At 66.0% G+C, this 88,796-nt stretch carries 80 protein-coding genes and 1 pseudogene; 38 read left to right on the forward strand and 43 right to left on the reverse strand.

Annotated features, from left to right (window positions below; translation table 11 throughout):
• Positions 1 to 302: 302 nt before the first annotated feature.
• The gene (locus DID98_RS26585) at positions 303 to 1,079 is read right to left on the reverse strand and encodes an enoyl-CoA hydratase (RefSeq protein WP_044845869.1); all 777 of its coding nucleotides are present in this window, start codon (positions 1,077 to 1,079) and stop codon (positions 303 to 305) included.
• Positions 1,080 to 1,208: 129 nt separating this feature from the next.
• Here DID98_RS26585 and paaN point away from each other — a divergent pair, with 129 nt between their 5' ends.
• The 5 genes from paaN (at position 1,209) to paaK (ending at position 6,826) form a co-directional block, all read left to right on the forward strand.
• Positions 1,209 to 2,915 (forward strand): phenylacetic acid degradation protein PaaN, encoded by a 1,707-nt coding sequence (paaN, locus tag DID98_RS26590; protein WP_124487915.1) that lies wholly within the window; start codon positions 1,209 to 1,211, stop codon positions 2,913 to 2,915.
• 87 nt (positions 2,916 to 3,002) lie between these two features.
• Positions 3,003 to 4,205: a 3-oxoadipyl-CoA thiolase gene (gene pcaF, locus DID98_RS26595; protein ID WP_124571698.1), complete on the forward strand. Its 1,203-nt coding sequence runs from the start codon at positions 3,003 to 3,005 to the stop codon at positions 4,203 to 4,205.
• A gap of 38 nt (positions 4,206 to 4,243) precedes the next feature.
• Entirely contained in the window at positions 4,244 to 5,035 is a 792-nt protein-coding gene (gene paaG / locus DID98_RS26600) for a 2-(1,2-epoxy-1,2-dihydrophenyl)acetyl-CoA isomerase PaaG (protein WP_124487913.1), read from the forward strand.
• A 1-nt stretch (position 5,036) separates the two neighbouring features.
• Complete coding sequence (gene paaI, locus DID98_RS26605; protein WP_185640894.1) at positions 5,037 to 5,489, forward strand: hydroxyphenylacetyl-CoA thioesterase PaaI; 453 nt, start codon at positions 5,037 to 5,039, stop codon at positions 5,487 to 5,489.
• A gap of 38 nt (positions 5,490 to 5,527) precedes the next feature.
• Positions 5,528 to 6,826: a phenylacetate--CoA ligase PaaK gene (gene paaK / locus DID98_RS26610; RefSeq protein WP_044845874.1), complete on the forward strand. Its 1,299-nt coding sequence runs from the start codon at positions 5,528 to 5,530 to the stop codon at positions 6,824 to 6,826.
• A 136-nt stretch (positions 6,827 to 6,962) separates the two neighbouring features.
• Here paaK and DID98_RS26615 read toward each other — a convergent pair whose 3' ends face one another.
• Positions 6,963 to 8,087, reverse strand: a complete 1,125-nt coding sequence (locus DID98_RS26615; protein ID WP_235879358.1) for a murein transglycosylase A — start codon at positions 8,085 to 8,087, stop codon at positions 6,963 to 6,965.
• 28 nt (positions 8,088 to 8,115) lie between these two features.
• Between DID98_RS26615 and DID98_RS36380 the strand changes: the two genes are divergently transcribed.
• Entirely contained in the window at positions 8,116 to 8,259 is a 144-nt protein-coding gene (locus tag DID98_RS36380) for a hypothetical protein (protein ID WP_006758475.1), read from the forward strand.
• Positions 8,260 to 8,273: 14 nt separating this feature from the next.
• On the opposite strand, the gene apaG is transcribed toward DID98_RS36380, so the two are convergent.
• The gene (gene apaG, locus DID98_RS26620; protein WP_057924835.1) at positions 8,274 to 8,648 is read right to left on the reverse strand and encodes a Co2+/Mg2+ efflux protein ApaG; all 375 of its coding nucleotides are present in this window, start codon (positions 8,646 to 8,648) and stop codon (positions 8,274 to 8,276) included.
• Between the two features lie 176 nt (positions 8,649 to 8,824).
• Between apaG and rpe the strand changes: the two genes are divergently transcribed.
• From rpe to DID98_RS26660, 8 genes are all read left to right on the forward strand, one after another.
• A complete protein-coding gene (gene rpe / locus DID98_RS26625) occupies positions 8,825 to 9,511 on the forward strand; it encodes a ribulose-phosphate 3-epimerase (RefSeq protein ID WP_044845875.1) in 687 nt (228 codons plus the stop codon).
• A gap of 4 nt (positions 9,512 to 9,515) precedes the next feature.
• Positions 9,516 to 10,262 carry a phosphoglycolate phosphatase gene (locus DID98_RS26630; RefSeq protein WP_124571699.1) on the forward strand — a complete coding sequence of 249 codons (747 nt, stop codon included), beginning with the start codon at positions 9,516 to 9,518 and terminating at the stop codon, positions 10,260 to 10,262.
• 358 nt (positions 10,263 to 10,620) lie between these two features.
• Positions 10,621 to 12,114, forward strand: a complete 1,494-nt coding sequence (gene trpE, locus DID98_RS26635; protein ID WP_059449739.1) for an anthranilate synthase component I — start codon at positions 10,621 to 10,623, stop codon at positions 12,112 to 12,114.
• 13 nt (positions 12,115 to 12,127) lie between these two features.
• Positions 12,128 to 12,727, forward strand: coding sequence for an aminodeoxychorismate/anthranilate synthase component II (locus DID98_RS26640; RefSeq protein WP_044845877.1), 600 nt, complete (start codon positions 12,128 to 12,130; stop codon positions 12,725 to 12,727).
• Between the two features lie 13 nt (positions 12,728 to 12,740).
• Positions 12,741 to 13,772, forward strand: coding sequence for an anthranilate phosphoribosyltransferase (gene trpD, locus DID98_RS26645; protein WP_039318793.1), 1,032 nt, complete (start codon positions 12,741 to 12,743; stop codon positions 13,770 to 13,772).
• Positions 13,773 to 13,801: 29 nt separating this feature from the next.
• On the forward strand, positions 13,802 to 14,587 hold the full coding sequence (trpC, locus tag DID98_RS26650) for an indole-3-glycerol phosphate synthase TrpC (RefSeq protein WP_124571700.1): 786 nt from the start codon (positions 13,802 to 13,804) through the stop codon (positions 14,585 to 14,587).
• Positions 14,587 to 15,213 (forward strand): CYTH domain-containing protein, encoded by a 627-nt coding sequence (locus tag DID98_RS26655; RefSeq protein ID WP_044845879.1) that lies wholly within the window; start codon positions 14,587 to 14,589, stop codon positions 15,211 to 15,213. The genes trpC and DID98_RS26655 overlap by 1 nt, the downstream gene beginning before the upstream one ends.
• A gap of 13 nt (positions 15,214 to 15,226) precedes the next feature.
• On the forward strand, positions 15,227 to 16,183 hold the full coding sequence (locus tag DID98_RS26660) for a uracil-DNA glycosylase (RefSeq protein WP_124571701.1): 957 nt from the start codon (positions 15,227 to 15,229) through the stop codon (positions 16,181 to 16,183).
• A 128-nt stretch (positions 16,184 to 16,311) separates the two neighbouring features.
• Here DID98_RS26660 and DID98_RS26665 read toward each other — a convergent pair whose 3' ends face one another.
• The 4 genes from DID98_RS26665 to DID98_RS26680 all read right to left on the reverse strand — a co-directional run bounded on the left by DID98_RS26665 (position 16,312) and on the right by DID98_RS26680 (position 20,979).
• Positions 16,312 to 16,908 (reverse strand): FMN-dependent NADH-azoreductase, encoded by a 597-nt coding sequence (locus tag DID98_RS26665; RefSeq protein ID WP_124487907.1) that lies wholly within the window; start codon positions 16,906 to 16,908, stop codon positions 16,312 to 16,314.
• A 147-nt stretch (positions 16,909 to 17,055) separates the two neighbouring features.
• Entirely contained in the window at positions 17,056 to 18,855 is a 1,800-nt protein-coding gene (locus DID98_RS26670) for a M61 family metallopeptidase (protein ID WP_124571702.1), read from the reverse strand.
• Positions 18,856 to 18,981: 126 nt separating this feature from the next.
• A complete protein-coding gene (locus DID98_RS26675; RefSeq protein WP_044845883.1) occupies positions 18,982 to 19,710 on the reverse strand; it encodes a DsbC family protein in 729 nt (242 codons plus the stop codon).
• 90 nt (positions 19,711 to 19,800) lie between these two features.
• A complete protein-coding gene (locus DID98_RS26680) occupies positions 19,801 to 20,979 on the reverse strand; it encodes a UbiH/UbiF family hydroxylase (protein WP_124487905.1) in 1,179 nt (392 codons plus the stop codon).
• Positions 20,980 to 21,226: 247 nt separating this feature from the next.
• Between DID98_RS26680 and ychF the strand changes: the two genes are divergently transcribed.
• Positions 21,227 to 22,321: a redox-regulated ATPase YchF gene (ychF, locus tag DID98_RS26685; RefSeq protein WP_059532716.1), complete on the forward strand. Its 1,095-nt coding sequence runs from the start codon at positions 21,227 to 21,229 to the stop codon at positions 22,319 to 22,321.
• A gap of 76 nt (positions 22,322 to 22,397) precedes the next feature.
• On the opposite strand, the gene DID98_RS26690 is transcribed toward ychF, so the two are convergent.
• The 6 genes from DID98_RS26690 to DID98_RS26715 form a co-directional block, all read right to left on the reverse strand.
• A complete protein-coding gene (locus DID98_RS26690) occupies positions 22,398 to 23,459 on the reverse strand; it encodes a radical SAM protein (protein WP_124487904.1) in 1,062 nt (353 codons plus the stop codon).
• A 39-nt stretch (positions 23,460 to 23,498) separates the two neighbouring features.
• Positions 23,499 to 24,368 (reverse strand): alpha/beta fold hydrolase, encoded by an 870-nt coding sequence (locus DID98_RS26695; RefSeq protein WP_124571703.1) that lies wholly within the window; start codon positions 24,366 to 24,368, stop codon positions 23,499 to 23,501.
• A 374-nt stretch (positions 24,369 to 24,742) separates the two neighbouring features.
• Entirely contained in the window at positions 24,743 to 26,134 is a 1,392-nt protein-coding gene (gene gabP, locus DID98_RS26700) for a GABA permease (RefSeq protein ID WP_044845887.1), read from the reverse strand.
• 223 nt (positions 26,135 to 26,357) lie between these two features.
• On the reverse strand, positions 26,358 to 26,552 hold the full coding sequence (locus DID98_RS26705; protein WP_124571704.1) for a hypothetical protein: 195 nt from the start codon (positions 26,550 to 26,552) through the stop codon (positions 26,358 to 26,360).
• Positions 26,553 to 26,590: 38 nt separating this feature from the next.
• Positions 26,591 to 26,935 carry an MmcQ/YjbR family DNA-binding protein gene (locus tag DID98_RS26710; protein ID WP_124571705.1) on the reverse strand — a complete coding sequence of 115 codons (345 nt, stop codon included), beginning with the start codon at positions 26,933 to 26,935 and terminating at the stop codon, positions 26,591 to 26,593.
• 103 nt (positions 26,936 to 27,038) lie between these two features.
• Positions 27,039 to 28,358: an MFS transporter gene (locus DID98_RS26715; RefSeq protein WP_124571706.1), complete on the reverse strand. Its 1,320-nt coding sequence runs from the start codon at positions 28,356 to 28,358 to the stop codon at positions 27,039 to 27,041.
• A 193-nt stretch (positions 28,359 to 28,551) separates the two neighbouring features.
• On the opposite strand from DID98_RS26715, the gene gcvA reads away from it, so the two are divergent.
• From gcvA to ettA, 3 genes are all read left to right on the forward strand, one after another.
• Positions 28,552 to 29,469 (forward strand): transcriptional regulator GcvA, encoded by a 918-nt coding sequence (gene gcvA / locus DID98_RS26720; protein WP_124522185.1) that lies wholly within the window; start codon positions 28,552 to 28,554, stop codon positions 29,467 to 29,469.
• Between the two features lie 113 nt (positions 29,470 to 29,582).
• Complete coding sequence (locus DID98_RS26725; RefSeq protein ID WP_124571707.1) at positions 29,583 to 29,891, forward strand: DUF3761 domain-containing protein; 309 nt, start codon at positions 29,583 to 29,585, stop codon at positions 29,889 to 29,891.
• A 189-nt stretch (positions 29,892 to 30,080) separates the two neighbouring features.
• Positions 30,081 to 31,748 carry an energy-dependent translational throttle protein EttA gene (gene ettA / locus DID98_RS26730; RefSeq protein ID WP_044845892.1) on the forward strand — a complete coding sequence of 556 codons (1,668 nt, stop codon included), beginning with the start codon at positions 30,081 to 30,083 and terminating at the stop codon, positions 31,746 to 31,748.
• Positions 31,749 to 31,878: 130 nt separating this feature from the next.
• Here ettA and DID98_RS26735 read toward each other — a convergent pair whose 3' ends face one another.
• The 4 genes from DID98_RS26735 to DID98_RS26750 all read right to left on the reverse strand — a co-directional run bounded on the left by DID98_RS26735 (position 31,879) and on the right by DID98_RS26750 (position 35,204).
• On the reverse strand, positions 31,879 to 32,502 hold the full coding sequence (locus DID98_RS26735) for an HAD family hydrolase (protein WP_124571708.1): 624 nt from the start codon (positions 32,500 to 32,502) through the stop codon (positions 31,879 to 31,881).
• The gene (locus DID98_RS26740) at positions 32,499 to 33,050 is read right to left on the reverse strand and encodes a cysteine hydrolase family protein (RefSeq protein ID WP_124571709.1); all 552 of its coding nucleotides are present in this window, start codon (positions 33,048 to 33,050) and stop codon (positions 32,499 to 32,501) included. Before DID98_RS26740 ends, DID98_RS26735 begins: the two co-directional genes overlap by 4 nt.
• 66 nt (positions 33,051 to 33,116) lie before the next feature.
• A complete protein-coding gene (locus DID98_RS26745; protein ID WP_124487895.1) occupies positions 33,117 to 34,931 on the reverse strand; it encodes an aminopeptidase P family protein in 1,815 nt (604 codons plus the stop codon).
• Positions 34,932 to 34,949: 18 nt separating this feature from the next.
• A complete protein-coding gene (locus tag DID98_RS26750) occupies positions 34,950 to 35,204 on the reverse strand; it encodes a hypothetical protein (protein ID WP_124487894.1) in 255 nt (84 codons plus the stop codon).
• A gap of 171 nt (positions 35,205 to 35,375) precedes the next feature.
• Here DID98_RS26750 and DID98_RS26755 point away from each other — a divergent pair, with 171 nt between their 5' ends.
• The 7 genes from DID98_RS26755 to DID98_RS26785 all read left to right on the forward strand — a co-directional run bounded on the left by DID98_RS26755 (position 35,376) and on the right by DID98_RS26785 (position 41,485).
• Positions 35,376 to 36,137: a response regulator transcription factor gene (locus DID98_RS26755; RefSeq protein WP_124487893.1), complete on the forward strand. Its 762-nt coding sequence runs from the start codon at positions 35,376 to 35,378 to the stop codon at positions 36,135 to 36,137.
• A 26-nt stretch (positions 36,138 to 36,163) separates the two neighbouring features.
• On the forward strand, positions 36,164 to 37,462 hold the full coding sequence (gene hemA, locus DID98_RS26760; protein ID WP_044845898.1) for a glutamyl-tRNA reductase: 1,299 nt from the start codon (positions 36,164 to 36,166) through the stop codon (positions 37,460 to 37,462).
• An 85-nt stretch (positions 37,463 to 37,547) separates the two neighbouring features.
• Complete coding sequence (gene prfA / locus DID98_RS26765; protein WP_044845899.1) at positions 37,548 to 38,630, forward strand: peptide chain release factor 1; 1,083 nt, start codon at positions 37,548 to 37,550, stop codon at positions 38,628 to 38,630.
• Between the two features lie 7 nt (positions 38,631 to 38,637).
• Positions 38,638 to 39,480, forward strand: coding sequence for a peptide chain release factor N(5)-glutamine methyltransferase (gene prmC / locus DID98_RS26770; protein ID WP_124571710.1), 843 nt, complete (start codon positions 38,638 to 38,640; stop codon positions 39,478 to 39,480).
• A 67-nt stretch (positions 39,481 to 39,547) separates the two neighbouring features.
• Entirely contained in the window at positions 39,548 to 39,859 is a 312-nt protein-coding gene (gene grxD, locus DID98_RS26775) for a Grx4 family monothiol glutaredoxin (RefSeq protein WP_011883132.1), read from the forward strand.
• A 13-nt stretch (positions 39,860 to 39,872) separates the two neighbouring features.
• Positions 39,873 to 40,469: a UbiX family flavin prenyltransferase gene (locus DID98_RS26780; protein WP_124522195.1), complete on the forward strand. Its 597-nt coding sequence runs from the start codon at positions 39,873 to 39,875 to the stop codon at positions 40,467 to 40,469.
• Between the two features lie 224 nt (positions 40,470 to 40,693).
• Positions 40,694 to 41,485 (forward strand): class III extradiol ring-cleavage dioxygenase, encoded by a 792-nt coding sequence (locus DID98_RS26785; protein ID WP_059607887.1) that lies wholly within the window; start codon positions 40,694 to 40,696, stop codon positions 41,483 to 41,485.
• A gap of 115 nt (positions 41,486 to 41,600) precedes the next feature.
• Here DID98_RS26785 and DID98_RS26790 read toward each other — a convergent pair whose 3' ends face one another.
• Positions 41,601 to 43,199, reverse strand: a complete 1,599-nt coding sequence (locus DID98_RS26790; RefSeq protein WP_124522197.1) for an APC family permease — start codon at positions 43,197 to 43,199, stop codon at positions 41,601 to 41,603.
• 421 nt (positions 43,200 to 43,620) lie between these two features.
• Between DID98_RS26790 and DID98_RS26800 the strand changes: the two genes are divergently transcribed.
• Positions 43,621 to 43,824 (forward strand): cold-shock protein, encoded by a 204-nt coding sequence (locus tag DID98_RS26800; RefSeq protein ID WP_006477070.1) that lies wholly within the window; start codon positions 43,621 to 43,623, stop codon positions 43,822 to 43,824.
• 103 nt (positions 43,825 to 43,927) lie between these two features.
• Here the strand turns inward: DID98_RS26800 and DID98_RS26805 are convergent, their stop codons facing one another.
• From DID98_RS26805 to DID98_RS26815, 3 genes are all read right to left on the reverse strand, one after another.
• A complete protein-coding gene (locus DID98_RS26805; RefSeq protein WP_124571711.1) occupies positions 43,928 to 45,178 on the reverse strand; it encodes an Hsp70 family protein in 1,251 nt (416 codons plus the stop codon).
• A gap of 358 nt (positions 45,179 to 45,536) precedes the next feature.
• On the reverse strand, positions 45,537 to 46,142 hold the full coding sequence (locus DID98_RS26810; protein ID WP_124571712.1) for a nitroreductase family protein: 606 nt from the start codon (positions 46,140 to 46,142) through the stop codon (positions 45,537 to 45,539).
• 157 nt (positions 46,143 to 46,299) lie between these two features.
• Complete coding sequence (locus DID98_RS26815; protein ID WP_124487888.1) at positions 46,300 to 47,583, reverse strand: MFS transporter; 1,284 nt, start codon at positions 47,581 to 47,583, stop codon at positions 46,300 to 46,302.
• 216 nt (positions 47,584 to 47,799) lie between these two features.
• Here DID98_RS26815 and DID98_RS26825 point away from each other — a divergent pair, with 216 nt between their 5' ends.
• The gene (locus DID98_RS26825) at positions 47,800 to 48,423 is read left to right on the forward strand and encodes a TetR/AcrR family transcriptional regulator (protein WP_124487887.1); all 624 of its coding nucleotides are present in this window, start codon (positions 47,800 to 47,802) and stop codon (positions 48,421 to 48,423) included.
• An 82-nt stretch (positions 48,424 to 48,505) separates the two neighbouring features.
• Positions 48,506 to 49,078 (forward strand): DUF1415 domain-containing protein, encoded by a 573-nt coding sequence (locus tag DID98_RS26830; protein WP_124571713.1) that lies wholly within the window; start codon positions 48,506 to 48,508, stop codon positions 49,076 to 49,078.
• A gap of 106 nt (positions 49,079 to 49,184) precedes the next feature.
• Here DID98_RS26830 and DID98_RS26835 read toward each other — a convergent pair whose 3' ends face one another.
• The 4 genes from DID98_RS26835 to DID98_RS26850 form a co-directional block, all read right to left on the reverse strand.
• Positions 49,185 to 50,075: an SAM-dependent methyltransferase gene (locus DID98_RS26835; RefSeq protein WP_044845909.1), complete on the reverse strand. Its 891-nt coding sequence runs from the start codon at positions 50,073 to 50,075 to the stop codon at positions 49,185 to 49,187.
• Between the two features lie 89 nt (positions 50,076 to 50,164).
• A complete protein-coding gene (locus DID98_RS26840) occupies positions 50,165 to 51,298 on the reverse strand; it encodes a class I SAM-dependent methyltransferase (RefSeq protein WP_124571714.1) in 1,134 nt (377 codons plus the stop codon).
• Positions 51,299 to 51,444: 146 nt separating this feature from the next.
• Positions 51,445 to 51,777: a YegP family protein gene (locus DID98_RS26845; protein WP_124487883.1), complete on the reverse strand. Its 333-nt coding sequence runs from the start codon at positions 51,775 to 51,777 to the stop codon at positions 51,445 to 51,447.
• 167 nt (positions 51,778 to 51,944) lie between these two features.
• Entirely contained in the window at positions 51,945 to 52,439 is a 495-nt protein-coding gene (locus DID98_RS26850) for an LEA type 2 family protein (protein WP_124522203.1), read from the reverse strand.
• 644 nt (positions 52,440 to 53,083) lie between these two features.
• On the opposite strand from DID98_RS26850, the gene DID98_RS26860 reads away from it, so the two are divergent.
• The gene (locus DID98_RS26860; protein WP_124487880.1) at positions 53,084 to 55,252 is read left to right on the forward strand and encodes a M1 family metallopeptidase; all 2,169 of its coding nucleotides are present in this window, start codon (positions 53,084 to 53,086) and stop codon (positions 55,250 to 55,252) included.
• A 181-nt stretch (positions 55,253 to 55,433) separates the two neighbouring features.
• Here the strand turns inward: DID98_RS26860 and DID98_RS26865 are convergent, their stop codons facing one another.
• Together DID98_RS26865 and DID98_RS26870 are read right to left on the reverse strand one after the other, a co-directional pair.
• Positions 55,434 to 56,462, reverse strand: a complete 1,029-nt coding sequence (locus DID98_RS26865) for a transporter (RefSeq protein ID WP_124571727.1) — start codon at positions 56,460 to 56,462, stop codon at positions 55,434 to 55,436.
• A 204-nt stretch (positions 56,463 to 56,666) separates the two neighbouring features.
• Positions 56,667 to 57,632: a phage tail protein gene (locus tag DID98_RS26870; protein WP_124571715.1), complete on the reverse strand. Its 966-nt coding sequence runs from the start codon at positions 57,630 to 57,632 to the stop codon at positions 56,667 to 56,669.
• A 121-nt stretch (positions 57,633 to 57,753) separates the two neighbouring features.
• On the opposite strand from DID98_RS26870, the gene DID98_RS26875 reads away from it, so the two are divergent.
• From DID98_RS26875 to DID98_RS26895, 5 genes are all read left to right on the forward strand, one after another.
• Positions 57,754 to 58,599: a M15 family metallopeptidase gene (locus tag DID98_RS26875; protein ID WP_044845915.1), complete on the forward strand. Its 846-nt coding sequence runs from the start codon at positions 57,754 to 57,756 to the stop codon at positions 58,597 to 58,599.
• A gap of 301 nt (positions 58,600 to 58,900) precedes the next feature.
• Positions 58,901 to 62,848 carry a type VI secretion system membrane subunit TssM gene (gene tssM / locus DID98_RS26880; RefSeq protein ID WP_124522208.1) on the forward strand — a complete coding sequence of 1,316 codons (3,948 nt, stop codon included), beginning with the start codon at positions 58,901 to 58,903 and terminating at the stop codon, positions 62,846 to 62,848.
• Positions 62,845 to 63,834, forward strand: a complete 990-nt coding sequence (tagF, locus tag DID98_RS26885) for a type VI secretion system-associated protein TagF (protein WP_044845917.1) — start codon at positions 62,845 to 62,847, stop codon at positions 63,832 to 63,834. The genes tssM and tagF overlap by 4 nt, the downstream gene beginning before the upstream one ends.
• 4 nt (positions 63,835 to 63,838) lie before the next feature.
• Positions 63,839 to 64,789: an OmpA family protein gene (locus tag DID98_RS26890; RefSeq protein WP_124571716.1), complete on the forward strand. Its 951-nt coding sequence runs from the start codon at positions 63,839 to 63,841 to the stop codon at positions 64,787 to 64,789.
• A 40-nt stretch (positions 64,790 to 64,829) separates the two neighbouring features.
• Positions 64,830 to 65,405, forward strand: coding sequence for a DUF3592 domain-containing protein (locus DID98_RS26895; protein WP_124571717.1), 576 nt, complete (start codon positions 64,830 to 64,832; stop codon positions 65,403 to 65,405).
• 168 nt (positions 65,406 to 65,573) lie between these two features.
• On the opposite strand, the gene DID98_RS26900 is transcribed toward DID98_RS26895, so the two are convergent.
• From DID98_RS26900 to DID98_RS26965, 14 genes are all read right to left on the reverse strand, one after another.
• Positions 65,574 to 67,868 carry a DUF2235 domain-containing protein gene (locus tag DID98_RS26900; RefSeq protein WP_124571718.1) on the reverse strand — a complete coding sequence of 765 codons (2,295 nt, stop codon included), beginning with the start codon at positions 67,866 to 67,868 and terminating at the stop codon, positions 65,574 to 65,576.
• Complete coding sequence (locus tag DID98_RS26905; protein ID WP_124571728.1) at positions 67,861 to 68,637, reverse strand: DUF3304 domain-containing protein; 777 nt, start codon at positions 68,635 to 68,637, stop codon at positions 67,861 to 67,863. The genes DID98_RS26900 and DID98_RS26905 overlap by 8 nt, the downstream gene beginning before the upstream one ends.
• Positions 68,638 to 68,826: 189 nt before the next feature.
• Entirely contained in the window at positions 68,827 to 69,630 is an 804-nt protein-coding gene (locus DID98_RS26910; RefSeq protein WP_124571719.1) for a DUF3304 domain-containing protein, read from the reverse strand.
• 13 nt (positions 69,631 to 69,643) lie between these two features.
• The gene (locus DID98_RS26915; RefSeq protein ID WP_124571720.1) at positions 69,644 to 70,666 is read right to left on the reverse strand and encodes a DUF4123 domain-containing protein; all 1,023 of its coding nucleotides are present in this window, start codon (positions 70,664 to 70,666) and stop codon (positions 69,644 to 69,646) included.
• Entirely contained in the window at positions 70,666 to 73,227 is a 2,562-nt protein-coding gene (locus DID98_RS26920) for a type VI secretion system Vgr family protein (protein WP_124571721.1), read from the reverse strand. Before DID98_RS26920 ends, DID98_RS26915 begins: the two co-directional genes overlap by 1 nt.
• 67 nt (positions 73,228 to 73,294) lie before the next feature.
• Positions 73,295 to 74,416: a type VI secretion system protein TssA gene (gene tssA, locus DID98_RS26925; protein ID WP_124487871.1), complete on the reverse strand. Its 1,122-nt coding sequence runs from the start codon at positions 74,414 to 74,416 to the stop codon at positions 73,295 to 73,297.
• Between the two features lie 44 nt (positions 74,417 to 74,460).
• Positions 74,461 to 77,130 carry a type VI secretion system ATPase TssH gene (tssH, locus tag DID98_RS26930; RefSeq protein ID WP_124571722.1) on the reverse strand — a complete coding sequence of 890 codons (2,670 nt, stop codon included), beginning with the start codon at positions 77,128 to 77,130 and terminating at the stop codon, positions 74,461 to 74,463.
• A 40-nt stretch (positions 77,131 to 77,170) separates the two neighbouring features.
• Complete coding sequence (gene tssG, locus DID98_RS26935) at positions 77,171 to 78,271, reverse strand: type VI secretion system baseplate subunit TssG (RefSeq protein ID WP_124571723.1); 1,101 nt, start codon at positions 78,269 to 78,271, stop codon at positions 77,171 to 77,173.
• A complete protein-coding gene (tssF, locus tag DID98_RS26940; protein WP_124487868.1) occupies positions 78,235 to 80,070 on the reverse strand; it encodes a type VI secretion system baseplate subunit TssF in 1,836 nt (611 codons plus the stop codon). Before tssF ends, tssG begins: the two co-directional genes overlap by 37 nt.
• Before the next feature lie 77 nt (positions 80,071 to 80,147).
• On the reverse strand, positions 80,148 to 80,633 hold the full coding sequence (tssE, locus tag DID98_RS26945) for a type VI secretion system baseplate subunit TssE (RefSeq protein WP_044845929.1): 486 nt from the start codon (positions 80,631 to 80,633) through the stop codon (positions 80,148 to 80,150).
• A 62-nt stretch (positions 80,634 to 80,695) separates the two neighbouring features.
• Positions 80,696 to 81,199 (reverse strand): type VI secretion system tube protein Hcp, encoded by a 504-nt coding sequence (locus DID98_RS26950; RefSeq protein WP_006477093.1) that lies wholly within the window; start codon positions 81,197 to 81,199, stop codon positions 80,696 to 80,698.
• 70 nt (positions 81,200 to 81,269) lie between these two features.
• Positions 81,270 to 82,760 carry a type VI secretion system contractile sheath large subunit gene (gene tssC, locus DID98_RS26955; RefSeq protein WP_006751237.1) on the reverse strand — a complete coding sequence of 497 codons (1,491 nt, stop codon included), beginning with the start codon at positions 82,758 to 82,760 and terminating at the stop codon, positions 81,270 to 81,272.
• Between the two features lie 15 nt (positions 82,761 to 82,775).
• On the reverse strand, positions 82,776 to 83,291 hold the full coding sequence (gene tssB, locus DID98_RS26960) for a type VI secretion system contractile sheath small subunit (RefSeq protein WP_059465242.1): 516 nt from the start codon (positions 83,289 to 83,291) through the stop codon (positions 82,776 to 82,778).
• 44 nt (positions 83,292 to 83,335) lie between these two features.
• Positions 83,336 to 83,977 carry a M48 family metallopeptidase gene (locus tag DID98_RS26965; RefSeq protein WP_124571724.1) on the reverse strand — a complete coding sequence of 214 codons (642 nt, stop codon included), beginning with the start codon at positions 83,975 to 83,977 and terminating at the stop codon, positions 83,336 to 83,338.
• A gap of 378 nt (positions 83,978 to 84,355) precedes the next feature.
• On the opposite strand from DID98_RS26965, the gene tssJ reads away from it, so the two are divergent.
• From tssJ to icmH, 3 genes are all read left to right on the forward strand, one after another.
• A complete protein-coding gene (gene tssJ, locus DID98_RS26970) occupies positions 84,356 to 84,967 on the forward strand; it encodes a type VI secretion system lipoprotein TssJ (RefSeq protein WP_044845932.1) in 612 nt (203 codons plus the stop codon).
• A gap of 102 nt (positions 84,968 to 85,069) precedes the next feature.
• Positions 85,070 to 86,416 carry a type VI secretion system baseplate subunit TssK gene (tssK, locus tag DID98_RS26975; protein WP_124487867.1) on the forward strand — a complete coding sequence of 449 codons (1,347 nt, stop codon included), beginning with the start codon at positions 85,070 to 85,072 and terminating at the stop codon, positions 86,414 to 86,416.
• Positions 86,413 to 87,195: a type IVB secretion system protein IcmH/DotU gene (gene icmH / locus DID98_RS26980; protein WP_044845934.1), complete on the forward strand. Its 783-nt coding sequence runs from the start codon at positions 86,413 to 86,415 to the stop codon at positions 87,193 to 87,195. The genes tssK and icmH overlap by 4 nt, the downstream gene beginning before the upstream one ends.
• A 96-nt stretch (positions 87,196 to 87,291) precedes the next feature.
• Here icmH and DID98_RS26985 read toward each other — a convergent pair whose 3' ends face one another.
• The gene (locus DID98_RS26985; RefSeq protein ID WP_124571725.1) at positions 87,292 to 87,609 is read right to left on the reverse strand and encodes a hypothetical protein; all 318 of its coding nucleotides are present in this window, start codon (positions 87,607 to 87,609) and stop codon (positions 87,292 to 87,294) included.
• Between DID98_RS26985 and DID98_RS26990 the strand changes: the two genes are divergently transcribed.
• Positions 87,608 to 87,877 (forward strand): hypothetical protein, encoded by a 270-nt coding sequence (locus DID98_RS26990; RefSeq protein ID WP_124571726.1) that lies wholly within the window; start codon positions 87,608 to 87,610, stop codon positions 87,875 to 87,877. The genes DID98_RS26985 and DID98_RS26990 overlap by 2 nt on opposite strands.
• Positions 87,878 to 88,408: 531 nt before the next feature.
• Here DID98_RS26990 and DID98_RS36385 read toward each other — a convergent pair.
• Positions 88,409 to 88,673: pseudogene (locus DID98_RS36385) on the reverse strand (hypothetical protein); the annotation flags it as partial.
• Between the last annotated feature and the right edge of the window lie 123 nt (positions 88,674 to 88,796).

Raw genomic sequence — 88,796 nt, forward strand, 5'->3', positions numbered from 1 at the left:
GTTCGTCAACAACTTTTTAACTACTTCGTTGCGACGGCTGGGGTTCAACTTCCTGCACCGCCGAGGCCGCTACGACCAGCCCGACAGCACCGCTTCCCTTCTTCCCCCGCGCCGCGTTTCCGTTAGCGCGAAAGAGGCGTGATTCTAAGCACCCGCCCCGCTCTCCGCAACCCCCTTTGTGAAAATATTTTGAAAAGCCCCCGTGCGCTGCCGCGCACGGGGGCTTTGGGTTCATTGCACCAGGCGATCATGGCGGCGACCGACACCCGTCGCTCGCCAAGCTCCACCCGGCCGCCGGCGAATCAACGGTTCTTGAATACCGGTTTCCGCTTCTCGACGAATGCCGCCATCCCTTCCTTCTGATCTTCGGTAGCGAACAACGAATGGAACAGTCGACGCTCGAAATGGACACCCTCGGCCAGCGTCGTCTCGTATGCGCGGTTCACCGACTCCTTGACCATCATGACCGCCGGCAGCGAAAACTCGGCGATCGTCGTCGCAGCGGCAATCGCCTCGTCGAGCAGCTTGTCGGCAGGCAGCACACGCGACACCAGCCCGGCCCGCTCCGCCTCGGCTGCATCCATGAAACGTGCGGTCAGGCACATGTCCATGGCCTTCGCCTTCGAGACCGCGCGCGGCAGGCGCTGCGTACCGCCTGCGCCAGGCATCACGCCCAGCTTGATCTCGGGTTGACCGAACTTGGCCGTTTCCGCCGCGAAGATGATGTCGCACATCATCGCGAGTTCGCAGCCACCGCCGAGCGCGAAGCCCGCCACGGCAGCGATGATCGGCTTGCGGATCTCGCGGACGGTCTCCCAGTTACGGGTGATGTAGTCGCCGCGGTAAACATCCATATAGGAATAGGTCGCCATCATGCCGATGTCGGCCCCGGCCGCGAACGCCTTCTCGCTCCCCGTCACGACGATTGCGCCGATCTCGTCGTCCGCGTCGAACGCCTTCAGCGCAGCGCCCAATTCATCCATCAATGCATCGTTCAGCGCATTCAGCGCCTTCGGACGGTTGAGCGTGACCAGCCCGACTCGCCCCCGGGTCTCCACCAGGATGTTCTCGTAAGACATCTATTTCTCCTCGATCAATGAAATGAGAAACGCCTCGCACATGCGAATAGTTTGATGCTACCATTCTCCGACCAACCGGTCGGTTAATTAATCGATCCAACCCTTCTCAACGTCCATCAGGCCGCCGTCATGACCCATGCACTGTTCACGAAGCACGAAGACACGCTGAAACACGCCCTCGCCGCCATCGAGAGCCGCGGGTACTGGAGCCCGTTCGCGGAAATGCCGAGTCCCAAAGTGTACGGGGAAAGCGCGAACGCCGATGGCGAAGCGGCGTTCAAAGCACACCTCGGCAACACGTTCGTGCTCGACCAGCCGGCGTCCGACGGAACCGTCGGCGCGGAGCAGTCGCCGTACGGGGTCGCGCTGGACATCCGCTACCCGAAATCGACGCCCGACGAACTGATTGCCGCGGCCGCCGCGGCCCAGCGTGCATGGCGCGAAGCCGGCCCGAGCGCCTGGATCGGCATCAGCCTGGAAATTCTCGCGCGACTGAATCGTGCGAGCTTCGAGATTGCCTACAGCGTGATGCACACGACGGGCCAGGCGTTCATGATGGCCTTCCAGGCCGGCGGCCCGCACGCGCAGGATCGCGCACTCGAAGCGGTCGCCTACGCATGGGACGAATTGCGTCGCATCCCCGCCGATGCGCACTGGGAGAAGCCGCAAGGCAAGAACCCGCCGCTCGCGATGCACAAGCGCTATACGATCGTCCCGCGCGGCACCGGCCTCGTGCTCGGCTGCTGCACGTTCCCGACCTGGAACGGCTACCCGGGCCTGTTCGCCGACCTGGCGACCGGCAACACGGTGATCGTCAAACCCCATCCGGGCGCGATCCTGCCGCTCGCGATCACGGTCCGCATCGCCCGCGACGTGCTGCGCGAAGCCGGCTTCGATCCGAACGTCGTCACGCTCCTCGCGACCGAGCCGAACGACGGCGCCCTCGTGCAGGACCTCGCGCTGCGTCCTGAAATCAAGCTGATCGACTTCACGGGCAGCACGCAAAACGGCACGTGGCTCGAACGCAATGCCCACCAAGCACAGGTGTATACCGAGAAGGCAGGCGTCAACCAGATCGTGATCGACTCGACCGACGACCTGAAGGCTGCAGCCAAGAACATCGCGTTCTCGCTGGCGCTGTACTCCGGCCAGATGTGCACGGCACCGCAGAACATCTATGTGCCGCGCGACGGCATCCGGACGGCAGACGGTCATGCGAGCTTCGACGAAGTCGCACAGGCCATCGCCGTCTCCGTGCAGAAGCTGACCGGCGACCCGGCGCGCTCGGTCGAACTGATCGGCGCGATCCAGAACGACGGCGTGACCGCGCGCATCGACGACGCGCGCAAGCTCGGCCGCGTGCTCGCCGACAGCCAGACGCTCCAGCACCCGGCGTTCGCCGACGCTCGCGTGCGCACGCCGCTCGTGCTGCAACTCGACGTGGCCGACCGTGCGAAGTTCACGCAGGAATGGTTCGGCCCGATCTCGTTCGTGATCGCGACCGACTCGACCGCGCAGTCGCTCGATCTCGCCGGCGAAATCGCCGCGGAACATGGCGCATTGACGCTGTCCGTCTACAGCACCGACGACAAGGTCCTCGACGCTGCGCACGATGCGGCGGTGCGTGGCGGCGTCGCGCTGTCGATCAACCTGACGGGCGGCGTGTTCGTCAACCAGTCGGCCGCCTTCTCCGACTTCCACGGCACCGGCGCGAACCCGGCCGCCAACGCGGCGCTGGCCGACCCGGCGTTCGTCGCCAATCGGTTCCGCGTGGTGCAAAGCCGCGTCCATGTTGCGCCGAAGGCAGTGCCTGCGGAAGCCGGCCAGACGGCATAACCCGAATGGCCGACGTGCAAACGCCGCCACGTTCTCTACCATGAACGAATCCGTCAACCGGCGGGTTCGTTGCACATCGACACACCCATGACCGACGCCTACATCTGCGACGCGATTCGCACCCCCATCGGCCGCTACGGCGGCGCCCTGAAAGACGTTCGTGCCGACGATCTCGGCGCGGTGCCGCTCAAGGCGCTGATCGAACGCAACCGCAACGTCGACTGGTCGGCCATCGACGACGTGATCTACGGCTGCGCGAACCAGGCCGGCGAGGACAACCGCAACGTCGCGCGCATGTCCGCGCTGCTTGCGGGCCTGCCGACCGCCGTGCCGGGCACGACGCTGAACCGGCTGTGCGGCTCGGGCATGGACGCCGTCGGCACCGCCGCGCGCGCGATCAAGGCGGGCGAGGCGCGCTTGATGATCGCGGGCGGCGTCGAAAGCATGACGCGCGCGCCGTTCGTGATGGGCAAGGCCGCCAGCGCGTTTGCGCGCCAGGCCGCCATTTTCGACACGACGATCGGCTGGCGTTTCGTCAATCCGCTGATGAAACAGCAATACGGCGTCGATTCGATGCCGGAGACGGCCGAAAACGTCGCGGTCGACTACGACATCAGCCGCGCCGACCAGGACCTGTTCGCGGTGCGCAGCCAGCAGAAAGCCGCGCGCGCGCAGCGGGACGGCACGCTCGCCGAGGAAATCGTCCCGGTGACGATTCCGCAGAAGAAAGGCGACGCGCTCGTCGTAGCCGTCGACGAGCATCCGCGCGAAACGTCGCTCGAAGCGCTCGCGAAGCTGAAGGGCGTCGTGCGCCCGGACGGCTCGGTGACGGCCGGCAACGCGTCGGGCGTCAACGACGGCGCATGCGCACTGCTGCTCGCCAACGCGGAAGCCGCCGATCAATACGCGCTGCGCCGCCGTGCGCGCGTCGTCGGCATGGCGACCGCCGGCGTCGAGCCGCGCGTGATGGGCATCGGCCCGGCGCCGGCCGCGCAGAAACTGTTGCGCCAGCTCGGGATGACGATCGACCAGTTCGACGTGATCGAGCTGAACGAGGCATTCGCGTCGCAGGGTCTCGCGGTGCTGCGCATGCTCGGCGTCGCCGACGACGATCCGCGCGTGAACCCGAACGGCGGCGCGATCGCGCTCGGCCACCCGCTCGGTGCATCGGGCGCCCGGCTCGTGACCACGGCACTTCATCAACTCGAGCGTACGGGCGGCCGCTTTGCGCTCTGTACGATGTGCATCGGCGTCGGCCAGGGCATCGCGATCGCCATCGAACGCGTGTAACCCGCGCGCCTATAACGAAGTCATGAAGGAGACACTGCATGTCATATCAGGCGATCCAGCTGGATATCGATCAGGCTGCCCACGTGGCCACGATCACCCTCAACCGTCCGGACAAGCTGAACAGCTTCACGCGGGCAATGCACCGCGAACTGCAGTCGGCACTCGATGAAGTCGAGACGGCCGGCGCGCGTGCGCTGATCCTGACGGGTGCGGGGCGCGGCTTCTGCGCAGGCCAGGACCTGGCCGACCTCGACTTCACGCCGGGCGCGTCCACCGACCTCGGCACGCTGATCGACGAGCATTTCAATCCACTGATCCGCCGCCTGCAACGCATGCCGATTCCGGTGATCGCCGCCGTCAACGGCACGGCGGCCGGCGCCGGCGCGAATCTCGCGCTCGCCTGCGACATCGTGTTCGCCGCGCGCTCGAGCAGTTTCATCCAGGCCTTCGTCAAGATCGGGCTCGTGCCCGATTCGGGCGGCACATGGTTCCTGCCGCAACGCGTCGGCATGGCACGCGCGCTGGGGCTCGCCCTGACCGGCGACAAGCTCGGCGCCGAACAGGCCGAACAATGGGGCTTGATCTGGCGCGCGGTCGACGACGATGCGCTCGCCGCGTCGGCCCGTCAAGTTGCCAACCAGCTCGCGCAGCAACCGACGCTCGCGATCGCGTCGATCAAGCAGTCGATGCGCGACAGCGTCACGAATACGCTCGACCAGCAGCTCGACCTCGAGCGTGACCTGCAGCGCAAGCTCGGCCAGTCGTACGACTACGCGGAAGGCGTGAAGGCGTTCATCGAGAAGCGCGCGCCGCGGTTCGAGGGACGTTGACATGACCACCTCCACCGACACGCTCGACCCCGATGCGCTCGCCCGTGCGACAGCACGGGCCATGTACGACGCGGACGCCTGCAGCCGCGCGTTCGGCATGGAAATCGCCGAAGTGCGCGCCGGCTACGCACGCCTGCAGATGCGCGTACGGCCGGAATTCCTGAACGGGCACCAGACCTGCCACGGCGGCATCATCTTCACGCTCGCCGATTCGACGTTCGCGTTCGCGTGCAACTCGTACAACCTGAATACCGTTGCCGCGGGCTGCTCGATCGAATACCTGCGCCCCGTCTACGGCAACGACCTGCTGACGGCCGAGGCGATCGAGCAGACACGCAGCGGCCGGCATGGCGTCTACGACATCCGCGTCACGAACCAGACAGGCGAAACGGTCGCGATGTTTCGCGGCAAATCGGCCCAGATCAAGGGCACGGTCCTCCCGGAAGACCGCTGACGTCCACGGCTCGCTCATAACAATCACTGGAGACAGGCATGACTACCCCGCTACCGCTCGAGCCGATCGAGACCGCTTCACGCGACGAGCTGACCGCGTTACAGCTCGAACGCCTGAAATGGTCGCTCCGGCATGCGTATGAGCACTCCCCCGTCTATCGCCGCAAATTCGACGAAGCGGGCGTGCATCCCGACGACCTGAAGACACTCACGGATCTGTCGCGCTTCCCGTTCACGACCAAGAGCGACCTGCGCGACAGCTACCCGTTCGGCATGTTCGCGGTGCCTCAGGACCAGATCTCGCGCATTCACGCGTCGTCGGGCACGACCGGCAAGCCGACCGTCGTCGGCTATACGGCACGCGACATCGATACGTGGGCGAATCTCGTCGCGCGCTCGATCCGCGCAGCCGGCGCGCGGCGCGGCGACAAGGTTCATGTCAGCTACGGCTACGGTTTGTTCACCGGCGGGCTCGGCGCACACTACGGCGCCGAACGCGCAGGGCTCACCGTAATCCCGTTCGGCGGCGGCCAGACCGAGAAGCAGGTGCAGCTGATCCAGGATTTCCGGCCCGACATCATCATGGTGACGCCAAGCTACATGCTGTCGATCGCCGACGAGATCGAGCGCCAGGGTCTCGATCCCGCGCAGAGTTCGCTGCGCATCGGCATCTTCGGCGCGGAACCGTGGACGAACGACATGCGCGTGGCCATCGAGCAGCGGATGGGCATCGACGCGGTCGACATCTATGGGCTGTCCGAAGTGATGGGCCCGGGCGTCGCGTCGGAATGCGTCGAGACCAAGGACGGCCCGACCATCTGGGAAGACTACTTCTACCCGGAAATCATCGACCCCGAAACCGGCGAAGTGCTGCCGGACGGCGAACTCGGCGAGCTCGTCTTCACGTCGCTGACCAAGGAAGCGCTGCCGATCATCCGCTATCGCACCCGCGACCTCACGCGCCTGCTGCCAGGCACCGCGCGCACGATGCGCCGGATGGAAAAGATCACCGGGCGCTCGGACGACATGATGATCGTGCGGGGCGTCAACGTCTTCCCGACGCAGATCGAGGAACAGCTGCTGAAGCAGCGCGCGCTGGCACCGCACTATCAGATCGTGCTGACGAAGGAAGGTCCGCTCGACGTGCTGACGCTCAACGTCGAGCCGTGTCCCGAAACCGCCCCCGACACGGCCGCGATCCACGCGGCCAGACAGGCGCTCGCACACGACATCAAGTCGCTGATCGGCGTGACGGCTGTCATCAACGTATTGCCCGTGAACGGAATCGAGCGCTCGGTCGGCAAGGCGCGACGCGTCATCGACAAGCGCAAGGGCTGATACCGGCTACGGCACGAGGGCGCTCCGGAATAGCGATCATGCGCGGCCCTCGAAAAAACAGCCCGACCGGCCAAAACCGGTCGGGCTGCCTCGTCTCGATGCGCCGGCTACACGTGCGTGCCGGCGTCACCGCGGATCACGAATTCGGGAACAGCAGCCACATCCGGCCGATCTGCTTCATCCGTCCGGCCTGGTCGCCGGCGTCGTCGCCGAGCCCCCAGAAATAGTCGGCCCGCACGCCGCCCTTGATCGCGGAACCCGTGTCCTGCGCGAACACGAGCCGGTTCATCGGCGTATTCGTCAGCGGACGCGTGGTCTGCAGGAACACCGGCGTGCCGAGCGGGATCGACGACGGATCGACCGCGATCGAACGCTCCGCCGTGAGCGGCACGCCGAGCGCACCGATCGGGCCGTCCGCCCCGCCGTGCGGTGCATCTTCCTTCGTCGGCATGTCGCGGAAGAACACGAATCGCGGATTCGTGTCGAGCAACGCATCCACGCGAGTCGGGTTCGCCTTCGCCCACGCCTTGATGCCCTGCATCGTCGCCTGGGCGGGCGTCAGCTCGCCGCGATCGAGCAGCCACTTGCCGATCGAGCGATACGGCTGGTTGTTGGTGCCGCCGAAACCCACCCGCATCACCGAACCGTCGTCGAGCAGCACGCGTCCCGAGCCCTGCACCTGCAGGAAGAACGCCTCGATCGGATCGTCGACCCACACGAGTTCGTTGCCGTTCAGGATGCCGGCGCGCTCGAGCTGCGCGCGAGCGGGCAGCGCGGCACCGGCGCGATAGCCGGCCGGCCAGCGGTACAGCGCGTACTGGTAAGGACCGCGACGCACGCGGGAGCCATGCAGCAGCGGCTCGTAATAGCCGGTCACGAGCCCGTCGAGCGTGCCGTCGGTGTTCGCCAGCTGAAACGGCGTGAAATACGTTTCGAAGAAGGTACGCGCGCTGCTGACGTCGAGTTCGTCGAGGCGATCGGCGGCCGCGCAGGCGCGCTGCCACGCCGGCTGCCGCGCAAGCCGCGCGCAGTTCTGCCGCAGCGCGGCCGTCGCGCCGATCAGCGAATCGTCCTGCCACCCCGGCACCTGTTGCCATGCGACCGGCGTCAGCCGCTTCGCGGCGACCTGCCCCGGCACGATCGCCGCACCGGTCGGCGGCTTGAGCGTCGACGTGCGCGTCGGCGCGCCGCCGCACGCGGCAAGCAGCGCCGCCGTCGCGACCGCCGCAACCCAGCCGGCCGCCCGCGGCCCAAACCACATACAATGTCCGTTCTTGATGGAAACCGCCATGTCAGATTTTCTCGACCAATATCCGATGCTCATCTTCGCGCTCGAGGCTTTCGTAGCGCTTGCCCTGCTGATCTTCATCGTCGTGTGGACGTCGTCGGGCAGGAAGAAGCACGCCCGCGGCAACGACCGCCAGCCGCGCTGACCGGCCCCGCACGCTCAATGCAGCGTGCGCGGCATGTGCAGCGCAAACTCGTCGACCGGCGCGTCGAACCGCTCGCCGTCCTCCGCCACGCAAAAGTACGCGCCGCGCATCGTGCCGACCGGCGTCGCGATCACGGCCCAGCTCGTGTATTCGAACTGTTCGCCCGGCTGCAGCAGCGGCTGGTGCCCGACGACACCGAGCCCCTTCACTTCCTGCACGTGGTTTTCGCTGTCCGTGATGATCCAGTGACGCGCGATCAGCTGCGCCGCGACCTGCCCGGTATTGCGGATGGTCAGCGTGTACGCGAATGCGTATTGACGCCGATCGGGGTCGGATTGTTCCGGCAAGTAGCTGGTTTTCACCGACACGGTGAACTGATACTGACTCATGATGTTTCCGCTGTAGGTAACCGCCGCACCGACTCGAGCGGCAGGGCCGCGGGCGCGCCGCACTGGTTCGGCATTCTATGCGGAATCGGGCCGCATCCGCACGGCCCGTCGCCGCGCACCGGGTCGCCGGACGGTAGAATGGCGATTTTGCGCCGCAGCGTCCCCGCTCCCCTGTCATGACTCAATTCCGCATCGCTCCCAGCATTCTGTCGGCCGACTTTGCACGGCTCGGCGAAGAAGTCCGCAACGTGGTCGCCGCCGGCGCCGACTGGATTCATTTCGACGTGATGGACAACCATTATGTGCCGAACCTCACGATCGGCCCCCTCGTCTGCGAGGCGATCCGCCCGCACGTGCAGGTGCCGATCGACGTGCACCTGATGGTGCGCCCGGTCGACCGGATCGTGCCCGATTTCGCGAAAGCCGGCGCGAACCTGATCAGCTTCCACCCGGAAGGCTCGGACCACATCGATCGTACGCTGTCGCTGATCCGCGATCACGGCTGCAAGGCCGGCCTCGTGTTCAACCCGGCCACGCCGCTGAACTATCTCGATCACGTGATGGATCGCCTCGACTTCGTGCTGCTGATGTCGGTGAACCCGGGCTTCGGCGGCCAGTCGTTCATTCCGGAAACGCTGAACAAGCTGCGCGAAGCGCGCGCCCGCATCGACGCGTACACCGAGCGCACCGGCCGCGAGATCCTGCTCGAGGTCGACGGCGGCGTGAAGGCCGACAACATCGCGGAAATCGCGGCGGCCGGCGCGGACACCTTCGTCGCGGGTTCGGCGATCTTCGGCAAGCCCGATTACCGCACGGTGATCGACGAGATGCGTGCCGCGCTCGCCACCGTCGCGCGGAGCTGACGCCGTGGCCGATTCCTCGCTGGCCGGGGCCGCAGCCGACGGCACGGTCCGTTTCGCGACGCCGCGCATCGACGCGGCGCTGATCGACCTCGACGGCACGATGGTCGACACGGCCGACGATTTCACGGCCGGGCTGAACGGAATGCTCGCGCAGCTCGGCGCGCCGGCCACGTCGCGCGACGAGGTGATCGGCTACGTCGGCAAGGGCTCCGAGCATCTGATCCAGAGCGTGCTGAAGCCGCGCTTCACGCCCGACGAAGCGCACGCGCGCTTCGACGACGCGCTCGCGATCTACCAGACCGAGTACGCGAAGATCAACGGCCGCCACACGCGTCTCTATCCGGACGTCGCAACCGGCCTCGATGCGTTGCGCACGGCCGGCATCCGGCTCGCATGCGTGACGAACAAGCCGCACCGCTTCGCGGTCGAGCTGCTCGAGCAATACGGGCTGATCGATCACTTCGGCATCGTGCTCGGCGGCGACAGCGTCGCGCGCAAGAAGCCCGATCCGCTGCCGATGCTGACGGCGTGTGAAGCGCTCGGCGTCGCGCCGGACGCGGCGGTCGCGATCGGCGACTCGGAAAACGACGCGCTGGCGGGCCGCGCGGCCGGGATGGCGACGCTCACGGTGCCATACGGCTACAACCACGGCAAAGCTATACAAACGATAAATTCGGATGGTATAGTCGATTCGTTGCTGGTCGCGGCCCGCGCGATTACCGCGCACAACGCCGGCCGGCCAACCCTCTGATTATTTCTTCCATCCGCATGTTTCTGAATAAAAAACGGAGTCTGAGCAGCATCGACCGGGGAGCCTGGCCCTGGCGTCGCTGGTCGCGCTAACCTCTTCGATGAGGTACGCTGAGGCACGTCTTCAGCGCCGTTTTTTATCTCGCTGCGCAGCCGCGCGCCGATCGTCGCACCACCTCGAGTTCTACCGCGTCCGAACGCTTGCGTTCAGGACCGGCCGCAGGCTCGCGACGTTCACGCCCGGCGTGCCGGCCGGCAACAGGCACTTCTCGATCGACCGCCCTTTCGCCGACGGCAGCCCGCGTAGCGTCAAGTGATCCCTGGCGCACTCCGCCGCTCGTCCCGAACAGGACCGGAACATGACCGAACTCGAATTCCAATCGCTTGCGAACGAAGGCTACAACCGCATCCCGCTGATCGCGGAAGCGCTCGCCGACCTCGAAACGCCGCTGTCCCTCTACCTGAAGCTGGCCCAGCCTGAACGCGCGGGCGCCAACTCGTTCCTGCTCGAGTCGGTGGTCGGCGGCGAACGCTTCGGCCGCTATTCGTTCATCGGCCTGCCCGCCCGCACGCTGGTGCGCACCCGCAACGGCGTGTCCGAAGTGGTGCGCGACGGCCAGGTCGTCGAGACGCACGACGGCGACCCGTTCGAATTCATCGAGTCGTTCCAGGCGCGCTTCAAGGTGGCGCAGCGCCCGGGCCTGCCGCGCTTCTGCGGCGGCCTCGCCGGCTATTTCGGTTACGACGCGGTGCGCTACATCGAGAAGAAACTTGCGAACACCGCGCCGCGCGACGATCTCGGCCTGCCCGACATCCAGCTGCTGCTCACCGAAGAAGTCGCGGTGATCGACAACCTCGCCGGCAAGCTCTATCTGATCATCTATGCGGACCCGGCCCAGCCGGAAGCCTATACGAAGGCCAAGCAGCGCCTGCGCGAGCTGAAGCAGCGCCTGCGCACGACCGTGCAGCCGCCCGTCACGTCGGCGAGTGTGCGCACCGAGACGTTCCGCGAGTTCAAGAAGGAAGACTATCTGGCCGCCGTGCGCCAGGCGAAGGAATACATCGCGGCCGGCGAACTGATGCAGATCCAGGTCGGCCAGCGTCTGACGAAGCCGTATCGCGACAATCCGCTGTCGCTGTATCGCGCGCTGCGTTCGCTGAATCCGTCGCCGTACATGTACTACTACAACTTCGGCGATTTCCACGTGGTCGGCGCGTCGCCGGAAATCCTGGTGCGCCAGGAAAAGCGCGGCGAAGACCAGATCGTCACGATCCGTCCGCTCGCCGGCACGCGTCCGCGCGGCAACACGCCCGAGCGCGATGCGGAACTCGCGACCGAACTGCTGAACGATCCGAAGGAAATCGCCGAGCACGTGATGCTGATCGACCTCGCGCGCAACGACGTCGGCCGCATCGCGGAAATCGGCTCGGTGCAGGTGACCGACAAGATGGTGATCGAGAAGTACTCGCACGTGCAGCACATCGTCAGCTCGGTCGAAGGCAAGCTGAAGCCCGGCATGACGAACTACGACGTGCTGCGCGCGACGTTCCCGGCCGGCACGCTGTCCGGCGCGCCGAAGGTGCGCGCGATGGAACTGATCGACGAGCTCGAGCCGATCAAGCGCGGGCTGTACGGCGGCGCCGTCGGCTACCTGTCGTTCTCGGGCGAGATGGATCTCGCGATCGCAATCCGCACGGGCCTGATCCACAACGGCAACCTGTACGTGCAAGCGGCGGCCGGCGTCGTCGCGGACTCGGTGCCCGAATCCGAATGGCAAGAGACCGAGAACAAGGCGCGCGCGGTGCTGCGTGCGGCCGAACAGGTCCAGGACGGCCTCGATAGCGACTTCTGACCGGAGACTGACCATGCTGCTCATGATCGACAACTACGATTCGTTCACCTACAACCTGGTCCAGTACTTCGGCGAACTGGGCGAGGACGTGCACACCTATCGCAACGACGAAATCACGCTCGACGACATCGCGCGCCTGAACCCCGCCGCCATCTGCCTGTCGCCCGGCCCGAGCAACCCGCAGCACGCGGGCATCACGCTCGACGTGCTGCGCGAATTCGCGGGCAAGAAGCCGATCCTCGGCGTCTGCCTCGGCCATCAGGCGATCGGCGAAGCGTTCGGCGGCCGCGTCGTGCGCGCGAAGACCATCATGCACGGCAAGGTGAGCCGGATCGAAACCGATTGCCGCGGCGTGTTCGCCGACCTGCCGAAGCATTTCGACGTCACGCGCTACCACTCGCTCGCGATCGAACGCGAATCGCTGCCCGACTGCCTCGAGGTGTCCGCATGGACCGACGACGGCGAGATCATGGGCGTGCGCCACAAGACGCTGCCGGTCGAAGGCGTGCAGTTCCACCCGGAATCGATCCTCTCCGAGCACGGCCATGCGCTGCTCGAGAATTTCCTGAAGCAGAATCGCGCAGCGGCCCGCGCGGCCGCACCGGCAGCCTGACGGGAGACGCACGATGACGATTACCCCGCAGGAAGCGCTGCAACGCACGATCGAGCACCGCGAGATCTTCCACGACGAAATGCTGCACCTGATGCGGCTCATCATGCGCGGCGACATGTCGCCCGTGATGGCGGCCGCGATCATCACCGGGCTGCGCGTGAAGAAGGAGACGATCGGCGAGATCGCCGCCGCCGCGACCGTGATGCGCGAATTCGCGAACCACGTCGAAGTGCAGGACAACTCGAACTTCGTCGACATCGTCGGCACGGGCGGCGACGGCGCGCACACGTTCAACATCTCGACCGCGTCGATGTTCATCACGGCGGCGGCCGGCGCGAAGGTCGCGAAGCACGGCAACCGCGGCGTGTCGAGCAAGTCCGGCAGCGCCGACGTGCTCGAGGCGCTCGGCGTGAACATCGACCTGCAGCCCGACCAGGTTGCCGCATCGATCGCCGAAACCGGCATGGGCTTCATGTTCGCGCCGAACCATCATCCGGCGATGAAGAACATCGCGGCCGTGCGCCGCGAGCTCGGCGTGCGGACGATCTTCAACATTCTCGGCCCGCTGACCAATCCGGCCGGCGCGCCGAACCAGCTGATGGGCGTGTTCCACCCCGACCTCGTCGGCATCCAGGTGCGCGTGATGCAGCGCCTCGGTGCGCAGCACGTGCTGGTCGTGTACGGCAAGGACGGGATGGATGAAGTATCGCTGGGCGCCGCGACGCTCGTCGGCGAATTGCGCGACGGCAAGGTGCACGAATACGAGATCCATCCGGAGGACTTCGGCCTGCAGATGGTATCGAACCGCACGCTGAAGGTGGAAAATGCCGAGGAATCGCGCACGATGCTGCTCGGCGCGCTGGACAACCAGCCGGGCGTCGCACGCGAGATCGTCACGCTGAACGCCGGCACCGCGCTCTATGCAGCCAATATCGCCGAATCGATCGCCGACGGCATCCAGCTCGCCCGCGAAGCGATCGCGAGCGGCAAGGCACGCGCGAAGGTCGACGAACTCGTGCGCTTCACGCAGCAGTTCAAGCGCTGACTCCCTTTACGAATCAAGCAGGAACCCACATGAGCGACATTCTCGACCGAATCATCGCCGTCAAGCGCGAAGAAGTCGCGGCGGCCATGCGCAGCACGCCGCTCGAGGCACTGAAACTGGACGCATCGGCGCGCGACCTGCGCGACTTCGTCGGCGCACTGCGCGCGAAGCAGGCAGCGGGCCATGCGGCGGTAATCGCCGAAGTGAAGAAGGCGAGCCCGTCGAAGGGCGTGCTGCGCGAGCATTTCGTGCCGGCCGACATCGCGCGCTCGTATGCGGCCCACGGCGCGGCGTGCCTGTCGGTGCTGACCGACGAGCAATTCTTCCAGGGCAGCGTCCGCTATCTCGAGGAAGCGCGTGCGGCGTGCACGCTGCCGGTGCTGCGCAAGGACTTCATCGTCGACGCGTACCAGATCCTCGAGGCGCGCGCGATGGGCGCCGACGCGATCCTGCTGATCGCGGCCGCGCTCGACACGCCGCTGATGCAGGACCTCGAGGCGTACGCGCACTCGCTCGGCCTCGCGGTGCTGGTCGAAGTTCACGACCGCGACGAGATGGAACAGGCGCTGACGCTGAAGACGCCGCTGCTCGGCATCAACAACCGCAACCTGCGCACGTTCGAGACGACGATCCAGACCACGCTCGACATGCTCGACATGATTCCGCCGGACCGCATGGTCGTGACCGAGTCGGGCATCCTGTCGCGCACCGACGTCGACACGATGCGCGCGGCGAACGTGAACGCGTTCCTCGTCGGCGAAGCGTTCATGCGCGCCGACCAGCCGGGCGAGGAACTGGCGCGGATGTTCTTCTGATGGCGATCGAAAAGGAAATCAAGCTCGCGCTGCCGGCCGGCCAGGCCGATGCGGCGCGGCGCTTTTTCGAGACGCTGACCGGCGAAACCGGTAACGTGATCGCGCTGGCGAACGTCTACTACGACACGCCCGACCTCGCGCTGGCGCGCTCGAAGAGCGCGGTGCGCGTGCGCCGCACGCCGCACGGCTGGCTGCAGACCTTCAAGACGGTCGGCAGCGCGGAAGCCGGCCTGCATCGCCGCCATGAATGGGAATTGCCCGTCGCCGGCGATGCGCTCGAAATCGACGCGCTCGTCACCGCGTGCGACGTGCCGGAGGCTGCCGGCGCGCTGCGCGATGCGGCGCCCGCGCTGCACGCGCTGTTCCGGACGGATTTTTCGCGTACGCTGTGGCGCATCGCAATCGGCGGCGCAACCGTCGAGGCCGCGGTGGACGTCGGCGAGATCGTCGTCCAGGCGGAACACGATACGCGCCGCGAACCGATCAGCGAAATCGAACTCGAACTGATCGACGGCCCGGAAGCGGCGCTCGCGACACTCGCCGCCGAACTGCAGCAAGCGCTGCCGGGCCTCGCCCCCGAAAACATCAGCAAGGCGCAACGCGGCTACCGGCTGCGCGCGCAATAAACCCGCATCACGCATGGCAACCCGCAAGACTTTCCGCACGCCGCAGCAGGCGTCGCTGTTCGATGATCCCGTGCCGGAAACGGCGCAGGACGATGTTCCCGCCCCGGCGCCTGCGCCGGCCGCAGCCGGGCGCAAGCCCGCAAAGAAGGCCGCGGCCGCCGCGCCGGTTTCCGCCGCGCCGGTTTCCGCCGCGCCGCAGCCCGCTGCCGCCGACGCTCCCGGCACTCCCGCCGCCCCTGTTGTCGCGGATGTCCCGCACCTCGCCGCGCAATTCGACGCGCTGCCGGCCGTCTGGCGCGACGTGCTGAAACCCTTCACCGACAGCGACGCGTATGCGCCGCTGTGCCGCTTCGTCGACGACGAACGCGCGGCCGGCAAGACGGTCTACCCGACCGACGTGTTCCGCGCGCTGCGCCTGACGAGCCCGGACGACGTGAAGATCGTGATCCTCGGCCAGGACCCGTACCACGGCGACGACCGCGGCACGCCGCAGGCGCACGGCCTCGCGTTCTCGGTGCCGCCGGCCGTGCGCACGCCGCCGTCGCTGCGCAACATCTTCAAGGAGATCGCCGCGAATTTCGGCCACGACACGCCGCGTCACGGCTGCCTCGATACCTGGGCGCGCCAGGGCGTGCTGCTGCTCAACACCGTGCTGACGGTCGAGCGCGGTGCGGCCGCGAGCCACGCGAAGCGCGGCTGGGAGCAATGCACGGACACGCTGATCCGCGAACTCGCCAACCGCCATCGCGGCCTCGTGTTCATGCTGTGGGGCGCGCATGCGCAGGCCAAGCGCGCGCTGTTCGATGCGAGCGCGCACTGCGTGCTCGAGGCGCCGCATCCGTCGCCGCTGTCCGCTCACCGCGGTTTCCTCGGTTGCCGCCACTTCGCGCTCGCGAACGACTATCTGGTCGACGCGGGACGCGCGCCGATCGACTGGCGCCTGCCGGAGGTGGCCGAAACGCTTGCGTAACCGCGTTGCGCGGTTAGCGCTTCACGTTTCGCGTTCGTCCGCATCAAGCAAAAACGCCGCGCCCCTTTCGGGACGCGGCGTTTTTTTCATCCGTCGGACGCAGCGGGTGCGGCGCACCCGCGTCGGCCTCAGACGGCAGCGATCGCTTCGCGTGCGCTGGCGAGCGCGGCGCTCTGCGCATCCGGCCCGAGGTTCAGGCCTTCAGCGTGGATGAAGTTCACGTCGGTCAGGCCGATGAAGCCGAGGAACGAGCGCAGGTACGGCGTCTGGCTGTCGTTCGGCGTACCCAGGTACTTGCCGCCGCGGGCCGTCACCACGTGAACCTTCTTGCCCTTGATCAGGCCTTCCGGACCGTTCTCGGTGTAGCGGAACGTGACGCCTGCGCGGGCGATCCAGTCGAAATACGTCTTCAGTTGCGACGACACGCCGAAGTTGTACATCGGTGCGCCGATCACGACGATGTCGGCCGCCTGCAGTTCGGCGATCAGCGCATCGCTCTTCGCGACGATCGCATTCTGTTCCGCGCTGCGCTGGTCGGCCGGCGTGAAGAATGCGCCGAGCACCGATTCGTCGAGGTGCGGCAGCGCGTCGGCCAGCAGGTCGCGAACCACGACCTTCGAACCGGGGTTCGATTGTTGCAGCTTTGCCGTCAGTTCGTTGGCCAGCAGCGTGGATTGCGCACCTTGCGAGCGCGCCGCGGAATTGATTTGCAGAATGGTCGTCATGTCAGGCTCCGGTTTGGTTGCGCTTCGGTAGCGCGAGTGACGCCATTGTGCGTGGCCGCATGGCCGCGAAAAAGCGGGTTCAGGGCGACGGATTGTTGCAGCAACAGAACAATCCATGATCGCGCCCCGAAACCCGCCCGTGCATGCTCAGCCCTTCAGCCAGGCTTCGCGGGCCTTCTGCGCGGCAGCCGGTTTCGCGGCGGCCGCGAGCCGGTAGCGCGCGATTTCCGGCCCGTCCAGTTTCAGTTTCGCGGTCCGCAGCTCGTCGCGGCGGAATACGTGCACCTCGACCTTGTCGCCCGGCCGGTAACGCGCGAGCAGCATGTCGAGGTTCGTGCCGGTGACGCGCAGCCCGTCGAGCGCGATCAGCGTGTCGCCCGCCGACAGCCCCGCGCGATGCGCGCCGCCGCCTTCGTAGACCGCCGCCAGCGTGCAGTCCGCGCCGCCGCGCAGCCGCGCGCCGATGGTCGGCTTCGCGGTCGCACCCGCTGCAACCTCCGGCGTGAGCGTCACGCCGAACGGCGCGAGCAGGTCGGCGAGCGGCAGGTCGCGCGTGCCGTGCACGGCGTCGGCGAACAGCCGGCCGAGCGCGACGCCCGTCGCTTCCTCGATCAGCGTCTCGACCTCGTTTTCCTCGACACCCGCCTGCTTGCCGCGATAGAACTCGCGGCCGTAGCGTTGCCACAGCAGACGCATCACGTCGTCGAGCGACTTGCGGTTGCGCGTCTGCGCGCGAATCGCGAGATCGAACGCAAGCGCGACGAGCGAACCCTTCGTGTAATAGCTGACGATCGCGTTGGTCGCGTTCTCGTCCTGACGGTAGTACTTGATCCACGCGTCGAACGAGCTGTCCGCGACGCTCTGCTTCAGGCGCCCCGTACCGCGCAGCACGCCGCCGACGGTACGGCCGAGCGCCGCGAAATATTCGTCCTGCGACATCAGTCCGCTGCGAACCAGCATCAGGTCGTCGTAATACGACGTGAAGCCTTCGAACAGCCACAGCAGCGACGTGTAGTTTTCGCGCGCGAGGTCGTACGGCACGAACGCGGCCGGTTTGATGCGCTTCACGTTCCACGTATGGAAATACTCGTGGCTGCAAAGGCCGAGGTACGTGCGATAGCCTTCCGTCGTTTCCGGCCGGCCCTTCACCGGCAGGTCGGTGCGGTTGCAGATCAGCGCGGTCGACGCACGGTGCTCGAGGCCGCCGTAGCCGTCGCTGACCGCGAGCGTCATGAACACGTAGCGGTCCATCGGCGCCTGCTTCGATTTCGGTTCGAACAGCGCGATCTGCGCTTCGCACACGCGCTTCAGGTCGGTACGCAGCCGCTCCATGTCGAGCTGCGTCACACGCCCGGCGATCACGATGTCGTGCGGCACACCGTGCGCGTCGAACGTCGCCAGCGCGAATTCGCCGATCGTCACCGGATGGTCGGCGAGCTCGTCGTAGTTCGCTGCGCGATACGCGCCGAACCCGTAGCGCCTGGTCCCGCGTGCCTCGGGCAGCGACGTGCCGACGCGCCACGTGCGAAACGCCGGGCCCGCCGGTTTCGCGATGTCGACCTCGCATGGCGCATCCTCGCGGCCGGCGGCGCACAGGAACACGGCCGTGGCGTTGAAGAAGCCGCCCGAGTCGTCGAGATACGCGGAGCGGACCGACAGGTCCCATGCGTACACGTCATAGCGCAACGTCAGCGCGCCGTTCACCGGCGCGGCCTGCCACGTGTTCTTGTCGGTTTTCGCGATCCGCACCTTGCGGCCCGCGTCGTTGAACGCGGCGAGCGTCACGATGTTGCGCGCGAACTCGCGCACGAGGTAGCTGCCCGGAATCCATACCGGCAGCGAGAAGCGCTGGCCTTCGGGATCGGGATCGGTGACCGTCACCGTCACTTCGAACAGGTGCGCGGCAAGATCTTTCGGGGCAATCGAATAGCGGATCGGCTGGGTCATCGTGGCAATCGGTCGAAAATCGGACGGGAAATCAGACGGAATATGGCGGCGAAAACGAAGAGAGGCGCCGGCAGAGATCGCGGGCGCCCCTCGCTGGCCGGGCCATGCGGTCCGGCGTGTCGCCGGTTACTTGCTCGACGCGAGCGCCTGGTTCAGCTGGTCGGCCGACACCGCGCCCGGCAGGCGGCGGCCGTCGGGCAGGAAGATCGTCGGCGTGCCGGTGACGTTCATCCCGCGGCCGAGCGCGAGGTTCTTGTCGAGCGCGGTCGTATCGCAGGCGCCGGCGCCGGTCGGCACGCGATGGTCGAGCATCCAGCCCTCCCAGGATTTCGCGCGGTCGGTCGCGCACCAGATCGCCTTCGACTTCGTGGTCGAATCGGGCGACAGCACCGGGTACAGGAACGTGTAGACGGTCACGTTGTCGACCGACTGCAGCGTCGTCTCGAGGCGCTTGCAGTACGGACAGTTCGGATCGGAGAACACCGCGATCTTGCGGGCGCCGTTACCTTTGACGACCTTGATCGCGTTGGCGAGCGGCAGGCTCGCGAAGTCGATCTTGTTGAGGTCGGACAGGCGCGCGTCGGTCAGGTTCTTGTGCGTCTTGGTGTCGACGAGATCGCCGAGCAGCACGTAGTCGCCGGCTGCATCGCTATAGATGATCTGCGTGCCGAGGTTCACTTCGTACAGGCCCGCGACGGGCGACTTCGACACGCTCTTGATCGGCGCGTCATTGCCGAGACGCGCTTGCAGCGTGGCTTTCAGCTTGTCGGTGGTCTGGTCGGCCTGCGCGGTACAGCCGAGCGTCGCCATCGTGACGGCCAGCGCCAGCGATGCGATGCGGATCGTTTTTTTCATACTGTCGTTCCTTCAGCTCAATCGGAGTGCACGTCACAGTGTACGCCGTAACGGAGCCCAGTCCGACAGGCCGAGGGCGCGAAGGTTCGCTCAGCCGAGCGCGGCCGACACGAGCCAGCGCTTCACGAGCGGTTGCGCGCCGACGAACGCCATGCCCGCGTTGCGGACCGCCTTCGCGAACGAGCCCGGAACCGCGAACAGCCGCTGCAGCCCGTCGGTCGCGACCATCAGTGCGCGGATGTCCTCGCGGCGCGAGCGCTCGTAGCGGCGCAGCAGCACCGTATCGCCGAGGTTGCGGAAGCTCTCCTTGTTCGCGATCGCATCGGCGAGTGCCGCGACGTCGCGCAGCCCGAGGTTCATCCCCTGCCCCGCGAGCGGATGGATCAGGTGCGCGGCATCGCCGACGAGCGCGACGCGCGGGGCGATCAGCTTGTCGACGGTCTGCAGCGCGAGCGGGAAGCCGGCCGCCGGCGTCACGCATTCCAGCGTGCCGACCTGGCCGTGCGACACGCGCTCGACTTCCGCCGCGAGCTGCGCGGGATCGAGCGCGAGCAGTTCGTCCGCATGCGCGGTGTGCGCGGACCATACGAGCGACACGTGACCGTCCGGCAGCGGCAGCAACGCAATGATCTCGCCTTCGTGAAACCACTGACAGGCCGTCTCGCGGTGCGGCAGCGACGCCTTGAAGTTCGCGACGACGCCCGTCTGCCGGTAATCGCGCCGCTCGACCCTGGCCCCCATTTGAGAACGCACCCACGAATGCGCGCCGTCCGCGCCGACCACGAGGTCCGCTTCGAGCACCTTGCCCGACGACAGCGTCAGCACGGCCGCGTCGTCGCGCACGTCGAAGCCCTGTGCACGCGCGTCGAACCACGTGAGGTTCGGCTGGAACCGCAGCGCCGCGTCCAGCGACGTCTCGATCAGCGACGATTCGGCGATCCAGGCCAGTTGCGGCACGGATGCCTGGTACGCGGAGAAATGCAGCTCCGCGTGCGCGTCGCCGTACACGCGCATGTCGTACACCGGCGCGAGCCGGCCATGGTCGAGCGCCTGCCAGACCCGCAGCCGCTCCAGCAATGCCTGCGAGCTGGACGACAGCGCGTAGATGCGGGTGTCGAACGCGAGATCGGCGGGGCGCGGCGTGGCCGGCTGGGCGAGCAAGGCGGTCTTGTAGCCGGACTGGGTCAGTGCGAGCGCGGCCGTCTTGCCGACGAGCCCGCCGCCGACCACGGCGACGTCGAAGGTGTGGTGGGCAGTCATGGCGGGCATTATAGCCGTGGGGCCAATCCCTTACGCGGCCGGACTTTGCGGGAAATCAGCAGAATCGCAGGCGGGTCCGGCAGCGCGGCGGCCCGTCGCATCGGGCGTTCGGGTGAAGGCCGGAAACCGGGGCGTCGGCACGGTACAATAGCGCCTTTGAACGTCGGCCCGCCGCGCCCCGCGCGCCGGCCGTCCCTATTTTCCCGCGCCGCCGTGCCTTGTCCGGCCGCGCCGCTCCACCCGTCCGAAGGATTCCATGAGTCTCAAATGCGGCATCGTCGGCTTGCCCAACGTCGGCAAGTCCACCCTGTTCAATGCGCTGACCAAGGCCGGCATCGCCGCCGAGAACTACCCGTTCTGCACGATCGAGCCGAACGTCGGCATCGTCGAAGTGCCTGACACGCGCCTGAAGGCGCTCGCCGAGATCATCAACCCCGAGCGCATCGTGCCGGCCGTCGTCGAATTCGTCGACATCGCGGGCCTCGTCGCGGGCGCGAGCAAGGGTGAAGGCCTCGGCAACCAGTTCCTCGCGAACATCCGCGAAACCGATGCGATCACGCACGTCGTGCGCTGCTTCGAGGACGACAACGTCATCCACGTCGCCGGCAAGGTCAGCCCGATCGACGACATCGAAGTGATCAACACCGAACTCGCGCTCGCCGACCTCGGCACCGTCGAGAAGGCGCTCACGCGCTACTCGAAGGCCGCGAAGTCCGGCAACGACAAGGAAGCGGTGAAGCTCGCCGCGGTGCTCGAGAAGGTGCGCGCGCACCTCGACCAGGGCAAGGCCGTGCGCGGCCTCGATCTGTCGGACGACGAGCAGGCGCTGCTCAAGCCGTTCTGCCTGATCACCGCGAAGCCGGCGATGTACGTCGCGAACGTGAAGGACGACGGCTTCGAGAACAACCCGCACCTCGAAGCGGTGCGCAAGTACGCGGAAAGCGAGAACTCGCCGGTGGTCGCGGTGTGCGCGGCGATCGAGGCGGAAATCGCCGATCTCGACGATGCGGACAAGGAAGCGTTCCTCGCCGACATGGGCATGGAAGAGCCGGGCCTCGACCGCGTGATCCGCGCGGGCTTCAAGCTGCTCGGCCTGCAGACCTACTTCACCGCGGGCGTGAAGGAAGTGCGCGCGTGGACGATCCACATCGGCGACACGGCGCCGCAAGCGGCCGGCGTGATTCATACGGACTTCGAGCGCGGCTTCATTCGCGCGCAGACGATCGCATTCGACGACTTCGTCGCGTACAAGGGCGAACAAGGTGCGAAGGAAGCCGGGAAGATGCGCGCGGAAGGGAAGGAATACGTCGTGCACGACGGGGATGTGATGAACTTCCTGTTCAACGTCTGAACCTCGCTCCGATACCCATGCACAAAGCCCGCATTTTGCGGGCTTTTTGATTTTCGATTCCGGCAACTGCATCGCATTACTGCATCGCGCAATCCGGCGTGCGCCCAACGCGGTTGCGCGGATGGTAACTTGACCAGACGAACTGACTGAAATAGCTCTCCGCGACCTCCGTCCATGTCCTGAGTCCATCGGCTTCCTGCAGCACATGCCTGGCGTTAACCAGCAACCACGACATCACGGCCTGGCTGTCGCGACACTTCGCGCATTCTCCTGAAGTACAGCAGCGCGCCAGCGTATGCAGGTCTGCGCGATACGCGTTGAATTTCGGCAACGCGGGCCACCCCGAGGCAAACCGTTCCGCATTCTGCGGATGACCTTCGCTGACACTCGGGCAACTGGCATAGCCGAATGTTCCCCAGGCGGTTTCCCCACGCATGAGTGCTGCCAGGTAGTACGGATGGCTCGCCACGGTTTCAGGGTATTTGGCCTTCAATTCGAGCAATACGTTCAGGAGTTGCTCCTCACCACGTCGCCGAAGCGGCCCGGCAACATCGTATGGACTGTAGTAATTGAACAGCAGTCGATTTCCGTTATCCCGGATCCTGCGCACCGTTTCTTCGATATAAGCCATTCCATCGATCGACACGGCAAAGACGAAACCTGCCCGTTCGTCGTCGCGATAATTAGCCAACGCCTTGTCGAACAAGCCAGTGAAACGCTTTCCGTTCGGGCCGATCGCGCGTAGTTCGTCATCGAGCGGGCCGCCACCGAACACCGAGACCGCAATGGTGACATCTTCGAAACCCTCGTAAGGAATTCGTCGAAGCCCGTTTGTCGAAACGGACACCTTCGGCATGTATTTCCTGAACACGCTTATCCGGTCCAGATAAAGCGCGGGCTCGCCGCCTATCAGCAATGGCGCGTTGATCCCACGCGCCGCCTCATCCTTCACGCGTGCCTCGAGATGCAACGTATCGTTCAACTCATCCGACGCGACGTCGAATTCGTTTTCGAAGAACCAGCACCCCTTGCAGCGCAAATTGCATCGATTGGTGAGATGGTAAAGCGACGCGCGCGTCTCCCTCGCTTCGTTTCTGACTGCTTTGAAGCGCATCTTCATGTCGATTGAATCGTCCATCGTGGTCTCCTGATTTGAGGACGCAAGCGGGCCTGAGCGTCAACTTAGCAATCCTCTGGTGAGTTCCGGCCACAGCGACGCATGCTGGCGGCGGAACATGCCGACGTGACCGATTGCTCGGCCATCGCATTTTTCCGGGCTGATGAAATGGACGTGACATCTGGCTCGCGGCAACCATCGCAGCCAGTCTTCGATATTGGCCGGCGTCGCGAGCGGATCGTCAGTCGCTGCGACTACGGTGACGGGAGCGGAGAATTCGTTGTAGTAATGACGCGCAATGCCGACCCCGAACTCGTTCGCTACGTATCCGGGGCGGCGACACCATCGGGCCCACTGAAGCCCGACGCGTGCAGGCAGATCGTCGCCCCAGCCGAGCACCCGGGCAGGCACATAGCCGAGCAGACGTGCGGTAACCGGGACGTAGACATTTGCCAGCGACAATGCGGCAATTCGATTCGGCCACCGGATGTTGCCGACGTATCCGGATGAAGCGGATATCGCACACAGCGAGCGTACCGACGCGTGATTCGGCATCAGTCCGACCAGTTGTGCGCCGGCACTATGACCGATCAGATGCGCTTCGCTCGCGCCGGTTTCTCGAAGAAGCCAGTCAAGCGCTGCGGGCATGTCAAGCTGCCCCCAGTCTTGTTTGCGGGCACGCGACTGGCGAACGTGACGCGCGTCGAGCGACGCCCCCATCCCCCGATAATCGAATACGAATACCGAATATCCCGTTGCGCGCAGCCAATCCGCGAATGGATAATAAAAGGACTGGCGAAGGCCCGTTGCAGGGCAAATGAGTACCGGTAAACAAGTGGCACCGGCCGCAGGAAAATACGTGCCCCCCAAGGGAAAACCGTCGCGTGCATGAAATGCAGCGCGTACACGGGGTATCGGCCGCCCGCTCATCGCTCTGGGCTCGATAGGGTGAACACGCGAAGATGCGCCCCGTATTCGGTAACGAACCTACGGCCTGGTTTCTGAATCCAGCCGTATAACAAAGGATTCCAAATCGATTCGCCCATCGATTCACCCCGGTTATCGAAGTGATCAATGTATTAAGTCGCCGCCGCCAATGAAATCAGACAAGTTCGATTTTTGACCACAAATGTCGATGCCGCCGCTGTCGCCGAAAAATCCATGTCGACACGGGAAACGGCATCCGCTTGTTCTGAAAGACAAATGGCCGGACCGGCTTTTGCCGATCAGGCCATTTGTTACGACGGGAACCTCTCCGCCAACCGACAGCGAACGCTCAGGCCCGCTGCCGCATCGTCACTTCATCACATCGCCGACACCCGCCGCCCCGCCCCCGCTCGCGCATCGCGACCGCGCTTGTTCAGCCAAGACGCAAACAGCACGAGCAGCGCGAGCACGGCCGTCGCACCGACCTCCATCCGGTGTTCCTCGCTGACGAACATCACGGTCAGCGTGCCGCAGATGAACAGGATCACCGCCCACGTGAGCCACGGGAACAGCCACATCCGCAGCGTCAGGTCGGCGCCGCCCGATTCGAGCGTCCTGCGCATCCGCAGCTGCGAGATCGCGATCACGAGATACACGAGCAGCGCGATCGCACCCGACGTCGCCAGCAGGAAGCCGAACACCTGCTCCGGCATCAGGTAGTTCGCGATCACGGTCAGGAAACCGAATGCGGTCGATGCCAGCACGGCCGCACGCGGCGTACCGGTCGAATCGGTGCTGTGCAGGAACGCAGGTGCGTCCTTGCGCTTGGACAGCGAGAACAGCATCCGCGATGCTGTGTACAGCGCGGAATTCAGGCAGCTCGCGACCGACACGAGCACGATCACGTCGATGATCGCCTTCGCGTTCGGAATGCCGATCAGCTCCATCGCACGCTGATACGAGCCGTGCTTCGGCAGCAGCGGATCGTTCCACGGCACGATCGCCGCGACGACGAGGATCGAGCCGAGATAGAACAGCGTGATACGCCAGATGACGGAATTGGTCGCACGCACGATCTGGCGTTGCGGGTTGTCCGACTCGGCGGCCGCGATCGTCACGATCTCGGTACCGAGGAACGAGAACATCGTCGTCAGCATCGCCGCGAGCACCGCGCCGGCGCCGTTCGGCATGAAGCCCTGGTGCGCGAAGAGGTTCGACACGCCCGATACGGCCGGCGCGGGCACGATGCCGACGATCGCCGCACCGCCGATGCACAGGAACACGACGATCGCGACAACCTTGATCAGCGCGAACCAGAATTCGAATTCGCCGTAGTTCTTGACCGAGAAGAGGTTGGTGATCGTCAGCAGCAGCGTGATGCCGAGCGCGAAGATCCAGGTCGCGACGCCGGGGAACCACGCATTGAGGATGGTAGCCGCAGCGGTTGCCTCGATCGGGATCACGAGCACCCAGAACCACCAGTACAGCCAGCCGATGGAGAAGCCCGCCCAGTGACCGATCGCGCGATCGGCATAGGTCGAGAACGAACCGCTGTCCGGATGCGCGACGGCCATCTCGCCGAGCATGCGCATCACCAGCACGACCAGGACGCCCGCGATCGCATACGCGAGGATCGAAGCCGGGCCGGCTTCCGCGATTGCGTGGCCGGAGCCGACGAACAAGCCCGCGCCGATGACGCCGGCAATCGACATCATCGTCACGTGCCGCTGCTTCAGACCCGTGCCGAGGCCTGTCTTGCTTCCACTCATGTGTCTCTCTCCAAAAAACGGTTCCGGTATGACCGGGTGTCGCGTGAAGGCGGCGGGGAGTTGTCGTTGTTGAACCCGGCAGCCCGCCGCGCATGCGCGCATACGGGCAGGAAGCCGGGTCGAGCTGTTCCGGTCGGTGCGCGACGCAGTCTGCGAAGCCGCGGGTGCGATGCGGCGCACGAGGTGCCGGCGCATCGCGTACGCCCCTTCCGTCGGCTGTCGGTCAGCCGCCTTCGAAGCGAAGGAGTGTAAGCATCAAACGGTTCTTCACTAAGAACCAATTGAAGAATTTCGATGGATCCACTTGTTGCATCGATGCGAACCGATGCAACGCATGATCCGGTTCGGCGTCCGCCTGCGGGCAGCCGGATCGGGCAAGTGATGACGGCGCGTGCCCGCTCGGCATCATGGTGAACACGTTCCGTCGAAGCGGATCGCGTGCGGCGCCGGCGCGGCTCAGTTAGCGTCGTCCGGCCCTGCGTCGCGCCATTTGGCCGGCACGATCGCGCGCCATTCGCGCAGAAGCAGGTTTCTCACGGCGTCGGGATGCGCGGCCGACAGGCGCACCAGCACGATCGGCCAGCCCGCATAGTGGTCGGTCAGGTAATACACGTCGGGTTCCGCTTCGATCAGCCACGCGCGCTCGTCGGGGCCGACGCCCTTCACGACGAGCGTATCGCCGTCCTCGCGCAGGCGCGCGAGCATCTTGCCCTTCACCTTGAGTGCGGGCGTGCCGTACGACGTCCCCTCCTCGACGCCGCGCCATGCCAGCGCGATCTGCCGCACTTCGTCGAATGTCACGATGCGCCTCCAGCCGTCGATGATCGAGATCCGGCCACCGTAACGGAAATCGTAGATCGCGCCTAGCTGGAAGGCACCGTGCCTTGCAGCGGGCGACGCGCGTCTAGCGGCCGGCCGCGCGCACGGCCATCTGCGCGCGTCCGGTGGTGGCGACGATCGCGAACGCGATCGCATTGGCGGCCGCGCTGGCCAGGATCGGCACGAGATAACCGCCACCCGCGTCGTAGATGAAACCGGCCGCAGCCGGCCCGATCAGCGTGCCGAACGCGATGCTCGTGTACAGCACGCCGATGATCGCGCTCACGTTGCGGCCGCCGAAGTAGTCCATCACGACGGCGGGCAGCACGGCGACCCAGCCGCCGTAGAACACGCCGAACACGAGTGCGAACGCGGCCAGCGTCGCGACGCTGCCGGCGCCGGCCCACGCGACGAGCGCGACGGCCATGCCCGCGAACATCGCGAGCAGCGATGCGCGGCGGCCGAAGCGGTCGGCGAGGCCACCGAGAAAGAAGCGCCCAGCCGTGCTGCCGACGCCGATCGCGCCGAGCAGCAGCACGGCCGTCGACGATGCGACGCCATGATCGAGCGCATACGGCACGAGGTGCACGAACGGCACGAAGACGCCGAACGAGCACACGAGGCACGCCGCGTATAGGCTCGCGAACGGTCGCGACGTGACGGCCTCGCGCAGCGTCGCGCCGGTGGGCGCCGCTACGGCAGCCCGCGCGCGATCCACAGCGTTCACGGCGCCCGCGGCCCCTGCCGTGTGCCCGCCCGCTTTCGGCAAGCCTCCGCCGGCGGCCGGATGCACGGCCTCCCCGTCCGGCAACAGCCCGCGCCCGCGCGGGTCGTTCTCGATCAGCAGCGACATCCCGGCGCCGATCGCGACCGCGAGCGCCGCAAGCGTGAAATAGGCGCCGCGCCAGCCGACGTGCGCGATCAGCGCGGAGGCGAGCGGCGGCATCACGAGCGTGCCGACGCCGATTCCCGCGACCGCGAGCCCCGACGCGAAGCCGCGCCGCCGCACGAACCAGCGCTGCACGGCGCCGACGGCCGGCACATACGCGCAGCCGACGCCGAGGCCGACACCGAGCCCGTACGCGACATAGACCTGCAGCAGCGTATGCGCGGCGCCGGCCGCCGCGAGACCCGCCGCCGTCAGCAACATGCCGGTGACGGCGAACCGCCGTGAGCCGAAACGATCGGCAAGCGGGCCGCTGACGATGCCGAAGCCGAAATACAGGAAGCCGGCCAGCGAGAACACGAGCGAGATCTGCCCGCGCGATGCGGCGAAATCCCGCTGCAGCGCTTCGACGAACGCGCTGAACGTGTACGCACTGCCGAAGCCGACGAACGTGACGGCGAACGCGGCCGCCACCACATACCAGCCGTAGAAGACGCGCGACGCGCGCGGGCCGCTCATGACGATGCTCCTCTCAGGTTCCGCCGGACGCCGCGCGGCGTCCGGATTGCCTCATGGATATAGTTGAACTATGTTGATCGCATCGACCGCCGCAAGTCAGTCGTGACGAATCCGATCCGATGCGACAACGGTACTCGCGCGCATGCATTGCCTCAAACGATATTTCGTCGGCCTTTCGCTTTAGAAAAACTCAATGAACCGTTCCCGTCTGCCACCGCTCAACGCGTTGCGCGCGTTCGAGGCGGCGGCCCGCCACCTGTCGGTGAAATCGGCAGCGGAAGAGCTGTCGGTCACGCCCGGCGCGGTGAGCCAGCTGATCCGCACGCTCGAGACCCATCTCGGCGTGCAACTGTTCGAGCGCGTGAACCGCGGCATCCTGCTGACCGCCGCGGGCCGCGACTATCTGCCGCCCGTGCGCAACGCGTTCCGGCAAATCGCCGACGCGTCGCAGCGCGTGTCGGGCGCCGCCGACAGCGGCGTGCTGACGGTGAGCGTCACGCCGTTTTTCGCATCCGCATGGCTCGTGCCGCGCCTCGCGCAGTTCCGCGACGCATGCCCGGACGTCGACCTGCAGATCGTCGCGAGCCATGCGCTCGCCGATTTCTCGCGCGACGGCGTCGACGTCGCGATCCGCCACGGTCTCGGCCGCTACATCGGGCTGTGCAGCGAACGGCTGCTGACCGTGGAGATCGTCGCGCTTGCGGCGCCGGAACTCGTCGCGCGGCTGGGCATGCCGGCCACGCCCGCCGACCTGGCCGGATGGCCGCATCTGCACGACGCCGAACGCAAGGGCTGGCACATCTGGTTCGACGCGCAGCGAATCGCCGATTTCGGGCCGCCGCGCGGCCCCGCGTTCGACGATTCCAGTCTGTTGCTGCAGGCGATCCTCGCCGGCCAGGGCGCCGGCCTGCTGCCGGCGGCGATGGTGCGCGGCGAGCTCGCGAGCGGCCGGCTCGTGCAGCTTGCCGACGTCGCGTGGCTCGACGACTTCGCGTACTACCTCGTCTATCCGCCGCATCATGCGGAGCGCGCGAAAGTCGCCGCGTTCCGCCGGTGGATTCTAGAGGCCGCCCAGGCCGACGGCGCGGCATCGATGACGGGCACGGCGTAGCGTCGCTGCAGCGCGGGGCGGCGGCAACGATCTCGAGCCGATCGGCTAACATGCGGCCCGGGCCGTCGGCCCGCCAGCCACCGGCAACGGACAACGACATCCGCAGAGAGACCATGCCAGCCCTGCTCCGCCGCGCGACACGCATCGCAACCCTGTCGGCCGCGCTGCTCGTCGCGTGCGCCGCCCTGCCGCCCGCGGCGCACGCCTATCGCGCGTCGCCCGGCTACGGCAGCGAAGCGGACCTCGACCGGCACGACACGTACCGCAATCGCGACGGCGACACCGTCCATGCACCGGCGCATTCGAAATCGGGCCGCGTGCCCGAGGGCGCGAGCGCGCGCTGCCGCGACGGCACGTACAGCTTCAGCCGCCATCGGCGCGGCACCTGCTCCGGGCACGGTGGCGTCGCCGGATGGCTGTGAACGCGGGTCGGCCGAATGGCCAGCGCGGTGCCAGCGGCAGCCGGCGCCGAAGTACAATACGCGCTCGCGCCGCCAACCCGCGGCGACACCGCCGCGCCCCGCGCGGCACGCTCCGTACCGAATCACCCGACGCCACGCACGCCGATGCGCTGCGCGGCAGTCTCAACCCTTTCTGAGTTTCACACCCAAATGGCCCAATACGTTTTCACGATGAACCGGGTCGGCAAGATCGTGCCGCCCAAGCGCCAGATCCTGAAGGACATCTCGCTGTCGTTCTTTCCCGGCGCGAAGATCGGCGTGCTCGGCCTGAACGGCTCGGGCAAGTCGACGCTGATCCGCATCATGGCGGGCGTCGACAAGGACATCGAAGGCGAAGCGACGCCGATGCCGAACCTGAACATCGGCTACCTGCCGCAGGAACCGCAGCTCGATCCGACGAAGACGGTGCGCGAAGCCGTCGAGGAAGGCCTCGGCGACCTGTTCCAGGCGAACAAGAAGCTCGAGGAAATCTACGCGGCCTATGCGGAACCGGACGCCGACTTCGACGCGCTCGCGGCCGAGCAGGCGAAATACGAAGCGATCCTCGCGTCGAGCGACGGCGGCAGCCCCGAGCAGCAGCTCGAAGTGGCCGCCGACGCGCTGCGCCTGCCGGCGTGGGACGCGAAGATCGAGCATCTGTCGGGCGGTGAAAAACGCCGCGTCGCGCTGTGCAAGCTGCTGCTCGAGAAGCCGGACATGCTGCTGCTCGACGAACCGACCAACCACCTCGACGCGGAATCGGTCGACTGGCTCGAGCAGTTCCTGGTGCGCTTCCCGGGCACCGTCGTCGCCGTCACGCACGATCGCTATTTCCTCGACAACGCGGCCGAGTGGATTCTCGAACTCGACCGCGGCCACGGCATTCCGTGGAAGGGCAACTACAGCAGCTGGCTCGACCAGAAGGAAGAGCGCCTGAAGCAGGAAGAAGCGTCGGAATCGGCGCGCCAGAAGGCGATCAAGAAGGAACTGGAGTGGGTGCGCCAGAACCCGAAGGGCCGCCAGGCGAAGTCGAAGGCGCGTATCGCGCGCTTCGAGGAGCTGAACAGCCAGGAATACCAGAAGCGCAACGAAACGCAGGAAATCTTCATTCCGGTCGGCGACCGCCTCGGCAATGAAGTGATCGAGTTCAAGAACGTCAGCAAGTCGTTCGGCGACCGCCTGCTGATCGACAACCTGAACTTCAAGATTCCGGCCGGCGCGATCGTCGGCATCATCGGCCCGAACGGCGCCGGCAAGTCGACGCTGTTCAAGATGCTGACCGGCAAGGAACAGCCGGATTCGGGCGAAGTCGTGATGGGCCCGACCGTGAAGCTCGCGTACGTCGACCAGAGCCGCGATGCGCTCGACGGCTCGAAGACGGTGTTCGAGGAAATCTCGGGCGGCGCCGATGTGCTGACGGTCGGCAAGTACGAAACGCCGTCGCGGGCGTACATCGGCCGCTTCAACTTCAAGGGCGGCGACCAGCAGAAGATCGTCGGCAACCTGTCGGGCGGCGAACGCGGCCGCCTGCACCTCGCGAAGACGCTGATCTCCGGCGGCAACGTGCTGCTGCTCGACGAACCGTCGAACGACCTCGACGTCGAAACGCTGCGCGCGCTGGAAGACGCGTTGCTCGAATTCGCCGGCTCGGTGATGGTGATCTCGCACGATCGCTGGTTCCTCGACCGGATCGCGACGCACATCCTCGCGTTCGAAGGCGATTCGCAGGTCACGTTCTTCGACGGCAACTACCAGGAATACGAAGCCGACAAGCGTGCGCGCCTCGGCGAGGAAGCCGCGAAGCCGAAGCGCCTGCGCTACAAGCCGATCAGCCGCTAAGTGGCGCGGCCCGTGCATCCGGCGACGCGGCGACACGACGCCGGGTGCCGAACGCGGCCGCTTCCAGATCGGCAGAACGAAAAAGCGGGCTCATGGCCCGCTTTTTTCATCCGGCGGTCCTGCGCGACGCCTACGCGAGCGCGCCCAGCTCGCGCAAACGCGCCTCGGTCGCGGCCGCGCTCGTGTGATGAATGCCATGCCAGCCGAGTGCCGTCGCGGCCGCGGCATTCTTCGCGTTGTCGTCGATGAACACGAGCTCATGCGGCGCAATGCCCGGCAGGTGCGGATCGATCCGCGCATGCATCTCGCGGTAGATCGCCGGATCGGGTTTCACGAGCTTCACGCGGCCCGACACGACGATGTCCTTGAAGCGCCGCAGCACCGGGAAGTTGTCCCACGCATACGGAAAGGTCTGCGCGGACCAGTTGGTCAGCCCGAAGAGCGGCATCCCCTGCGCATCGAGCCGGTCGACGAGCGCGGCGCCTTCGTCGAGCACGCCGCCGATCATCTCGTGCCAGCGCGCGTAGAACGCGCGGATCAGCGTCTCGTGCGCCGGAAACTTCGCGACCAGCTCGCTCGTCCCTTCGTCGATCGTCTGCCCGCCGTCCTGCCGGATCACCCAGTCCATCGCGCACACGTGCGTGAGGAACCAGCGGCGCTCGGCTTCGTCCGGAATCAGCTGCCGGTACAGGTACTCGGGGCTCCAGTCGATCAGCACGCCGCCGAAATCGAACACCACCGCCTTGATCGTCATGCGAACTCCGTGGCGAGCACGTCGGCGAGCGGACGCGGCGTCACCGCATTGCCCGACAGCGTATTGTTTTCCCACACGAAGTGATGATGCGCGACGATCTGCGCGGCCGACAGGTGCGCGCGCTCGTTCGTCGTGTGCAGGTCGGACACGACGGTCGTCCGATAGCCGAGCAGTGCCGCGCGGCGCGCGGCCGAATCGACGCAGAACTCGGTCGCATAACCGCAGATCAGCACCGAACGAATGCCGTGGCCGTCGAGCTGCGCGGCGAGCGGCGTGTCGTGGAACGAATCGCTCACCTGCTTGCGGATGCGCCAGTCGGCGCGACCGACGATCAGTTCCTCATGCAGTTCCCAGCCGGGCGTGCCGGGCACGATGTCGTCGTCCGCATCGCCGTCGTGCTGCACGAAGCACACGGGCACGTTTGCCGCACGTGCCGCCGCCGTCAGCCGGTTGATGCCCGACACGACGTCGTCGAGCCGGTACGCGGGCCGCGCCCGCTGCACCAGCCCCCGCTGCATGTCGATCACGATCACTGCGGTGTCTGCCATCGATTGCCCTCTCCGTCGTGGTCCGGCCGTCGCGCGGCCGGTATCTGTCGTGTATTGCGCGTCGCGTCAGATCGGCTGCGTGCGCGCGTCGAGCCACGCCTTCGCGTCGCCGCTCACGTGCCGGCCGACGCGCTCGCGCACGGTCGCGTGATACGCGTTCAGCCACGCGCGTTCTTCTTCATGCAGCATCTCGATCAGCACGCAGCGCGTGTCGATCGGGCACAGCGTCAGCGTCTCGAACGCGAGGAAATCGCCGAATTCGGTCTGCCCGCCCGCGCGATTCACGACCAGGTTTTCGATCCGGATGCCCCATTTGCCGGGCCGGTACACGCCCGGCTCGATCGACGTGATCATCCCCTCTTCCATCGCCGTGTACGGCTCGGCCGGCGCGTAGTGCGAGATGACCTGCGGACCCTCGTGCACGTTCAGGAAGTAGCCGACGCCGTGACCGGTGCCGTGGCCGTAGTCGAGCCCGGCCGCCCACATCGGCGCGCGCGCGATCGCGTCGAGCATCGGCGAGCGGATGCCGCGCGGGAAGCGTGCGCGCGACAGCGCCATCATCGACTTCAGCACGATCGTGAAATCGCGGCGCTGCAGGTCGCTGACCGTGCCGACCGGCACGACGCGCGTGATGTCGGTGGTGCCGGTCGTGTACTGGCCGCCCGAATCGACGAGCAGCAGGCCGTCGCCGGCGATCGTCGCGTGCGACTCGGGCGTCGCGCGATAGTGCGGCATCGCACCGTTCGCGTTGAAGCCGGCGATCGTCGCGAAGCTCGGTGACACGTAGCCGGGGCGCCGTGCGCGCGCGGCCGTGAGTTGCTCGTCGATCGTCAGCTCGGTGATCGTCTCGCGGTTCACCGCCTGCTCGAACCACGCAAAGAATTCTGCGAGCGCGGCGCCGTCGTGCTCCATCGTCACGCGCACGTGCTCGATCTCGGCGGACGTCTTGCGCGACTTCGCGAACGTCGACGGGTTCACGGCCTCGATCAGTTTCACGCCGGCCGGCACGGCCTCGAGCGTGCCGAACGTCACGCGGCGCGGATCGATCAGCAGCGTCGCGCCGTCGGGCAGCGCCGCGAGCGACGCGCGCGCGGCGTCGTACGCGCGGACCTCGACGCCGTCCTGCGCGAGCGACGCGGCCAGCGCCGGCGACACCTTGCCGTCGGCGACGAACAGCGTCGCGCGATCGGCCCCGATCATCGCGTGCGCGACGAACACCGGGTTGAAGTTGACGTCGGCGCCGCGCAGGTTGAACAGCCACGCGAGATCGTCGAGCGTCGACACGAAATGCCATTGCGCGCCCTGCGCGTGCATCGCGCGGCGCACTTCGGCGAGCTTGCTCGCGCGCGTCGTGTCGGCCTGCGGCGCCACGTGCTCGAACACCGCGTCTCCCGGCAGCCCCGGGCGCTCCGGCCAGATCGCGTCGAGCAGGTCGAGATCGGTGCGCAGCGCGATGCCGCGCGCGCTCAGCGCGGCCGTCAGCGCGCGTGCCGCCGCGACGCCGAGCACGGCGCCGTCGACGCCGACCGTCGCCCCGGCCGGCACGTTCTGCGCGAGCCAGTCGACGTGCGGCGCACTCTGCTGCCCGCCCGTCATCTTCATCAGCTGGACGCCCGTGCCTGCGAGTTCGGCCTCGGCCTGCACCCAGTAGCGGCTGTCGACCCACAAGCCCGCGAAATCCGCGGTCACGACCAGCGTGCCGACCGAGCCCGTGAAGCCGGACAGCCAGCGTCGCGCCTGCCAGCGCTCGGGCAGGTACTCGGACAGGTGAGGATCGGCGGACGGCACGAGATAGGCGGCCAGATCCTCGCGGACCATCGCGCCGCGCAGCAGCGCGAGGCGGGCCGGCACCGACGAGACTTCGGGGAGACGGGCATTCATGATTTCACCTGAGAGCGTTCAGCGACGGGCCGACACGGCGACCGTCACGGCTACGGCGAGGAACGCGACACCGGTGCAGACCGGCCATTCGAGCGTTTCGCCGTCGTAAAACAGTCCAGAGAGATTGCCGGCCATGCGCGCGGCGGCGGCGCTTGCGATGCCGACCAGCACCACGATCCACCATGCCGGCCGGCCCGTGCGCCGCATCGGATGCAGCCACCGGCCGAACAGCCCGACGGCCGCTCCCAGGACAAGGATTCCAAACCAGTTCATTCGACGCCTTCTATAAATTCAGATTCGTCCCATAGGCGTGAACGTTGCCAGCGGCTAGCATCGATTCATCCATCGAACCCGAGACCAGCCGGGCGCCGCGAACATTCGAGTGTAGGGGCCGACCCGACGTTATGGCAAGCGCGCGCCCGCAGGCGTATTGAAGAAATCCTCATGCGAATCGCTCTCATCGATCCGGAGGCGCATCATGCTGCGCTCCTGAACCGCCTGCTGTTCGCCGGCGGCCATGTGTGCCACGCGTTTCCGTCCAGCGCGGCATTCTTCGAGTGGCTCGCCACCGATACCTGCGACATGCTGATCATCGGCAACTGGGCCGGCGACCAGCCGGCCGAGGAAGTCATTCCGCGGGCGCAGGCGATCCTGCCCGGGCTGCCGGCCATCGCCGTGATGCAGCTGCCGCGCGAAAGCGAAGTCGTGTCGTGCCTGCACGCTGGGGCCGACGACTGCCTCGTGCGCCCGGTGAGCGGCCCCGAGCTGCTCGCACGCGTCAACGCGCTGAGCCGGCGCGCAGGTGTCCGGCGGCCGCCGAATCGCTCGCGCGAAATGTATGGAGAATACGCGTTCGATGCGACCCACAGCCTCGTGCGCTTCGGCGATGCGATCGTCGCGCTCACGCCGAAGGAGTTCCGCTTCGCACAGCTGCTGTTCGCGAACCTGTCGCGGCCCGTGTCGCGCGCCCATATCCTCGAAACGGTGTGGGGCCGCCGCCGCGACATGAAGTCGCGCACGCTCGACACCCATGCGTCCCGGCTGCGCAGCAAGCTGCGGCTGCTTCCGGAGCACGGCTACCGGCTTCTGCCGCTCTACGGCTACGGCTACCAGCTCGACCGCGTGCCGATCGAGCCCCCAAATTCGAGGCCGCGCCACGCCGATGCCCGGTATGCCGCAAGTGAGGAAATCGCTGAAACGCTATAATATGGGGCTAAACGATAGCCCTCGATATGCAACTCCTCACGATCGGAATCAACCACCACACTGCGCCTGTCGCCCTGCGCGAACGCGTGGCGTTTCCGCTCGAGCAAATCAAGCCGGCTCTCGTCACGTTCAAGAACGTGTTCCTCGGCCCCCAGGCGCCGAATGCGCCCGAAGCGGCAATCCTCTCCACCTGCAACCGCACCGAACTCTATTGCGCGACCGACGATCGGGCCGCCCGCGAGGGTGCGATTCGCTGGCTGTCGGAGTACCACCAGATTCCGGTCGACGAACTCGCCCCGCACGTCTATGCGCTGCCGCAATCGGAAGCGGTCCGGCACGCATTCCGCGTCGCGTCGGGTCTCGATTCGATGGTGCTCGGCGAAACGCAGATCCTGGGCCAGATGAAGGATGCGGTGCGCACCGCGACGGAAGCCGGCGCGCTCGGCACCTATCTGAACCAGCTGTTCCAGCGCACGTTCGCCGTCGCGAAGGAAGTGCGCGGCACGACCGAGATCGGCGCGCAGTCGGTGTCGATGGCCGCCGCCGCGGTCCGCCTCGCGCAGCGCATCTTCGAAAAAGTGTCGGATCAGCGCGTGCTGTTCATCGGCGCCGGCGAGATGATCGAGCTGTGCGCGACGCACTTCGCCGCGCAGAGCCCGCGCGAGCTCGTCGTCGCGAACCGCACGGCCGAACGCGGCCAGCGGCTCGCCGAACGTTTCAACGGCCGCGCGATGCCGTTGTCGGACCTGCCGGCCCGCATGCACGAATTCGACATCATCGTGTCGTGCACCGCGTCGACGCTGCCGATCATCGGCCTCGGCGCGGTCGAACGTGCGGTGAAGGCGCGCCGCCACCGGCCGATCTTCATGGTCGACCTCGCGGTACCGCGCGACATCGAGCCGGAAGTCGGCAAGCTGAAGGACGTGTTCCTCTACACCGTCGACGATCTCGGTGCGATCGTGCGCGAAGGCAACGCATCGCGCCAGGCCGCGGTTGCACAAGCCGAGACGATCATCGAAACCCGCGTGCAGAACTTCATGCAGTGGCTCGACACGCGCAGCGTCGTGCCGGTGATCCGTCACATGCATACGCAGGCCGACGCGCTGCGCCGCGCGGAAGTCGAGAAGGCGCAGAAGCTGCTCGCGCGCGGCGACGATCCGGCCGCCGTCCTCGAAGCGCTGTCGCAGGCGCTCACCAACAAGCTGATCCACGGCCCGACGAGCGCGCTCAACCGCGTGAACGGCACCGACCGCGATTCGCTGATCGACCTGATGCGCGGCTTCTACCAGCACGCGCCGCGCTCGAACGACCAGTCCGGCCACTAGCGCCGGCCGGTTGCCCCTGCCGCCGGCCGCGCGCCGGCCTATCCTTTTCGAATACCCCTTTTGTCCGGGAGCGTCGCTCCACACCATGAAGACGAGCATGCAACGCAAGCTCGACCAGCTGTCTATCCGGCTGGCCGAACTGAACGACCTGCTGAGCCGCGAAAACGTCACGGCCGACCTCGACCAGTACCGCAAGCTGACGCGCGAACACGCGGAACTCGGCCCGGTCGTCGAGCAGTACGCGCTGTGGCGCCAGTCGCGCAGCGACGAGACGGCCGCGCAGGAGCTGGTCGCCGATGCATCGATGCGGGATTTCGCCGAAGACGAGATTCGCAGCGCGCGGGAACGCATGGTTCGCCTCGAAGGCGAGTTGCAGAAGATGCTGCTGCCGAAGGACCCGAACGACGACCGCAACATCTTCCTCGAAATCCGCGCGGGCACCGGCGGCGACGAATCGGCGCTGTTCGCGGGCGACCTGCTGCGCATGTACCTGCGCTTCGCGGAACGCCAGCGCTGGCAGGTCGAGATGATGTCGGAGAGCCCGTCGGATCTCGGCGGCTACAAGGAAGTGATCGTGCGGATCGCCGGCCAGGGTGCCTACTCGCGGCTGAAGTTCGAATCGGGCGGCCATCGCGTGCAGCGCGTGCCGGCGACCGAGACGCAGGGGCGCATCCACACGTCCGCCTGCACGGTCGCGGTGATGCCGGAAGCCGACGAAATCGGCGAGGTCGAGATCAATCCGGCCGACCTGCGGATCGACACGTTCCGCGCGTCGGGTGCGGGCGGCCAGCACATCAACAAGACCGATTCGGCGGTGCGCGTCACGCACATCCCGACCGGGATCGTCGTCGAGTGCCAGGACGACCGCTCGCAGCACAAGAACAAGGATCGTGCGCTGAAGGTGCTCGCCGCGCGCATCAAGGACAAGCAGTATCACGAGCAGCACGCGAAGGAAGCGGCAACGCGCAAGAGCCTGATCGGCTCAGGAGACCGCTCGGAGCGGATCCGCACGTACAACTTCCCGCAGGGCCGGATGACCGATCACCGGATCAACCTCACGCTGTACCGGCTCGAGGCGCTGATGGACGGCGATCTCGACGAACTGATCGGCGCGCTCGTCACCGAACACCAGGCCGAACTGCTCGCGTCGCTCGGCGACACCGACTGAGGTCGCGATGCCCGACACCACCGCCGACGATCTGCTGCGCGCGTCGCCGCTCGACCCGGTCGATGCGCGCGTGCTCCTCGCGTACGCGCTCGGCTGGACCCGCACGCAGCTGATCACGCGCGGCGACGCCCCGCTCGAGCCCGCCGCGATCGCGCGCTACCGCGCGCTCGAAGCGCGCCGCGTCGCGGGCGAGCCGGTCGCGCAGCTCGTCGGGATGCGCGAATTCTTCGGCCGGCCGTTCGATGTGACGCCCGACGTGCTGATCCCGCGCCCCGAAACCGAACTCCTCGTCGAAGCCGCGCTCGACGCGATCGACGGTCGCCCGCATCCGGCCGTGCTCGATCTCGGCACCGGCAGCGGCGCGATCGCCGTGTCGATCGCCGCCGAACGGCCCGACGCACGCGTGTGGGCGCTCGACCGCTCATCGGCCGCGCTCGACGTCGCCCGGCGCAACGCGCACAAGCTGCTCGACGCGCGCCGCCCCGGCGGCCCGCTGCACTGGCTGCAGAGCGACTGGTACGCCGCGCTCGAGCCGACGCTCGCGTTCGACACGATCGTCAGCAATCCGCCGTACATCGCGCAGCACGATCCGCACCTCGCGCAGGGCGACCTGCGGTTCGAGCCGCGCGGCGCGCTCACCGACGATGCCGACGGCCTCAGCGCGATCCGCACGATCGTCGCAGGCGCCGGCGCGTACCTGAAACCGGGCGGCACGCTCTGGATCGAGCACGGCTACGACCAGGCCGAAGCCGTGCGTGCCTTGCTCGTGTCACGCGGCTTCGTCGCGGTCGAATCGCTCGCCGATCTCGCCGCGATCGAACGCACCACGGGCGGCCGCCGGCCCGTCTGACGGCCGGCCCGCCCGGTTGAAATCCGCTATCATTTCGTTCTAACGCCCCGCCAACGCAAGGTCAGTCATGGACACCCAACAACGTATCAAGCAAATCGTCGACGAAAACCAGGTCGTGCTCTTCATGAAGGGCAACGCGCAATTCCCGATGTGCGGCTTTTCGGGCCGCGCCGTGCAGGTGCTGAAAGCCTGCGGCGTCGACCAGTTCAAGACGGTCAACGTGCTCGAGGACGACGAGATCCGCCAGGGCATCAAGGAATTCTCGAACTGGCCGACCATCCCGCAGCTGTACGTGAAGGGCGAATTCATCGGCGGCTCGGACATCATGATGGAGATGTACCAGTCGGGCGAACTGCAGCAACTGTTCGCCGCCGCGTAACGCCCCGTTCCCGATGGCATCTCCCAGCGCGCCGCCACGCCGGCTGATCGTCGCGATCACCGGCGCCACCGGCGCGGTCTACGGCGTGCGGCTGCTCGAATTGCTGCGCGCCGCCGGCGGCGTCGAAACGCATCTGCTGGTTTCGAACGCCGGCTGGCTCAATATCCAGCATGAATTGCAGCTGTCGAAGGCCGAAGTCGAAGGCCGGGCGGATGTCGTGCATTCGGTACGCGATGTCGGCGCGACGATCGCGTCCGGTTCGTTCGCAACCGACGGGATGGTGATCGCCCCGTGCTCGATGAAGACGCTCGCGAGCGTCGCGCACGGCCTGTCGGACAACCTGATCACGCGCGCGGCCGACGTCACGCTGAAGGAACGCCGCCGTCTCGTGCTGATGGTGCGCGAAACGCCGTTCAACCTCGCGCATCTGCGCAACATGACCGCCGTGACCGAAATGGGCGGCATCGTGTTTCCGCCGCTGCCCGCGTTCTACGCGATGCCGAAGACGATCGAGGAACTCGTCGATCAGACCGTCACGCGCGTGCTCGACCTGTTCGCGCTCAGCGCACCGATGACGACGCCGTGGGCCGGCATCCGGCCCGCACGGTAAGCCGCTCGACGCGGCGCTTCGGCGCCGTTCTCCACGCATCTTCGTCGATTCGGCCGCCTCCCGGTTCGATCCAGCTGCGCCCAGCCTCCCCGCGCCTGCTCCCGCGCACCTGAATCGGCCGAATTATCAACCATTGCGATTCAATCAAATTCCGGCAAGCCGATTTATCAATGTTCGGTGCGCGCCTATAGTCACAGGCAACCCACTATTGCAGGCTCCCCACCATGAACCGCTTGCCTTCGCTTTACCTGTCACACGGCGCCCCGACGCTGCCGATCGACCCGACGCTGCCGTCCGGCGCATTCACGCACCTCGGCGCCGAATTGCCGCGCCCCCGCGCGGTGCTGATGCTGTCCGCGCACTGGGGCACGCAGCAGCCGGTCGCGAGCGTGGCCGCGCACCCGGAAACGATCCATGACTTCTACGGCTTCCCGCGCGCACTGTACGAGATCCGCTACCCGGCACCGGGCGCGCCCGAGGTCGCCGAGCGGGCGGCCGCGCTGCTGAACGCGGCCGGCATCGCGACAGCGACGACCGAGCACGGTCTCGACCACGGCGCGTGGGTGCCGATGCTGCTGATGTTCCCGGAGGCCGACGTACCCGTCGCGCAGCTGTCGATCCAGCCGCGTGCGGACGCGGCCCATCACTTCGCGCTCGGCCGCGCGCTGCGGCCGCTGCGCGACGAAGGCGTGATGGTGATCGGCTCGGGCCAGATCACGCACAACCTGCGCGCGGCCGATTTCAGCGCGGCGCCCGAGGATGCGGACCCGCGCGTCGCGGAATTCACCGACTGGTTCGAGGCGAAGCTCGCCGCGCGCGACGTCGACGCGCTGCTCGACTATCGCCGTCAGGCGCCGCACGCGGCGCTGATGCATCCGACCGACGAGCACCTGCTGCCGGTGTTCACCGCGCTCGGCGCAGCCGACGACGACTACCAGCTCGGCATCCAGTCGCTCGGCACGTATCAACGCGTGCTCGCGATGACGAACTACGTGTTCGCAAGCGCGGCCGCCTGAATCGCGCGACACGGCGACACAAGCGCCGAGCACAAATAAAAAGCCCGCCCGAGCATCGCTCGGACGGGCTTTTTTGCGCTTTCCGCCACCGCCGATTCCGGTGGCAGGTCAGGCGTCAGGCACCGACCCCTTCAAGGATCTCGTCGTGCGACTCGCGCTCGTCGAGATACTGGGTCCGGTAACCGGTGTTCACGCCCCAGAAGTAGAACACCAGCGAGATTGCCGCGACGATCAGCATGTCCCAGCCGTACGGCAGCACGCCGTAACCGCCGAACTCCTTGCTGCCGACCAGCGACAGCACGGCCATCGTCGGCAGGTAGGCGACCAGCCACCATGCGGCCTTCAGGTCGGCGCCCCAGCCGGTCCAGCCCGACTTCGCCTGGAAGTAGAAATACACCGGCAGCGCGACGATCATCAGCAGGATGATTTCGCCCGTCAGCGGCCACTTCGCCCAGTACAGGATCAGCGACGCGCAGACGAACGCGAACGGTGCGATCAGTTTCATCAGCGGGATCGACAGCGGACGCTCGATGTCGGTTGCCGCGCGGCGCAGCGCCATCAGGCTGATCGGGCCGGTCAGGTACGAGATCACCGTTGCGACCGAGATCACTGCCGCGAGCGAGCTCCAGCCGCGGAAGAAGAACAGGAAGATGAACGACACGAGCAGGTTGAACCACATCGCCTGGCGCGGCACGCCGTAGATCGGGTGCACGTTGCCGAACATCTTCGGCATCGTGTTGTTGCGCTCCATCGCGTAGATCATGCGGGTGGTCGTCGCCATGTAGGTCGTACCGGTGCCGCTCGGGCTGATGAACGCGTCGACGTACAGCAGGATCGCGAGCCAGTTCAGGTTCAGCGCGATCGCGAGTTCGGCGAACGGCGACGAGAAGTTGAACTGCGACCAGCCCTTCGCGACGTCGGCCGGATTCACCGAACCGATGTACGCCATCTGCAGCAGCACGTAGATCACGAGTGCGATCAGGATCGACGTGATCACCGCGAACGGCACGCTGCGCGACGGATTGCGCGCTTCGCCGGCCAGGTTCACCGGGCTCTGGAAGCCGTTGAACGCGAACACGATACCGCTCGTCGCGACCGCGGTCAGCACGGCCGACCAGCCGTACGGCGCGAAGCTTGCATTCGATGCAGTGCCGAGGTTTTCCGAGTGGAAGCTCGACAGCATCAGGCCGAGGATCGTGAGGCCGGGGATCAGGAACTTGAAGATCGTGATCGCGGTGTTCGCACGTGCGAAGGCCTTGACGCCCCAGTAGTTCAGCATGAAGTAGATGACGACCAGCACGGCCGACAGCAGCAGGCCGGGTGTCGTCAGCTCGCCGTTCACGAACAGCGCATGCGCCCACGGATACTGCCACGTGCTCATGTACTGGATCGACGCTTCCGCCTCGATCGGGATCACCGATACGATCGCGATCCAGTTCGCCCACGCGCTGATGAAGCCCACCAGCGAACCGTGCGAGTAGCGCGCGTAGCGCACCATGCCGCCCGACTCGGGGAACATCGCACCGAGTTCAGCGTACGTCAGCGCAATCGCGAGAATCACGACCGCGCCGATGATCCATGCGCAAATCGCCGCCGGACCGGCAATCTTCGCAGCCTTCCAGGCGCCGAACAGCCAGCCCGAACCGATAATCGAACCCAGCCCCGTCAGCATCAGTGCAAACGGGCCGATGTTCCGTTGAATAGAACTCTTCACATCCTCTCCTATGTCTCAAAAAGCATGGTCGGCCCGCGGTCCGGGATCGGCTCGGACAGCAGCGCGCATGCAATTTTGGGGGGAAGGATCACCCGATCGGGGCAACCCGTCCACGCGGCGCGTAGTTTAACGGTTGCACCTCCAAGTTGGCGCCAAAATCGTTCGGCCCCTACAAAAAAGTCGCATCGTTTGCAAGGTTTGTAAACCTTAACTCCGCAATAACCCTGAGTGCATGGAAATCCGGTTGACCGCGCGACCGATTACCCGTATAAACAACGTTGCAGGATTTCAAGCGGCGAGTGAATTGGTTCTTTCGTAGTTCGCCCATCAACGGTACTCCGGTTGGTCCCATTACCCCCTTCCTTGATTTTCCGCACCCCATGGGCCTCGGCCCCGTTTTATCTTTTTAGGAACAAGTAACATGGCAACCGGTACCGTCAAGTGGTTCAATGACGCAAAGGGCTTCGGCTTCATCACCCCGGAAGGCGGCGGCGACGATCTGTTCGCGCACTTCTCGGAAATCCGCGTCGAAGGCTTCAAGACGCTGCAAGAAAACCAGAAGGTTGAATTCGAAGTGAAGACGGGCCCGAAGGGTCTGCAAGCTGCGAACATCCGTCCGGTCTAAGTTCGGCGCGATAATTCGTGTAAAAAAGCCCCGCTTCGGCGGGGCTTTTTGTTTTCCGGCGCGGGCAGCCATGCGGCCGCCGCCGATCGAGAATGGCCTCCGGTCAGCCGAACAGCCGCTGCGCGTGAATGCCGAGCCCGGTCGCGACGCTCGCGAGGCGATCGCCGAACACCGGCTGCGCGTCCGGGAATGCGCCGGCGAGCGCACCCGACAGGAACGCGAGCCCGGTCGAGCCGCCGGTGAAATACAGCGCGCCGACGTCGCGCGGCGCGACGCCCGCCAGCCGCACCGTTTCGCGCGCGGCATCGACGATGCGCGCCGTGTCGTCGATGCTCGCGTCGACCAGGCGTTCGGCGTCGAACGCGATCTGCAGATCCTCTTCCACGTCGTTCAGGTCGATCATCGTCTCCCCGCCCGCCGCCACGCCGATCTTCGCTTCTTCCGCGCGCGCCATCAGCGCATGCCCGAGCCGCTGCTCGACCACGCGCGTGAGCCGGTCGTACTGCCGCACGTCCTGGTACAGGTGCTTCATCAGCTTCAGCTCGCCCAGCCGCTTCGGCGTGTAGACCGTGTTGATGAGGTGCCAGGTCGCGAGGTCGAAGTAGATCCGGTTCGGCAGCTCGCGTCCCTCGGGATCGAGCGCGCGGTAGCCGAACGCCGGCAGGATCGCCGCCAGCTCGACGCGCCGGTCGTAATCGGTGCCCGCGACGTGCACGCCGTGGTGCGCGAGCACGTCGTCCTTGCGCTCGAGGCGCGCCATCCGCTCCGGCCCGACGCGCACCAGCGAGAAGTCCGACGTACCGCCGCCGATGTCGGCGACCAGCACGAGCCGCTCGGCCTGCTGGCGCGACTCGTAGTCGAACGCGGCCGCGATCGGTTCGTACTGGAAATGCACGTCCGCGAACCCGACCGACTGCGCGGCCGCTTCGAGCTGGTCCTGCGCGAGACGGTCGGCGCGCGGATCGTCGTCGACGAAGAACACCGGCCGGCCGAGCACCGCGCGGCCGATCGGCGCGCCGGCGCGCGCTTCGGCCTTGCGTTTCAGGTGCGTCAGGAAGCGCGCGATGATCTCCGTGTACGCCATCGCGCTGCCGTCGCCGAGATCCGTCGTCGTTTCCGCGAGCGGCGAGCCGAGGATGCTCTTCATCGAGCGCATCAGGCGGCCGTCGAAACCGTCGATATAGGACGCGAGCGCCGCCCGGCCGTATTCGACCGTCTGCTCGTCGTTGTTGAAGAAGATCGCGGTGGGCAGCGTCAGGTGGTCGCCCTCGACGGGCGCGAGGCGCATGGCGTCCCCGTCGGGCAGGGCCACGGCGGAATTGGACGTGCCGAAATCGATCGCGCAGTAAGTCATGGGAAGGTGCCGCAGCATGGCCGGCGCGAAAACGGAAAGGACGGGCTTTTTAACATGAAGCCCGCCGGATCACAACCGGGGGCGGCCGCCGGCGCGGTGCAACCGGCCCGGGCGGAGATCAGGCGCGCCTGCGGCATGCCGGCGACAGGGGCGGACGGGGTGCCCGAGGCGCCCCGCCGCCCGCTTGCGGCGCACCGGCGACAGGTTCGGACAGAGTGCTCGACGCGCCCCGGCACCCGCTTGCGGCACACCGGCGACAGGTGCAGACGGGGTGCCCGACGCGCCCCGCTGCCCGCCTGCAGCGCACCGGCAACCGGTGCGGACAAGGTGCTCGACGCACGCCTGCCCGCTTGCACCATCAGGCCGCGGCGTCGAAACCCTTCTTCCATGCGCCCGCATACACGACCTCGCCGATCGCATGGCGCGTGCGCGGCGCCTTTTCGCGTTCGCGCAATACCGGGTCGAGCTTGTCGACGTTGCCGTAGTGGCCGAGCGAGATGATCGCCGGAATCGCGACGTCGGCCGGAATCTCGAACGCATCGCGGAACGCCTTCGCATCGAAGCCGCTCATCTGGTGCGCGGCGAGACCCAGCGCGTGCGCCTGCAGCACCAGCGACATCGCGGCCGCGCCCGCATCGTACAGCGCGGCCGGCGCCGGCTCGCCCTTCGGCGTGAGCGTATGCGCGGTCACGGCGATCAGCACCGGCGCCGGCGCGTTCCAGCCCTGGTTGAACGGCACCAGCGTCGCGAATGCGTGCTTGAACGCCGCTTCGTCCTGCGTGCGATCGAACACGATGAAGCGCCACGGTTGCGCGTTGTAGGCGGACGGCGCCCAGCGCGCCGCTTCGAGCACCGCGTGCAGATCGGCGGCGCTGATCGGCTCGTCCGAATACGCGCGCGGGCTCCAGCGGCCGGCGATCAGGTCGTGAATCGAAACAGTGGTGGGAGCAGGTTTGACGGACATGCGGTTCCTCGCTGACATCGATGAAGGGCGCGAACGCCCGGCGAACCGCAAGCATAACCGCTTGAGCCGTCGCGCGCCCGGTCATCCCGCGCAATGCAAATCACCGATCCTGCATTGACCGGCCGCACCCGCGCACGGGCCGGCCGGCGCACCGCGCTCAGGCGGCCTGCGCGGCCGCGCGGGACGGGCCGCGATTGATCCGCAGCACGATCAGCGCACCGACGATGCAGAGCGCGCCCGAGATCATCGACGCGATCGTATAGGTGCCGAGGCTCGCGCGCAGCAGCCCCGCGCCGAGCGCCGCGAACGCCGCGCCCAGTTGGTGGCCGGCGACGATCCAGCCGAACACGACCGGCGCCGCGGCCTTGCCGAACACGTCGGTGGCCAGCCGCACGGTCGGCGGCACGGTCGCGATCCAGTCGAGCCCGTAGAACATCGCGAACAGCGGCAGACCGAAGAAGTCGATGCCGAACGCATGCGGCAGGTAGATCAACGACAGCCCGCGCAGCCCGTAGTACCAGAACAGCAGCACGCGGTTGTCGTAGCGGTCGGACAGCCAGCCCGACAGCGTCGTGCCGAACAGGTCGAACACGCCCATCGCGGCGAGCAGCGAGGCGCCCTGCACTTCGGACATCCCGTAGTCGCTGCACATCGCGATCAGGTGCGTGCCAACGTAGCCGTTGGTGCTCGCGCCGCAGATGAAGAAGCTGAAGAACAGCAGCCAGAAGTCGCGCGAGCGGCTCGCGGTCAGCAGCGTGCGGAACGCGACCGCGAGCGGGTTCTCCTTCGTCGCGTCGGGCGCCGCCGGCGCGTCGGCCGGCTCTCCGTACGGGCGCAGCTGCACGTCGGCCGGTCGCTCGGGCAGCAGGAACGCGACCAGCGGAATCACGATCGCGGCCGCCACCGCGACGACCAGCACGACCGGCCGCCAGCCGTGGCGCTGCGCGATCGCCGCGAGCATCGGCAGGAACACGAGCTGGCCGGTGGCCGTGCTCGCGGTCAGGATGCCCATCACGAGCCCGCGCCGCGCATGGAACCAGCGTGTGACGAAAGTCGCGGACAGCGTCAGCGCGACGACGCCGGTCGAGCAGCCGACCATCAGCCCCCAGATCACGACCATCTGCCAGCTCTGCGTCATCATCGACGACAGCGCGACGCCCGCGCCCATCGTCACCAGCGCGGTCAGGATCGTCGGCCGCAGCCCGAAACGCTGCATCGCCGCGGCCGCGAACGGGCCCGTCAGGCCGTACAGCGCGATGTTCACCGAAATCGCCAGCGAAATCGCCGCGCGGCTCCAGCCGAGTTCGCGCTCGAGCGGCACCATCAGCACGCTCGGCGTCGCGCGCGTGCCGGCCGCCGCCAGCAGGATCAGGAAAACCACCGCCGCCGCGAGCCATCCGTAGTGGAAGCGCCCGCCGATTCGTGTCACTGCCCAGTTCATGTTGTCGCTCTCCAGTTGGCTGGCCGCGCTCGCGCGCCAGCCCCGCCTCACCTCCGGGCCACCTCCGCCGCACGCTGCATCGGCTGACCCGGGCCGATACGTGGCATTTGTCTGTCGATCCGGTCGGCATTGTTACCGATCGGTCACAAGTGTGTTGCGATCGTAGTTACCAGTCGGTAACATGTCAAGCAATTCACCACGCAGTCGAGGGTCATCATGTCGGGCATCGAGGCCGCCAACAAGCCGCCGGCACGCCGCACGCGCCGGCCGATCGCCGCGGCCGCCGCGCAGGAACACCTGCTGCGCGCCGCGGAGGAGCTGTTTTACAAGGAAGGGGTGCGCGCGGTCGGCGTCGAGGCGGTCGTGGAGCGCGCGGGCGTCAACAAGATGAGCCTGTACCGCCAGTTCTCGTCGAAGGACGAGCTGATCCTCGCGTATCTGGAACGGATGGATGCGTGCTTCTTCGAGCGTCTCGATTCGAGCGTCGCGAAGCATCCGGGCCAGCCGAAGGCGCAATTGATCCAGTATTTCGTCGATCTGGCCGAACGCGCGACGCAGAAGGACTATCGCGGCTGTCCGTTCGTCAACGTCGCGGCCGAATTCCCGGATACGTCGCATCCGGCGCGCGAGCGCGTCGCGCAGAACAAGGAACAGCTGATGAAGCGGCTCCTCGAGTTGTGCGAAGGCGCGGGCGCCCGGCAGCCGAAAGCGCTCGCCGACGCGCTCGCGCTCATCGTCGAAGGCATCTACGCGGCCAGCCAGACCTACCGGCACGGCGAAACGCCGATCGGCACCGCGCCCGCGCTGGCCACGCAGCTGATCGACGCCGCCTGCGCGTGACGGGCGGCGCACGCGCCGACCCGGCGTGCCCGCTCCGGCTACAATGCGGCCCTCGCTGCCGCTTCGCCCGACCGCCTCCGCCATGACCGATACCCGCCCCGACTCCCACGACGACATTCTCGCCGCCACGCGGCACTGGCTCGCGCGCGCGGTGATCGGGCTCAATCTGTGCCCGTTCGCGAAGAGTGTCTATGTGAAGGAACAGGTACGCTATGCGATCAGCGAAGCGACGACGCTCGAGGATGTGCTCGCCGATCTCGAAACCGAGCTGCGCGCGCTCGAAGCGGCGGATCCGCAGCAGGTCGACACGACGCTCGTGATCTATCCGCGCGCGTTCGCGGATTTCGTCGACTACAACGATGCGCTGTTCTTCGCCGAGCGGCTCGTGCGGCAACTGCGACTCGACGGCGTGCTGCAGATCGCGAGCTTCCATCCCGAGTACCGGTTCGAAGGCAGCGAAGCCGACGACATCGAGAACTACACGAACCGCGCGCCGTATCCGATCCTGCACCTGCTGCGCGAGGACAGCATCGCGCGCGCGGTCGATGCGTTCCCGGACGCATCCGCGATCTACGAGAAAAACCAGGAAACGCTGCGCCGCCTCGGCCACGACGGCTGGCGTGAATGGATGCGCCGGCCGGGCGACGACGTCTGACGCGTCGCGCGGCGGGTGGCTGGCGCGCGGCGGACGGGGGCCGGGCGTCGGTCCGCCTTGGTCCGCCTTGGTCCGCCTTGGTCCGCCTCGGTCGCCTCGATCCGCCTCAGTCCGCGGACTGCTCGACGGCCTCGCCGGCCGCCGCCGCGGGTGCCGGCGCGAAGAAGCGCTCGTTCAGTTCGGCGAGCCCGAACATGCCGAGGATCTCGTTCAGCCGCTCGCCGGGCTTGCGGCGCGGCAAGTTCTTGTACTGCGCGATGATCAGCTCGTTCTTCATCGAATGCTCCCAGCCGACCAGCTCGGTCACGCTCACCTGGTAGCCGTGCGCCTCGAGCTGCAGGCAGCGCAGCACGTTGGTGATCTGGCTGCCGAATTCGCGCGTATGCAGCGGATGCCGCCACACTTCCGTCAGCGCGTTCGCGAGCGACTTGCCCTTGTTCTTGCGCAGCACGCCCGCGACCTCCGCCTGGCAGCACGGCACCAGCACGATGTGCTGCGCGCGCTTCGCGAGCGCGAACCGGATCGCGTCGTCGGTCGCCGTGTCGCACGCATGCAGCGCGGTGACGACGTCGACCGTTTCGGGCAGCTTCGGCGACGTGATCGAATCGGCGACCGACAGGTTCAGGAACGACATCCCGCCGAATCCGAGCCGCGCGGCGAGTTCGGTGGAGCGCGTGACGAGTTCCTCGCGCGTCTCGATCCCGTACACGTGCGACGCGAACGCCGGCGTGCCGTGCCCCGGCTGCTGCTTGAAGAACAGGTCGTACAGGATGAAGCCGAGATACGACTTGCCGGCGCCGTGATCGACGAGCGTCACGCCGCCCTTGTCGGCCTGCACGCTCGCGAGCAGCGGCTCGATGAACTGGAACAGGTGATAGACCTGCTTCAGCTTGCGGCGGCTGTCCTGGTTCAGCTTGCCGTCGCGGGTCAGGATGTGCAGTTCCTTCAGCAGCTCGACGGACTGCTCCGGACGGATTTCGTAGGTCTTGTTCGACATCGTGAAACGGCGCCGGGCCACGGTCGGTCGACCACGGCCCGGCGGCGGGAATTCGTGAGGAATGGCGACAGTTTACCGAAAATACGCGATCAGGCTCGCGCGCCGAGCCGCCAGAGCGACGTGACCTCGGCGCGGCGCGCGGCGTGCAGCGGATCGTCCGCGTCGGCCGACTTCGGGTGCGCGGGGCGGATGTCTTCGCGGCCGAGCACGACGAGGCCGGCTTCGTCGATCCATTGCAGCAGCGTGTCGCGCGGGCGCAGGCCGAGATGCTCGGCAAAATCGGACAGGATCAGCCAGCCCTCGCCGCCCGGTTCGAGATGGTCGGCAAGCCCCGCGAGGAAACCGCGCAGCATGCGGCTGTCGGGATCGTAGACCGCGTATTCGATCGGCGCGCTCGGACGGGCCGGCACCCACGGCGGGTTGCAGACGACGAGCGGCGCGCGGCCGGCCGGAAACAGGTCGGTTTCGACGACGTCGACGCGCCCGGCATGACCGAGCCGCGCGACGTTCTCGCGGGCGCATGCGAGCGCGCGCGGATCCTGGTCGGTCGCGACGATGCGCTCGACGCCGCGCGACGCGAGCACGGCCGCGAGCACGCCGGTGCCAGTGCCGATATCGAACGCGAGCGAGGTCGCGGGCAGCGGCGTGCGCGCGACGAGTTCGACGTATTCGCCGCGCACCGGCGAGAACACGCCGTAATGCGGATGGATCGGCGCGCCGCCGAGCGCCGGGATCGGCACGCCCTTCTTGCGCCATTCGTGCGCGCCGACGAGGCCGAGCAGTTCGCGCAGCGACACGACCGACGGCGCGCCGCCCGGGCCGTATGCTTCCTCGCATGCGGCGCGCACGTCGGGCGCGCGGCGCAGCGGGATCGTGTAGTCGGCGTCGAGCGGGATCAGCAGCATCCCGAGCGTGCGGGCGCGCTGCGATTGCGCGAGCCGGTGCAGGTTGAACGCGTCGACGCCGACCGCGGCCTTCGCCTTCTTCGGCTTGCGTTCGACGCGGCGCGCCATCGCCTGCACGAGCTGGCGTGCATTCTGGAAATCGCCCTGCCAGACGAGCGCGGTGCCCTCGCACGCGAGGCGGTACGCCGCGTCGGCGGTGAGGCGGTCGTCGGCGGGCACGGCGCGCTTCGGCGGCTGCACGCCGGCTTCGGAGCGCCAGCGCACGGCATGTTCGGCGCCGTCGGCGTCGGTCCAGTGGAAAACGGGGAAATCGGTCACGCGAGCTCGGCTACGGTTGGCTTCAGACAGGCGGCGCTACCGGACTACCGGAGTGCGCCGCGCGGACCACACCATACCGCGCTTTGCCCGCGCGGCAAAGCGCGGGCGACCGCCCTGGCCGCCACCCGCGCGATGCTCGCGGCGTGTCAGCTCTGGTCGTCGAGCGCCGCGCCCGGCGCGTTCTGCTTCACCGACGCGATGCCGTTCTCGCGGCCGGCTTCAGCCTTGTACAGCTCGCTCGTGCCGATGATCTCGTGATTGCCGGCCTTCAGGTTGAACATGAACTGGCCGTTGCTCGCGGTCTTGCGCTCGTAGCGCGCGTCGTCCGGTGCGTTCTTGCGCACGGACGCGACGCCGTTTTCCGCCGACGCCTTGGTCTTGTACAGCTCGCTGCGCAGAATGATCTCGCCGTTGGCGGCCTTCAGGTGGAACAGGAACTGCCCGTCGTTCGCTTTCTTGATGACGAATTTCGCTGCCATGGTGCCCTCTCGAAAAAGTCGTCCGGCCCTCCGGACCGAGGCAGTCTAAACGCGATTGCAGCGCAAAACGTAAGGCGCACGAAACACGATCGTCAGGAATCGTCAGACGGCGCTGCAATCACGCCGCTTCGTCCGGTCCGGCATCCGGGGCGTCGCGCAGGCATCGTCTAGCCGCCCCACCCCGGCGTCGCCGGCATGCGCAACGTGCCCGCATCGCTGAAACGCACGGTGCCGAGCACGCCGCCGGCGAGCCGGCCGCGCAGCGCGTACGGCAACTCGCCGCTGGCTGCCGCGCCGGGCAGGTTCCACGCCTGCCGCGCGGCGGCGAACGCCGACACCGAAACCGGCACGTCGATCACGGCCTCGCCGAAGCGCGGCACGACGCCCGAGCGATCGCTGACCCCGCTCGCGAACGGCGTGCCGTTCAGGTCGAGCGCGACCGAAATGCCGTCGTATTCGATCGGCGTGTCATTCGGGTTCTGTACGCGCAGCTTCAGGCTGAAGCGCATCTCGAGGCCCTGTCCGGCCAGCGGGTCGAGCCCGGCGACGGTCACGCTCACGGGCTCGCGCGTCAGGCCCGCGCACCCGCCGAGCGCGAAGACGGCGGCGAACAGCAGCAGCATGGCGCGCAGCGGCGCGATACGGAACAGGGCTCGTGGCATGGGCTGGCCTCCTTGCGGCAATCGATCGGCGGGTCGTCGCCGCATTGTACCGAGCGCGCCGCGCCACGCCCTGATTCGTAGTTTTCGCGCATCGGCGAGATCGTTAATAGATTAAAACTACGGAAACGAACGGCTAAACAGAAAGCGAATTAATGCCTCCCAGCATTCAATGGCGCGCGAAAAATTCAAGAGAAGCACTTTCTAATTTTTTCGTTTCCTTTACCCAAAACCATCAAGTATATTTACGCATCCTTCGAGCAGGCCGACAAACCTTCAAGCCGTATGACGGCGATTTTACGGAACGGCGACACGCCGTCCTTCCGTCCTGCGGCCTGGTACGGCCAGCCCCGTGGGTCGTCGGTTCAAAGGGAATGCACGCCCGCACAGGGCGGGCGGCCCCGTGTCGTGCGCGCGAAATCAATTCAGTACAACCCGCGCCCGGCCATTTTGAACCGGCCAGTTAACCGACATCCGGAAACACAGAGGGGGCAGTAAACCATGATTACCTTCACGTAGTCGGCCGGCCGTCTTTTCGAATAATCCGTCATTGGCATTTCTCGTCGCTGTTGATTAACGGCGAGGGATTTCTTTTGCCGGCGTTTTCGCAGCACTGAACGATTCTTTCAACAATCGAGGTTTCAGTCATGTCGATCAACATTCACAAGATGCGTTACCTGCCGCTGGTTGCCGCACTCGCGCTCGCCGGGTGCGGCGGCGACGACAGCGGCGTCGGCTCGGCTTCCGCACTCAGCTCCGCCGGCGCGCCGCACTCGAGCTCGTCGCCCGCCGCCAACACGCCGCCGTCAGCCTCCAACGTCGACAAGAGCGTGTCGCCCGTCGAGCTGCCGGACACCGTGGTACCGGTCAACTACCGGCTGTGGTTCCGCCCGAACGATGCGCTGAACGCGTTCGACGGGCGCGCCGACGTCGAGATCAAGGTGCTGAAGCCGGTCAACAACATCGTGATCGCCGGCCACCGGATCAAGTTCACGAACGGCCGCATCACGCTGCAGCCGGGCAACATCCAGCTGATCGCGACGCCGCAGGACAAGGGCGACTTCTACCAGCTGCGCCCCGTCGCCGGCACGATCGCGCCGGGCAACTATTCGCTGCACATGGAATGGTCCGGCATCATCAACTTCAAGTCGTACGACGATCCGGCCACGCAGACGGGCGGCAGCTGCGGCGACGACCCGTATCCGGGCTGCTCGGCCGCCGAAGGCGTGTTCCGCGTCGACCTGAAGGGCACCGACGGCAAGACGAGCGGCGCGATCCTCACGCAGGGCGAAACCAACCTGTCGCGCCAGTGGTTCCCGGGTTGGGACGAGCCGGCCTTCCGGCCGACCTATGAAGTGACGGCCGAAGTGCCGCAGAACTGGCGCGTCGTGTCGAACGCGGCCGAGAAGCCGTCGACCAACGTCGGCGGCGGCTACAAGCTCGTGCAGTTCGAGAAGACGCCGCCGATGCCGTCGTACCTGCTGTTCTTCGGCGGCGGCATGTTCGACACCTACGAGGACGACTTCTCGAGCCCGCTGCCGGGCGGCAAGGGCGGCCTGCACCTGCGCGTGTTCACGCCGCCGGGCATGAGCGACTGGGCCAAGCCGGCGATGGACCGCACCAAGCAGGCGCTCGATTTCTATTACCGCTACACGGGTATCCCGCTGCCGCTGACGAAGTTCGATACGGTCGCCGCGAACGACGCGTTCAAGGAGCAGAAGGACCTGAACTTCGGCGGGATGGAGAACTGGGGGTCGATCCTCGAGTTCGCCGACGACATCCTGCCGCAACCGGGCCAGCCGATGTCGCGCTACGGTAACGAGGTGCTGACGCACGAAGTCGCGCACCAGTGGTTCGGCGATCTCGTCACGGCCGACTGGTGGGACAACGTCTGGCTCAACGAGTCGTTCGCGACGTTCTTCGAGACGAAGACGACGATCCAGTTCTTCCCCGACGAGTTCAGCTGGCTCGACCAGGTGAAGAACAAGTATCGCGTGATCAATCGCGACATCGGCCCGAACGCGTTCCCGGTCGCGCCGAACTTCAACGACTGGGCGTCGAACGACTTCGTGCTGAGCGCGAGCGCGTTCACGTACGACAAGGGCGGCCATGTGCTGAAGACGCTCGAGAACTATCTCGGCGAGCAGACGCTGCGAAAGGGCCTGCAACAATACCTGGTCGACTACTCGTTCGGCAACGGCACGCCGAAGCGCCTGTGGGATGCGCTGTCGAAGGAAAGCGGCCAGGCGGTCGGCCCGATCGGCGACAGCTACGTGCGCCAGACGGGCGTGCCGCTGATCTCGCTCGACACGCAGTGCGACATGACGAAGAACCAGACGGTCGTCACGCTGAAACAGCAGCCGTTCCCGAACAAGAACGCGTATCCGGGCCTGCAGTGGACGGTACCGATCACGCTCGCGTACGGCCAGGGTCTCGCGAAACGCACGACGCTCGCGCTGAAGGATACGCAGACGCAGACGCGGATCGACGGCTGCACGGGCGTGGTCGCGGATCCGAGCGGTCTCGACTACTACGTCGTGAACTACAGCGACGCCGCGTGGAGCGGCCTGCTCACGCAGGTCAACAGCTCGGTCGATCCGGTGCTGCTCGCGAACCTGAAGAGCGAGGCCGCGCTGCTCGTCGCGAACAACCTCGCGCCGGCTTCGCGTTCGACGTCGATCGGCTCGGTCGCTTCGCCGGCCGCGATGAAGCTGCGCCAGACGCCGAGCTTCGGCGGCATCGCGCCGACGGTGAAGGAACGTCCGTCGCTGCGCTACCAGGGCATGTTCAAGCCGCGCAAGACGCTGGTTCAGTAACGTGATCCGGCCGGCCGGTGCCGCGCGATACGCGGCGCCGGCCGGCGTTCGACGCTTCATGTCCCTTCACGTCCCTTCACCGCCTATCGCAGGCCCCGGATGCGGGGCCTGTTTTTTGTTGCCGCCGCGTGCGGCGCCGCGCCAATGCCGACCTGGCGCCTGTTCACGCCAATAACGGGCCCTAGCGATCGTCGCGCCGGCGAAACGCCCACCACGCGGCGAGTGCGGTAAAGCCCGCGACCAGCAGCACCATCAGCCAGAACCCGTGCTTGTTCTCCGAGAACGGCACGCCGCCGACGTTCATCCCGAAGAAGCCCGCGACGATGTTGATCGGCAGCGCGATCACGGTCACGAGCGTCAGCGTGAACAGCGTCCGGTTGTTCTGCTCGTCGAGCCGCGAACCGATCTCTTCCTGCAACAGCTTGATCCGCTCGTTGAGCCCCGACAGATCGGCGAGCACCAGCGAGAACTCTTCGGTCGATTCGCGCAGCTCCTGCACGTCTTCGGCGTGCAGCCACGCGGGCGGTTTCGCGAGCAGCCGGAAAATCGAGCCGGGCTCGGGCGCCAGCATGCGCTGCAGCCGCGTCAGCGTGCGGCGCATCGCGCCGAGCTCGATGCGGTTCGACGTGAGCCGTTGCGACAGGAAGCGATCCTCGATGCGATCGACGTCGATGCTCGTGCGCCGCATGATCTGGATCAGCAGGTCGGCCTGGTCGCGCAGCAGGTGCACGAGCAGTTCGGCCGGCGACCGGAACCGCTCGCCGTCGCGCACGCAGGCGCGCAGCGTATCGACCGAACGCAGCGGCTTGAGCCGCGCGGTGACCATGATGCGCCGCTCGACGTGGACGAACAGCGTCGCGATTTCCGACGGCGTCAGCTCGAGGTTGAACATCACGTCGTTGACGATCGCGCGCAGCGCGCCGTCCTCCTGCTCGATGCGCGTCGAGCGCGATCCTTCGTGGAGGAATTCGAAGAAGCTGTCGGGCAATCCGAGGTGCGTGCGCATCCAGCGCTCGCTCGCGCCGTGCGCGAGATTGAAGTGCAGCCAGACGAAATCGTCCGATGCGGCCGCATCGCGCTCGCGGCACGTGCGCAGCCATGCGGCGGCCGCATCGGCATCGAGCATCGCGCCCGATCCGCCCGGGACGAAGCGGAATCCGCACACCATGCCGGACGTATCGGCGCCGTAAGTCTGTACGATCAGGTCCATCGTGTCGAAGGTCGTGCGGCGCTCGCCGCGCCGCGCATCGCGCATTGCGGCGCCACGCCGGGAAATGGAAGGAAACGTATGCCCGATGCATGCGGCATTTTCGTGACATTGTCACATCCTGCCGTCCGGCGTAAGACGTCCCCAAAAACAACGCGCCGCCCGGTGGGCGGCGCAGGTGCGATGTGCAGGCTGGTGTGATGCCGGTTACTGCCGCGTCTCCGACTGCGCGGCGGTCGGGCAGGCCGGATCCTTGCCCCAGTGGCCGTCGCAGACGCGCCAGCGGCACAGCTGATCCTCGAAGAAGCCGCGCTCCGCGCAATCCTTCACGCGCGATGCGAGCGAACCGCCCGTCGCGGCGGCCGTCTTGGTCGGCACGACCTGCCCCTTCTGCGCGGCGGCCTTCTTGTCGGCCGGCTTCGTGCGGGCGACCAGCGCGGCGAGCAGGTCCGCATCCGGGTCGTCCTTCCCGGACGCCTTCGCGCTCGCGGTACGGGTCGTCGCTTCGCGACGCTTCTTCGCCTGCGCGAGCTCCGCCTGCTGTTCCTTGTGATGCTTGCGAGCCTCCGCCTTCGCGTCGGCCTTCGCATCGGCCTTGCTGCGGGCGGCGACCTTGTCGCTCTTCGTGGCGTCGGCCTTCGCGGATTTCGTCGTCGCCGCTGCTGCGGCAGCCGTCGCGGCGACGGCGCCCGCCGTGGCCGCGCCCGATGCATCGTCGGCACCGTTCGCGAGCGCGCGCGACAAGCGGCTGTTGTCCGCGCCCGACGCGCCCGATGCGGACGCAACGACCTGGGACGCGGCATCGTCGTTGACGATCGTCGCCGTTTGCACGACGGGCACAGCCGACGCGGCATTCTGCGCGACCTGCACGGCGGCGGCGCTGGCCGGCTCGGCCTTCGCCGGTGCCTGCACGGGCGCGGCGGCCACGACGGCCGCCTCGCCGGATTGCTGCTGCCAGCGCCATGCGCCCCAGCCGCCGACGGCGACCACGAGCGCGACGACGGCCGCGATCGGCCCCTTCAACGAACGGCGCGGCGGTTCGGCCGGCGGCGTGACACGTCCTTCCAGATTCGCGAGAATGCGCGACTGCTGCGGTTCGCCCCCGCCTGCCGGTTTGGTATCGGATAGCAGGCTGGGCGGGGTTTTCGAATTTGAATTTTCCGGCGCACTCATTCAGCGTCTCATTGAATCCTGGTTTAATTCACCGCGATAATATAGCCCGGCCTCTCAAAGCAGCCTGATTCTAAGAGCAAGCATTGCAAAACACAATCAATTCCAATTTCCGGGGATTTCGTTGATTGCCGTCGCACTCGTCGCCTATTTCGCCCTTGCCGTCGCGGTTGCGGCACTGTTGCTTTTACCGGGTATCCGCGCGACCGTTTTCGAATCCGTCGCCCAGTTTCGCGGCCGCCTGACGCGCCGCGCGAACGATCACGCCGCACGTACGCGAAGTCAAATTGTTAAATCGGCAACCGTTACGCGCGGCGCATTAAGTGACGTGCAAAATTTACTGATCCGGCGGCGCTTGATGATTATGGTGTCGGCAGGTATTCTTGCGACGCCGCCATTGGTGGCCATTGCGTTACGCGGTCGGCAATTATTTCAGTACGACGACACGGCGCGCGTGCCTGACGAGAAGATCGCCGCGCTGCTGCAGGGCGAACAGCTCGTGCCGCCGCCGCCGTTGCCGCCGGAAGTCTTTGCCACGAAGGAAGTCGAACAGGTACGGCCTGCGCTGAGAGATGCAAGCCGCGACTGGAACCTGCTGGATCCCGATTTCCGTACGCGTTTGCTGCTGGTCTACAAGATCATGCACGAACAATATGGTTACGAGATGGCGCTGCTGGAAGGTTATCGGAGTCCGGAACGACAGAACCGGCTCGCGCAGATGGGCACCAACGTGACCAATGCGGCGGCCTTCCAGAGTTATCACCAGTTCGGGCTCGCGGCCGACAACGCGTTTCTGCGCGACGGCAAGCTGGTCATTTCCGAGAAAGATCCCTGGGCGATGCGCGGCTACCAGTTGTACGGACAGGTCGCCGAGCAAGTCGGCCTGACCTGGGGAGGCCGTTGGAAAATGATGGATCTCGGGCACGTGGAATACCATAAACCCGGTTTTAAACTGGGACGCGGCAGCTAGTCAGGGCTGCCGGACAAGAAATAATGAGGGCGGCATGGGGCTTTTTAATCACCCGGCAGGAAACGATTTGGGCGGCGCAAACGATCGGGCATTCCGTTGCGCGATTTTTTCAGGCAGCCGCTTCCGTTTTAATTCTCACAGCGTCCTTTCATTATTGCGCGCGCCTTCTCCGATGCCGCGGGCGCATTGATGCCAGCCCCCTTCATCCCGTTTGACAGCATGGCGACACATCGCGGCGCCACGCTTGCCGCTCGGCGCGCCTGCGTCGCCTCACCGAATCGCACCGGAACCTGAACGTCCTATGCAACGCATCCTCAACGTGCTGACTCATCCGCGTACGCTCTCGATTGTCGGGATCGTCGCGCTAGCGGCGATTCTCTTCATCGCTGCCGACATGCTGCAGCTGCCGCTCCTGTGGGCGGCGGTCGCCTTCGCGGCGATCCTCGTGCTGTGGCTCGGCGTCGCACTGGTGCGCCGCTGGCGCGTGAAGCGCGCGAACCGGCAGCTCGGGCAGGTGCTGGAAGAGCAGGCGGAAACCGGCAAGATCGCCGCGCCGGCCGCGGCCGCGCTCGCACCCGACACGAAGACCGCCGACCTCGACGTGCTGCGCACGCGCCTGTCCGACGCCGTGAAGACGATCAAGACGTCGAAGATCGGCCAGGTGTCGGGCGGCTCCGCGCTGTACGAACTGCCGTGGTACATCGTGATCGGCAACCCGGCCGCCGGCAAGAGCAGCGCCGTGCTGAACTCCGGCCTGCAGTTTCCGTTCGCGGACAAGAACAGCGCGGTGATCCACGGCATCGGCGGCACGCGTAACTGCGACTGGTTCTTCACGACCGAAGGGATCCTGCTCGACACGGCCGGCCGCTACTCGGTGCACGAGGAAGACCGCAGCGAATGGCTCGGCTTTCTCGGCCTGCTGAAGCGCTATCGTCCGAAGGCGCCGATCAACGGCATCATCGTCACCGCGAGCATCGCCGAACTCACCGGCAACCGCCCCGAGTTCGCGATCAACCTCGCGAAGAATCTCCGTCAGCGCGTTCAGGAGCTGACGGAGAAGCTCGAGGTGTTCGCGCCGGTCTACGTGATGTTCACCAAGGCCGACCTGATCACCGGCTTCACCGAATTCTTCAGCAGCAGCGACAAGCACGAATACGACCGCGTGTGGGGCGCCACCCTGCCCTACGAGCCCGATGACAAGCGCGACGTGGTCGCGCAGTTCGACACGCACTTCGAGGAACTCTACGAAGGGCTGAAGGAAATCAGCGTCGCGCAGCTGTCGCTATCGCGCGGCAACCAGCTGTCGCCGGGCCAGCTGAGCTTCCCGCTCGAATTCTCGACGATCAAGCCGTCGCTGCGCGCGTTCCTCGCGACGCTGTTCGAGAACAACCCGTTCCAGTACAAGCCTATTTTCCGCGGCTTCTACTTCACCAGCGCGCTGCAGGAAGGCGAAACCAACAGCGCGGCCGCGCAGCGCATCGCGCACCGCTTCGGCCTCGACGCGAGCGCGCTGCCCAAGCCGCACAGCGCGTTCTCGAAGAACGGCTTCTTCCTGCGCGACCTGTTCTCGAAGGTGATCTTCGCGGACCGCCAGACCGTGCGCCAGTTCGCGAGCCCGACCAAGACCCGGCTGCGCTACGCGACCTTCTTCGGCTTCGTCGCGGCGCTCGCACTCGCGCTCGGCGGCTGGACCTGGTCGACGATCGGCAACCAGCAGCTCGTCGCGAACGTGCAGGCCGACCTCGACAACGTCACGCGCCTGCAGCAGGGCCGCAACGACCTGCAGTCGCGCCTGCAGGCAATGGACATCCTGGAAGACCGCATCGAACAGCTCGAACAGTTCCGCCGCGACAAGCCGGTGTCGGTGTCGCTCGGCCTGTACCAGGGCGACCGTCTCGAGCAGCACCTGCTGACCGAGTACTACAACGGCGTGCGCCAGATCCTGCTCGCGCCGGTCTCGCAGAACCTCGCGTCGTTCATGAAGGACGTGAACGCGCATCCCGAACAGCTCGTGCCGATGACGCGCCCGCCGGAATCGGGGGCCGTGCAGGGCGGCGCGATTCCCGTGTCGACGAACCCGCCGGGCGCCACGCCGCTCGCCGGCGCCGCGCAAGGTGCATCCGCGGCGGCGGCCGCCGCCGCCGCGCCGCAACAGCCGGCCGCGCCGCAGGGCGGCCTCTACAGCGACGCGTCGCCGACCAACGTGCAGGACGCGTACAACGCGCTGAAGACCTACCTGATGCTGTCCGACAAGCGTCACGTCGAACAGGCGCACCTGACCGACCAGCTCGCCCGCTTCTGGCGCGGCTGGCTCGAGACGAATCGCGGCAACATGCCGCGCGACGAGATGATCAAGAGTGCCGAGCGCATGATCTCGTTCTATCTCGCCCGCGTGAACGACAACGACTGGCCGATGATCGATGCGAACCTCGCGCTCGTCGACCAGACCCGCGAGAACCTGCGCCGCGTCGTGCGCGGCATGCCGGCCCGCCAGCGCGTCTACGAGGAAATCAAGGCGCGCGCGTCGACCCGCTTCGCGCCGATGACCATCGCGCGCATCGTCGGCGACGGCAACCAGGGGCTGGTCGCCGGCAGCTATGCGATTCCGGGCACGTTCACGCGCGAAGCGTGGTTCGACTACGTGCAGCCGGCGATCCGCGACGCGGCGACCAAGGAACTGCAGGCGAAGGACTGGGTGCTGAACACGTCGACGCAGGACGACCTGACGCTGGAAGGCAGCCCCGAGCAGATCCAGAAGACGCTCGTCGGGATGTACAAGACCGAGTACGCGCAGCACTGGCAGAAGTTCATGCAGGGCATCGCGGTGCAGGGCTTCAGCAGCTTCGGCCAGGCCGTCGACGGGATGAACCGCCTCGGCGACCCGCAGGATTCGCCGATCCGCAAGATCCTCGAGACCGCGTACGACCAGACGTCGTGGGACAACCCGTCGCTGGCGAACGTCGCGATCAAGAAGGCGCAGACCGGCGTCGTGAACTGGGTCAAGCAGCTGTTCACGCGCTCGCAGGCCGGCCAGGTGGCGGCCGCGAACATCGACATCAACGGCAATCCGGCCGAGGTGCCGATGGGTCCGATCGGCCAGGAGTTCATCGGGCTCGCGCGGATCGTCGCGACGCACGACGGCACGTCGATGCTCAAGGGCTATATGGATTCGCTGTCGAAGGTCCGTACGCGCTTCAACGTGATCAAGAACCAGGGCGACCCCGGCCCCGGCGCGCGCCAGCTGATGCAGCAGACGCTCGACGGCAACGGCTCGGAACTCGCCGATTCGCTGAAGTTCGTCGACGAGCAGATGCTGACAGGCCTCACCGATTCGCAACGCAAGTCGCTGCGTCCGCTGCTGGTGCGGCCGCTGATGCAGGCGTTCTCGGTGGTGATCCAGCCTGCCAGCGCGGAAGTCAACAAGGTATGGAACGCGCAGGTCTACCAGCCGTTCCAGAGCTCGCTCGCGACCAAGTACCCGTTCGCGGCGAACGCGAAGGTCGAGGCCGGCGCCGGTGAAATCGCGCAGGTGTTCGGTCCGGACGGTGCGATCGCGAAGTTCGTCGGCACGACGCTGGGCCCGCTCGCGGTGCGCCGCGGCGACACGCTCGCCGCCCGCACGTGGGGCGACATGGGCATCGGCCTCACGCCCGACTTCACGAACGGCTTCGCGCGCTGGGTCGCGCCGCTCGCCGGCGGCGCCGCGGGCGGCGCGGCCGCGGCGGCCGAACCGCAGACCGTGTTCCAGATCCTGCCGCAGCCGAGCACGGGCACGACGGAATACACGATCGCGATCGACGGCCAGCAGCTGCGCTACCGCAACACGCCGCCGCAGTGGACCAACTTCGTGTGGCCGAACCCGCAGGGCTCGCCGGGCGCGACGCTGTCCGCGACGACCTTCGACGGCCGCACGGTGCAGCTCGTCAACGAACCGGGCCGCTACGGTCTCGAGAAGCTGATCAACTCGGCGCAGCGCAAGCGCCGTCCGGACGGCACCTTCGACCTCACGTGGGTCCAGGGCAGCGTGAACGTATCGGTGACGATGCGCATCATCAGCACGTCGCAACCGACCAGCAGCGGCGGCGACCAGCCGCAGCAGCAGAGCCTGCGCGGCCTGCAGCTGCCGTCGTCGGTCGCCGACGCGAGCGCGGGTGCCGCGCAGAACGCGACGCAGGCCGGCTCGGGCGCGCCGGCGGCCGCACCGGCCGTCGCGGCCGCCACCGCAACGAACGCACAGGGGGCGCAATGACGCAAACCGTTCAGGCGCAGATCGCCTATTTCGGCAAGATTCCGTCGCGCGGCGACTTCGTGAAGAGCCCGCACAATCCGCAGTTGCTGCAGACGCTCGATCGCTGGATCGCGCAAGCACTCGAACTGCTCGCGGAGGATCCGCGCTGGAAGATCGTCTACGAGGATGCGAAGCCGATGCATTTCGCGTTCCTCGGCTCGCGCAGCAAGCTCGCCATCGCGGGCCACATGGTCGCGAGCCACGACGTGTCGATGCGCCGTTTCCCGTTCCTCGGCGCGACCGCGCTCGAGGTCGACCGGCCGCTCGCTTTCCTCGCGCGCAGCCCGCTCGCGTTCGCGCGGCTGTGGTCGCGCGTCGCCGCGCAGATGCCGGCGCTGCTCGCGAAGGAGGAGCCGCCCGGCGCGCTGCAGGCGCTCGGCGATACGCAGGTGCCGATCGACGTCGGCGGCCCCGGCACATCGCATGACGGCACCTTCAACGACTTCATCGAACACCAGTCGCTGTACGGCCTGCAGCAGATGCTGCTCGAAAGCGGTCATCCGGTGCGGCTGCGCGGCGCGATGCTCGCGCTCGGTTCGCTGTTGCGGCCCGTGATGCAGAGTGGCTCGTCGCACATCGAGCGCGGCCTCACGCTGCCGCTGCCGGTCGACCCGTTCTATCGCAGCCTCGTCGCCGCGTTCTGGCTCGAACTGATCGCACCGTTCGTCGCGCAGGCCGACTTCGAGCTCGCGATCTTCATCGGCACGATCGCCGAACGCGAACGGCTGATCATCGGCTTCAACGGCGCGTCGTCGAAGACGCTGCTGAGCGTCGTCGATCCGCAGACCTACGCCGCCCACAACATCGACATCGACGATCCCGAGTGGATCGACGCCCATGCGCAAAACGATCACCAGATCAGCAAGCTCGTCAGCTACCTCGACCAACCGCAACTCTCGCTGCGCGTCGCCATCGACGCCTTCCGCGAAGCGTTCATCGGAGGCTGACGGGATGCAACGCACGATTCAGGTCCGGCGCACGCGCTTGTCGCCCTTCGTATCCGCTCTCGCCGCCGCGGGCCTCGTCGCCTGCGGCGCGGCCCATGCGCAGAACACGGGCGGCGCGACCGTCACGCCGGTCGGCAACGGCACGGTCGCGGCCACTGCCCTGCCCGCGAACGCCAACCCTGGCGCCGCGCCGGCCACGGCGTCCGGCACGGTGGTGCGCGGCACGGCCGGCACGATCGCACCGCCGCCCGCGAACGCGTCGCCCGGCCAGGTGGTGGTCGGCGGCAAGGTGCCCGACGAGGCGACCAAGGCCGCCGTGCTGCAGAAGCTGCGCGACACCTACGGCGCGGCGAACGTGGTCGACCAGATCGAGGTCGGCGACGTCGCGACGCCGCCGAACTGGAGCGCGAACGTGCAGAAGCTGCTCGGTGCGCAGTTGAAGCAGATCAGCAAAGGCCAGCTGAAGATCAACGGCACGCAGATCGAGATGAAGGGCGAGGTGCACAACGAGGCGCAGCGCCAGCAGCTCGCGAGCGACATGGCGAATACGCTGAATCCGACTTATACGATCAAGAACGGGCTGCGCGTGTCGGCGTCCGAGCAGGGGCTGCTCGACCAGACGCTCGCGAATCGCACGATCGAGTTCGAAACGGGCAGTGCGACGCTCACGCCGCAAGGCAGGCAGATTCTCGATCAGATGGCGGCCGCGCTCGCGAAGATGCAGAACCGCACGGTCGACATCATCGGGCATACCGACAACTCCGGGAACCGGACGTCGAACATCGCGCTGAGCCAGGCGCGTGCGGACGCGGTGAAGGGGTATCTGATCACGAAGAGCATCCCGCCGCAGCAGATGACGACGACGGGGGTCGGGCCGGATCAGCCTATTGCGCCGAATGATACGGCCGAAGGGCGGGCGAGGAATCGGCGGATCGAGTTCCGGGTGGGGCAATAGGCGGAGCATTCGGGGGCATGGCGAGAATCCAGCAATTCCGATGAAATTCGCTCTGCGCTGCTTGCGATCGGCCATTCTTCTGGTTTTCGGTGCGGTCTTCGTGCTGCTGGGCGCATCGGGCGTCATCAATTCGGCCATCCTCGCTCGCGCTGGCGCATGGCCTCATGTCCCCGCCTTCGTCGAGCGATGCGAGTTGTCTCTGCGATATGGCAAGTCCGACGTGACATGGGAGGCGCGCGCCGTCTTCCGCTATGGTGCCGGGCAAACGCAGCACTACGACACGACGTGGCGGCCTGCCGGGTCGCCTGTTTATTCGCGTTCGGCCGCGTCGAACATCGGTCGCGAACAGTTCGCCGCGTTCACGAAGACGTATTGCGGCGAGGCCGGGAACGATGGTCTGCGCGTTTCGCCGATGTTTCCGGGTATTGCGCGGCGCAACGAAGCGGTTGTGGGCGGGGAATGGGTACGAGAAATCGGATTCGGTCTGTTCGCCTTGGTCGGCGGCTTGATGCTGTGTGCGGTGAGCATTGCGCTGCTTCCGTGGATCGAGGATCGCAAAAAGCATGCGGTGCGGCGCAAAGCACGGCGCGCGCGGAATCGCGCCAGCGGTGCGTGATGCGGACGTGCAGGCCGGTTTCGCGGAGTTGCTTGTAGGCCAGGCGCCATGCTGAATCTGCCGTGAGTCGATGTTCGGCGGTTCAGCATTCGAATATGGCGGTCATCTCGCGGAGCGCTCTTCCCTGATAGACAGCGAGGCTGGCGCTCCGTCATCCAGCAACGCCGCTCAATGAATGGGGGGAGTTGTGCCGCCCTTGTAGCCCCGCGCCCATTCCTGGCTCTGCTTGGCCGCCTGGTCGATACGTGCCGCGGCAAGATCGTCTTTCTTGCGCTGCTTCGCTTCCTTTGCGAGATCGCTCGACCCGAACGTATCCTTGTCGCGAGTGCGGAAGTACAGTGACGGCGCCAGCACGTGGTCTTGCCAGCTCGTCAACAACGTATCGTGGACAAGCATGTCGAACAGCGCCATGACCTCCTGCGGAAGCGGATGCTTGCCTTCGACCCCTTCCTTCCAGGCCGACACCAGCTCCATCTCGGCTTCCGGCAGCATAGCCGCCTCGATCGCGTCCGCGCTCGCCTTGTTATTGGAGTCCCACGAATCCGGCATGTTACGGATACGCTCGGCGGATTGCTTCAGGCCGTCCTGATACGACGCGCGGCGCAGCTTCTTTGCCGCTTCCTTCTCGAGACGCTCCCAGACCGTCGAATAGTCCTTCGGCGCTTCCGCGATCAGCTTCTCATAGCGCTTTTGTGCCGCGTCGCTCGCTGCCTTCATGCCCCGCAGCTTCGCCTGGTCCTCCTGGCTGCGGCTGGCCAGCATGCTCATGTTGATGCCTTGTCGCTGCAGTTCCCAGTCGAGTTGCGACTTCGCCGTCTTGCGCTGCACGTCAGCGTCGCTCATGTTGCGTTTCCAGTCGGCAACCGGGTCGGCAATCGTGCGGCGGAAGTCGGGATCCATGTAGCGGGCTGCGATCCAGCGCATGAAGACTTTCGAATGCTCCATGAAGTCGGCGCCGGGCTTGCGCGGGACGAGGGTGCGGTAGGCGTTGACCAGCGCCTTGATTCGATACTCCTTACCACCGTACTTGATCGGATCCGAGAGCTTGAAACGCTTGAACACCGGCGCGTTGTACAGGTACAGATCCTCCATGGTGTCCATGACCGCGCCCGCCTTGATCGCTTCCAGCAACATGTCTTGCAGCGGGACTCTCATCAATTCGGCATTGAGCCCCATGGCCCCGCTCGGCGCGCCGCCGACGACATCACAGCTCGTGCCCGGATAGAGAAACTGTTCGCCACGGGTTTTCTCGAGACTGTCGAGTCGCTGATAGAAGCGCATCTCATGCGCAGCGGCAAAATGAACGCAGCGCTGCACACTGGCCGGGATGGCGAGAGGACGATCCTTGAAGCTGGTTTTGAGCATACCCAGATAAGGCACCATTCCGATCAGCTCGCCGGCCTCCTCCGACATGATGGACGAAACTGCATCGAGCAATCCGACGAATTTGATCTGAATCGACACACCGTCAATAGCGAGATCCGTGTCGTCCCTGCGCTTGTATTTCTCCGCCAGATCGTTGATGAACGCACGTGCGAGCACGCACCCTCGATCCGCGCCGAACACCGAAACCTCGATCGCCCGGACTTTCGGCATCTGGCTCTTGACGGCCTCGTACGCAGTCTTGAACTGGTCCTTGGCGGCGATCAACCGCGTATCGACACCTGTGCCGAAAGCTTTGGCCATGACGGAATTGTCACGCACGATCGGCACGTTCTCCATCGCTATACCGACAAAGAGGCTGCGAGCGACCGCCCAGCCCGCCTTCATCGGAGTGCCTTTGACGTTGTTCTTGAAGTCGTTCTTCGCGTTGCGCCACAGCAGCGTTCCGGTCGCCTTGGTTCGTTCCCAGTATCGCTCCGGCGATGCATTCAAGACGTTCATGACACGCCGCGCCTGAGCGGGAATGCGTTCGATATCCTTCCGAAGATCCTGGAATGCCTTGTCGATTGGTCGAAGCGAGAAGTCCCCCTCGAGGAACCCATCGATGAGCTGCTTCTTTACGTCGTCGACACGTTTTTTTACGCCGGCCTGCTTGAGCGGCGTATTGACGCGCGTGAACGACTTGGCGACCGATTGCGCTCCGCTCAACGCCTTCTTGCCCCCCATCTTGCTCGCGGCTACGGCAGCATTGATCCATTCCTCGGCCTTGGCTGACTCGTTGAGGGGCGTGCCCAATCCCGAATAATAGAAGCGAAACCAGAACTGATTCGCGGGCCGTCTCGGATCCTCCATATCGCGATGCGCTTCCCAGAGCCGGGCGATATTGGAGTATTGCGAACTCGATGGATCGTCGATATCGCGATGGCGTCCGAATGCATCGAAGAAAAAGCCCATCCGAATCGTCGCGCCGCACGGCATGCAATCGCCCTTCGGGTACATCGTCGCATTCCGGTTTGCGATTTGGGCGTATACGGATGTTGGCGTCGCGTCATCCGGATCGAGTTTGACTCTTTCAGCCATGCTTTTTCTCCTCGACACGCGGCGGCGGAACCAGCCCGTCGGATATGGGTGGCACTGCGACCGGTTCGAACTTGTGGCTCGTCAATTCAGACAGAACATTCTTCGGCAACGATTGCATGGACTTCGCAAAAGCGCCTGGCTTGCCGGCATCCGCTTGCAACATGCGCTGGATCTCCGGATGCGAGTCGAAGCGACTGTTCACGAGCAGGTTGTAGTAAGCGTACTGCTTCAAATCGTCGAGATCGACGAGGCGGTACTTCAACCATGCCAACGCAACAACTCGAGCGACACGACGAAACTGCTGGTCTTCACGCTCGTCGTACCGCTTGCTCAATTGCGCCTGATACCTGCTCGCCATCCAGCGCGACACATCGATCATCGGAATACGCGATTCGTCCATCAACGCGCCAGGAAACTGAAGCTCGACGTGACGATCCGGATAGAAGTGAACCTCGAGGATTCGATCGCCTACCTTCTCCGGAACCTGCGATGGGGGCAACGTCGCCTTTGCCTCGGCGTGAAGCGTTTCCTCATTGCCTTTATGCCACTGGTCGACGTCGACGTAATTCCACTTGACCGTGAACTCGGTTCCCTGGAGCTTGTAGCAACACGTCACCCCGCCCCCACCACCCGGCAAGCTGTTCCCCCCACCCGCCTTGTTTCCGTGGGCATCGGTGATCGTGAACCCGTCCAGGTTGTACGGCAGATAGTTGTGAGCGATGACCGAAACGCCGCTATATGTCGGCTCCGACTTGCCGCACGCCGCCATGGCCGTCACGAGCAGACACCCAGCCAGAACACGGCTCGCCAGCCCCGAAAATCCCGTCGTGCTATTCACTGATGTTTTCCTTCCGAATATTGTCGAGCATGCGTTGCAGGCATATCCCACGCATCGGTATCGTTCCGCCCGTCACGTAAGCGGCCCTTCCACTCATAGCCAGAACCCCTCTCCACGAAATCAACCATGTCGCGCCTCGTCCATACGCGGTGACGGCAGCAAGCCGTCAGGAACCGCCGGGACAGCCACGGGTTCGAAGCGGCCGCTCGCCAAAGCCGACAGCACGTTCTTCGACAAGGTCTGCATCGACTTCGCGAACGTACCGGGTTGACTGGCATCAGTCTGCAAGATGCGCTGGACCGTCGGGTGCGAATCGAATCGACTGTTCACCAGCAGGTCGAAGTACACGTATTGCGCGAGATCACGCCAGTCGGTCAGCCGATATTTCAGCCACGCAGCAGCCACTGCACGCGCGATGCGACGATGCGATTGCCCGTCCGTATCTGCAAATTTCCTATCCAGTTGCGCCTGATAACGAGTCGCCATCCATCGGGAAACCTCGACGATCGGAATACGCGACTTGTCGAGAAGTTCGCCCGGAAATTGAAGCTCGACGTGACGATCCGGATAGAAATGAACTTCGAGAATGCGGGCGCCGAGCTGCTCAGGAACGACCGACGGTGGCATCACGACCTTTGTCTCGACCTCCTGCATGTGCGAGTCGTCCATCGTCCATCGGTCTGCATCGTAATACTTCCATTCGACCGTGAACTCGGCGCCCTTGAGTTGGTAGCAACACGTCACGCTCCCCCCACCTGCACCCGGCGGGTCGTCCCCGCCCCCGCTTGCCTTGTTTCCAAACGCGTCCATCACGGTGAAGCCGCTCATGTTGTACGGCAGATAATTCCGAGCCATTACCGAAATTCCGCTATACACCGGCTCCGACTTGCCACACGCGCTCAAAGCCGCCGCAAGCAGGCACATCGCCGGCACGGACCTACGCCACGCCACGAAGCGCCTCCATCGATTCCCGCTCGTGCGCATCGCGAATCGCATTCCATGTCGCGTCGTCGATCGTCGCCAACGCGTCATTGAGCGTCGTCTCTCCATGCGCCACGGCTCCAAGGCACACCCGCACCGCCGGATGCTCGTCGAACCGGGGCGCAACCAGCACGCCCGTCATTACGTAGCACTGCAATTCCGCTTCTTCGGCAATCCCGTGCGCTGCTGCGCGTTCGAGTTGCTCGACAACCTGATCATGGAGTTCCGCATCGGACAGGTGATCGACCACCGCCGCCATCGTCTCGCGAAACTTCAGCACGAGCTTGTCCGGGTACCCGAGCTCGATCAGTAGCGCGTGCTGCCGCTCGCTGAGGTCCGGTGCGTCGCTTGCCGACATCACACCTTCAACCGCCGGCGTGTCGTTGCGCCACACGACTTCGTCGAGCCGACGATCGCGATATCGGATCTCGCTAAACGGCGCGACGAACTGCTGCGCCTGCGTGTCGCTCCACACCTGTCGGAGCCGCCCGAATACAAGATTGTCGAAGAAGAACAGGTAGTACGCGCGACCGTTCGGCAGCGCGTACTTCACGTACTGGCGCAGATGTGCATCCAGCGCGTCGAACGACCACGCCGAGCACAACCACGTCACCGCATGCAGATCGACGGCATCCAGCCACAGCTGACGCAGCACGCGATGCTGCTCCGCATCCCCGCCGTCGAGTGCGCGACCGTCGAACGCAATCAGGTACGGTGCGATATCCGTATAGGCATCCAGCCCGGTATCGGTCCAAAGGGACGCGTAACGCAGGCCGCGCACGGCTGCCAGCTGCGTGTCCAGCTCCTGATAACCGCGCGTGTCGACGAGCACGTACAGACGCCTCGGTCTGCCGTCGCCGGCCTCGTGCTCCAGCGATGCCTTCAGCGTCTCCACGAACGCCGGCCATTCACGCTCGCGCGGATTGGGCCCATCCGCCGCCATCTCGATGGTGTCACCCGTATCGTTGACTTCGTCCATCAATCCGCCTCGACCATCGATTCACGACCGCTATGCGCATTCAGCACGCATTGCTTGCACGTGCCGCCCGGCATCGCGGGCAGCGGATACTGCATGCTCGTCGGTCCGCTGAACTGGTGCTGAGCGCCCTTGAAATCTACCTTCCCCGGCGCGTGAATCTCGATGTTGCCGCCCTTGATCCGGATATAGGCGCCACCCGACGTGAGCAGGATCTCCTGCTTCGCGGCCACGTCGACGGCCTCGGTCGCCGCCATCATCTTCACGGTCTTCTGCGCTGTGAGTTCGATGCTGTCCGCATGCGCCTGAACCTCGACCTTGCCCTTCGCGGCGAACAGCTTCATCCCGGCGTTCTGCGCGAACAGGCTGATGCGATCCCGGATGCCGGCGATCAGCGACTTCCCGCTGGTAATGAACGTACTTTGACCACTGACGATATTGGTCTGCCGGTCGCTCGCCAGGTGCACCGACTGCTGCGACGCCACCCCAATCCCCGCCGGGCTCGCGAACAACATCACCGGCTCCTTGAACGCATTCGCATTCCCCGTCCCGCCGCCTGCAGTCCTGCCGCCACCCGAGGCCGCCCCCGCCACGCTGTTCTGCGTCGCCTCGGCGAATTGCTTGAGCGCATCGCGACCGGTGCCGAGACTCTCCGCCTGATGCATCTCGCTGACCTGCGACATCGATTCGATCAGCCCCTGCGCATTGCCAAGCTGCTGCTTCGCCTCACTCACGTCGAGCGGCTGGCTGTTCGCCTGCTTCGGATGCGTCGTCACGTACAGGCCCTGCCCGGCTCGCATCGCGCCGTACGCATCCGTGCGCAGGTCGAAGCCTGAGCCGAGATACGCACCGCGCGTGTTCCCGTTCTGCTCGATCAGATAGCCGAGATGAAGCAGCGAATTCGCACTGCTGCTGAACAGGCGCGCGCGGTTCTGCCCGGTCGCGTCGTCGAGCACCATCTCGTTGTGCCCCGATCCTGCATACTCCTTCGACCGGAAGCCCGACAGGATCCCGTTGCTATGCCACTGCGGCCGGGTCGCACCGTTGTACACGCGATGCATGACGATCGGCCGGTCGCAGTCGCCGCCGATGTAGCCGATCAGCACTTCCTCGCCGACCCGCGGAATATGCACGCCGCCGTACCCGCCGCCGGTATCGGACTGCACGACACGCATCCAGCACGACGCGTTCTCGCGGCCTTCGCTCTGGCGGTCCCAGACGAACATGACCTTGATCCGGTTCAGCTCGTCCGTATAAACCTCTTCGCCCTTCGGCCCGACGACGATCGCCGTCTCGAGCTGCATCGCGGGCTTGCGATGCTCGAACGGGCTGCGGTACGGCACGCTCGCGCGCTGCGCTTCGACCTCGACGAGATAGAACCCGGCGGAGCCGTCGTCATGCCCAACTTCGAATGCCGCCGCTTCCCCGTGACCGGCCTTCACCTGCGCCAGCTGGTCCTGCAGGCTATGCGGAAAGCTCGCTTCGTGGTCCGAAACCGGCAGATTGTTCTCGATGTACCGCGTGACGCCGATGGCCGCGAACTCGCGCTCGCTCGCCGAATCGCGGTCGTGCTCGGGATGACCGGTCAGCGTGAAGCGCCGGCCGGCATCGATCGCGCGCACGCCGCCCACGCCGAAGAAGCGCTTCGCGCGCGACTCCCATTCCTCGAGACGAATCTTCGACAGGTGTTCGCCGCGGTCCTGGCCCGGATACGTGTACGCGCCGGTGTATTCGTAGATTTCCGCCTGGCCCGGCAGGTCCCCCTGGCCGGCCTTGGTCGGCAGCGACGTGCCGTTCGGATTGCCCGCCGACGACGGCGCTTTGTAGTCGAAGGTGCGCGTCGTGTGCAGCGTGCTTTGCAACGTCCGCGATGCGGTCCATTGCGTAAACCCGGCGGTTTCGGTGCCGCTGCCGGAACGATCGAACGTAACGACATTCGGGGACAGCGCATCGACCGCATGCACGTCGTCGGTGATGACGAGCGTATGCGCCTTCCCGTCTTCGCTGTGCCGCCAGAACCCGAACAGCCCTTCGTCCTCCATCAGCCGGTGCACGAAGTTCCAGTCGGTTTCGCTCTGGCGACAGTACGACCGGGACGGCAACGGTTTCGACAACGCGAACTGGTATTGGCCCCTGGCCTGCGGATGCGTATCGAACACGTCGGAGAGAATTGCGTCGACCGGCTGGTCCTGCCAGTACCGCATGTCGCTGCGGAACTTGAGGAAATGCATCCACGACGCGAAGCGCAGCTGGTAACTCGACAGGCTGCCGTCGGCGCCGAGCCGTCGCGCCGTGTGGACATAGCCGTTGATCGGCAGATACGACTTGTCCGGCTGCTGGATCCACAGCGTGATCGGCTGCGCGATCAGCGTCTTGAGCTCGACGTCGCTCGCGGTGGACACCAGATCGAGCGCCACGCTGAAATCGCGGCCGAGCGCCGAACTGGTCACCGCGCGGCGCGGCACGAGCGCATTGTTCGGCAGCGACGGGATGTCCGTCTTCAGCAGCCGATCCTGCTGGATCAGGCCACCGCGAATCGCCTGTGCCAGTTCGGTCACGTTCATGCGTCACCCTTCTTCTCGTTCATCGCGAGCCCGCCGGGCCCGCGCTCTCAGGTCAACAAGCGGCGGCTCACGACTGCTCGTCGGGCCTCACCCCCAGCAGCTCGCGGATGTGCGACAGCGACCCGTCGTCCTTCACGACGCTCTCGAGCCACTTGTGCAGCGGCATGTCGGCCCATTCGGCGGCCTTGTCCGCGAGATACGCGACCGGGCTGTGCGGCTCGGTCTGGCGGAAGTAGCGCGCGACCGCACGAAGCTGGTCGACGGCCTGCGCACGGTTCTGGATGCCGGCGATCATTTGCGTCACCGGCGGACGCGGAGCGGTCTGCGACTGCACATGGGTCTCCTCGGTGTGGAACGCGTCGCCGAAGCTCGGCTCGATGCGCTCGGGCTGCGCCTGCGGCGCCGACGGCGCATGCGGCGCGCTGCCCGTATAGCCCTGCTCGCGCGCGAAGCGCTCGACGAGCCGGTACACGGTCTCGAACGCGTCGCGCGTCTGCCGGAAGCTCGGCGCCGAATCGCCGGCGCGTTCGACGAGCCGCTCCTCGAACGCGTCGAGCGAGATTTCGAACGCCTTCAGGTTCGCGAGCAGCGTCGTGTAGAACGCGATCGACGTCACGCGCCGCGACGCATCCACCTGCTCGACCGACGGCTTGCCGCGCGCGATGTCGTCCGCATGTTCCGGATCGCGCTTCACGGCCTGCGCCACATGCTGCGCGACTTCCCAATCGAGCGTGGTGAACGCGTTCGATGCGCCGTCGGTCACCGGAATGCCGCGCAGCAGCTCGGCCGTGCGGCCGGACAGCCACGCGACGTTGCCGAGCCGGTATTCGACGTCGTCGCCTTCCGGCAGCGGATGCACGGTGTCCCAGTAGTCGCGGCACAGGCCTTCCAGCAGCGCATAGCCTTCGGTGAGGCCGGTGATGCCGTCCTCCAGCGCGAGCGCCTCGGTCAGCCACACGGCGAGCCGCAGGTCCTTGGTGCGCGTGCGCAGCAGCGCGCCCGCGTGATCGACGACGAAGCCCCAGTCGGCCTCCTTGATCTCGGTCACCCACTCGCCCTGGTCGAGCGTCGGATCGTCGTAGCGCCGCGCGTCCTGGATCGCGTCGAATTCATTCGAGAACAGCAGGTCGTCGCCGCTGGGCGATGCATCGCTGATCGGCGTCAGCAGCTCGGGGAGATTGATCGGCATGGTTCAGTGAATCCGTTGATGCATGAGATGTCGCGTGCGGAGGCTCATTCGACCGTATAGGCGAATTCGCCGGCCTCGTCCGCGCGCACGGCGATGCGCGCGATGGCCGCACCGTCGGCGATCCGGCCGAGCACGTGGCCCGCGATCTCCGGCAGCAGCGTGCCGTTCAAAATGTGGTCGACGTTGCGAGCGCCCGAATCGACCTCGGTGCAGCGCGCGAGCACCGCGTCGACGAGCGATTCGTCCCACTCGAACGCGGCCTTGTGGTTCGCTTCGATGCGGCGACGGATCCGTTCGAGCTTCAGCTCGATGATCTCGGCCAGCACGTCGTCGGAAATCGGGTAGTACGGCACGACCTTCATCCGGCCGAGGAACGCGGGCTTGAACGTCTTGTACAGCTGCGGGCGCAGCGCCTCGGCGAGTGCGTCCGGATCGGGCAGTTCCTCGGCCGGCTTGTTCAGGCACGCCTGCATCACCGCGGCCGATCCGACGTTCGACGTCAGGATGATCAGCGTATTGCGGAAGTCGATCTCGCGCCCTTCGGCGTCGTCCATCGTGCCCTTGTCGAACACCTGGAAGAACATCTCGAGCACGTCCGGGTGCGCCTTCTCGACCTCGTCGAGCAGCACGACGGAATACGGGTTGCGGCGCACGGCCTCGGTCAGCACGCCGCCCTCGCCGTAGCCGACGTAGCCCGGCGGCGAGCCCTTCAGGCCCGACACGCTGTGCGCTTCCTGGTACTCGCTCATGTTGATCGTGACCATCTTGCGCTCGCCGCCGTACAGGATGTCGGCCAGCGCGAGCGCCGTCTCGGTCTTGCCGACGCCCGACGGCCCGACGAACATGAACACGCCGCGCGGCTTGTTCGGATCCTCGAGGTTCGCGGTCGCCGTGCGCACGCGCTGCGCGATCGCGTCGAGCGCATGGTCCTGGCCGATCACGCGCGCGGTCAGCAGCGGCTGCAGGTTCAGCACGGTGTCGATCTCGTCCTTCACCATCCGGCCGAGCGGAATGCCCGTCCACGCGGCGACGATCTCGGCGACGACGTGGCCGTCGACCTGCAGCGGCACCATCGGCTCGCCGCCCTGCAGCGCGTGCAGCGCCGCGACGCGTTCGGCCAGCTTCTCTCGCGTGGCCGGCACGTCGACCGGCTCGCCGTCTTCCGACGGACCGCGCGCCCGGTCGAGCGTGTCGCGCAGCTCGGTGATCTCGACGACGATCGCGCGCTCGGCTTCATAGCGCGCCTCGTCCTCGGTCAATTGCGCGAGCGCCGTGTCGCGCGCGCCGCGCAGTTCGCCCAGGCGCTCGTCGTGCGCGGCGCCGCCCGCCGCCTCGCGCTCCAGCGACGCGATTTCCGCGTCGATGCGCTCGATGCGCCTCTTCGTGTCGTCGATCGCCGCGGGCGTCGCGCTGTGCGCGAGCGCGACCTTCGCGCACGCGGTGTCGAGCACGCTGATCGCCTTGTCCGGCAGCTGGCGGCCGCTGATGTAGCGATGCGACAGGCGCACGGCCTCGGTGATCGCGTCGTCGAGGATCCGCACGTTGAAGTGCTTCTCCATCAACCCGGACATCCCGCGCAGCATCGCGGCCGCGAGCGGCTCGCTCGGCTCCTCGACCTTCACGACCTGGAAGCGCCGCGCGAGCGCCGCATCCTTCTCGAAGTACTTCTTGTATTCGCTCCAGGTCGTCGCGGCGATCGTGCGCAGTTCGCCGCGCGCGAGCGCCGGTTTCAGCAGGTTCGCCGCGTCGTTCTGGCCGGCCTGGCCGCCCGCGCCGATGATCGTGTGTGCCTCGTCGATGAACAGGATGATCGGGTGCGCGCTCTTCTTCACCTCGTCGATCACGCTCTTCAGGCGGTTCTCGAACTCGCCTTTCACGCTCGCGCCGGCCTGCAGCAGACCCATGTCCAGCACGTGCAGCGCGACGCCGCGCAGCGGCGGCGGCACGTCGTCGGCCGCGATCCGCAGCGCGAGACCCTCGACGACCGCCGTTTTGCCGACGCCGGCCTCGCCGGTCATGATCGGGTTGTTCTGGCGGCGGCGCATGAGGATGTCGATCGCCTGGCGAATCTCGGCTTCGCGGCCGATCACCGGGTCGATCTTGCCGTCACGCGCGCGCTGCGTGAGGTTGGTCGTGTACGTGTCGAGCGCGGGCGTCTTCGACGGGCCGGCCGCGGGCGCGGCGCCGTCGGCGGCCGGCGCGACGTCGCTGCCTTCCGCATCCGCCTGGCGCGGCTCGGCCTCGCTCGAACCGGCCATGATCTCGTCGAACTTGTGCTTCAGGTCCGTCACGTTCATTTCCGCGAACTGCGACGACATGCGCTGCGCGAACTGCGCGAGATCGGGCGCGGTCAGCAGCGCGAGCAGCAGATGCCCCGAACGGATGCGGCCGAGCTGCGAATCGAGCGATGCGATCAACCAGGCCTGTTCGAACAGCGCGATCAGGTGCACGGAAAACACCGGCGTGCGCGTGTTGCCCGTCTTCAGGCGCGTGAGTTCGCGCTCGAGATCGGCGCGCAGCGCATGCGGATCGACGCGGCTCGCACGCAACGCGAGCGGCAGGTCGCCCGTCGCCTGGTCAAGCAGCGCGAGAAACAGATGCTCCAGATCGACCTCGTAATGGCCGCGCGCCAGGCACGCGCTCGCCGCGCGCTCGGTCGCGTGCCGGCACAGCGGGTTCAGTTTCGTGATCAGGGTCTTCAGGGGCGTGCTCATGGCGTCGATCTCAGGTTCGATTGTTTGTTGTCGTTCGGAATCAGTGAATCACGTGCAGTTCATAGCGGGCGTCCGAGCGGTCGTCGGCTGCGTCGCGGGTGCAGAGGAACGCATCCCAGCCGAGCCGCGAGCCTGCGCCGAGCACGCTCGCGCCGACCTCGGTGCGTTTCAGCACGAGCTTCACCTCGTATTCGAGCGTGACGCCGGCGAGCAGCGTCAGCATCCGCTCGAGCGCGACGGCCTGCGCGCCACCGGGCAAGAACGCCTCGTAGTCGCGCTTGGACAGCGGGCCGACGACGATCCGCGCGCGCATGTCGCGCTGCCATACGCGTTCGCCGACGAGCGCCGTCGCGCCGAGCACCGCGTTGACCTCGCCGAGCACGCTCAGCTGGTCGGGCGGCACGTCGTACCACTTGCCGACGAACTGGTCGATCCTCACCGGCACGCGGAAGTAATCGGACAGCGTGCGCTGCAGGTAGGCAGCCGACATCGGCCGGTGCCGCGCGGCGAGCGCGTAGCCGGCGACGGCCTCGTCGAGCACGCCGCCCGCGCCGGCCGCGAGGCTGTCGCGCACCTCGTCGCTCGGCACGCCGGCGATCGCGAGCAGGAGCGGCAGGTAGCGCTCGTCGCGGTCGAGTTCGTAATGGAACGGCAGCCGGTATTTCTTCCACGCCGCGTAGAACAGCGCGGTCGCGCGGTTCGAGAACACGTCGAAGAAGGCGCGCGCCGCGTGGTCGCGCTTCAGGTGCTCGCGCGCGACGATCTGCTCGGTGTAGTGCAGCGGCAGCGCGCCCTGCCCGCCGAGCAGCCCGAAGAATGCGGGTGTCAGTTCGACGTGACCGAGCTCGCCGGCCGCGAGCGCGGCGCCGCGATCCTCGCCCGAGTCGAGCAGCGTGCCGTCGTCGTCGAACGAGCGGGCGCCTTCGATCTCGCTCGGCGGAAAGCCGAGCGACAGCGTGTTGCGGAATTCGATGCGCTGCGCGACGACGTCGCCCTGCCGCCACGCGCCGGGGGCATCGGACGCCTGCCGCGCGAACAGCCCTTCGAGCACGCGCACCGCCTGGAAGAACTCGAAGCGGTGCGGCTCGTCGAGCAGCGCGTCGACTACGCCAGGATCGATTCGCCGGTGCGGGGCTTGCATCGAATGATCTCCTCGCCGGTGCGCTTCGACACCACGACTAGTTGAACGAAACTGTTGAGATGGACGTACAGCCCGAAGAAGCTGTCGAGCACGCGTACGAACGACGCGAGGCTCGCGCCGACGAAGTGCTCCTCGTCGATCGTCAGGCGGATCTCGATGCCGCGCACGAAGGTCGCGAACGGCTTGCCGGGCAGCCACTGCACGGCGCCGCGCTGCTCGACGCCGGCGAGGCCGTCGATCTGGCGCATCGACACGGCGGTGCGCCGCAGGTCGTACAGCGTCAGCATTTCCTTGAGCGGCGCGAGCCCGTGCGCGACCAGCGACACGTGGTTCAGCGCGAGATGCGACACGAGCCGCCAGTGCGCGGCGCGGCCGCGCTCGAAGCGCACGCTTTGCGTCGGGCGGCGCAGCATCGAGATGCCGCTCGTCTGCGCGCCGCCTTCCTGGAACAGGTCGCCGCCTTCGAGGCCGAAGGCGAGCATCGCCGGCAGGTCGCGGTTCGTGCAGGTGAGATCGAGGCTCAGCGTGTCGGTCTGCGGCGAGGTCGGCTCGAAGTCGATGTCGACGATCGAGATCTCGGTTTCGTAGCCGGGGCTTTTCTGCGCGACCCAGTCGTTGCGGCGCGCGAACCAGTAGTGACCGATCCGTGCCGACTCGCCGTGATGCAGCGAATAGAACGGCCGGAACTCGATCACCGATTCTTCATGCGCCTGCTGCCGGACGAGCTTCACCGAATCGATCGAGTACACCTCGTACGCGAACGCGCGGCGCGCTTCGGCGATCACCGGGTACGACACCGCGCGGTGCGTGATGCGGATCGGCTCGCCGTGCTGGCGGAACAGGTTGACGATCGGCGTGCAGAACAGCCGGAAATGGCTGGCCGTCAGCAGCTCGAGCAGCCGCGCGACGTGCGAATCGCTGCGCACGTCCTGCAGCACCAGATGCAGCGTCGCGCGCTGGCAGCGGCCCGACGCGCGCGCGATCGCCGCAAGATCGAAATCGACGAAATCGAACTTGTCGGGGAACGCGAAGTATTCGGTGAGCAGGCGATACGCGGGGTGCGACTTCGCCGGGTAGTCGATCAGCGCGTCGTCCTCGTCGAAGCCGGCGTGCGCGATCGGCAGCTTGCGCAGCGCGGTCCAGCGGCCGTTGCGCTCGGGCTCGACGTACGCGCCGAGCACGTTGACGAACAGGCAGTCGGTCAGCGCGGCGACGAACGACTGCTCGCCGTGCAGGTGCGCGCGCAGCGTCGGCAGCTTCAGCGCGCCGAGATCGAGCTGCGCGGCGAGCGATTCGAACGTGATCGAGATCACGCCCGTCGCGTTGGACGGCAGCACCGTCGCGCTCGGTGCGAGCGCGACCGGCGTGTAGCGCGCCTCCGAGATGCGGATCGGCGCGAGCGTCACGTCGTACGCGGTGCGGAACCGGCACTGCACGCCGCGGATCGGGCGGCTCTTCAGCTCGGTGCCGCGGTCGATCACGACCGGTTCGGTCTGCTGGCCGGGCGACGCCGGCGTGAACTGCGCGATCGAGCACGACGGGAACGGCCGCAGGTAGTGCGGATACAGCACTTCCAGCAGCGCTTCGGTGAATTCCGGGTAGTCGTCGTCGAGCTTCTTGTTGATGCGCGCGCCGAGCAGCGCGAACGACTCGATCATCCGCTCGACGTGCGGATCCTCGCAGTGCTCGCCCGACAACGCGAGCCGCGCGGCGATCTTCGGATAGCGCTCGGCGAAATCTCGCGAATAGCGCCGCAAAAACGATAATTCGCGCTCGTAATACGGCAGCAATTCTTCCATCGACGACCCCGAACCTCAATATTTCCCGCCGGACCCTGATCCACCACCGGGCGGTCCGGCCCGCTCGGCAGCTCGATTCACAGCATTCTGGCCGCGCGTGCGCGCGTGACCGAATACTGCAGCGTCGACGGCTGCAGCATCGCATCGAAACTCACCGGCTCCTCGGCCGGGTGCACGACGAGCAGCGCCTGGATCGCGAAGTAAAGCGCGTTGGTCGATTGCTCGTTCAGTTCGAACGTCACCTGCACCTGCTGCAGCCGCGGCTCGTGGCGCGCGATGGCCTGCTGGATCGACTTGCAGATGAACGCGCGGTCGTAGTGACTCGCGAGGCTCAGCCCCGCGAAATCGTTCAGCCCGTAGGTCAGCACCGACTTCTGGCATTCCGGCAGCGCGGCCAGCTCGATTTCGGTGTGCGCGATACGGGTGTTGAGGATCGCCTCGACGTCGCGGGCGACCGTGTTCTTGAGCTCGTCCAGCGACAATTGCCGCATCGCGGCCGAGGCCGGCAGATGCGGTTCGTCGTCGAACAGCTTGTCGAGAAAACTGGGTTCGAATCTTTTCATCGGCCGGCGTGCACAGCGAAAACGGCAACGGGACGCCGAGCGCCCCGTTGCCGCAACCGACCTTAGACCGCGTAGGTCTTGTCGTTCTTCGTCAGGCTCCAGGCGCCTTGCGTGTTGCCGCCCTGGTTGCCGCCGATCTTCTGCTGGGTCTGCTTCCACTGCACGGCCGCGTACTTCAGCGAGAACGTCTCGAGCGGCAGACCTTCTTCGCGAACGCTCGGTGCGATGCTCGAGATGATCACGTACTTGAGCTTCACTTCCAGATACTGCACGCGCTTGCCTTCACCGTCCGCGCGCGAGAAATGGACCGTCACTTCATCGAACGTGGTGCCGCCCGACGCGTGCTGATACAGCAGCGGGCTCGACGAATCGATTTCCTTCGTGAAAATCATGTCGCCGTGCTCGCAGCGCGTCATCGTGTGACCGCCTGCGGTCGATGCCGTTGCCGAACGCGGCTGAACGATCGAGTGATCCCACGATTTCAGCTCGATCCAGCCTTGATGGTCCTTGTCCGCGGATTCACCCTTCACCGCCGGACTACCAAACTGCAAGTGCATATGTAACATGGCCCTTCGACTCCCCAAAGAGGTGGTTTTAACGTCCTACCCAGGCGGCCCGCCCGGGCGATCTACTCGCTTATGAATTTGCCGGTTTGGGCAGATCAGCGACAAGTCGCAGAGAAATCGAGAGTTCGTCGAGCTGAAAGTGCGGACGCAGGAACGCGACCGAACGATACGAGCCCGGCTTGCCCGGAATCTCCGACACTTGTATGGATGCCTCGCGCAGCGGAAATTGCGCCTTCTGTTCCTGCGACGCGTTGTCGTCGAGCAGGACGTACTGCGAAATCCACCGGTTGAGGAAAGTCTCTACGTTCTGCGCCGATGCGAAGCTGCCGATCTTGTCCCGCATCATCGCCTTCAGGTAGTGCGCGACGCGCGATACCGAGAAGATGTACTGAAGCTGGGCGGACAGGACGGCGTTCGCATTCGCGCTGTCGGTGCTGTATTTTTTCGGTTTCTGCACCGATTGCGCGGCGAAGAACGCAGCGTAATCCGAGTTCTTGCAATGCACGAGCGGGATGAAGCCGAGGTCGCTCAGCTCCTTCTCGCGGCGATCGGTGATCGCGATTTCGGTCGGGCACTTCAGCGCGACTTCACCGTCGTCGGTCTTGAACGTGTGGGTCGGCAGGTCCTCGACGAGGCCGCCGCCCTCGACACCGCGGATCGCCGCGCACCAGCCGAAGTCGTCGAACGCGGCCGTCAGGCGTGCCGCGAACGCCCACGCCGCGTTGCACCACAGGTACTTGTCGTGCTCGGTGCCGTCGACGTCCTCGACGAAGTTGAAGTTCTCCGCCGTCTGGCCGTCCTTCGGATTGAACGGCAGGCGGCCGAGGAAGCGCGGCAGCGTGAGGCCGACGTAGCGCGAGTCTTCCGAATCGCGGAACGACTTCCACTTCGCGTATTCGACCGTGTCGAACACCTTGCCGAGATCGCGCGGCTTGCCAAGGTCGGAGAACGACTCGAGGCCGAGCAGCTCGGGCGACGCCGACGCGATGAACGGCGCGTGCGCGGCCGCCGCGACGTGCGACATCTGCTCGATGAAGTACATGTCTTCCGGCTGGCGCGAGATCTCGTAATCGCCGATCAGCGCACCGAACGGCGAGCCGCCGAACGTGCCGAACTCTTCTTCGTAGACCTTCTTGAACAGCGCGCTCTGGTCGAACTCGCTCGCGCCCTTGAAGTCGCGCACGAGGTCGCGCTTCGGTGCGTGCAGCGCCTTGATCTTGATCGTCTGGCCGGTGTTGCTTTCCTTGACCAGGTAATCCATCCCGCGCCACGTGCTTTCGAGGCGCTGGAATTCCGGCGCGTGCATCACCGCGGACAGCTGCGTGGAGATCAGGCGATCGAGTTCCGCGACGCGCGCGTCGATCGTCGCCGACAGGTTGTCCGACACGATCACCGTGCCGTCGAGCACCTGGTGCACGAGTTCGCCGATCAGGTCCTTCGCACGTGCATGCTCGGAATCGGATTTCGCGACCTTGCTCTTCTCGACGATGTCGTCGAGCAGCGAAGTCCCGGCGGCGTATTCCGCGCCGCTCGCTTGGGCCGCAGCCGTTTGCTGGTTCATCTCAACACTCCGTCGTCATTCGCCGTCTTTGTCGCCGCCGGTGCCCTTCGCGAGCTCCTGCAGCTGCTGCGTGTTCTTCAGCACTTCGGACAGCAGGTCCTCGAGCTTGTCGTTGCCGGCGAGCTTGTTGCGCAGGTCGGCGAGCTTCGAGCGCGCCTCGAGCAGGCGGCGCAGCGGCTCGACCTGTTCGACGACTTCGTCCGGGTTGAAATCCGACAGCGAACGGAACTTCAGGTCGACCGCGAACTTGCCGCCTTCCGGGCTCAGGCGGTTTTCCACCTGGAACGCGGCACGCGGCTCGATCGCCTTCATCACGTCGTCGAAGTTGTCACGGTCGATGTTGACGAACTTGCGGTCGCGCAGCTTCGGCTGCTCGACTTCCGACTGGCCCGCCAGATCGCCGACGACCCCGACGACGAACGGCAGTTCCTTTACCTCGATCGCGTCGCCCTTCTCGACCTCGTAGGTCAGCTGGACGCGCGGCGGCCGTATTTTCTGCAAGCTTTTCTGAATGCTTTCTTTCTTGGCCATCTCGACGGCTCCCAGGTTAGTTGTGGTTATCGCGTCAGTTGCGGTCAGTTGCGCAGTGCGCTGAACGGATCGGCGCCGCCCTTCTGCGGTGCGGTGTTGCCCGACGCCGTCGGCGTGGTGGCAGCACCGGCGGCTACCTCGGTTGCAGCGCCGGCGCCGGCCTTCGGACGGTGAATCTGGCGACGCACGACCTTGCGCGCTTGCGCCTTCTGCTCCGGCGGGAACAGCGCCGATTCGCCGAGCGTGTCGCGCAGCTGCTTCGCGAGCGCCTGCGCGTCCGACTTCGCATCGCCCGCGAGCGACGAATCCTGGCGCAGTTCGCCGAGCGACTGCGTCGCGATCCGCAGCCCCGCGACCGCGAGCACGCTCTTCGCCTGACGGTCGGTCGCGTCGCGCTGCAGTGCTTCCTGCGCGGCGACGATCGCCTGGCCGTAGTGATTCTGGGCAAACTGGATCTGCGCGATGCGTGACCACGGCTCCTCGCGCGTCGGATCCGACTTCGCGAGCTGCTGGTACAGGCCGAGCGCCTTGTCCTGGTCACCCGATTTCGCGACGGCGTCCGCATCGGCCAGCGACTTGTTGAACACCTCGGCAGACGGCGGCGCCGGCGGCTGGCTCGCACAACCGGCGATCACGCCGCAAGCCAGCACTACCCCAGAAAGTTTTGCGAAGAGACGGTCTTTCATCGTTATATCCACCGGCGCGTGAGTATTAAAATCGTTGAGAATCTGGTTCTTTTGCTTTGCAAGAAGCGCGCGGGTATAGTACCGATCAATTTTTCATAATTCAATCGCTGCGTGCAGAGTAATTCCTTTTAAAATCGTGCGCCACCCCCTCGAAACGCCTCTGGCAGCGGCTCGCCGACGGCTTTCGCATCGACCGGAATGCGCAAGTTTTACTTGGCCTGCAACGCTTTGCGCGAACGGCGGAAAAAATTTCCGAAGGCACGCTGCCGGGCGCGTGTGCTTAATAGTTGAACGGCCGATACGCCGGGGATTCGCGGCGAACGCGGAAATACCCGGCAGTTTTGACAGGGGAGTTAAAGGCGGCACGCCGTAAACACGATGAGATCGTCCATGATTCGCTATGCGCTGCCGCTGATTGCCTGCGCGCTCCTGGCCGGATGCGCGGCCGCCCCGCTGCTCGGCTCCGCCGCGAGCGCCGTCATGCAGGCCGCCGGCGTCGGCAAGCCCGACGTGCCGGATGCCCAGAAACCGCCGCGCAACATCGGGCTCACGCTCGCCGCCGCGCCGAACCTCAATGCCGCGAACGATCACAAGCCGCTCGCGTTAGTGGTCAGGCTTTACGCGCTGAAGGATCCGACTTCGTTCCAGCAAGCGCCGTTCGATGCATTCACCGATCCGACCAAGGAAAAGGCCGCGCTGGGCGCCGATCTGCTGAACGTGCGTGAAATCACGCTGATTCCGGGCCAGCGCTATACGGCAACCGAAAAGCTGTCGCGCGAAGCGCAGGCATTCGGCATCGTCGCGCTGTTCCGCGATCCCGCAATCCAGCGGTGGAAACTGACGTTCGACCCGGCAAAGTCGGAGAAATCCGGCATAATCATCGGCCTGCATAATTGCGCGATGACGGTCACCGACGGCTCTGTCATCGCACCGCAACAGGGTGCGCCTTCGCAACCGCTGAATTTGCTTTCGTCGGTGACCTGCGGTTAAACATGACGCACGAATGTCATTTAACAAGAGTTAACAAAATGGCGATTAATTCGGGCACGAACAAATCGATTACATCGCAACGCGACATTAACCGGATTTGACATGAGTTATTCGGCCAAGGTGCTGTGGGGGGAAGGGCTGTTCCTCCGGCCTCAACACTTTCAGCGGCAGGACGCGTACCACGAGGCGCGCCTGTTCGAATCCATCCAGGCGATCCAGCCGTACAACTGGGGCGTGCGCTCGGTGCGCATCGACCGCGATGCGCTCGGCAGCAACGTGCTGCGCGTGGCCGAGCTCGCGCTCGTGTTTCCGGACGGCGCGCTTTACGCCGCGCCGCAGGCCGACGACCTGCCTCCGCCGATCGCGCTCGACACGCTGCCCGACGGCATCAACGAATTCGTGTTCTACCTCGCGCTGCACCCGCTGCGCGAGAACGGCACCAACTACAGCGACGATCCGGCCGCCGGCTTCATGACGCGTTTCGTCAGCGAGCAGACGAGCGTCGCCGACAACTTCACCGACGCCGCCGAAGCCGACATCACGTTCCTGAAGACGCAGGTCAAGCTGATCGCGCACAGCGAGCCGCGCGACCAGCTTCTGTCGGTGCCGCTCGTGCGCGTGCGCCGCACCGCGACGTCCGGCTTCGAGATGGACGACAGCTTCGTGCCGCCGTGCCTCGCGATCGACGCGTCGCCGATCCTGCACCAGCGGCTGCGCCAGCTCGTCGACGCGCTGCAGGCGAAGGTGAACGCGCTGTACGGTTTTCACCGCGAACCGTCGAAGAACATCATCGAATTCCGCTCGGGCGACATCGCGTCGTTCTGGCTGCTGCACACGGCGAATGCCGCGTTCGCGACGCTCGCGCACCTGCACCAGCACGCGGCGCTGCATCCGGAGCGGCTGTTCCAGGAACTGCTGCGCCTCGCGGGGCAGCTGATGACGTTCTCGAAGGGCTACACGCTCGCCGACCTGCCCGTGTATCGCCATGACGATCCGGGTCCGAGCTTCGCGCGTCTCGACCTGATGCTGCGCGAGCTGCTCGACACCGTGATCTCGACGCGCTACTTCGCGATCACGCTCGACGAGGTGCGTCCGTCGTTCCACCTCGGCCGCCTCGATTCGGGCAAGATCGACGACAAGACCGAGTTCTATCTCGCGGTGTCAGCGGACATGCCGAACGTCGAGCTCATCGATGCGGTGCCGGCGCGCTTCAAGGTCGGCGCTCCCGACGACGTCGACAAGCTCGTGCTGTCGGCAATGCCCGGCGTGCGGCTGTCGTACATGCCGCAGGTGCCGCCCGCGATTCCGGTGCGGCCCGGTGCATGCTATTTCCAGCTCGACTCGCGCGGCGCGTTGTACGAGCGCATGCTGCAGGCCCAGTCCGCGATGATCTACGCGCCGACTGGCATCAATGACCTGAAATTCGAACTGATCGCGGTCACATCATGAGCTACGCGCCTTCCCTGTTCGGCGACAACGCGCCGGCCCCGCTGCATACCCCGGCGTCGACCGACGCCGCGTTCCAGGCCCGTTCGCTGCTCGACCTGCTGTACGACGGGTTCTTCATGCTGTTCCTGCTCAAGAACGGCCGCGAGCCGGACAGCGCGAGCGAGTTCAGCACGAAGATCCAGGAGTTTCTGGCGGATTTCGAGCGTGGCGCGAAGAAGCTGAACATCCCGGCCGAGGACGTGTATGGCGCGAAGTTCGCGTATTGCGCGGCGGTCGATGAAATGGTGCTGTCGTCGCAGTTCAAGATCCGCACCGACTGGGAACGCCGGCCGCTGCAGCTCGTGCTGTTCGGCGAGCAACTCGCGGGGGAGAAGTTCTTTCAGTATCTCGAGGAATGTCGCGCGCAAGGCGCGGCGCGGTTGCAGTCGCTCGAAGTGTTTCATATGTGCCTGCTGCTCGGGTTCCAGGGCAAGTATCTGCTCGAGGGGCCGGAGAAGCTCGCGTATCTGACCGCGCGGCTGGGGGATGAGATCGCGCACATGAAGGGCAAGCGGGCGGCATTTGCGCCGCATTGGCCGCTGCCGGATCAGATCGCGCATCGGCTGAAGCGGGAGGTGCCGGTTTGGGCGATCGGGGCCGTGTTTGCGCTGGTGGCCCTGCTCGGGTATCTCGGGCTCAATACCTATCTCAAGGACAAGACGCTGCAGGCGTTGGCGCCTTATTCGCAGGTGATCAAGGTCGGGCCGGAGTCGGCGAATTTGACGATTTCGTTGCCTTGAGGGGCAGGCTTCGTTCGGATGTTGACGCTTCGTGAAGAAAGGACCGCTCGGCGGTCCTTTTTTACTGTGGTGCGTGGGGCGCGTCGTCGTGCGTCGTCAGAGCAGAATGAATTCCCCGTTGTCGACGTAGAACACGAACGCGTCGAACAATTGCGCGACGCTCGGTTCGTCGACCTGGTCATGCGCATTGATCACGATGTCCTCGATCGTCGCGCTATTCAGCGTGACGCGCCAGCCGGGTTGCGGTGCGGTAGCGGGCGGCGTGGTGGCTTCGGGGTCGTTGGCGTCTTCGGTGAATGCGCCCTCTGTATCGAGCGTCCAGGGCATCGGCGGCAGGCAGAGCCAACCGGAGAAATCGCCGGGGTGTTCGAGAATGTGTTTCAGCGACGCGGTGGTCGCGGTGATGGTCGACATGGGTATTGCGGTGGTAACGGGACTGGAGTCAACGCGCCGGAACGTCAATGCGGCAGATGAACGAAAGTGCCAGCGCCGCGGTGATTATGTCAGCGATCGCAATTATGCCAATTCCGAAGGCGTGAGGGGACCGGTTGGTCAACGGGCGACGACACCGGCCGAGGCACAGGATCCGATGCTGACGTTCAACGAGGCAGTCATCGACCGCGCGCTGTGCAACATACTGGCGAAGCCGTGCGGGCTGCTTTCGACGCGAAATCGTCCATGAATCAGCTTGCCATCTTGCTCGGCAAACCAGTCACGCAGGCATGGATGATCCGTTGTTCAATCGCCCCGCCCACGAGAAATGCGGACGGGCTCCACTGCAGCCAATACTCGCTCTGAAGTCCTTTGACGCGATTCCGATTGCATCATCGTCTACCTCGTCAAAATTCGAGCAATGCCCTCGAGCTCATCAACAGAAAAATCGCTCACCGCCTCAATGGAAACTCCGTAATCCAAATCAAATTTCACATTGAAACCTTTACCCTTATACGTACAACACAAAATATCAGCCTCCGGTATACGGACGACTTTTTCGAGGGAAATTTCACCCTCCCCCGCGAGCAATGCACTTCGAACACTCTCGAAATCCAATGCATCCAAATCCCTCGAATTAAATTCCCGCATCGCTAAGTACCTTATCGCAGTCACGATCCCCGATCGTCATCTTGTCAACACCGGGCCTCGATCGCTTGGACGACCCGATGATGTAGTTGTACACGTCATCGCCTTGATAGCCCTTACCGTTTGCCTTGGCAACAGCATTCCCGTCCGGCCGCACGGTACGTCGTCGGTTGCCGAGCTCGTCGTACTCGTGGCGCCCGACGCAGCTACGCCGCTCGCCGAACCAATCGTAGGCGTGATGTTCGTGCACCAGATTGCCGACGGATCCAAGAAGAACTGCACGCGCCGTATCGGTTCACCGCCTCGATCAGCCTGCCGCTCCGGTCGTAAACAAACCGCTCCTCGCTTTCCCCCGCGACACGCTTCATCAGGCGACCGTTTGCGTCGACGTCACACAACCTGCTTCGCCAACCTAAACAAGACTGCCTCTCTCCTCACCGAGCCTTGACCTGCGGCGGAATTTTGTAGCCAGTCAAGCAGTGAGTCTCGCGTCGATATTATCGGAATCCAGCCAGGCTCGA

Source organism: Burkholderia sp. Bp8984 (assembly GCF_003853755.1).
In the GTDB taxonomy this organism is placed as follows: domain Bacteria; phylum Pseudomonadota; class Gammaproteobacteria; order Burkholderiales; family Burkholderiaceae; genus Burkholderia.

Coding starts and splice junctions, on each gene's coding strand:
- DID98_RS26660 (WP_124571701.1), top strand. CDS start 15,227: ATGGCAACCCGCAAGACTTTCCGCACGCCGCAGCAGGCGTCGCTGTTC.
- DID98_RS26870 (WP_124571715.1), bottom strand. CDS start 57,632: ATGAGTGCGCCGGAAAATTCAAATTCGAAAACCCCGCCCAGCCTGCTA.
- DID98_RS26800 (WP_006477070.1), top strand. CDS start 43,621: ATGGCAACCGGTACCGTCAAGTGGTTCAATGACGCAAAGGGCTTCGGC.
- gabP (WP_044845887.1), bottom strand. CDS start 26,134: ATGAGTGGAAGCAAGACAGGCCTCGGCACGGGTCTGAAGCAGCGGCAC.
- tssE (WP_044845929.1), bottom strand. CDS start 80,633: ATGAAAAGATTCGAACCCAGTTTTCTCGACAAGCTGTTCGACGACGAA.
- tssM (WP_124522208.1), top strand. CDS start 58,901: ATGCAACGCATCCTCAACGTGCTGACTCATCCGCGTACGCTCTCGATT.
- DID98_RS26920 (WP_124571721.1), bottom strand. CDS start 73,227: ATGAACGTGACCGAACTGGCACAGGCGATTCGCGGTGGCCTGATCCAG.
- tssA (WP_124487871.1), bottom strand. CDS start 74,416: ATGCCGATCAATCTCCCCGAGCTGCTGACGCCGATCAGCGATGCATCG.
- tssB (WP_059465242.1), bottom strand. CDS start 83,291: ATGGCCAAGAAAGAAAGCATTCAGAAAAGCTTGCAGAAAATACGGCCG.
- apaG (WP_057924835.1), bottom strand. CDS start 8,648: ATGAGTCAGTATCAGTTCACCGTGTCGGTGAAAACCAGCTACTTGCCG.
- DID98_RS26805 (WP_124571711.1), bottom strand. CDS start 45,178: ATGACTTACTGCGCGATCGATTTCGGCACGTCCAATTCCGCCGTGGCC.
- DID98_RS26740 (WP_124571709.1), bottom strand. CDS start 33,050: ATGGCAGACACCGCAGTGATCGTGATCGACATGCAGCGGGGGCTGGTG.
- DID98_RS26695 (WP_124571703.1), bottom strand. CDS start 24,368: ATGAGCGGGCGGCCGATACCCCGTGTACGCGCTGCATTTCATGCACGC.
- DID98_RS26735 (WP_124571708.1), bottom strand. CDS start 32,502: ATGACGATCAAGGCGGTGGTGTTCGATTTCGGCGGCGTGCTGATCGAC.
- DID98_RS26640 (WP_044845877.1), top strand. CDS start 12,128: ATGCTGCTCATGATCGACAACTACGATTCGTTCACCTACAACCTGGTC.
- paaG (WP_124487913.1), top strand. CDS start 4,244: ATGTCATATCAGGCGATCCAGCTGGATATCGATCAGGCTGCCCACGTG.
- paaN (WP_124487915.1), top strand. CDS start 1,209: ATGACCCATGCACTGTTCACGAAGCACGAAGACACGCTGAAACACGCC.
- trpC (WP_124571700.1), top strand. CDS start 13,802: ATGAGCGACATTCTCGACCGAATCATCGCCGTCAAGCGCGAAGAAGTC.
- DID98_RS26585 (WP_044845869.1), bottom strand. CDS start 1,079: ATGTCTTACGAGAACATCCTGGTGGAGACCCGGGGGCGAGTCGGGCTG.
- DID98_RS26950 (WP_006477093.1), bottom strand. CDS start 81,199: ATGTTACATATGCACTTGCAGTTTGGTAGTCCGGCGGTGAAGGGTGAA.
- icmH (WP_044845934.1), top strand. CDS start 86,413: ATGAGCTACGCGCCTTCCCTGTTCGGCGACAACGCGCCGGCCCCGCTG.
- DID98_RS26910 (WP_124571719.1), bottom strand. CDS start 69,630: ATGTGCCTGCTTGCGGCGGCTTTGAGCGCGTGTGGCAAGTCGGAGCCG.
- DID98_RS26675 (WP_044845883.1), bottom strand. CDS start 19,710: ATGAAAAAAACGATCCGCATCGCATCGCTGGCGCTGGCCGTCACGATG.
- DID98_RS26785 (WP_059607887.1), top strand. CDS start 40,694: ATGAACCGCTTGCCTTCGCTTTACCTGTCACACGGCGCCCCGACGCTG.
- tagF (WP_044845917.1), top strand. CDS start 62,845: ATGACGCAAACCGTTCAGGCGCAGATCGCCTATTTCGGCAAGATTCCG.
- DID98_RS26810 (WP_124571712.1), bottom strand. CDS start 46,142: ATGTCCGTCAAACCTGCTCCCACCACTGTTTCGATTCACGACCTGATC.
- grxD (WP_011883132.1), top strand. CDS start 39,548: ATGGACACCCAACAACGTATCAAGCAAATCGTCGACGAAAACCAGGTC.
- tssC (WP_006751237.1), bottom strand. CDS start 82,760: ATGAACCAGCAAACGGCTGCGGCCCAAGCGAGCGGCGCGGAATACGCC.
- DID98_RS26845 (WP_124487883.1), bottom strand. CDS start 51,777: ATGGCAGCGAAATTCGTCATCAAGAAAGCGAACGACGGGCAGTTCCTG.
- prmC (WP_124571710.1), top strand. CDS start 38,638: ATGCCCGACACCACCGCCGACGATCTGCTGCGCGCGTCGCCGCTCGAC.
- DID98_RS26745 (WP_124487895.1), bottom strand. CDS start 34,931: ATGAATGCCCGTCTCCCCGAAGTCTCGTCGGTGCCGGCCCGCCTCGCG.
- DID98_RS26985 (WP_124571725.1), bottom strand. CDS start 87,609: ATGTCGACCATCACCGCGACCACCGCGTCGCTGAAACACATTCTCGAA.
- DID98_RS26905 (WP_124571728.1), bottom strand. CDS start 68,637: ATGGCGGCGTGCGGCAAGTCGGAGCCGACATATAGCGGCGTTTCGGTC.
- tssG (WP_124571723.1), bottom strand. CDS start 78,271: ATGCAAGCCCCGCACCGGCGAATCGATCCTGGCGTAGTCGACGCGCTG.
- DID98_RS26615 (WP_235879358.1), bottom strand. CDS start 8,087: ATGTGGTTTGGGCCGCGGGCGGCCGGCTGGGTTGCGGCGGTCGCGACG.
- DID98_RS26895 (WP_124571717.1), top strand. CDS start 64,830: ATGAAATTCGCTCTGCGCTGCTTGCGATCGGCCATTCTTCTGGTTTTC.
- paaK (WP_044845874.1), top strand. CDS start 5,528: ATGACTACCCCGCTACCGCTCGAGCCGATCGAGACCGCTTCACGCGAC.
- DID98_RS26860 (WP_124487880.1), top strand. CDS start 53,084: ATGTCGATCAACATTCACAAGATGCGTTACCTGCCGCTGGTTGCCGCA.
- rpe (WP_044845875.1), top strand. CDS start 8,825: ATGACTCAATTCCGCATCGCTCCCAGCATTCTGTCGGCCGACTTTGCA.
- DID98_RS26680 (WP_124487905.1), bottom strand. CDS start 20,979: ATGCCCGCCATGACTGCCCACCACACCTTCGACGTCGCCGTGGTCGGC.
- gcvA (WP_124522185.1), top strand. CDS start 28,552: ATGAACCGTTCCCGTCTGCCACCGCTCAACGCGTTGCGCGCGTTCGAG.
- DID98_RS26715 (WP_124571706.1), bottom strand. CDS start 28,358: ATGAGCGGCCCGCGCGCGTCGCGCGTCTTCTACGGCTGGTATGTGGTG.
- DID98_RS26815 (WP_124487888.1), bottom strand. CDS start 47,583: ATGAACTGGGCAGTGACACGAATCGGCGGGCGCTTCCACTACGGATGG.
- DID98_RS26690 (WP_124487904.1), bottom strand. CDS start 23,459: ATGGACGATTCAATCGACATGAAGATGCGCTTCAAAGCAGTCAGAAAC.
- DID98_RS26825 (WP_124487887.1), top strand. CDS start 47,800: ATGTCGGGCATCGAGGCCGCCAACAAGCCGCCGGCACGCCGCACGCGC.
- tssK (WP_124487867.1), top strand. CDS start 85,070: ATGAGTTATTCGGCCAAGGTGCTGTGGGGGGAAGGGCTGTTCCTCCGG.
- DID98_RS26850 (WP_124522203.1), bottom strand. CDS start 52,439: ATGCCACGAGCCCTGTTCCGTATCGCGCCGCTGCGCGCCATGCTGCTG.
- ettA (WP_044845892.1), top strand. CDS start 30,081: ATGGCCCAATACGTTTTCACGATGAACCGGGTCGGCAAGATCGTGCCG.
- DID98_RS26835 (WP_044845909.1), bottom strand. CDS start 50,075: ATGTCGAACAAGACCTACGAAATCCGTCCGGAGCAGTCCGTCGAGCTG.
- prfA (WP_044845899.1), top strand. CDS start 37,548: ATGAAGACGAGCATGCAACGCAAGCTCGACCAGCTGTCTATCCGGCTG.
- DID98_RS26780 (WP_124522195.1), top strand. CDS start 39,873: ATGGCATCTCCCAGCGCGCCGCCACGCCGGCTGATCGTCGCGATCACC.
- trpE (WP_059449739.1), top strand. CDS start 10,621: ATGACCGAACTCGAATTCCAATCGCTTGCGAACGAAGGCTACAACCGC.
- DID98_RS26750 (WP_124487894.1), bottom strand. CDS start 35,204: ATGAACTGGTTTGGAATCCTTGTCCTGGGAGCGGCCGTCGGGCTGTTC.
- DID98_RS26900 (WP_124571718.1), bottom strand. CDS start 67,868: ATGGCTGAAAGAGTCAAACTCGATCCGGATGACGCGACGCCAACATCC.
- hemA (WP_044845898.1), top strand. CDS start 36,164: ATGCAACTCCTCACGATCGGAATCAACCACCACACTGCGCCTGTCGCC.
- pcaF (WP_124571698.1), top strand. CDS start 3,003: ATGACCGACGCCTACATCTGCGACGCGATTCGCACCCCCATCGGCCGC.
- DID98_RS26915 (WP_124571720.1), bottom strand. CDS start 70,666: ATGGACGAAGTCAACGATACGGGTGACACCATCGAGATGGCGGCGGAT.
- DID98_RS26755 (WP_124487893.1), top strand. CDS start 35,376: ATGCGAATCGCTCTCATCGATCCGGAGGCGCATCATGCTGCGCTCCTG.
- DID98_RS26670 (WP_124571702.1), bottom strand. CDS start 18,855: ATGACCCAGCCGATCCGCTATTCGATTGCCCCGAAAGATCTTGCCGCG.
- ychF (WP_059532716.1), top strand. CDS start 21,227: ATGAGTCTCAAATGCGGCATCGTCGGCTTGCCCAACGTCGGCAAGTCC.
- DID98_RS26865 (WP_124571727.1), bottom strand. CDS start 56,462: ATGGACCTGATCGTACAGACTTACGGCGCCGATACGTCCGGCATGGTG.
- tssF (WP_124487868.1), bottom strand. CDS start 80,070: ATGGAAGAATTGCTGCCGTATTACGAGCGCGAATTATCGTTTTTGCGG.
- DID98_RS26990 (WP_124571726.1), top strand. CDS start 87,608: ATGGGTATTGCGGTGGTAACGGGACTGGAGTCAACGCGCCGGAACGTC.
- DID98_RS26665 (WP_124487907.1), bottom strand. CDS start 16,908: ATGACGACCATTCTGCAAATCAATTCCGCGGCGCGCTCGCAAGGTGCG.
- DID98_RS26965 (WP_124571724.1), bottom strand. CDS start 83,977: ATGAAAGACCGTCTCTTCGCAAAACTTTCTGGGGTAGTGCTGGCTTGC.
- DID98_RS36380 (WP_006758475.1), top strand. CDS start 8,116: ATGTCAGATTTTCTCGACCAATATCCGATGCTCATCTTCGCGCTCGAG.
- DID98_RS26830 (WP_124571713.1), top strand. CDS start 48,506: ATGACCGATACCCGCCCCGACTCCCACGACGACATTCTCGCCGCCACG.
- DID98_RS26890 (WP_124571716.1), top strand. CDS start 63,839: ATGCAACGCACGATTCAGGTCCGGCGCACGCGCTTGTCGCCCTTCGTA.
- tssJ (WP_044845932.1), top strand. CDS start 84,356: ATGAGATCGTCCATGATTCGCTATGCGCTGCCGCTGATTGCCTGCGCG.
- trpD (WP_039318793.1), top strand. CDS start 12,741: ATGACGATTACCCCGCAGGAAGCGCTGCAACGCACGATCGAGCACCGC.
- tssH (WP_124571722.1), bottom strand. CDS start 77,130: ATGAGCACGCCCCTGAAGACCCTGATCACGAAACTGAACCCGCTGTGC.
- DID98_RS26725 (WP_124571707.1), top strand. CDS start 29,583: ATGCCAGCCCTGCTCCGCCGCGCGACACGCATCGCAACCCTGTCGGCC.
- DID98_RS26655 (WP_044845879.1), top strand. CDS start 14,587: ATGGCGATCGAAAAGGAAATCAAGCTCGCGCTGCCGGCCGGCCAGGCC.
- paaI (WP_185640894.1), top strand. CDS start 5,037: ATGACCACCTCCACCGACACGCTCGACCCCGATGCGCTCGCCCGTGCG.